General features: G+C 70.3%; 105 protein-coding genes, 4 pseudogenes and 1 riboswitch (1 of these 110 only partly in view). Of the genes and pseudogenes, 62 read left to right on the top strand and 47 right to left on the bottom strand.

Features of this window, described 5'->3' with window-relative positions; genetic code table 11:
• The 3 genes from A4R25_RS16825 to A4R25_RS16815 form a co-directional block, all read left to right on the top strand.
• A protein-coding gene (locus A4R25_RS16825; protein ID WP_064447338.1) for a class I adenylate-forming enzyme family protein crosses the window boundary here: on the top strand, window positions 1-373 show its 3' end. It extends 1,199 nt beyond the left edge of the window; only the last 373 of its 1,572 coding nucleotides appear in the window; its start codon lies beyond the left edge, outside the window; its stop codon occupies window positions 371-373.
• Window positions 374-383: 10 nt separating this feature from the next.
• Window positions 384-653, top strand: a complete 270-nt coding sequence (locus tag A4R25_RS16820) for a phosphopantetheine-binding protein (protein WP_069087898.1) — start codon at window positions 384-386, stop codon at window positions 651-653.
• Between the two features lie 110 nt (window positions 654-763).
• A complete protein-coding gene (locus A4R25_RS16815) occupies window positions 764-1,312 on the top strand; it encodes a flavin reductase family protein (RefSeq protein WP_051611124.1) in 549 nt (182 codons plus the stop codon).
• A 90-nt stretch (window positions 1,313-1,402) separates the two neighbouring features.
• Here A4R25_RS16815 and ileS read toward each other — a convergent pair whose 3' ends face one another.
• A complete protein-coding gene (ileS, locus tag A4R25_RS16810) occupies window positions 1,403-4,522 on the bottom strand; it encodes an isoleucine--tRNA ligase (RefSeq protein WP_064447337.1) in 3,120 nt (1,039 codons plus the stop codon).
• Between the two features lie 445 nt (window positions 4,523-4,967).
• On the opposite strand from ileS, the gene A4R25_RS31490 reads away from it, so the two are divergent.
• The 4 genes from A4R25_RS31490 (at window position 4,968) to A4R25_RS16790 (ending at window position 8,892) form a co-directional block, all read left to right on the top strand.
• Window positions 4,968-5,948 carry a hypothetical protein gene (locus A4R25_RS31490; protein WP_147265147.1) on the top strand — a complete coding sequence of 327 codons (981 nt, stop codon included), beginning with the start codon at window positions 4,968-4,970 and terminating at the stop codon, window positions 5,946-5,948.
• Entirely contained in the window at window positions 5,945-7,195 is a 1,251-nt protein-coding gene (locus A4R25_RS16800; protein WP_064447336.1) for an amidohydrolase family protein, read from the top strand. Before A4R25_RS31490 ends, A4R25_RS16800 begins: the two co-directional genes overlap by 4 nt.
• Window positions 7,192-8,502: a nitroreductase family protein gene (locus tag A4R25_RS16795; RefSeq protein WP_064447335.1), complete on the top strand. Its 1,311-nt coding sequence runs from the start codon at window positions 7,192-7,194 to the stop codon at window positions 8,500-8,502. Before A4R25_RS16800 ends, A4R25_RS16795 begins: the two co-directional genes overlap by 4 nt.
• Window positions 8,503-8,682: 180 nt before the next feature.
• Entirely contained in the window at window positions 8,683-8,892 is a 210-nt protein-coding gene (locus A4R25_RS16790) for a hypothetical protein (protein ID WP_043325343.1), read from the top strand.
• Between the two features lie 321 nt (window positions 8,893-9,213).
• Here A4R25_RS16790 and A4R25_RS31845 read toward each other — a convergent pair whose 3' ends face one another.
• The gene (locus tag A4R25_RS31845) at window positions 9,214-9,426 is read right to left on the bottom strand and encodes a hypothetical protein (RefSeq protein ID WP_231915554.1); all 213 of its coding nucleotides are present in this window, start codon (window positions 9,424-9,426) and stop codon (window positions 9,214-9,216) included.
• Between A4R25_RS31845 and A4R25_RS31840 the strand changes: the two are divergent.
• Window positions 9,331-9,627: pseudogene (locus A4R25_RS31840) on the top strand (aminoglycoside adenylyltransferase domain-containing protein); the annotation flags it as partial. The gene A4R25_RS31845 and the pseudogene A4R25_RS31840 sit on opposite strands and share 96 nt — an antisense overlap.
• A 156-nt stretch (window positions 9,628-9,783) precedes the next feature.
• Here A4R25_RS31840 and A4R25_RS16775 read toward each other — a convergent pair.
• The 4 genes from A4R25_RS16775 to A4R25_RS16760 all read right to left on the bottom strand — a co-directional run bounded on the left by A4R25_RS16775 (window position 9,784) and on the right by A4R25_RS16760 (window position 14,902).
• A complete protein-coding gene (locus A4R25_RS16775) occupies window positions 9,784-12,255 on the bottom strand; it encodes an ABC transporter permease (protein ID WP_064447332.1) in 2,472 nt (823 codons plus the stop codon).
• Window positions 12,252-13,001, bottom strand: coding sequence for an ABC transporter ATP-binding protein (locus A4R25_RS16770; RefSeq protein ID WP_064447331.1), 750 nt, complete (start codon window positions 12,999-13,001; stop codon window positions 12,252-12,254). The genes A4R25_RS16775 and A4R25_RS16770 overlap by 4 nt, the downstream gene beginning before the upstream one ends.
• Before the next feature lie 129 nt (window positions 13,002-13,130).
• Entirely contained in the window at window positions 13,131-13,814 is a 684-nt protein-coding gene (locus A4R25_RS16765) for an ABC transporter ATP-binding protein (RefSeq protein WP_064447330.1), read from the bottom strand.
• A complete protein-coding gene (locus A4R25_RS16760; RefSeq protein ID WP_064447329.1) occupies window positions 13,811-14,902 on the bottom strand; it encodes an FtsX-like permease family protein in 1,092 nt (363 codons plus the stop codon). Before A4R25_RS16760 ends, A4R25_RS16765 begins: the two co-directional genes overlap by 4 nt.
• Before the next feature lie 171 nt (window positions 14,903-15,073).
• On the opposite strand from A4R25_RS16760, the gene A4R25_RS16755 reads away from it, so the two are divergent.
• The 3 genes from A4R25_RS16755 to A4R25_RS16745 all read left to right on the top strand — a co-directional run bounded on the left by A4R25_RS16755 (window position 15,074) and on the right by A4R25_RS16745 (window position 18,173).
• Window positions 15,074-16,294, top strand: a complete 1,221-nt coding sequence (locus tag A4R25_RS16755; protein ID WP_064447328.1) for a sensor histidine kinase — start codon at window positions 15,074-15,076, stop codon at window positions 16,292-16,294.
• Entirely contained in the window at window positions 16,291-16,929 is a 639-nt protein-coding gene (locus A4R25_RS16750; protein WP_043325350.1) for a response regulator transcription factor, read from the top strand. The genes A4R25_RS16755 and A4R25_RS16750 overlap by 4 nt, the downstream gene beginning before the upstream one ends.
• Before the next feature lie 140 nt (window positions 16,930-17,069).
• On the top strand, window positions 17,070-18,173 hold the full coding sequence (locus tag A4R25_RS16745) for an FUSC family protein (RefSeq protein ID WP_064447327.1): 1,104 nt from the start codon (window positions 17,070-17,072) through the stop codon (window positions 18,171-18,173).
• Between the two features lie 20 nt (window positions 18,174-18,193).
• Here A4R25_RS16745 and A4R25_RS16740 read toward each other — a convergent pair whose 3' ends face one another.
• Window positions 18,194-19,267, bottom strand: a complete 1,074-nt coding sequence (locus A4R25_RS16740) for an XdhC family protein (RefSeq protein WP_064447326.1) — start codon at window positions 19,265-19,267, stop codon at window positions 18,194-18,196.
• Between the two features lie 116 nt (window positions 19,268-19,383).
• Here A4R25_RS16740 and A4R25_RS16735 point away from each other — a divergent pair, with 116 nt between their 5' ends.
• The 8 genes from A4R25_RS16735 to A4R25_RS16700 are packed head-to-tail and all read left to right on the top strand — an operon-like array spanning window position 19,384 to window position 27,545.
• Window positions 19,384-20,256, top strand: coding sequence for a xanthine dehydrogenase family protein subunit M (locus A4R25_RS16735; RefSeq protein ID WP_064447325.1), 873 nt, complete (start codon window positions 19,384-19,386; stop codon window positions 20,254-20,256).
• 2 nt (window positions 20,257-20,258) lie between these two features.
• The gene (locus A4R25_RS16730; protein WP_043325358.1) at window positions 20,259-20,807 is read left to right on the top strand and encodes a (2Fe-2S)-binding protein; all 549 of its coding nucleotides are present in this window, start codon (window positions 20,259-20,261) and stop codon (window positions 20,805-20,807) included.
• The gene (locus A4R25_RS16725; RefSeq protein WP_064447324.1) at window positions 20,804-23,194 is read left to right on the top strand and encodes an aerobic carbon-monoxide dehydrogenase large subunit; all 2,391 of its coding nucleotides are present in this window, start codon (window positions 20,804-20,806) and stop codon (window positions 23,192-23,194) included. Before A4R25_RS16730 ends, A4R25_RS16725 begins: the two co-directional genes overlap by 4 nt.
• Before the next feature lie 11 nt (window positions 23,195-23,205).
• Complete coding sequence (locus A4R25_RS16720) at window positions 23,206-24,072, top strand: XdhC family protein (RefSeq protein ID WP_064447323.1); 867 nt, start codon at window positions 23,206-23,208, stop codon at window positions 24,070-24,072.
• Between the two features lie 8 nt (window positions 24,073-24,080).
• Entirely contained in the window at window positions 24,081-24,653 is a 573-nt protein-coding gene (locus tag A4R25_RS16715) for an NTP transferase domain-containing protein (protein WP_231915553.1), read from the top strand.
• Entirely contained in the window at window positions 24,650-25,519 is an 870-nt protein-coding gene (locus tag A4R25_RS16710) for a MoxR family ATPase (RefSeq protein ID WP_064447321.1), read from the top strand. The genes A4R25_RS16715 and A4R25_RS16710 overlap by 4 nt, the downstream gene beginning before the upstream one ends.
• Window positions 25,516-26,313: an SRPBCC family protein gene (locus A4R25_RS16705; RefSeq protein WP_064447320.1), complete on the top strand. Its 798-nt coding sequence runs from the start codon at window positions 25,516-25,518 to the stop codon at window positions 26,311-26,313. Before A4R25_RS16710 ends, A4R25_RS16705 begins: the two co-directional genes overlap by 4 nt.
• On the top strand, window positions 26,295-27,545 hold the full coding sequence (locus A4R25_RS16700) for a VWA domain-containing protein (RefSeq protein WP_231915552.1): 1,251 nt from the start codon (window positions 26,295-26,297) through the stop codon (window positions 27,543-27,545). The genes A4R25_RS16705 and A4R25_RS16700 overlap by 19 nt, the downstream gene beginning before the upstream one ends.
• Here A4R25_RS16700 and A4R25_RS16695 read toward each other — a convergent pair.
• Window positions 27,470-28,426 (bottom strand): LysR family transcriptional regulator, encoded by a 957-nt coding sequence (locus A4R25_RS16695; RefSeq protein WP_064447319.1) that lies wholly within the window; start codon window positions 28,424-28,426, stop codon window positions 27,470-27,472. The genes A4R25_RS16700 and A4R25_RS16695 overlap by 76 nt on opposite strands.
• Window positions 28,427-28,567: 141 nt before the next feature.
• Window positions 28,568-29,524 carry a YafY family protein gene (locus A4R25_RS16690; RefSeq protein WP_064447318.1) on the bottom strand — a complete coding sequence of 319 codons (957 nt, stop codon included), beginning with the start codon at window positions 29,522-29,524 and terminating at the stop codon, window positions 28,568-28,570.
• A 58-nt stretch (window positions 29,525-29,582) separates the two neighbouring features.
• Here A4R25_RS16690 and A4R25_RS16685 point away from each other — a divergent pair, with 58 nt between their 5' ends.
• The gene (locus A4R25_RS16685; protein WP_064447317.1) at window positions 29,583-30,326 is read left to right on the top strand and encodes an alpha/beta fold hydrolase; all 744 of its coding nucleotides are present in this window, start codon (window positions 29,583-29,585) and stop codon (window positions 30,324-30,326) included.
• A 74-nt stretch (window positions 30,327-30,400) separates the two neighbouring features.
• On the opposite strand, the gene ygiD is transcribed toward A4R25_RS16685, so the two are convergent.
• Together ygiD and A4R25_RS16675 are read right to left on the bottom strand one after the other, a co-directional pair.
• Entirely contained in the window at window positions 30,401-31,246 is an 846-nt protein-coding gene (ygiD, locus tag A4R25_RS16680; RefSeq protein ID WP_043325374.1) for a 4,5-DOPA dioxygenase extradiol, read from the bottom strand.
• A gap of 129 nt (window positions 31,247-31,375) precedes the next feature.
• On the bottom strand, window positions 31,376-32,599 hold the full coding sequence (locus A4R25_RS16675) for an MFS transporter (protein ID WP_064447316.1): 1,224 nt from the start codon (window positions 32,597-32,599) through the stop codon (window positions 31,376-31,378).
• A gap of 165 nt (window positions 32,600-32,764) precedes the next feature.
• Here A4R25_RS16675 and A4R25_RS16670 point away from each other — a divergent pair, with 165 nt between their 5' ends.
• From A4R25_RS16670 to A4R25_RS16655, 4 genes are all read left to right on the top strand, one after another.
• Complete coding sequence (locus A4R25_RS16670) at window positions 32,765-36,040, top strand: BTAD domain-containing putative transcriptional regulator (RefSeq protein WP_231915551.1); 3,276 nt, start codon at window positions 32,765-32,767, stop codon at window positions 36,038-36,040.
• Between the two features lie 48 nt (window positions 36,041-36,088).
• Window positions 36,089-36,730, top strand: a complete 642-nt coding sequence (gene wrbA, locus A4R25_RS16665; RefSeq protein WP_064447314.1) for an NAD(P)H:quinone oxidoreductase — start codon at window positions 36,089-36,091, stop codon at window positions 36,728-36,730.
• 292 nt (window positions 36,731-37,022) lie between these two features.
• Window positions 37,023-38,084, top strand: coding sequence for an SMP-30/gluconolactonase/LRE family protein (locus tag A4R25_RS16660; RefSeq protein ID WP_064447313.1), 1,062 nt, complete (start codon window positions 37,023-37,025; stop codon window positions 38,082-38,084).
• A 27-nt stretch (window positions 38,085-38,111) separates the two neighbouring features.
• Complete coding sequence (locus A4R25_RS16655; protein ID WP_157539096.1) at window positions 38,112-39,851, top strand: PQQ-dependent sugar dehydrogenase; 1,740 nt, start codon at window positions 38,112-38,114, stop codon at window positions 39,849-39,851.
• 121 nt (window positions 39,852-39,972) lie between these two features.
• On the opposite strand, the gene A4R25_RS16650 is transcribed toward A4R25_RS16655, so the two are convergent.
• Window positions 39,973-40,188: a hypothetical protein gene (locus A4R25_RS16650; protein WP_064447312.1), complete on the bottom strand. Its 216-nt coding sequence runs from the start codon at window positions 40,186-40,188 to the stop codon at window positions 39,973-39,975.
• Window positions 40,189-40,350: 162 nt separating this feature from the next.
• Window positions 40,351-41,796 (bottom strand): hypothetical protein, encoded by a 1,446-nt coding sequence (locus tag A4R25_RS16645; RefSeq protein ID WP_064447311.1) that lies wholly within the window; start codon window positions 41,794-41,796, stop codon window positions 40,351-40,353.
• A gap of 9 nt (window positions 41,797-41,805) precedes the next feature.
• Between A4R25_RS16645 and A4R25_RS16640 the strand changes: the two genes are divergently transcribed.
• The 3 genes from A4R25_RS16640 (at window position 41,806) to A4R25_RS16630 (ending at window position 43,545) form a co-directional block, all read left to right on the top strand.
• On the top strand, window positions 41,806-42,126 hold the full coding sequence (locus tag A4R25_RS16640) for a hypothetical protein (protein WP_064447310.1): 321 nt from the start codon (window positions 41,806-41,808) through the stop codon (window positions 42,124-42,126).
• Between the two features lie 51 nt (window positions 42,127-42,177).
• Complete coding sequence (locus tag A4R25_RS16635; protein WP_064447309.1) at window positions 42,178-42,657, top strand: hypothetical protein; 480 nt, start codon at window positions 42,178-42,180, stop codon at window positions 42,655-42,657.
• 564 nt (window positions 42,658-43,221) lie between these two features.
• Window positions 43,222-43,545, top strand: a complete 324-nt coding sequence (locus tag A4R25_RS16630; protein WP_064447308.1) for a pentapeptide repeat-containing protein — start codon at window positions 43,222-43,224, stop codon at window positions 43,543-43,545.
• Window positions 43,546-43,696: 151 nt separating this feature from the next.
• Here A4R25_RS16630 and A4R25_RS30700 read toward each other — a convergent pair whose 3' ends face one another.
• From A4R25_RS30700 to A4R25_RS16590, 9 genes are all read right to left on the bottom strand, one after another.
• Window positions 43,697-43,954, bottom strand: coding sequence for a hypothetical protein (locus A4R25_RS30700; RefSeq protein ID WP_231915550.1), 258 nt, complete (start codon window positions 43,952-43,954; stop codon window positions 43,697-43,699).
• Between the two features lie 81 nt (window positions 43,955-44,035).
• On the bottom strand, window positions 44,036-45,031 hold the full coding sequence (locus A4R25_RS16620) for a hypothetical protein (RefSeq protein WP_064447306.1): 996 nt from the start codon (window positions 45,029-45,031) through the stop codon (window positions 44,036-44,038).
• Between the two features lie 96 nt (window positions 45,032-45,127).
• Window positions 45,128-46,657 carry a tetratricopeptide repeat protein gene (locus tag A4R25_RS16615; RefSeq protein ID WP_064447520.1) on the bottom strand — a complete coding sequence of 510 codons (1,530 nt, stop codon included), beginning with the start codon at window positions 46,655-46,657 and terminating at the stop codon, window positions 45,128-45,130.
• 868 nt (window positions 46,658-47,525) lie between these two features.
• A complete protein-coding gene (locus A4R25_RS31835; RefSeq protein WP_225980475.1) occupies window positions 47,526-47,696 on the bottom strand; it encodes a hypothetical protein in 171 nt (56 codons plus the stop codon).
• Between the two features lie 78 nt (window positions 47,697-47,774).
• The gene (locus A4R25_RS16610) at window positions 47,775-48,533 is read right to left on the bottom strand and encodes a YwiC-like family protein (RefSeq protein ID WP_064447519.1); all 759 of its coding nucleotides are present in this window, start codon (window positions 48,531-48,533) and stop codon (window positions 47,775-47,777) included.
• A gap of 5 nt (window positions 48,534-48,538) precedes the next feature.
• A complete protein-coding gene (locus A4R25_RS16605; protein ID WP_064447305.1) occupies window positions 48,539-49,891 on the bottom strand; it encodes a multicopper oxidase domain-containing protein in 1,353 nt (450 codons plus the stop codon).
• 3 nt (window positions 49,892-49,894) lie between these two features.
• Complete coding sequence (locus tag A4R25_RS16600; protein WP_231915549.1) at window positions 49,895-51,106, bottom strand: hypothetical protein; 1,212 nt, start codon at window positions 51,104-51,106, stop codon at window positions 49,895-49,897.
• Between the two features lie 110 nt (window positions 51,107-51,216).
• Window positions 51,217-52,344, bottom strand: a complete 1,128-nt coding sequence (locus tag A4R25_RS16595; RefSeq protein WP_064447303.1) for a hypothetical protein — start codon at window positions 52,342-52,344, stop codon at window positions 51,217-51,219.
• Window positions 52,341-53,096, bottom strand: coding sequence for a helix-turn-helix domain-containing protein (locus A4R25_RS16590; protein ID WP_245254704.1), 756 nt, complete (start codon window positions 53,094-53,096; stop codon window positions 52,341-52,343). Before A4R25_RS16590 ends, A4R25_RS16595 begins: the two co-directional genes overlap by 4 nt.
• Here A4R25_RS16590 and A4R25_RS16585 point away from each other — a divergent pair.
• Together A4R25_RS16585 and A4R25_RS16580 are read left to right on the top strand one after the other, a co-directional pair.
• Complete coding sequence (locus tag A4R25_RS16585; protein ID WP_064447301.1) at window positions 53,095-53,901, top strand: DUF2249 domain-containing protein; 807 nt, start codon at window positions 53,095-53,097, stop codon at window positions 53,899-53,901. The two genes, A4R25_RS16590 and A4R25_RS16585, sit on opposite strands and share 2 nt — an antisense overlap.
• A gap of 129 nt (window positions 53,902-54,030) precedes the next feature.
• A complete protein-coding gene (locus A4R25_RS16580; RefSeq protein WP_064447300.1) occupies window positions 54,031-54,471 on the top strand; it encodes a hemerythrin domain-containing protein in 441 nt (146 codons plus the stop codon).
• Between the two features lie 49 nt (window positions 54,472-54,520).
• Here A4R25_RS16580 and A4R25_RS31155 read toward each other — a convergent pair.
• A pseudogene (locus A4R25_RS31155) lies at window positions 54,521-54,759 on the bottom strand (radical SAM/SPASM domain-containing protein); the annotation flags it as partial.
• A 193-nt stretch (window positions 54,760-54,952) separates the two neighbouring features.
• On the opposite strand from A4R25_RS31155, the gene A4R25_RS16575 reads away from it, so the two are divergent.
• From A4R25_RS16575 to A4R25_RS16510, 15 genes are all read left to right on the top strand, one after another.
• The gene (locus tag A4R25_RS16575; protein WP_064447299.1) at window positions 54,953-58,618 is read left to right on the top strand and encodes a nitrate reductase subunit alpha; all 3,666 of its coding nucleotides are present in this window, start codon (window positions 54,953-54,955) and stop codon (window positions 58,616-58,618) included.
• The gene (gene narH, locus A4R25_RS16570; protein WP_064447298.1) at window positions 58,618-60,315 is read left to right on the top strand and encodes a nitrate reductase subunit beta; all 1,698 of its coding nucleotides are present in this window, start codon (window positions 58,618-58,620) and stop codon (window positions 60,313-60,315) included. The genes A4R25_RS16575 and narH overlap by 1 nt, the downstream gene beginning before the upstream one ends.
• Window positions 60,312-60,932 carry a nitrate reductase molybdenum cofactor assembly chaperone gene (gene narJ, locus A4R25_RS16565; RefSeq protein ID WP_064447297.1) on the top strand — a complete coding sequence of 207 codons (621 nt, stop codon included), beginning with the start codon at window positions 60,312-60,314 and terminating at the stop codon, window positions 60,930-60,932. Before narH ends, narJ begins: the two co-directional genes overlap by 4 nt.
• Window positions 60,929-61,690 carry a respiratory nitrate reductase subunit gamma gene (narI, locus tag A4R25_RS16560; protein WP_064447296.1) on the top strand — a complete coding sequence of 254 codons (762 nt, stop codon included), beginning with the start codon at window positions 60,929-60,931 and terminating at the stop codon, window positions 61,688-61,690. The genes narJ and narI overlap by 4 nt, the downstream gene beginning before the upstream one ends.
• An 86-nt stretch (window positions 61,691-61,776) precedes the next feature.
• On the top strand, window positions 61,777-62,970 hold the full coding sequence (locus A4R25_RS16555) for a molybdopterin molybdotransferase MoeA (protein WP_064447295.1): 1,194 nt from the start codon (window positions 61,777-61,779) through the stop codon (window positions 62,968-62,970).
• A 142-nt stretch (window positions 62,971-63,112) separates the two neighbouring features.
• Window positions 63,113-64,339 carry a nitrate/nitrite transporter gene (locus tag A4R25_RS16550; protein WP_064447294.1) on the top strand — a complete coding sequence of 409 codons (1,227 nt, stop codon included), beginning with the start codon at window positions 63,113-63,115 and terminating at the stop codon, window positions 64,337-64,339.
• A gap of 69 nt (window positions 64,340-64,408) precedes the next feature.
• Entirely contained in the window at window positions 64,409-64,648 is a 240-nt protein-coding gene (locus A4R25_RS16545) for a zinc ribbon domain-containing protein (protein ID WP_064447293.1), read from the top strand.
• A gap of 580 nt (window positions 64,649-65,228) precedes the next feature.
• Window positions 65,229-65,936, top strand: coding sequence for a GntR family transcriptional regulator (locus A4R25_RS16540; RefSeq protein ID WP_082931043.1), 708 nt, complete (start codon window positions 65,229-65,231; stop codon window positions 65,934-65,936).
• 239 nt (window positions 65,937-66,175) lie between these two features.
• Complete coding sequence (locus A4R25_RS16535) at window positions 66,176-67,066, top strand: dihydrodipicolinate synthase family protein (RefSeq protein WP_064447292.1); 891 nt, start codon at window positions 66,176-66,178, stop codon at window positions 67,064-67,066.
• Entirely contained in the window at window positions 67,066-68,067 is a 1,002-nt protein-coding gene (locus A4R25_RS16530; protein WP_064447291.1) for a proline racemase family protein, read from the top strand. The genes A4R25_RS16535 and A4R25_RS16530 overlap by 1 nt, the downstream gene beginning before the upstream one ends.
• The gene (locus tag A4R25_RS16525; RefSeq protein ID WP_064447290.1) at window positions 68,064-69,470 is read left to right on the top strand and encodes an aldehyde dehydrogenase; all 1,407 of its coding nucleotides are present in this window, start codon (window positions 68,064-68,066) and stop codon (window positions 69,468-69,470) included. Before A4R25_RS16530 ends, A4R25_RS16525 begins: the two co-directional genes overlap by 4 nt.
• Entirely contained in the window at window positions 69,467-70,882 is a 1,416-nt protein-coding gene (locus A4R25_RS16520) for an aminopeptidase P family protein (RefSeq protein WP_043325422.1), read from the top strand. The genes A4R25_RS16525 and A4R25_RS16520 overlap by 4 nt, the downstream gene beginning before the upstream one ends.
• Window positions 70,879-72,027 (top strand): FAD-binding oxidoreductase, encoded by a 1,149-nt coding sequence (locus A4R25_RS16515; protein WP_197494919.1) that lies wholly within the window; start codon window positions 70,879-70,881, stop codon window positions 72,025-72,027. Before A4R25_RS16520 ends, A4R25_RS16515 begins: the two co-directional genes overlap by 4 nt.
• Window positions 72,014-72,268 carry a (2Fe-2S)-binding protein gene (locus A4R25_RS30695; protein ID WP_082931042.1) on the top strand — a complete coding sequence of 85 codons (255 nt, stop codon included), beginning with the start codon at window positions 72,014-72,016 and terminating at the stop codon, window positions 72,266-72,268. Before A4R25_RS16515 ends, A4R25_RS30695 begins: the two co-directional genes overlap by 14 nt.
• Window positions 72,265-73,650 (top strand): NAD(P)/FAD-dependent oxidoreductase, encoded by a 1,386-nt coding sequence (locus A4R25_RS16510; protein ID WP_064447288.1) that lies wholly within the window; start codon window positions 72,265-72,267, stop codon window positions 73,648-73,650. Before A4R25_RS30695 ends, A4R25_RS16510 begins: the two co-directional genes overlap by 4 nt.
• A gap of 39 nt (window positions 73,651-73,689) precedes the next feature.
• Here A4R25_RS16510 and A4R25_RS16505 read toward each other — a convergent pair whose 3' ends face one another.
• The 7 genes from A4R25_RS16505 to A4R25_RS16475 form a co-directional block, all read right to left on the bottom strand.
• The gene (locus A4R25_RS16505; RefSeq protein WP_064447517.1) at window positions 73,690-75,060 is read right to left on the bottom strand and encodes an L-serine ammonia-lyase; all 1,371 of its coding nucleotides are present in this window, start codon (window positions 75,058-75,060) and stop codon (window positions 73,690-73,692) included.
• A gap of 106 nt (window positions 75,061-75,166) precedes the next feature.
• A complete protein-coding gene (locus A4R25_RS16500) occupies window positions 75,167-76,093 on the bottom strand; it encodes a proline dehydrogenase family protein (protein ID WP_043325427.1) in 927 nt (308 codons plus the stop codon).
• A 92-nt stretch (window positions 76,094-76,185) separates the two neighbouring features.
• On the bottom strand, window positions 76,186-77,454 hold the full coding sequence (gene glyA / locus A4R25_RS16495; RefSeq protein WP_064447287.1) for a serine hydroxymethyltransferase: 1,269 nt from the start codon (window positions 77,452-77,454) through the stop codon (window positions 76,186-76,188).
• A 6-nt stretch (window positions 77,455-77,460) separates the two neighbouring features.
• A complete protein-coding gene (gene gcvH, locus A4R25_RS16490) occupies window positions 77,461-77,838 on the bottom strand; it encodes a glycine cleavage system protein GcvH (protein WP_064447286.1) in 378 nt (125 codons plus the stop codon).
• A gap of 32 nt (window positions 77,839-77,870) precedes the next feature.
• Window positions 77,871-78,998, bottom strand: a complete 1,128-nt coding sequence (gene gcvT / locus A4R25_RS16485; protein WP_064447285.1) for a glycine cleavage system aminomethyltransferase GcvT — start codon at window positions 78,996-78,998, stop codon at window positions 77,871-77,873.
• Window positions 78,999-79,136: 138 nt separating this feature from the next.
• Window positions 79,137-79,226, bottom strand: a riboswitch (glycine riboswitch).
• 104 nt (window positions 79,227-79,330) lie between these two features.
• Window positions 79,331-80,293 carry a LysR family transcriptional regulator gene (locus A4R25_RS16480; protein WP_043325432.1) on the bottom strand — a complete coding sequence of 321 codons (963 nt, stop codon included), beginning with the start codon at window positions 80,291-80,293 and terminating at the stop codon, window positions 79,331-79,333.
• A 108-nt stretch (window positions 80,294-80,401) separates the two neighbouring features.
• The gene (locus A4R25_RS16475) at window positions 80,402-82,981 is read right to left on the bottom strand and encodes a collagenase (protein ID WP_064447284.1); all 2,580 of its coding nucleotides are present in this window, start codon (window positions 82,979-82,981) and stop codon (window positions 80,402-80,404) included.
• A 275-nt stretch (window positions 82,982-83,256) separates the two neighbouring features.
• Between A4R25_RS16475 and A4R25_RS16470 the strand changes: the two genes are divergently transcribed.
• Window positions 83,257-83,994: a response regulator transcription factor gene (locus A4R25_RS16470; protein WP_051611145.1), complete on the top strand. Its 738-nt coding sequence runs from the start codon at window positions 83,257-83,259 to the stop codon at window positions 83,992-83,994.
• Window positions 83,995-84,095: 101 nt separating this feature from the next.
• Window positions 84,096-85,124 carry an acetamidase/formamidase family protein gene (locus A4R25_RS16465; RefSeq protein ID WP_223201178.1) on the top strand — a complete coding sequence of 343 codons (1,029 nt, stop codon included), beginning with the start codon at window positions 84,096-84,098 and terminating at the stop codon, window positions 85,122-85,124.
• On the opposite strand, the gene A4R25_RS16460 is transcribed toward A4R25_RS16465, so the two are convergent.
• The 5 genes from A4R25_RS16460 to A4R25_RS16440 form a co-directional block, all read right to left on the bottom strand.
• The gene (locus tag A4R25_RS16460) at window positions 85,096-86,139 is read right to left on the bottom strand and encodes a LysR family transcriptional regulator (protein WP_043325435.1); all 1,044 of its coding nucleotides are present in this window, start codon (window positions 86,137-86,139) and stop codon (window positions 85,096-85,098) included. The two genes, A4R25_RS16465 and A4R25_RS16460, sit on opposite strands and share 29 nt — an antisense overlap.
• A gap of 164 nt (window positions 86,140-86,303) precedes the next feature.
• The gene (locus A4R25_RS16455) at window positions 86,304-86,756 is read right to left on the bottom strand and encodes a universal stress protein (RefSeq protein WP_043325436.1); all 453 of its coding nucleotides are present in this window, start codon (window positions 86,754-86,756) and stop codon (window positions 86,304-86,306) included.
• Window positions 86,753-88,255, bottom strand: coding sequence for a tripartite tricarboxylate transporter permease (locus tag A4R25_RS16450; RefSeq protein ID WP_064447283.1), 1,503 nt, complete (start codon window positions 88,253-88,255; stop codon window positions 86,753-86,755). The genes A4R25_RS16455 and A4R25_RS16450 overlap by 4 nt, the downstream gene beginning before the upstream one ends.
• Window positions 88,256-88,825: a tripartite tricarboxylate transporter TctB family protein gene (locus tag A4R25_RS16445; protein WP_231915547.1), complete on the bottom strand. Its 570-nt coding sequence runs from the start codon at window positions 88,823-88,825 to the stop codon at window positions 88,256-88,258.
• Between the two features lie 56 nt (window positions 88,826-88,881).
• The gene (locus A4R25_RS16440; protein ID WP_064447281.1) at window positions 88,882-89,889 is read right to left on the bottom strand and encodes a tripartite tricarboxylate transporter substrate binding protein; all 1,008 of its coding nucleotides are present in this window, start codon (window positions 89,887-89,889) and stop codon (window positions 88,882-88,884) included.
• A 281-nt stretch (window positions 89,890-90,170) separates the two neighbouring features.
• Between A4R25_RS16440 and A4R25_RS16435 the strand changes: the two genes are divergently transcribed.
• Window positions 90,171-91,673 (top strand): ATP-binding protein, encoded by a 1,503-nt coding sequence (locus tag A4R25_RS16435; RefSeq protein ID WP_231915572.1) that lies wholly within the window; start codon window positions 90,171-90,173, stop codon window positions 91,671-91,673.
• A gap of 5 nt (window positions 91,674-91,678) precedes the next feature.
• Entirely contained in the window at window positions 91,679-92,356 is a 678-nt protein-coding gene (locus A4R25_RS16430; RefSeq protein WP_231915571.1) for a response regulator, read from the top strand.
• Window positions 92,357-92,532: 176 nt separating this feature from the next.
• Here the strand turns inward: A4R25_RS16430 and A4R25_RS31150 are convergent, their stop codons facing one another.
• Both A4R25_RS31150 and A4R25_RS16425 read right to left on the bottom strand, forming a co-directional pair.
• Window positions 92,533-92,706 (bottom strand): hypothetical protein, encoded by a 174-nt coding sequence (locus A4R25_RS31150; RefSeq protein ID WP_157539094.1) that lies wholly within the window; start codon window positions 92,704-92,706, stop codon window positions 92,533-92,535.
• 23 nt (window positions 92,707-92,729) lie between these two features.
• Window positions 92,730-93,041, bottom strand: coding sequence for a hypothetical protein (locus tag A4R25_RS16425; RefSeq protein WP_051611147.1), 312 nt, complete (start codon window positions 93,039-93,041; stop codon window positions 92,730-92,732).
• A gap of 209 nt (window positions 93,042-93,250) precedes the next feature.
• Between A4R25_RS16425 and A4R25_RS16420 the strand changes: the two genes are divergently transcribed.
• The 3 genes from A4R25_RS16420 (at window position 93,251) to A4R25_RS16410 (ending at window position 94,712) form a co-directional block, all read left to right on the top strand.
• A complete protein-coding gene (locus tag A4R25_RS16420) occupies window positions 93,251-93,457 on the top strand; it encodes a hypothetical protein (RefSeq protein WP_223201179.1) in 207 nt (68 codons plus the stop codon).
• Window positions 93,458-93,623: 166 nt separating this feature from the next.
• Window positions 93,624-94,376, top strand: a complete 753-nt coding sequence (locus tag A4R25_RS16415) for a rod shape-determining protein (protein WP_148062122.1) — start codon at window positions 93,624-93,626, stop codon at window positions 94,374-94,376.
• A 69-nt stretch (window positions 94,377-94,445) separates the two neighbouring features.
• Window positions 94,446-94,712, top strand: coding sequence for a hypothetical protein (locus tag A4R25_RS16410; protein ID WP_030274987.1), 267 nt, complete (start codon window positions 94,446-94,448; stop codon window positions 94,710-94,712).
• A 73-nt stretch (window positions 94,713-94,785) separates the two neighbouring features.
• Here A4R25_RS16410 and A4R25_RS31830 read toward each other — a convergent pair whose 3' ends face one another.
• Window positions 94,786-94,956 (bottom strand): TraR/DksA C4-type zinc finger protein, encoded by a 171-nt coding sequence (locus tag A4R25_RS31830; RefSeq protein ID WP_223201180.1) that lies wholly within the window; start codon window positions 94,954-94,956, stop codon window positions 94,786-94,788.
• 494 nt (window positions 94,957-95,450) lie between these two features.
• Window positions 95,451-96,737 (bottom strand): FAD-binding oxidoreductase, encoded by a 1,287-nt coding sequence (locus tag A4R25_RS16405; RefSeq protein ID WP_036311788.1) that lies wholly within the window; start codon window positions 96,735-96,737, stop codon window positions 95,451-95,453.
• Between the two features lie 368 nt (window positions 96,738-97,105).
• On the opposite strand from A4R25_RS16405, the pseudogene A4R25_RS30680 reads away from it, so the two are divergent.
• Window positions 97,106-97,375: pseudogene (locus A4R25_RS30680) on the top strand (transposase family protein); the annotation flags it as partial.
• A gap of 125 nt (window positions 97,376-97,500) precedes the next feature.
• Here A4R25_RS30680 and A4R25_RS16395 read toward each other — a convergent pair.
• Entirely contained in the window at window positions 97,501-97,803 is a 303-nt protein-coding gene (locus A4R25_RS16395; protein WP_082931039.1) for a nucleotidyltransferase family protein, read from the bottom strand.
• A gap of 206 nt (window positions 97,804-98,009) precedes the next feature.
• On the opposite strand from A4R25_RS16395, the gene A4R25_RS16390 reads away from it, so the two are divergent.
• The 4 genes from A4R25_RS16390 (at window position 98,010) to A4R25_RS16375 (ending at window position 102,267) form a co-directional block, all read left to right on the top strand.
• Window positions 98,010-99,020 (top strand): mechanosensitive ion channel family protein, encoded by a 1,011-nt coding sequence (locus A4R25_RS16390; protein ID WP_043325454.1) that lies wholly within the window; start codon window positions 98,010-98,012, stop codon window positions 99,018-99,020.
• Between the two features lie 93 nt (window positions 99,021-99,113).
• A complete protein-coding gene (locus tag A4R25_RS16385; protein WP_157539090.1) occupies window positions 99,114-100,484 on the top strand; it encodes a cytochrome ubiquinol oxidase subunit I in 1,371 nt (456 codons plus the stop codon).
• Window positions 100,481-101,500 (top strand): cytochrome d ubiquinol oxidase subunit II, encoded by a 1,020-nt coding sequence (locus tag A4R25_RS16380; RefSeq protein WP_064447277.1) that lies wholly within the window; start codon window positions 100,481-100,483, stop codon window positions 101,498-101,500. The genes A4R25_RS16385 and A4R25_RS16380 overlap by 4 nt, the downstream gene beginning before the upstream one ends.
• Window positions 101,497-102,267, top strand: a complete 771-nt coding sequence (locus tag A4R25_RS16375; protein WP_064447276.1) for a hypothetical protein — start codon at window positions 101,497-101,499, stop codon at window positions 102,265-102,267. Before A4R25_RS16380 ends, A4R25_RS16375 begins: the two co-directional genes overlap by 4 nt.
• A 344-nt stretch (window positions 102,268-102,611) precedes the next feature.
• Here A4R25_RS16375 and A4R25_RS16370 read toward each other — a convergent pair whose 3' ends face one another.
• On the bottom strand, window positions 102,612-105,089 hold the full coding sequence (locus tag A4R25_RS16370; RefSeq protein WP_064447275.1) for an ATP-dependent Clp protease ATP-binding subunit: 2,478 nt from the start codon (window positions 105,087-105,089) through the stop codon (window positions 102,612-102,614).
• A 532-nt stretch (window positions 105,090-105,621) separates the two neighbouring features.
• Here A4R25_RS16370 and A4R25_RS16365 point away from each other — a divergent pair.
• Complete coding sequence (locus tag A4R25_RS16365; protein WP_197494918.1) at window positions 105,622-106,281, top strand: DUF1345 domain-containing protein; 660 nt, start codon at window positions 105,622-105,624, stop codon at window positions 106,279-106,281.
• Between the two features lie 57 nt (window positions 106,282-106,338).
• Here the strand turns inward: A4R25_RS16365 and A4R25_RS16360 are convergent, their stop codons facing one another.
• Window positions 106,339-106,737 carry a glyoxalase/bleomycin resistance/extradiol dioxygenase family protein gene (locus A4R25_RS16360; protein ID WP_223201181.1) on the bottom strand — a complete coding sequence of 133 codons (399 nt, stop codon included), beginning with the start codon at window positions 106,735-106,737 and terminating at the stop codon, window positions 106,339-106,341.
• 180 nt (window positions 106,738-106,917) lie between these two features.
• Window positions 106,918-107,421: a DUF892 family protein gene (locus tag A4R25_RS30675; protein ID WP_140946589.1), complete on the bottom strand. Its 504-nt coding sequence runs from the start codon at window positions 107,419-107,421 to the stop codon at window positions 106,918-106,920.
• Between the two features lie 1,106 nt (window positions 107,422-108,527).
• On the opposite strand from A4R25_RS30675, the pseudogene A4R25_RS16355 reads away from it, so the two are divergent.
• From A4R25_RS16355 to A4R25_RS16345, 3 genes and pseudogenes are all read left to right on the top strand, one after another.
• A pseudogene (locus A4R25_RS16355) lies at window positions 108,528-109,276 on the top strand (ABC transporter ATP-binding protein).
• A gap of 141 nt (window positions 109,277-109,417) precedes the next feature.
• Window positions 109,418-109,711 (top strand): hypothetical protein, encoded by a 294-nt coding sequence (locus A4R25_RS16350; RefSeq protein ID WP_030275400.1) that lies wholly within the window; start codon window positions 109,418-109,420, stop codon window positions 109,709-109,711.
• 345 nt (window positions 109,712-110,056) lie between these two features.
• Window positions 110,057-111,313 carry a PP2C family protein-serine/threonine phosphatase gene (locus A4R25_RS16345; protein ID WP_051611149.1) on the top strand — a complete coding sequence of 419 codons (1,257 nt, stop codon included), beginning with the start codon at window positions 110,057-110,059 and terminating at the stop codon, window positions 111,311-111,313.
• Between the two features lie 30 nt (window positions 111,314-111,343).
• Here A4R25_RS16345 and A4R25_RS16340 read toward each other — a convergent pair whose 3' ends face one another.
• Window positions 111,344-112,153, bottom strand: a complete 810-nt coding sequence (locus tag A4R25_RS16340) for a SigB/SigF/SigG family RNA polymerase sigma factor (protein ID WP_043325459.1) — start codon at window positions 112,151-112,153, stop codon at window positions 111,344-111,346.
• A gap of 179 nt (window positions 112,154-112,332) precedes the next feature.
• Window positions 112,333-112,782: a MarR family winged helix-turn-helix transcriptional regulator gene (locus tag A4R25_RS16335; RefSeq protein ID WP_064447274.1), complete on the bottom strand. Its 450-nt coding sequence runs from the start codon at window positions 112,780-112,782 to the stop codon at window positions 112,333-112,335.
• Between the two features lie 194 nt (window positions 112,783-112,976).
• Here A4R25_RS16335 and A4R25_RS16330 point away from each other — a divergent pair, with 194 nt between their 5' ends.
• Together A4R25_RS16330 and A4R25_RS16325 are read left to right on the top strand one after the other, a co-directional pair.
• Window positions 112,977-113,642 carry an NAD(P)-dependent oxidoreductase gene (locus tag A4R25_RS16330; protein ID WP_052166232.1) on the top strand — a complete coding sequence of 222 codons (666 nt, stop codon included), beginning with the start codon at window positions 112,977-112,979 and terminating at the stop codon, window positions 113,640-113,642.
• 107 nt (window positions 113,643-113,749) lie between these two features.
• A complete protein-coding gene (locus tag A4R25_RS16325; RefSeq protein ID WP_064447273.1) occupies window positions 113,750-113,983 on the top strand; it encodes a hypothetical protein in 234 nt (77 codons plus the stop codon).
• Between the two features lie 16 nt (window positions 113,984-113,999).
• On the opposite strand, the gene A4R25_RS30670 is transcribed toward A4R25_RS16325, so the two are convergent.
• Window positions 114,000-114,608: a transposase gene (locus A4R25_RS30670; protein WP_157539088.1), complete on the bottom strand. Its 609-nt coding sequence runs from the start codon at window positions 114,606-114,608 to the stop codon at window positions 114,000-114,002.
• A partial coding sequence (locus A4R25_RS16315; RefSeq protein WP_197494917.1) for a winged helix-turn-helix domain-containing protein occupies window positions 114,587-114,798 on the bottom strand: 212 nt, incomplete at its 5' end. The genes A4R25_RS16315 and A4R25_RS30670, both read right to left, overlap by 22 nt.

Raw genomic sequence — 114,798 nt, 5'->3', positions numbered from 1 at the left:
TCTCGACGAGGAGGGCAACCTGCATCTGAGCGACCGCGTCTCTGACGTCCTCAACGTCGGCGGGGAGAAGCTCTCGGCACGCCCGGTCGAGATCGCCCTCCTCTCGCACCCGATGGTCGAGGCCGCGGCCGTGCTCGGACTCCCGCATCCCCGGCTGGGTGAGTACGTCGCCGCGGTCGTGGTGCTCCGGCCGGGCCGGACGAGCCTGAACGACATTCGCGTGCACCTGCTCGAGCGTCTGCCACCGAAGCAGATACCGCGCCGCGTGTTCGCTGTCGGATCGATGCCCGTGACCGAGAACGGCAAGATCCTGAAGAACGATTTAAAGAATTCGATTGCGCGCGGCGAGGGCACGCTTTCGGAGCTTCGCTGAGGAGAGCGACGTGGATTCGTCTGAGGTACTCGAAACAGTTAGCGGATTCTGGCGGGAACTGCTGGAGACGGATGCGGTGGACGTCGACCACGATTTCATCGCGGCGGGTGGAGACTCCCTCCTCGCAGTGGAGCTGTTGGCGCGGCTGGAAGGAACCTTCCCCGACGCCGGCTTCGACGACCCCGCGAACGTCGGCTGGCTGACGATACGAGCGACCGCCGAGCAGATAGTGGCGAGGAGTTCCACCCGGTCGGCGATCGATGCCGGCTCCGGCGACTGAGCCGAGGCCGGTGCGCGCATGCCGCCGACCACTCACCTGACGGGGAAGGGAGCGCTGTGGATGATGCGCGACGTGCTGACGGCCCCGGTGGCTGACGGAAGAGGTGAACGGTGACAGCCGCGAAGCAGAAGCCCGTGTCCCGCGACCGCTGCGGCGGTGACCGTCACGTCGACATGCGGGCGGTGATGGGTGCGTTCGCCACGGGCGTCACGGTGGTGACGTCCGGGCGGGAACTCCCGCACGGCATGACCGCCAACGCGTTCACGTCGGTCTCGCTCGACCCGGCGATGGTGTTGGTGTGCGTAAAGCAGTCCGCCGCAATGCACAGCACAATCCTGGCGAACGGGATGTTCGCGGTGTCGATCCTCGCCGCAGGACAGGAAGAACTGGCGCGCTACTTCGCCAGTCCCAGCCGGCCGCGCGACGAGCGGGAGTTCCGTACCGTCGATTTCCGGCCCGGCGAGCACACCGGCTCCCCCATCATCGAGGGCAACCTCGGCTGGGTGGAGTGCGAGCTCGCCGCCGTGTACGAGGGCGGTGACCACTCCATATTCCTCGGCTCGGTGCTGGACATCGGCCACGGCGACCGCACCGACGCACTGGTGTTCCACACCGGGCGGTTCAGTGTTCTGGCCACGGACGTCCACGGGGTTCGCTGACCCGCCGCTCGGCCCGCCGCCGGCCGATACGAAGGGCCGGGGCCACGACGCACGGCCGAACGGGCGGCGTGCTCGTGGCCCCGGCGCTCCTCATGCCTTACGCAGCCAGAACGTCAGGCCGAGCGTCTCGTCGGTGAAGGACGTCGCGTCTGCCCACGTCGGCCGCCCGAGGGTGAAGTCCGTCGCGAGCACCTCGTCGGCCACCAGCTTCTGATGCTCCGTCAACGCCGTCAGGGTGTCAGCGGTCGCCTCGTAGCGGAGTTCGATGCGATCGGCGACCTCCAGGCCGGTGGCCTTGCGGGCCTCCTGGATCTGGCGGATCACGTCCCGCGCGATCCCGGCGAGGCGGAGTTCCGGCGTGATGTCCAGATCCAGCGCCACCGTCGCACCTGCGTCGTTGGCGACCGCCCATCCGGCACGTGGAGTCTCGGTGATGACGACCTCGTCCACCGTGACGACCACCGCCTCACCGTCCACGTCGACGGTCGCCTCACCTCTCGTACGGAGGGCGTTGGCGAGGGCGGTCGGCTCGGCCGCCATAATCGCCGCGGCGACGCCTTGGACCGCCTTGCCGAACCTCTTGCCCAGGGGACGGAAGTTCGCCTTCACCGTCGTGTCCACGAGTGAACCGCTGGTGGCCGTGATGGGTGCCACCGAGACGACATTGAGCTCCGACGCGATCTCGGCGAGGAGTTCCGCCGGCAGGTCGGCGAAACCTGCCGCGGACACGACCGCGCGGGACAGCGGCTGGCGCGTCCTGATGCCGGAGTCGGCGCGGGCGGAGCGGCCGAGTTCGACGACCCGACGCACGAGAAGCATCTGCGCCGACAGTTCCGGGTCGATCAGGGACAGGTCACCGGTGGGGTATGCGGCGAGGTGCACGGACTCCGCCGCACCGGGCGTGACCGGAACCACCAGGTCCTGCCACACCCGCTCGGTCACAAACGGTGTGATCGGCGCGAGGAGGAGCGTCAGGGTGGACAACGTCTCGTGGAGCGTGGCCAGGGCGGCCGGGTCGCCGTGCCAGAAACGCCGGCGGCTGCGGCGAACGTACCAGTTGGAAAGATCGTCGATGAACGTGGACAGCAGCCGGCCGGCCTCGTGGGTGTCGAAGCGCTCCATCGCGGCGTCCACGTCGCGTACCAGGCTGTTGAGCTCCGACAACAGCCATCGGTCCAGCAGCGGGCGGCTACGGGGCGCGGGATCTGCCGCCGACGGCGACCAGCCGGCGGCACGGCCGTACAGCGCCCCGAAGGACACGGTGTTCCAGTAGGTCAGAAGAGTCTTGCGGACGACTTCCTGAAGCGTGTTGTGCCCGACGCGCCGGGCTGACCACGGGGAACCGACAGCGGCCATGAACCAGCGCACCGCGTCGGCACCGTGCTCGTCCATCAGCGGGATGGGTTCGAGGATGTTCCCCAGGTGTTTCGACATCTTGCGGCCGTCCTCGGCGAGGATGTGGCCCAGGCAGACGACCGTTTCGTAGGCCGACTTGTCGAAGATGAGGGTGCCCACCGCCATGAGGGTGTAGAACCATCCCCTGGTCTGGTCGATCGCCTCCGAGATGAAGTTCGCCGGGTACCGCTTCTCGAAGAGTTCGACGTTCTTGTGCGGATACCCGAATTGCGCGAAAGGCATCGAGCCCGAGTCGTACCACGCGTCGATGACTTCGGGCACCCGGCGCGCGGTGGCGCCGCATCGGCAGTCGAAGGTGACGTCATCGATATAGGGACGGTGGGGATCCAGCTCGGACAGGTCGGTCCCGGCCAGCTCGCTCAGCTCGGCCAGCGAGCCGACGCAGGTCAGGTGGTTGTCCGGGCAGCGCCAGATAGGCAACGGCGTGCCCCAGTACCGACTGCGGGACAACGCCCAGTCGACGTTGTTGTTCAGCCAGTCCCCGTAGCGGCCGTACTTGATGTTCTGCGGCTGCCAGGTCGTCGCCTCGTTCTCGCGCAGCAGCGCTTCCCGGATGGCCGTGGTGCGGATGTACCAGGACGGCTGCGCGTAGTACAACAGCGCCGTGTGACAACGCCAGCAGTGCGGGTAGCTGTGCTCGTACGCCTCCTCGCGGAAGAGCAGTCCACGCTCGGCGAGATCCGCCACCAGGACCGCGTCGGCACTCTTGAAGAACGTGCCGCCGACGAGCGCGAGGTCGGACTGGAACGTGCCGTCCGGACGGACGGGGTTGACCATCGGAAGACCATACGCACGGCACGCGGCGAGGTCGTCAGCGCCGAATGCCGGCGCCTGGTGCACCAGGCCGGTGCCGTCCTCGGTCGTCACGTACGTCCCGAGGATGACGAAGTTCGCGTCCTCGACCTGGACCAGGTCGAATGGCCGCCGGTAGGTCCAGCGTTCCATGTCCTTGCCACTGAAGGAGTCGCCGACGACGGTCCATCCCTCACCGAGTGCGCTGCCCGCCAGCGCCTCCGCGACAACGAGCTGCTCCTGGCCGTCGGTCATTACGACGTAGGTGACGTCGGGATTGACCGCGACCGCGACGTTGGAGACCAGCGTCCATGGGGTCGTGGTCCACACGAGCAGGGAAGCCTGGCCCGCCAGGGGGCCCGAGGTGAGTGGGAACCGCACGAACACCGACGGGTCGGTGACCACCTCGTACCCCTGGGCGAGCTCGTGATCGGACAGCCCCGTCCCGCAACGAGGACACCAGGGCGCCACGCGGAAGTCCTCGACGAGCAGCCCTTTTTCGAAGATCTGCTTCAGCGACCACCACACCGACTCGATGTATTCCGGGTCCATCGTCCGGTAGGCGTCGTCCATATCGACCCAGTAGCCCATGCGTTCGGTCAGCCGGGCGAACTCGTCGGTATGCCGGGTCACCGACTCGCGGCACCGGGCGTTGAACTCCGCGATACCGAAGGCCTCGATGTCGCGCTTACCGGAAAAGCCGAGTTCGCGCTCGACAGCCAGTTCCACCGGAAGTCCGTGGCAGTCCCAGCCGGCCTTCCGCGCGACATGGAAGCCCTTCATCGTCTTGTACCGGGGAAAGACGTCCTTGAACACTCTGGCTTCGATGTGGTGCGCCCCTGGCATACCGTTCGCCGTTGGGGGCCCCTCGTAGAAGACCCATTCCGGCCGCCCCTGCGATCTTTCCAGGCTGAGGGCGAAGACCTTACGATCACTCCAGAATTTGAGGATGCCGTGATCGATATCGGGAAAGCTCGCCTGCGCGGGCACAGCGCGGTACATGGATCCTCCAACGAAGCGGTTACCGAACTTCGGTGGAGGGACGAGGCCCGGGCCCCGCGGTACCACCCTCCTTGGCCACAGCGCGCGGCCCTCTCGTTAAGTTGTGGTCGGGTCTACTCGGCGTGACGCCTTTCTTCCGACGGCTCCAGGGTGATCTTCCCGCTGCGCACACCCCCGGGCTTCCACCATCCCCGGGTCTCTGCTGGCTGCGTGCAGTGGTACTCGTCCCTATCGACGCCTTTCCGGGCCAGTGTAGCCCATCGCGCCGTTCGGCCGATGGCGGCGGCAAGGAGGATGACGGACGCGAAAGTGGGTGGTGAACGTGCCTCACAGGCACGGCGCGCATCAACTGCCGACAGGTCGCACACCCTCGTGAACAAGCCACCCGAACGCTACGATCGGCGTCAATCTCAGCAATCAGTCGACGACGTCGAGGTGACCGCCCTTGTTCACGCCAGCTCAGCTAGGTCTGGACGATCCCGCTCGCTACGTCGAGGCAGAGGAACGGTTTTCCCGGACCGCTTCGGAATGCGCCGCTTCCGCGAATGTCGCCGGGGAGGGGCGAGCACTGCTCAACACGGCGTGGGCGGTGGAGAAGCAGGGCAGAGGGGCGGAGGCAATCAAGCTGGCGGAGACAGCGAGACATCTTCTCCGTGATTCGGAGGCCCTGTCGGCTCTCGCCGAATGTTGCCACTCCATCGGCGTATGGCGGTTTCACCACTTCGACGACGATCCGCCCGTGAACGACTTCCGCGAGGCGATCCAGGTGCGCCTCGGCACCGGAGATCTGATGGCTGCCGCCCAGTCGTGGCACAACATGGGATATGTCCAGTTGGCATCCGGTGACGTCGCGGGCGCCTGGTCCTCGTACGAGCACGCGACAGATCTCCTCCGTCAGGTTCGCGACGGCGGCGACACCGAACTCGCCTCGAAGGCGTTCCGCCAGTTCGGTTTCATCCTGTCGCACCAGGCGTTCGCTGCCGCACGTCACGACTCGGCCCGCGCCGCCCTTCAAGCGACAGGACGATACTTCGACCATGTCCGGCTTACCGGCGCCCACCGTGAGCCGGTCTACGCCTACCTCGCGCCGGGAATCGCCCTAGCCGCTTCCCGCGAGGTGCCCGAGGACGAGGCGAACGCGCTCGAGGCGCTGGTGGGCATCGCTCCAGACCCGGAGTCATGGCTGCTCGCTGCCGTCCGTCAGGCGACCGACGCCATGACGTCGCCTGTGGATACGGGCACCGGCCGGCACGCCTACCTGGGCGCCCGGATCCTCGCGCTGGCAGAGCTGGCGCGCTGGCACCACATGGCCGGCCGCGGCCGGGAGGCGGACGAACTGGTGGACTTGGCCGTGAATCTGTCGCGCGCGCGGGGATGGCACGGGGAGGCAGTGCGCGCTGCCCGCGTCTCCGAAGGATCGTCGTGACGGCCACGCCGACCGCGGATTTCACCATTGCCGGCTGCACCGTCATCGATCCGGATTCCGGCACCACCACCCTCGGCTCGTTGTCGATCATCTCCGGTTCAGTCAGCACACGCACCACCGCAGATGCCGACCTCCCACACCTCGACGGCACCGGTTTGTTCGCCGTTCCCGGGCTCATCGACATGCACGTCCACGCGACCAGCGATCCTCATGGCCGGACCGCGTCGAGCTGGTCGGACATCTCGGCCACCACCATGACGCTGACGGCTGTCGCGAATCTGGCGACCGCGCTGCGCAGTGGGATCACGACGGTCCGCGACCTGGGTGCTCCGCGTGACCTCGGGTACTCCATCCGCAACGCCTGGGCCCGGGACTTGTTCGTCGGGGCCAGGCCGTTCGTCGCCGGTCCGGTCATCACCGCAGTCGGCGGGCACGGAAGCTGGCTCGGTGTCGAGTCCGAAGGAGCCGGATCCATCGGCGCGCTCGTGCGTCGAAACGCCGCCGACGGCGCGGATGTGATCAAGCTGGTGATGCGCAGCGCGGCGCGCCGGATGGAACTCCGGCCGGAGGAACTGAGGGAGGCGGTCGCCGAGGCCCGTTGGCTGGACATCCCCGTAGCCGTACACGCGAACTTCTCGGAGCGTTCGATCGACGCGGCCGTGGAAGCCGGCTGCGACACCTTGGAGCACGGCTTCGCGATATCGGAGGCCGCTGCCGGTGCGATGTCGAAACAAGGCACCGCCCTCTGCTCCACCGCTGTAGCGCTCCAATCGATAGTGAGGCGTCCGCAGCTCTGGATCCGGCAGGGAGGCAAAAGTCTGGTGGAGATGGCCGTCAGTCAACTCCCGGAGGCACGACGCAGCTTCGAGCGAGCTCTGGCGGCCGGCGTCACCCTCATCGCGGGGACGGACGCCGGAGCCGCCGGTGTGGGTTTCGACTCCCTGCCGTCCGAGCTGGAGGCCATGGTTGACTGGGGCGCCTCCCCGCACGAAGCGCTCGCGGCGGCGACGTGCAGGGCAGCCGAGGCCCTCCGTCGTCCGGATCTGGGCTCCCTGTGCGACGGCACGGTGGCAGACGTCGTTCTGCTCCGCGCGAATCCGCTCGTCGACATATCCGCGTGCAGACAGGTCGAAGCCGTGATCCAGGCCGGGCGTCTCGTTCGCCTGGACACACTGTCGCGGCTACACGGAATGGCGGTGTCCTCCGCTCCGGGCACAGTCCTTCCGCCCATCGGGTCGACCTCATGAGGCGCTGGGCCCCGGCAGCGGGGTGGAGCATCGAACCGGACGCCGACGGCCTCGCGTTGACCCACAGCGGCCGCCGGATGACCGTCCGCATGCCGCCCGAGGTCGGCAGGGAGATCGTCGCGGCCGTCGGCGGGCTGTCGTCCGCCCGGGAGCTCACCTCGCGAGGTGGCGAGGAGCTGGCCAAACTCGACGCCCGCGGCGTCCTCGGCGTAGAAGTCGTCCATGAACAGCACGTACTCGCGCGACATGAACCGGGCGCCCGCCGGGTCCGCCACTCCCCGCCGTCGCCGTACGTGCGGCCGGTTCGCGCCCTTCCGTCGGCCCACATGCGCTTCGGTCCCGACGGGCCGGAACTGGCCGGCGGGAACTCGGCAGATCGCGTCGTCCTGACCTCGACATGGGCCGTCGAGTTCGCCGCACGTCTGATCGCACGGGCGGATGTCGAGGTCGACTCTGCCCCGGAGAGTGAACTGCTCGACCTGCTGAGCCGGGCCGGCCTGTTGGTCACCGGGCGGAACCAGCATTCGGAGGAGTGGGAGTTTCACGATTCGCTCTTCCACGGGGCGACGCGCCTGGACACAAGCTTCGGGCTGTACGGTGCCAAGATCGGAACAACTCACTGGGAGGTCGACAACCCGGTCAGGCGCCCGATGACAGCGGAGCGCATCGCTCTCGGCCACGACGACCGCTCACAGGAGGGCATGACGCTCCAGGAGGCGATTTCCGCCAGGTCATCGCTGCGCGACCATGGCGGTCCGCCCATCGGGAGCGCGGAGATCAGCGCCGTCCTCGATGCGTCACTTCGGATTCGCCGCTTGGAGCGTACCGTCGCGAGCGAGCGAGCGTGGCGTTCGATGCCGACCGGCGGGGCGCTGTCGGGGCTGTCCGCCGTCGTCATCGCGGCTTCGGCCCATGACCTGGAACGCGGGGCATATGAATACGACGCCGTGAGCCACGAACTCGCGCCGGCGTCAGGACCCGCGCCGGCGATCGACCGGTGGTTGGGCCTCGCCCATCGATTGACGGGCATCCCGCACACGTCGATTCAGGCGATGGTGCTGTTCGTGCTCGACTACGCCCGCCCCGCCCGTTCCTACGACTCCATAGTCTATGCGACCGCGTTGAAAGAGGTAGGTGCCGCGCTCCAGGCCATGGCCCTGGTGAGCGCCGATCGAGGGCTGTCCTTCTGCCCGATGGGTGGCGGTTTCGCGACGACCGCGGGACTGGGAGAGGGCATCCGAACCGGCGCCGTCATCGGTGAGGCAGTGCTGGGGCGGCCAAAAGGGACCGAACGAGCCGGCGAATGACGCCCCGGGAAGACCGGGCGTTCATTCGCCGGGCCGGGAGTCGGTCATCGGCGGAACGGCCCGGCTTCCCTGCGCGACGTCATCGATCACGACACGTGAGCCTGCCGTCCTGCGGCGAACGCAGCAGCCCTCCGACCGTCACCACGGCGGAGGTGGCGCGTACGCCGTAGCGTCGACGGCATGAGAACGATGCTGGTGTCGCTCGCGGTGATCGTGGTGGTGGTGCTCGCGCTCGTCGTCTTCGTCGCCCGCCGCGACCGGACGAGGCGCCCGTCGGACGAGGATCCGGCCGCGGTTCGCCAGGCCGGCGCCGACCAGCACCGGCACGACGCGCAGCGGCAGATCGCGTCGGGCCTCGCCGAGCGGCACCGCAACCCGCCGAGCACGTAGGCACGACCGGCGGTGCGGGCCGGTTTATCGGTGGCCCCGCGGCGACCCACCGTGCAGGATCACCCGGTGGTCCCACCCGACACGGTTCTCTCCGACCTCCGCGAGGCGTGGCGCCGCACGCTGACGGACGACCTTCTCGGCCTGTACCTGCACGGGTCGCTCGTGGCAGGCGACTTCGACATGAACCGCAGCGACCTCGACCTGCTCGCGGTGCTCGCGAGGGACCCGGACGAGAAGCTCCTCGGCGTCCTCGCCGAACTGCACGCGGACCTCGACCGGCGGCACCCGCTGTGGGCCGGCCGGATCGAGGTGGAATACGTGTCACTGGACGCGGTACGCCTCGTTCCCGGCCGGGACCACGTGATCGCCCGGATCAGTCCCGGGGAGTCGTTGCACCTGCTGCCCGCCACCACCCACCGCGTCGTGACCTGGGCCGCCGTGCACGACTACGGCCGTACGCTGCTGGGACCGCCGGCCGGCGAGCTGCTGCCCGCCGTCGAACCCGGCCTCGTGCGCGCCGCCCTGCGGGACCACGTGCGCGACTGGCCGGCCTGGGTGCTCGACATGACCCCACCCGGAGCCCAGTCGTACGCGGTGCTCACGCTCTGCCGCGCCTACCAGCGCCTGTGCGACGGGCGGCAACTGTCCAAGCGGCAGGCCGCCCAGCAGACCGCCGACGACCTGCCGCGATGGGCGGACCTGATCGTCTGGGCGCGCGACTGGTGGTACGACTCCGGCCACGACAGCGATCCCGGCCGGTTCGACGAGGTCCGGGCGTTCGTGCACGAGGTCAGCGCCACCGTCCTGGCCGAGGAACGCAAGGCGGAAGCATCCGGCGGACACCTGCAGTTCGACGCCCTGACGATCAGGCTGCCGCACGTCCCGATGGACCTACTCCTTCAGGCCGATGTTGTCGATCGGCGGAGCGCCGAGCAGCCGCCGGACGGGCCACACCGTGCTCACCAGCGCCAGCAGTGCCGTACCGCCGAGCACCGCCGCCCACCCGAGCGGCGGCACGTACGGGATCGGGCTGCCGGTCAGCCCGTTGACGATCGCGGCCAGCGTCAGCACCGCGATCGTCGCGCCGATCAGCACCGCGGTGCCGAGCAGCCCGGCCTGTTCGGCCCGGACCATCCCGCGGATCTGACGGCGGGTGACCCCGACGAGTTGCAGCAACGCCAGCTCGCGGCGGCGGGCCAGCGCCGCCATCACCATCGTGGTGGCCGCCGCCAGCGCCGCGTACCCGACCATCACGCCGATCAGCAGCCGGTTCAGCCAGGCGCCGAGCGCCAGATCGGTGCTGAGCAGGCGCGTACGGGTGGCGGCGTCGAGAATCTCGGCGCCGGGCCGCGCCGCCGCCCACGTGGCCAACGCGGTGCCGGCGTCCGGGCCGCCGCGGACCAGCACCTCGTCGACGGTGTTCGCCGCGGTGTGCCCGGCGACCGTCTCGGCGGCCACCGTGACGTCGCCGAAGCCGAGGCCACGGTCGTAGATCGCGATCACGTCCAACGTGACCGGGGTGCCGTCGCCCAGCCAGAGTTCCGCCTTGTCGCCGACGTCCCAGCCGGACGAGGACGCCTGCATCGTGGACAGTGCGACGGTACCGGCGCGCAGCTCGGCCAGGGCGCCCTTGCGCACGGTGAGGTCCATCGTCGACGTGAGGCCCTCCGGGTCGACCGCTTGCGCGCCGACCGGCTCGATGCCGCCGAGCGCCCGCACCACGACCTGGGTGCGGCGTACCCCGGTGGCAGCCTGCACCCCGGCCAGCTCGCGGATCTCCCGGGCCGCGTCCGCCGGCAGTCCGCCCGGAGCGGTGAGCACCCGCTCGGCGAGCGTTCCGGCGCTGCTCTGCGTGGCGGTCTGCCGTTCCAGGTTGTCCTGCAGGAACCAGACCGAGCCGCCGAACCCGACGGACAGCACGAGGGCGGTCAGGACGGTGGCCATGCCCTGCGCGTTGGCCCGCAGGTTGGCTGCGGCCAGGTAGCCGCCGGCCCGCCAGATGCGCGGCAGCACCGGGGTGAGCAGGCGTGCCGCGTAGGCGTTGATCATCGGTGCGAGCAGCGCCACCGCGATGACGAACAGGTAGAGCATGCCGACCGCGCCGGCCAGCGCCCCGGCCGACCCGGCTCCGCCGAGCGTGAACGCCCCGGCGCTGCCGGCCGCCATCAGCGTCAGCACGCCGGCGATCATCCGTGCCGGGCCGCTGCGCCGGGGCTCGACGGCGATCTCGCCGAGCGCCTCGATCGGCTTGATGGCGGTGACCCGGCGCGCGGCGATCAGCGCGGCGACCACCGCCACCAGGACGGCCGTACCGATGGCGGCCGGCACCGCGAACAGACCGCCCGCCATCGGGAAGCCGGCCGGCACGAACCCGCGCCCGACCAGTTCGCCGTGCACCCAGCGGGCCGCCAGCAGGCCGACCGGGCCGCCGATCGCGGAGCCGGCCAGGGCGAGCAGCGCGGCCTCGGCGACCAGCATGCGGCGCACCTGCCCCGGCGTGGCGGCGACCGCGCGCAGCAACGCCAGGTCACGTCGACGGTGCCGGACGGACAGCCCGATGGTGCCGGCCACCACGAACACGATCAACAGGACGACGTACCCGCCGAAGGCCGCCCCGGCCCCGACCAGCAGGCTCTGGGCGGCCAGGTTCTCCGACTGCTCGGCCTTCCCGCGGTCCTTTCCGGCGTACGTCGTGGCGCCGGCCGCCGTCGCGATCTCGCGCACCGCGCCGAGGTCGGCGCCGGGCGCCATCCGTACGCCGATCGCGTCCACCCGGCCCGGGTGGGCGGACAGGCGCGCGGCCTGCGCGTCGGTGAAGAACACCGCCGCCGTACCGGTCTCGGCGGTTCCGCTCACCCGGTACGACCGGTTGATTCCGCCGACGACCAGCTCGATGGGGTCGCCGGGCGACACCCCGAGCCGGGTGTCGGCCACCACCTCGTCGTCGGTCCGGGGCGCGGCGCCCGCGGCGAGGCGACGACCGGTGAAGACGTACGTGTCCCAGCCGTGCCCCACGGCTGCGGGTGAGCCGATCGGCACCCGGTCGTCGCCGGTGACGGCCACGACGCCCGGCACCCGGCGGATCCGGTCCACCAGGTCGGCGTCCACGGTGCCGCCCTCGGGCAGCGCCACGGTGCTCGTGGTGGTGTCACCGTCGAACTCCCGGAACGTGTGGCTGATCGTGCGGTTGGCGACGACCACGTCGGCACTCGCCCAGAGCCGCGGCTCCGGGCGGAACCGCAGCCCCGATTCGACGAGCGTGCCCATCGCCACCAGGATCAGCACGCCGACGATCAGGGCCAGCAGGGTCGCGGCGGCGGGGCCGGTGCGGTGCCGCAGCAGGCGGGCGGCGAGGCCGGTCATCGGAGGACCCGCCCGTCCAGCGACGCCAGGTGCTCGGCGATCCGGACGGCGCCGAGCTGCGGGAGGTCGGCGACCATCGCGCCGTCGGCCAGCACGAGGACCCGGTCCGCGTACGACGCGGCGATCGGATCGTGGGTCACCATCACCACCGTCTGCCCGTGTTCGTCCACGACCGCGCGCAACAGCGTCAGCACCTCCGTCGCGGTCCGCGAGTCGAGGGCGCCGGTGGGCTCGTCCGAGAAGATGACCTCGGGGCGGGTGGCCAGCGCCCGGGCGATCGCCACCCGCTGCTGCTGGCCGCCGGAGAGCGCCGCCGGCCGGTGGTGCAGCCGGTCGGCGAGGCCGACCCGCTCGACCACGTGGGTCAGCCAGGCCCGGTCCGGACGGACGCCGGCCAGACGCAGGGGCAGCACGATGTTCTCCTCGACGGTGAGCGCGCCGATCAGGTTGAACGCCTGGAAGACGAACCCGATCCGGGTACGCCGCAGCTCGGTCAGGCGCGTCTCGGACAGCCCGGACAGGTCGGTGCCGCCGAGGACCACCCGGCCGTTCGTGGGGCGGTCGAGCCCGGCCGCGATCTGCAGCAGCGTGCTCTTGCCGGAGCCCGACGGTCCCATCACCGCGGTGAAGGTTCCCCGGCCGAAGCTGACGTCGACGCCCGCGAGCGCGGTCACCTGGTTGCGGCCGGCGCCGTACACGCGGGTGAGTTGTTCGACGCGTACCGCCGGTTCGACGGTCTGTCCCATTCTGGTGGCCTCTCTCCGTGTGCTCGGCAGGAACTGCGCGCACCAGAAACGCTATTGAGCTGGGGGAACGGCGACCATCCAGCGGGCTGCCCAGTCCGGGTACAGCAGGCACCACCTCCGACCCGTATCTCAGCGGGCCGGCGCCGAAAGGTGGAGGCGGCCGTCGTGGACCTCGGCGATCTGGTCGACGGCGGTGAGGTTCGTGCGGTCGTGGGTGACCAGGACGGTGGCGGTGCTCTGCTGGTGGGTGAGGCGGGTGATCAGCTCGATGACGGCGGCGCCGCGTTCGTGGTCGAGCGCGCTGGTGGGTTCGTCGACGAGCAGGACTGTGGGGTCGTTCATCAGGGCGCGGGCGATGTTGACGCGCTGGCGCTGGCCGCCGGAGAGCTGGTGCGGCCGGCGGTCGGCCTGACCGGCGAGGCCGACCGCGTCGAGGAGTTCCACGGCGCGGGTACGGGCTCCGGCCGGTGGGCGGCCGTCGATCTGGACCATCACCTGGAGTTGCTCGGCGGCGGTGAGGGAGGGCAGCAGGTTGGGCTGCTGGAAGACGATGCCGATCTTGTGGCGGCGCAGGTCGGCGAGTTCGCCCCGCGTCATTCCGGTGGTGGGGGTGCCGTCGATGGTGACGGTGCCGGAGTCGGGGGTGATGAGGGTTGCGGCGACCGCGAGGAGGCTGGACTTGCCGGAGCCGGAGGGGCCGATCACGGCGGTCAGGCTGCCCTTGGGTACGTCCAGGGTGACGCGGTCGAGGGCGGTCAGGCGGCCCTCGCCGTCGGGGTAGGTGAGGGTGACGTCGGTCAGGTTCAGGCTCATCGGGCGCTCCCCAGGGCGGTCAGCGGGTCGACGGAGGTGATGCGGCGGATGGCCAGAGCGGCGCCGAGGGCGCCGAGGACGACGATCACGGCCGCGGGAAGGAGGACGGTTACCGGGGTGAGGAGGAACGGCACCGTGGACCCGGCGACGAGGGCGCCGAGCGCGGCGGCGATGCCGGTGCCGAGCAGGGTGCCGCCGGTGAGCAGGACGACGGCCTGTCCGAGGGCGTCCTTGAGGAGGTTGGCGGTGGGGGCGCCGAGTGCCTTGAGCACTGCGACGTCGCCGCTGCGCTGGATGGTCCAGACGGTGAAGAAGGCACCGATGACGAGGGCGGAGATGGCGAACAGGAAGCCGCGCATCAGCTGCAGGGAGCCGTTCTCGGAGGTGTAGGAGCCGATCGCGGACAGCGAGTCGGCCACGGAGACCGTCCTGGTGCCCGCCTGCCGGGCGGTGGCTCCCAGGTCGGCGTCCGCGGTGATGGTGAGGGCGACGACGGTGGCCGTCTGGCTGCCGTCGCCGGTGCCGGTGGGAGGCGCGCTCTTCTGCCACACGTCCAGGCTGATCCACACCACGGGGGTGTGGCTGAAGGAGGCGTCGCCGCGTACGGCCGCCACTGTCAGTTGCTGCCCGGCCAGGGTGACGGAGTCGCCGGCCCGCACACCGAGGTCGGCGGCGGCCTTGGTGGACAGCACCGCCGAGCGGTCGTCGATCCGGCCGCTGTCGGGGGCCAGGCGGGAGCCGGGCCGGACGCCGAAGGCGGAGACCCCGACGCTCCGGTTTCCGGCGGTGGCCCTGGTCGTGGTGATGCCCAGCGGTTCGGCGCCGGTCACGCCGGGGGCCTCGGCCCACTGCTGCCACTGCCGCTCGGTGACAGTGGAGTTGGAGTAGGACACGTCCTGGCCGTCGCCGGGCGCCTGGAAGGCGATCCTGTCGGCGGGCAGGCCGGTGATGGCGGAAATGTTCTGCCGGCCCAGTCCGGCCGTCAGCCCGGACAGCAGCCCGACCAGCAGGGTGATCAGCACGATGACGGTCCCCATCAGGGCGAAGCGCCCCTTGGCGAACTTCAGGTCTCTCCAGGCGACGAACACGGCAGTGGCCTGTCCTTTCGGGCGGTGGAACGGTATGCATCCACGATCGCGGCCGGCGCCGGCGCGCGCGTCCGGCGTGGGACAGCACTTCGCGGGCCGAAAGGCGAGGCCCGGGTTCTAACTTTCGATAGAGGCCCCCGGGGCGCCGGCCTCGGTAACGTGGGACGCACTGTGAGCACCGCTGCCCCTGCCCTGACCCCGACCACCCGAGCCCTGGCCTGGTGCCTGCACCTGCTGATCATCGGCCTGCTCGTCCTGGCCGCCGGCCGGGCGGTGGCCGACGACCGGCCGCACGCCGGATCGATCGTGGCGGTGGCGGTGGCGTGCGGTCTGGCGTACGCCGTCGGGCCGCTCCTCCCCCGCATCCGGCGCTCGCGGCGGGCCGCCGCGTGGTGGCTGGCCGCCGTCGGCGCCGTGTGGCTGGTGTTGCTGGGCCTGTCCCCCGACGCGATCTGGGTGGCGTTCCCGCTGTACTTCCTCCAGCTCCACCTGTTGCCGCGCCGCGCCGGCCTGGCCGCCGTGATCGTCACCGCCGTGGCGGCCGTCGCCGGTTTCGGCGCCCACACCGGCTCCTTCACCCCGGCCACGGTGATCGGTCCCGCGCTCGGCGCCGCCGTCGCCGTCGGGGTGGTGTGGGGATACCAGGCCCTGTACCGGGAGAGCGAACAGCGCCGGCAGCTGATCGAGGAACTCACCGCCACCCGGGCCGACCTGGCCCGGGCCGAGCACACCGCCGGCGTACTCGCCGAGCGCGAGCGCCTGGCCCGCGAGATCCACGACACCCTCGCCCAGGGCCTGTCCAGCATCCAGCTGCTGCTGCGCGCCGCCGAGCGCGCCCTGCCCGGCCGGCCCGACGCCGCCTCCGGTCACGTCGACGCGGCCCGTCAGGTCGCCGTGGACAACCTCGCCGAGGCCCGCCGCTTCGTCGCCGCGCTCACCCCGCCCACCCTGGAAGGCACCACCCTGGCCGGGGCCCTGGAACGCCTGTGCAGCACCACCAGCGCCCGCCACCGCCTCACCGCCCGCTTCCACCTCACCGGCGACCCCGTGTCGCTGCCGACCGCCCACGAGGTGGCGCTCCTGCGTATCGCCCAGTCCACAGTCGCGAACACGGTCCGCCACGCCCGGGCCACGACGGCCGAGGTCACCCTCAGCTATCTCGGCGACCGCATCGCCCTGCACGTCGTCGACGACGGGCGCGGCTTCGACCCGGAACAGCTGCCCGCTCCCGACGTCGACGGCAGCGGCTTCGGCCTGGCGGCCATGCGCGCCCGCATGGCCGCCCTCGGCGGCACCCTGGCCGTCGCGTCCGCGCCCGGCCGGGGCACCGCCCTGACCGCCGAGCTTCCCCTCGCCCCGACCACCAGGACCGAGCCCGAGGGCCGACCGTGACCGACGACGTTCCCATCCGCCTCCTCCTGGCCGACGACCACCCGGTCGTACGGGCCGGACTGCGCGCCGTGCTGGAAACCGAACCCGACCTGGTCGTCGTGGCTGAAGCCGCCACCGCCGAGGAGGCCGTCACCCGCGCCGCCGCGGGCGACATCGACGTCGTGCTGATGGACCTGCAGTTCGGCAAGGGCATGGGCGGCGCCGAGGCGACCGCCCGGATCACCGCCGGCCCGGAAGCGCCGCGCGTGCTGATCGTCACCACGTACGACTCCGACGCCGACACCCTGCCCGCCATCGAGGCGGGCGCCACCGGCTACCTCCTGAAGGACGCCCCGCCCGAGGACCTGGCCGCCGCTGTCCGCACCGCCGCCGCCGGACGCACCACGCTGGCGCCCACCGTCGCGAACCGGTTGATGAACCGCCTGCGTACGCCGGGCACCGCCCTGACCCGACGCGAGACCGAGGTCCTCGCCCTGGTCGCCGACGGTCTGTCGAACCACAGCATCGGCGCCCGCCTGCACCTGACCGAGGGCACCGTCAAGTCCCATCTGGCCCGCATCTACGCCAAGCTCGGCGTCGAGTCGCGTACCGCTGCCGTCGCCACCGCCACCGAACTCGGCCTCATCCGCCGCTGACCCCGGGCAGGTGCGGGTCGTCGGCCGCGCCGGCTACCGGCGTCAGCGATTGAGCAGGTCACAGCCGGGGTAGTGGGCCTCCTCGCGGAAGATCAATCGGCGGCCGGGTCCCGGCCTGTCCGGCGAGAGGGGTACGACCGGTGCGGAGCTGGGTACGCGACGCCGTCGCGCGGTTACGCGGCGACGGGATGACAGTGGTCGAGCTGACCGCCGCCGCTGTGGTCGCGTGGATCGTGGCGGCGGTGGTGATCCGTCACCCGGATCCGTTCTTCGCGCCGACCGCCGCGCTCGTCGTGCTCGGCGAGTCCCGCGGGCGACGGCTGCGGCAGACCGTCGAGATCCTGCTCGCCGTGGCAGCCGCCGTGCTCGTCGCCGAGCTGCTGGTGTACGCGCTGGGCCCGGGCACCGAGACGGTCCTGCTGGTGCTGCTGCTGACCACCACGACGCTCGTGGTGATCGGGGCCCGCCGTGCCCTGGTCGTGCAGGCCACCGTCTCGGCGATGTACCTGGTCGTGGTCTCCGCGCCGAACGGGACGCTGATGCCGTTCCGCTTCGTCGACGCGCTCATCGGCGGCGCCGTGGCGCTCGCCGCCAGCCAGCTGATGGCCGCCCGTGACCCGCTGGCACCACTGGTGGCCCAGGCCCGGCGCAGCTACACCGACCTGGCCGACCTGCTCGACCAGGTCAACGCGGCGCTGCGTGGCTGCGACGAGGACGCCGCCCGCGCCGCGCTGGACCGGGCGCGGCAGGTGGACGACTGCGTCGCCGAGATGCAGGCCGCCGTGCTCGCCACCGGCGAGACGCTGCGGCTGGGACTGCGCCGCCGGCACCTGGGCAAGCTCGCCGAGGTGGAGGCCACGCTGCGGCAGCTCGACTACGCCGCCCGCAACATCCGGGTGCTGGCCCGGGCCGGCGTGACCCTGACCCGCCGGCACACCGCCACGCCGCCGGAGCTGGCCGCCGCGATCGGCGCGCTGACCTCCGCCGTACGGTCGGCCGGTGAGGCCATGGCCCACGACCTCACCGGCGCCGACGCCGACCGGCACGCGCAGCGGGCCGACGCGGCGGCGCTGGAGGCGGTCCGGATCGCCGCGGGCCTGCTGCGGACCGATCCGCCGCTGCCGGTCACCATGATCGTCGGGCAGATCCGGGCGACCGCGATCGACCTGCTGCGCGGTGTCGGCCACGACGACGTGACGGTGCTGGACCGGGTGGACGAGGCGCTCGGCCTGAGCCGGGGGTGACACGTTCGCCGCTGGTCCGCTCAGTGGTGGTGGATCGGGGTGTCGAGGTCCGTCAGCCGCCGGCCGGACCCTCCGGCGGCCAGGGCGACGAACTCGGCGGCGATCGCCACGGCGGTCTCCTCCGGCGTCCGCGCCCCCAGGTCGAGTCCGATCGGTGAGGAGAGCCGGGCGAGGGCGGCCTCGTCCACGCCCGCCTCGCGCAGACGGCGCAGCCGGTCGGTATGGGTGCGGCGGCTGCCCATCGCGCCGATGTAGCGGGCCCGGGTGCGCAGGGCGACCTCCAGCAGCGGGACGTCGAACTTCGGGTCGTGGGTGAGGACGCAGAGCACTGTGCGCTCGTCGACGGCCGTCGACTCCAGGTATCTGTGCGGCCACTGCACGACGAGGTCGTCGGCGTCGGGGAAGCGCTTGCGGGTGGCGAACACCGGCCGGGCGTCGCACACCGTGACGTGATAGCCGAGGAAGCGGCCGATCCGGGCCACCGCGACGGCGAAGTCGATCGCGCCGAACACGATCATCCGTGGTGGCGGCAGGTACGACTGCACGAACACGGACACCTCGTCGTGCCGCTGCTGCCCGCGCGTACCGAGTCGAACGGTTCCGGTGGTGCCGAGGGCCAGCATCCCCTCGGCCTGCTGCGTCACCGCGCGGTCCAGGTCGGCGTCGCCGAGGGTGCCGGCCACCCGGTCGGGCCAGACCACCATCTGGGCCATTCCGGCGGACGCCGTCGCCACCGGCGTACCCGCGCGGATCGCGGCGAGCACCGCGTCGGGCTCGGTCAGCACGACGTCCGGCTGCACCAGCACCTCGATGGTGCCGCCGCAGGTCAGGCCCACCTCGAAGGCGTCGTCGTCGCCGACGCCGTACGTCTCGGTGCGCACCTGGCCGGTGCGTATGGCCTCCCGGCACAGCTCGTACACAGCGCCCTCGACGCAACCTCCCGAGATGCTGCCGACGACCTCACCGTCGGCGCAGACCGCCATGGCCGCGCCCGGCGGTCTGGGCGCCGACTTCCAGGTCCGCACCACCGTCGCGACGGCGAACCGGACGCCGGCGGCGCGCCACGCGCTCAACCCGTCGACGATGTCTCGCATTGCCGCACGATCCGTGAGCAGCAGCGGCACCGTCAACGCCGACCTAAGGACTTGCTTAGGTCGGCGTTGACTTCCGCGGGCACCGGCACCACATTGACGACTTCCGGAGGTGCGATATGCAGGTGCCGGCCCCGTTCGAGTACGAACGAGCCACCAGTGTGGACCACGCCATCAGCCTGATGGAACGGCTGGGCAGCACGTCACGGCTGATCGCCGGCGGGCACAGCCTGCTGCCGATGATGAAGCTGCGGCTGGCGAGTTTCGACTATCTCATCGACATCAACGATCTCCACGACGAGCTCGGCTACATCGAGGCGGGCCCGGACGAGCTACGCATCGGTGCGCTGACCCGGCATCGGGAGCTGCTGGAGTCCGCCACCCTGACGGCGGCCTTCCCGATCTTCGCCGACGCCGAACGGGTGATCGCCGATCCGATCGTGCGCAACCGGGGCACACTGGGCGGCTCCCTGTGCCAGGCGGACCCGTCGGAGGACCTGTCCGCGGTCTGCACCGCCCTGGACGCGAGCTGCGTGATCCGCGGGCCCGGCGGCGCCGAACGGGTGGTGTCCATGGAGGAGTTCCACGTCGGGCCGTACGAGACGGCCGTCGGCGACGGGGAGATCCTGGTCGAGGTCCGGCTGCCGGTGCGGCCCGGCTGCGGCAGCGCCTACGAGAAGGTGGAGCGCCGGGCCGGCGACTGGGCGGTGGTCTCGGCCGGCGCCGCGGTCTGGCTCGACGGCGGCGTGATCTCCGACGCGCGGGTCGGGCTGGCCGCCGTAGGCCCGAACACCACAGGTATCCCGGAGATCTCGGCGGCGCTGCGCGGGCAGACACCCAGCGAGAACCTCTTCGCGCAGGCCGGCGCGATCGCCGCGCGCAGCTGCGATCCGGCCACCGATCAGCGGGGCAGCGCGGACTACAAGCGGCACCTGGCCGACGAGCTGACCAGACGGACCCTGCGCCGGGCCGTGGAACGGGCGAGGAGCTGAGCATGCAGGTCACCATGACCGTCAACGACGTCGAGGTCACCCGGGAGATCGAGGGCCGGCTGCTGCTTGTGCACTTCCTGCGCGACGTGCTGGGCCTGACCGGCACGCACTCGGGCTGCGACACCAGCAACTGCGGCACCTGCGTCGTCTGGCTCGACGGCGAACCGGTGAAGTCGTGCACCGTGCTGGCCGCGATGGCCGGCGGCCACCAGGTGCGTACCGTCGAGGGCCTGGCCAAGGGCGCGGAGCTCGACCCGGTCCAGCAGGGCTTCATGCAGTGCCACGGCCTGCAGTGCGGCTTCTGCACGCCCGGCATGATGATGACCGCTCGGGCGCTGCTCAACCGCAACCCGGACCCGACCGAGGCGGAGATCCGCGAAGCGATCTCCGGCCAGATCTGCCGCTGCACCGGCTACGCCACCATCGTGCGCTCGGTGCGCTGGGCCGCCGTGCACGAGGCGAACGCGGCCGCCGCGGTCACCGAGACCACCGAATCACCCGAAGCCGGCGAGATCGACAACGCCGGCCGGCCCGCCGGGAGCGTCGTATGACGACTGTGCACGAGCGCGTGGACACCTTCCACGACAACGACCAGAAGCCGGTGGGCTACGGCCGGATGCTGCGGAAAGAGGATCCGCGCTTCGTGCGCGGCCGGGGCCGGTTCGTCGACGACGTCCGGCTGCCCGGGCTGCTGCACCTGGCCATCCTCCGCTCGCCGGTGGCCCACGCGCGGATCCTGAGCATCGACACGAGCGCCGCCGAGGCATCCCCCGGCGTCAAGGCGGTAGTGACCGGGGCGATGCTGGCCGAGCAGGGTCTGGCCTGGATGCCGACGCTCTCCAACGACGTGCAGGCCGTGCTCGCCACCGACAAGGTGCGCTTCCAGGGCCAGGAGGTGGCGTTCGTCGTCGCCGAGGACCCGTACGCGGCGCGGGACGCGCTGGAGCTGATCGACGTCGAGTACGACGTCCTCGACCCGGTCGTCGACGCCCGCCGCGCGCTGGAACCGGACGCCCCGGTGATCCGCGACGACCTGGAGGGCAAGACCGACAACCACTGCTTCGACTGGGAGACCGGCGACGAGGCGGCCACCGCGGCGGTGTTCGCCCGGGCGGACGTCGTGGTCAGCCAGGACCTGGTCTATCCGCGGGTGCACCCGGCGCCGATGGAGACGTGCGGCGCGGTCGCCGACTTCGACGCCGTCGAGGGCAAGCTGCGCCTCTGGTCCACCACGCAGGCGCCGCACGCGCACCGCACCCTCTACGCCCTGGTGGCGGGCATCCCCGAGCACAAGATCCAGGTGATCTCGCCGGACATCGGCGGTGGCTTCGGCAACAAGGTGCCGATCTATCCGGGGTACGTCTGCGCGATCGTCGCCTCGATCGTCACCGGGAAGCCGGTGAAGTGGATGGAGGACCGCTTCGAGAACCTGATCAGCACCGGCTTCGCCCGCGACTACATCATGCGTGGTGAGATCGCGGCGACCCGTGACGGCCGGATCCTGGCCATCCGCACCAACGTCCTCGCCGACCACGGCGCCTTCAACGGCACCGCCGCGCCGGTGAAGTACCCGGCCGGTTTCTTCGGCGTCTTCACCGGCAGCTACGACATCGAGGCCGCGTACTGCAAGATGACGGCGGTCTTCACGAACAAGGCGCCCGGCGGCGTGGCGTACGCCTGTTCGTTCCGCATCACCGAGGCCGTCTACCTCGTCGAGCGGATCGTCGACTGCCTCGCCGACGAACTGGGCATGGACCCGGCCGAGCTGCGGCTGAAGAACTTCATCCGGCCGGAGCAGTTCCCGTACACGACGAAGACGGGCTGGGTGTACGACTCCGGCGACTACGAGCCGACGATGCGGCTGGCGATGGAGATGGCCGGCTACGCCGACCTGCGGCGCGAGCAGCAGGAGAAGCGGGCCCGGGGCGAGCTGATGGGCATCGGGGTCGCGTTCTTCACCGAGGCCGTCGGCGCCGGGCCGCGCAAGAACATGGACATCCTCGGCCTGGGCATGGCCGACGGTTGCGAGTTGCGCGTGCACCCGACCGGCAAGGCGGTGGTCCGGCTCAGCGTGCAGTCCCAGGGTCAGGGGCACGAGACGACGTTCGCGCAGATCGTCGCGGAGGAGATCGGCATTCCGCCGGACGACATCGACGTGCTGCACGGCGACACCGACAACACGCCGTTCGGCCTCGGCACGTACGGCAGCCGATCCACCCCGGTCTCCGGCGCCGCGGCGGCCCTGGTCGCCCGCAAGGTCCGCGACAAGGCCCGGATCATCGCCTCCGGCATGCTGGAGGTCTCGGTCGCCGACCTGGAGTGGGACAAGGGTTCCTTCCGGGTCAAGGGCGATCCGGGTAAGAGCGTGACGATCCAGGACATCGCGATGCGGGCCCACGGCGCCGGTGACCTGCCCGAGGGCGTCGAGGGCGGGTTGGAGGCGCAGATCTGCTACAACCCGTCGAACCTGACGTATCCGCACGGGGCGTACATCTGCGTGGTGGACATCGACCCCGGCACCGCGCAGGTCAAGGTGCGGCGGTTCATCGCCGTCGACGACTGCGGCACCCGGATCAACCCCATGATCATCGAGGGGCAGGTGCACGGCGGGCTGGCCGACGGGGTCGGCATGGCCCTGATGGAGATGATCGCGTTCGACGAGGACGGCAACTGCCTCGGCGCGTCGCTGATGGACTACCTGCTGCCCACCGCGCTGGAGGTGCCCGACTGGGAGACCGGCTTCACCGTCACCCCGTCCCCGCACCACCCGATCGGCGCGAAGGGTGTGGGCGAGTCCGCCACCGTCGGCTCCCCGCCCGCGATCGTCAACGCGATCGTCGACGCGCTCGAACCCTTCGGCGTACGGCATGCCGACATGCCGTTGACGCCGTCGCGCGTCTGGGACGCGATGCGCGGCAACGCCCGCCCGCCGATCTAGGGGAGGTGGCCATGACGACTATCGCCCGCCGTACGCGGGATCTGACCGTCTCGCGCGCGCCGTTCGTGCACGCCACGGTGGTCCGGGCGCAGGACCCGACGTCGGCCCGGCCCGGCGACGACGCGGTGATCCTGCCCGACGGCACCATCGAGGGTTTCGTCGGCGGGGTGTGCGCCGAGAACTCGGTGCGGGCGGCCGCCCTGGACACCCTCCGCGACGGCAAGGCGCTGCTGCTGCGGGTCCTGCCGGACGGCACGCCCGCCTTTCCCGACACGCCGGGGGCACGGGTCGTGGTCAACCCGTGCCACTCGGGCGGGGCGCTGGAGATCTTCCTGCGCCCGGTGCTACCGGTACCCGTGCTGGGTCTGGTGGGCGACACGCCGATCAGCGCGGCGGTGGCCACCCTGGCGGCCTTCCTCGACTTCGAGGTGGCGACGTCCGGCGACTACGCCGGCGCGACAGCGGTCGTGGTGGCCGGCCTCGGCAGGGGCGAGCAGGACGCCATCCGCGCCGCCCTGGACGCCGGGGTGGGGCACATCGCGCTGGTCGCCAGCCGAAGGCGCGGGGCGGCGGTGCTCGACGAACTGGCGCTGTCCGACGCGGAGCGCGCCCGGGTCCGGACCCCGGCCGGGCTGGAGATCGGGGCGCGCTCACCACAGGAGATCGCACTGTCGATCATGGCCGAGGTGGTACGGGCGCTGCGGGTGGACGGCCTCGCTTCCTCCCCCGCACCACCCGCGGCGCTCCCCCAGCAAGCAGTCGACCCGGTGTGCGGGATGACAGTCCTGGTCGGACCGGACACCCCGCACGTGCGGATCGACGGCACCGACCACTGGTTCTGCTGCCCCGGCTGCCTCGACCGGCACGTGGCGGCGTAGCCGTGTTCGTGACCGGCCTGGTTCTGGCCGCCGGGGCCTCGGTACGCCTCGGCGAGGCCAAACAGCTGCTGCCGTACCGCGGGCGGACGCTGCTCGACGCCACCCTCGACCTGGCCCGCTCGTGCGCCTTCGACCAGTTGCTGGTGACCCTCGGTGGCGCCGCCGACCTGATCCGCGAACGGGTGGACCTGACCGGGGTCCAGGTCGTCGAGAACGCCGAGTTCAGCACTGGTTGCGGATCGTCGGTCCGCGCCGCGACGCAGGCGGTGGACCCGCGCGCCGACGGGCTCGTGCTCCTGCTCGGCGACCAACCAGGCGTAGGGGCCGCCGACGTACGCCGGGTCGTGGCGGCGACCACCCCGCTCGCGGTGTGCCGGTACGCCGACGGTCTGGGGCACCCGTTCTGGTTCGCCCGCGACGTCCTGCCGGAGCTGCGTGTCCTGCACGGGGACAAGGCGGTGTGGAAGCTGCTGCACTCCGGCCGGTACCCGGTCACGGAGATACCTGTGGACGGGCCGGCGCCGATCGACGTGGACACCCGCGCGGACTACCGGCGGCTGCTCTCGGGCGAGGCGCGGTGAAGGACCCCCTGGCCGTTCGGCGCCGGCTCGACGCCGTCGACTACCTGGCCGACGACGGCATGGCGATGGCCGTCTTCCTCGCGCTCAAGCTGGGCAAGCCGCTGCTGCTCGAGGGTGAGCCCGGCGTCGGCAAGACGGCGGCGGCGAAGGCGCTGGCGCGGGCGCTGGACACGACGCTGATCCGGCTGCAGTGCTACGAGGGCCTGACGCCCGGCGAGGCGCTGTACGAATGGAACTACCAGCGGCAGTTGCTCGCCATCCGGCTGGCCGAGGCCCGGCACGCCTCGCTCACCGACGCCGACCTGTTCGCCGCGGAGTTCCTGCAGGAACGGCCGATCCTGCGGGCGGTACGCCACCCGGGGCCGGTCCCGCCGGTGCTGCTGATCGACGAGATCGACCGGGCCGACGACGAGTTCGAGGCGCTGCTGTTCGAGTTCCTCGGCGAGTCCGGGATCACCATCCCCGAGCTGGGCACGTTCACCGCGACCACGCCGCCGATCGTGGTGCTCACCTCCAACCGCAGCCGCGACCTGCACGACGCGCTGCGCCGCCGCTGCCTGTACCACTGGATCGACTTTCCGCAGATGGACCGGGCCACCGAGATCGTCCGGCGGGCCGTGCCGGGCGCCACCGAAGGGCTGATCCGCACGGCGACCGCCTTCGTCGGCGACGTACGTGCCCTCGGCCTGGACAAGGCGCCCGGCATGGCCGAGGCCATCGACTGGGTCGCCGCGCTGTCAGTGCTCGGCGCCGCCGACCTCTCCGCCGACGACGTCGTCCGGACCATCGGCACCATCGCCAAGACCCCCGACGACCGCGCCGCCGTCGCCGCCGCGCTCGGCGCACACCAGGAGAGGCCGGCATGAAGATCACCAACGAGTTCACCGTCGACATTCCGATCGCGCAGGCGTGGGCGATCCTCACCGACCTGGAGGGCGTCGCGCCGTGCCTGCCGGGCGCCCAGTTGACCGGCGTCGACGGCGACGTCCACCAGGGCACGGTGAAGGTCAAGGTCGGCCCGGTCGTCTCCGAGTTCGCCGGCACCGCACGTTTCGTCGAGAAGGACGAGGAGCGGTACCGGGGGGTGATCGAGGCGAAGGGCCGCGACCGGCGGTCGGCGGCGAACGCGTCCGCCCTGGTCACCGCCGAGCTGCGGCCGGACGGTCAGCGCACAGTCGTCAACGTGGACACCGATCTGAAGATCTCGGGGCGGCTGGCCCAGTTCGGCAGCGGCATGATCAAGGAGGTGTCCGGCAAGCTGCTCGCCCAGTTCGTCGCCAACCTCGAAGCGAGGCTGGCGGCAGAGGAGACCGGCGACCCGCACGCGGCCACCGCGCCTGACGCGTCCGAGCCCGCGCCGGCCGTCGCCGCCACGCCCGACCGCGCCACGTCCGCCGCGACCGGGCCCGACGCCTCCACGGCCCTGCCCCGTACCCTCGCGGCCGACGCGGACGCCACCCCGTCCGGGACCATCGTGGCCGGCACCCCCGTGGCCGTCTCGGCGCCCACCGGTCGACCGGATGCCGACGCCGACGCCGAACCGGAGACGCTGGACCTGCTCGACATCGCCGGTGGGGCCGTCGTCAAGCGCCTCGTGCCGGTGCTCGTCGGGATCGTCGTCGTCGGTGGGATGATCGCCTGGTGGGTCGCCCGCCGGTGAGCGGCGGTGTGCTGCGCGGCGTCGACCGCGCGGCGTTCGCGACGGCGTTCGCCGACCGGTTGCGGCGGGCCGGCGTACCCGCCGGGCTCACCGAGGCCGGTGATTTCGTCCGGGCGCTCGGCGTGTGGACGCCCGGTGAGACGACCGCGCTCTACTGGGCCGCCCGGATCAGCTTCGTGCGGCGGCACGCCGACCTCGCCGCCTTCGACCGCGTCTTCGCCGCTGTCTTCGCCGACGCGCCGCCGCTGCCGCTCACCCGGTCCGCGGCCCCGCCGGGGACCCGGGACGACGTGCACCTGCCGGTGCCCGCCGACACCGACGCCACCGGCGACGGTGGTGGGCTGCCGTGGGCGACGTTGCCGGCGCCCGTCGCCGAGGCGGAGCCCTCCGACGCCGGGGTGCGGCTGCCCGAGCGACGGCCCAGCGCCCTCGCCGGGCTCGCCGACCGGCCGTTCGAGGACCTCGACGCCGCCCAGCTCGCGCTGCTCGGCGACGCCTTGCGCGAGGCCGTCGCCCGCTGGCCGTCCCGGCGCACCAGGCGGCACGCCGTCGGTCCGGCCGGGCGGCGGGTCGCGCTGCGTCCGACTATCGCCCGGGCCCGTCGCACCGCGTGGGAGCCCGTCGAGGTCGTCCGCGAGCGACAGGTACGCCGACCGCGCCGGGTGGTGCTGCTGTGCGACCTCAGCGAGTCGATGCGGGCCCAGGCCCACGCGTACCTGCACCTGCTGCGGGCCTTCGCGGTGACCACCGACGCGGAGGTGTTCGCCTTCGCCACGACGCTCACCCGGCTCACCGTCGTGCTGCGGCACACGTCGGCGTCCGCGGCGATCGCGCACGCCGGCGCCGCCGTGACCGACCGGTTCGGGGGTACGCGCATCGCGACGAACCTGCGGGCACTGCTCGCGTCCCCGCACGGCGACGCGGTTCGCGGGGCGGTGGTGCTGATCGGCTCGGACGGCTGGGACAGCGACCCCTCGGACGAACTCGCCGCCGTGATGGCACGGCTGAGCCGCCGCGCCCACCGGATCGTCTGGCTGAACCCACGGGCCGGCGCCCCCGGCTTCGCTCCCCTGGTGGCGGGCATGGCCGCGGCCCTGCCCTACTGTGACCGGCTGCTGCCGGCCGCGACGTTCCGGGACCTGCTGGACGCCGCCGGTCAGCTCCAGAGCGTCACGTGCACCGAGGGCCGGAAGCGGTTCACCGCGACGCCCACGCCGCGCATCATCGCCTGAATCGCCCGGGGCGTCGACGCGAAGCGGCACAGTTCCGCTGCCACGGACGGTGTGCCGGGTGTGACGAGCACCAGCGAGTGCCACACCGCCTCGGCCTTGGCGTGCGGCCCGGACAACGCCACGAGTTGGCCGCTGCGGAGATCCGGCGCGACGGTGAACGACAGCGCGGGCGCGATCCCCCGGCCGCGCTGCGCCTCACCCAGCGCCGCCGCGTGGCTCTGGAAGATCTGCTGCCGCTCCTCGGGTACGCCGAGCCGGCGCAGCATCGCCGGGACAGCGCCCACGGTGTCGGTGGCCGAAGGGCCGAGCAGCCAGGTCTGGTCACGCAGCTGCCCCGGCGAGGCCGGCACACCGGCCAGCGGATGGTCCGGGCCGAGGACAGTCACCAGCCGGTAGTTCATCATCGGCCGGCCGGAGATCGCCGGATCAGCCACCGGCGGCAGCGGCCCCATCGCGACGTCCGCGGCCCGGGTCAGCAGCAGCGACTCGAAGGAGCCGGGGTCGCAGACGCTCAGCTCGATGTCGAGGTCGGCGGCGCGTCTGGCGAACAGCTCGATCAGTCTCGGCGCGGCGAACTCGGCGAACTCGCTGGACGCGGCGACCCGCAGCATCCGGCGGCCGTGTGCCGCCGAACTGACCTCCAGGACCGTACGGTCCTGCAGGCCCAGCATCTCGGCCGCGCGGCTGGCGAGCCGCAGCCCGCCGGGGGTGAAGGCCAGCCCCGCCGCCGTCCGGGTGAACAACTGGTCTCCGAACTCCCGCCGGAGCTGGCCGATGAGCAGCGAGACCGCCGACTCGGAGACCTCCAGTTGCGCGGCGGCCTGCTTGACGGATCCCAGCCGGACGACAGCGACGTAGGCCCGTAGCTGCGTCGGAGTCATCGGCGTCGACCCGCCCTTCTGCTGCGCCGTGGACTGCTGCGGGCAGCCCGCGGTGTACCCCGATCATTCCCCGCCGATTGCCTCGCCGCCAGGGACAGCGCGCCCGGAGCGATCCGGCCGGTACGCGGGGTGAGTGCCCGATCAGGCGTCGGTGTCGGTGAGCAGCCGGGCGGCCAGGGCGCGTATCTCGTCCTTGAGTTCGTCCGGGCGCTCGATCGTGAACGACCAGCCGAGCCCGGCGAGCATCTGTGCCGCGCCGTCGAGCCGTTCCGCTCGGGCGGTGAGGCGCACTCCGCCGGGAACCTCGGTGAGCGTGCCGACCGAGGGCGGGATCCGTCGCTGCGCCTGCTCCGGGCTGGTGTGCAGCACCACGGAGATGTCGTGTGCGTACGGCACTGCTGCCAGCCCGGTGAGTACCTGCGTGGTGGGATCGAAGCCGGCCGGGATGTCGAACCTGCCCGGGGTGGGGCGGGCGGTCCCGATGCGGTCGAGCCGGAACGTCCGTACGGCCCGGCGGTTGTGGTCGTGGCCGGTGACGTACCACCGGCCGGCGTGGAAGACCAGCCCGTACGGGTCGAGTCGGCGCTCGCCGACCTCGCCACGCCAGGTGGTGTAGGTGATGTCCACCGGTTGCTGATGCCGGGCCGCTTCCGCGAGCACCAGCAGCACCTCGATGCCGGGCGGGGCGGACTTCCGGACCCGTGCGGTGAAGTCCACGGTCTCCAGCAGCGAATCGATCCGCCGGGCGAGAACCGCCGGCAACACCCGGCGGATCTTCGCGGTCGCGCTCTCGGCGGCCGCGCCTTCGGCGGTGACCAGCCCGGCCCGGCGGGCGGCGACGAGCCCGAGCATGACGGCGACCGCCTCCTCGTCGGTGAGCATGAGTGGCGGCAGCTTGTATCCGGGCGCGAGCCGGTATCCGCCGTAGCGACCGCGCCGGGCCTCGACCGGGATGCCCAGGTCGGCGAGGTGCGCGGCGTAGCGGCGGACCGTGCGCTCGTCGACGCCCAGCCGACCGGCCAGGTCGGCGACGGTGAAGCCGCCGCCGGCCTGGAGGATCTCCAGCAACGCCAGTACGCGCGCGGTCGGCCGGGTCACGAATCCCCACTTCCAATCCGGGCGGAACCTGTCCGGTATTGATCGTAGCGTGTCAGGCATGACGACCTTCGTACTGGTTCCCGGGTTCTGGCTCGGCGCATGGGCCTGGCGCCCGGTCACCGCCGCCCTGCGCGGGCACGGCCACGAGGTGTACCCGCTGAGCCTGACCGGTCTGGGCGAGCGCGCCCACCTGGCCCGCCCGGACACCGACCTCGACGTCCACGTCACCGACGTGGTCAACCTGCTGCGCTACGAGGACCTGCACGACGTGGTGCTCGTCGGGCACAGCTACGCCGGCGCGGTCGTGACGACCGCCGTTGCCGACCGCATGACCGACCGCATCGCCCAACTGGTCTTCGTCGACACCGGCCCGCTGCCCGACGGGGCGGCGAACGAGGACTTCAGCCCGCCCCCGGAGCGTGACCGCAACGCGGCGATGGTGGCCGAACACGGCGACGGCTGGCGGCTGCCACCCCCGCCGTGGGCCGGGCTGGCGGCGAGCGCAGCAGACGTGGATGAGTCGGTCGTCGCGTTGCTCGATGAGCGGTCGGTGGCCCAGCCGTGGGCGACTGCCACCACCCCGGTGCGGCTCACCGGCGCGTGGGAGAAGCTGCCCCGCCTCGGCGTGCTGTCGAGCTTCACCGCCGAGCAGGCACGCGAGATGGCCGCCACCGTGCCGCTGTGCCGGCACATGGCCGGCGATTCGTGGCGGTACGAGGAACTGCCGACATGGCACTGGCCGATGCTCAGCCGACCGGCCGAGCTGGCCCGGATCCTGCACGAGGCCAGGCCGACGGTGTAGCCCGCGGTGCCCGGGCGACCGCGCCCCAGGTCACCCGGGCACAAACATGGGGAACCATCGAACACAGCCGGTGCTCAGATGTTGGAGCCGTCCGGCGGCAGCCCGGGCGGTGGCTGCGGGGATCCGCCCCGGCCGGCAGCCGGTGGACAGGACATGCCCAGGGTGTAGGCCGTCATGGACAACGAGCCGTAGGCGTAGCCGTCGACGAGGACCTCGGTGTCGGGGGTGTCCATGGCGGCGGCCAGACCGGCGAGATACAACGCCGGGATGAAGTGATCCGGTGTCGGTACCGCACGGCGGAAGTCCCCGTGGGCGTCGAGGGTCGCGTACTCGCCCGGATCGGTCAACATCCGGGCCTTGGCGTCCTCGTCGAAGCGTCGCGCCCAGTCGAAGCCGTCGTCGGTCAGCGTCCAGTCCATGCCGCGCAGGTTGTGCACGACATTGCCGCTCGCCACGATCAGCACGCCGCGCCGACGCAGTGGAGCGAGCCGGGCGCCGAGTTGAAGGTGGTAGTCCATCGGCTTGTCGGCGTTGATGCTGAGCTGGACGACGGGAATCGTCGCGTCCGGAAAGGCGTGCATCAGCACCGACCAGGTGCCATGGTCGATGCCCCAGCTGTCGACGTCCGCCCCGACCCAGGTCGGATGGACGACGTCACTGACCTCCTCAGCCAGCTCGGGCAGCCCCGGCGCCGGGTACTGCACCTCGAACAGCTCCTGCGGAAACCCGTAGAAGTCGTGGATGGTCCTCGGCCGGGGCATCGCGGTGACGGCCGTGGCGTTGATGTACCAATGGGCGCTGACCACCAGGATCGCGCGGGGACGCGGCACCGCGGCGCCGAAGGCTCTCCACGCGGAGGTGTACCGGTTGACCTCGAGGGCGTTCATCGGGTTGCCGTGGCCCAGGAACGCCGCGGGCATCAACACATCCAGGGCCGGATGTACGTCTGAAGGCACGTGGGCTTCCCTCCGTGGAGGACCGGATCGTACGGCGCGGCCCGCCGGACCTGAATGTCACGATAGCGCCGACCGCGACGTGACGTGGGGTGATCAGGCGGTCGGATGGGAGAGCGCCACGGCGATGGCTGGTCCGATCGCGACGCTGAGCAGGTAGGCGAGGTTGAACAGGCCCAGTGCTTCGGCCCGGTGGGAGCCGGATACGACGCCGGCCGCGTGCAGGGCGAGTACGCCTTGGCCGGTCGCGGCGGCCAAGGAGCCGAGCGTCATCGCCGCAAGCAGCAGCGGTACAGCGGTGGTGACCGTCGCCAGCAGCAGCGCGGCGGCGCCGGTGAGGAGCAACACGGCGACCGCGACGCGGCGTGGCACTCGCACGGATGCCGCGACCAGGAACCCGGAGCAGATGCCGCCGATCAGGTACGGCGCCAGCAGCACGAGCCCGCTCTGGGTGCCTGCCCATCCCGCGTGCTGTCGCAGCAGGTCCGGCGCGGCGTAGAGCAGGGCGAAGTTCCCCGCTCCCAGCGCGAAGGCCAGCGCGCACGCCGCGAGGAACCGGCCGTTCCGTGCCACCGCAGCAGGCAGGAAGCCGTCCGGGCGGACCTTGGTCCAGACCACCAGCAGAGGCAGCAGCACGACGGTGGCCGGGCCGGCCACCAGCGGCCGGTGCGGAATGAGGACGGCTGCGGTGACCAGCATGGCCAGGATGGTCATCCCGAAGAAATCGAACGGCGCCGGCGCCGCGTCCGGTGCGGTGGTGCCGCGGCGAGTCGCGGGCACGGCGAGCACCGCCAGCAGCGGCAACGCCAGCGCCGCCTGCCACGAGGAGAGGTCGGCGATCAGTGCGCCGGTCAGCGGACCGGTGGCCCCGACGACCGCCAGCGACGCGGCGACCACGCCCATCTGCCGGGCCGAGTCGGCCAGTTTCATCGCGGTCACGGTGAGGCCGGCAGACCCCAGTCCCTGCACCGCCGCACCGGCCACCATCGCCGACACGCTCGGGATCAGCACGAGGATGAGCGTCCCCGCTGCCACCAGCGCGGACGCGACGGTCAGGGCCGCTCGTACGCCGCGACGGGCGAGCAGCGCCGCCAACAGCGGCGTCCCCAACGCGATCCCCCAGCCGAAGGCGGTCACACCGGCGGCCGCGGCCTGTTCCCCACCACCCGTCGCGCGCGCCAGGTCGTCGAGCAGCAGTGCCGGTGCGGCAATCCCGAACGACAGCGGACCGGCCAGCAGGGCGAGCCAGGGTGTGGCCACCCGCCCCGGTGCGAGTTGCCTGTCGCGGTGAGCGGCTCGGCGCCGCTGTAGCTGATCCATGTCGTTCCTCCGGTGTCGGCTCGGTTCAGCCTTCCCGGGGCTCCTTACCGTCGGCTGATGGCCGGCTGACGTACGCGTCGGTGACCCCGCGCCGCTTCCCGCCGAGCAGACCGACGGCCGGCGGACCTTCGCGGGACGGGACAGCCGGCTGGCTAGTGTGAAGCGATGAGGTTCGGAGTGCTGGGCGACGTTGCGGTGTGGACGTCGGACGGCACACCTGTCGCCGTGCCCGGCCTCAAAGTGCGTGGTCTGCTGGCTGACCTGCTGGTTCACGAGGGGCGCCCGGTGACCGCCGACCGGCTGATCGAAGATCTCTGGGGTGACGAGGCGCCGGGCAACGCGCTCGGGGCGCTCCAGACCAAGGTGTCGCAGTTGCGGCGTGCCCTGGAGGCGGGCGAGGCGGGTGGCCGTGCGCTGGTCGAGTCCGGTGAGGCCGGCTACCGGCTGCGGACGTCGTCGGAATCGGTCGACGCCGGTCGCTTCGCCGCTCTGTTGCTACGTTCGGGCGCGCAGCGGGAGCCCGCTGTGCGGGCGGCGACGCTGACGGAGGCTCTGTCGCTGTGGCGCGGTTCCCCGTACGCCGACTTCAGTGACGAGCGATTCGTCCGCCAGGCGGTCGAGCGGCTCAACGACCAGCGCCTGACCGCGCTGGAGGAACTGGCCGAGGCCCGGCTCGATCTTGGCCAGCACCACCTGCTCGCCGGGGAACTGACCGACCTGGTCGCAGGCCACCCGTGGCGTGAGCGACTACGGGCCGCGCACCTGCGCGCCCTGTACGGCTCGGGACGGCAGCATGAGGCGCTGTTCGCCTACGAGCAGTTCCGTCGGCAGGCGCGCGACGAACTCGGTGTCGATCCCGGCAGAGAGTTGGTCGAGCTGCACGGGGCGATCCTGCGCCAGGATCCCGCCCTCCAGCCGCCGGCACCGGCGTCGGCTCCGGCCCGAACCAACCTGCCGGCGCCTCTGTCGCCGGGTCCGTACGGCGGACTGATCGGGCGCGACGCGGCCGTCGAGGCGGTACGGGAGCGGCTGACGAACGAGCGGCTGGTGACCCTGACCGGTCTGGGTGGGGTGGGAAAGAGCAGGTTGGCGATCGAGGCCGCTCGGGTGCCGGGTGACACGTTCCCCGCTGGAGTGTGGCTCGTCGAGCTGGCCGGCCGGCCGTACAGCGGCGACCACGCGACCCGCACCGAGATCGTCGACATGGTGGCGGCGACGCTCGAGATCCGAGACGACAGTCCGCCCGGCCTGCCCGGTGATCGACCACCCCGCGAGCCGATGGACCGGCTGGTCGCCGCGCTGCGAGGTCGGCGGATGCTGTTGCTGCTCGACAACTGCGAACACGTGGTGGCGTCAGTCGCTCAACTGACCGAGGAACTTCTCGGCGCCGCGGCCGACCTGCGCATCCTGGCGACGAGCCGCGAACCGCTCGGGATCCCCGGCGAAGTCGTCATTCCGGTGCCGCCGCTGGCCCTGCCGGAGCCCGGAGCCGGCGCGCGGCAGATCACCGAGGCTCCGGCGGTTCGGCTCTTCGTAGCCCGCGCCCGCGCCACCGAGCCGGGGTTCACCGTCGATCAGCGGAACACGGACGCGGTCGCCGTCATCTGCCGGCGGCTCGACGGCGTACCGCTGGCGCTGGAACTGGCCGCGTCCCGTCTGGCCGTTCTCGACCCGGACGAGCTGGCGGCACGGCTCGACGATCGCTTCCGGCTGCTGTCATCCGGCCGGCGCACCGCGCCCCCGCGTCAGCAGGGACTTCGCGCCGTGATCGACTGGAGTTGGGAGTTGCTGGCGCCTCCCGAACGCGCGGTGCTGCGCCGGCTCGCGGTCTTCGCCGACGGCGCCACCCTGGCCGCCGCCGAGCAGGTGTGCGCTGGCGGCCAGGTGGCAGCGGACGAGGTCCTCGATGTGCTGGCACGCCTGATCGACCGGTCGCTGGTCATGGTGCGGCACGGTGAGAGTCCGCGACGCTTTCGGCTGCCGGAGACGGTGGCTGCCTACGGTCTGGAACAGCTCGACAGCGCCGCCGAGCTGCCCGCAACTCGTCGCCGTTACGTCACGTGTTTCGCCCGTCTCGCCGAGCAGGCCGCCGGGCGGCTACGTGGTCACGATCAGAGCCGCGCGCTACGCGAGCTGGACGCCGAGAACGCGAACTTCCGGGCGGCGCTCGACGTCGCCGCCACTGACGGTCAGGCCCGCGTGGGCCTGACGCTCGCCACCTCGTTGTCCTGGTACCGGCTGCTCCGGGGTCGGTTCGGAGAGGTGAGCCGGTCACTGCGAACGGCGCTGGACATCGTCCCGAGGAGCGAGGTCGACGTCGCACCGGACGGCCTGCGGCGGCATGCGGAGATGTGGCTCACCGCTCTCGCCACCCGGGACGGCGATCCGACCGCTCCCCGGCAGCGGATCCTGGAGAGCTACCAGGACCACGAGGGGCCGGAGAAGGCGTTCGCGCAGTGGTTGTTCGCCTCCATGATGCTCGGCTCCGGAGATCCGGGCGCGGCGGCCGTCCTGGTCGACGCGGCGCTGGCGGCGTTCCGCGCCGGCGGGGACCGGTGGGGCATCGCTGCCGCCTGCGCCATCCGAGCGGACCTCGCGCTCGTACTCCGCAGCGACCTGCCCGCGGCGCAGCGTGACTGCGAGACCAGCCGGGCGCTGTTCGAGCAACTGGGCGACCGCTGGGGCCAAGTACATCCGACGAGCCTGTTGGGAACCCTGGCCGAGATCCACGGCGACTACGATCGCGCCGCCACGCGCTACCGGGAGGCGTTGCGCATCGCCGAACACCTGCGGCTGTGGACGTCGGTGTCCCGGCAGCTGGCATGCATCGGCCGGCTCGCCATTTTGAGGGGCGACCTCGACGAGGCCGTCGTCAGTCACGACCGCGCGCTACAGGTGGCCCAGGAACAGTCGAGCTCCTCCGCCGTCGCCTTCGCCGGCACGGGCCTGGCAATGATCGCGCGACGGCGGGGCGACCTCGACGCCGCCGAGACCCGGCAGCGGGACCTGCTCGACTGGAACCGCCGTGCCGGCTTCCTGCCGGGCTGCGCGCTCGCGCTGGCCGAGTTGGGGTTCATCGCGGAGCACCGCGGTGATGCTGTCCTCGCCGAGCGCCACCACCGTGAGTCGCTCGACGCGGCGCGCGCCACCGGTGATCAACGGGCGGTCGCCCTGGCTCTCGAGGGCCTGGCCGGGGCCATCAGCCTCGGCGGTGACAGTCGGCCCGCCGCGCGGCTGCTCGCCGCGGCACGGACGCTGCGCGAGGCCGCCGGCGCGCCGCTGCCTCCCAGCGAGCAACACGACGTCCAGCGCATCACCGCCCGCCTCCGGGAGGCGCTCGGCAGCGACGAACTCGCTGCCGAGATGAGCCGCGGCGCACAGCTCGACCTCGACGAACAGCCGTTCAGCGGCGTCGGTAAGGGGGTGGTCAGCGAACGGTAAGCCTGCTCGGCACGGTTGACCGAGTACCGAGCCGACCCAGGAGGCAGCATGCATACCGATGCCAGGATCGCCGTCATCTACTACTCCGCCACCGGCACCGTGCACCGGCTCGCGCAGGCATTTGTCGACGGAGCCGCGGACGCCGGCGCGGAGGTCCGCCTGCGCCGGGTGGCAGAGTTGGCGCCGGAGCACGTCATTGATGCCAAGCCGCAGTGGCGAGCCCACCTCGACGCCACTGGCGACATTCCGGTCGCCACCCTGGACGACCTCCGGTGGGCCAACGGGTACGCCTTCGGCACGCCGACCCGTTTCGGGAACATCTGCTCTCAGCTGCGCCAGTTTCTCGACACCACGACCGGACCATGGCAGGCGGAGGAACTGGCCGACAAGCCGGCGACCGGCTTCACCGCCAGCTACGAGGAACACGGCGGCCAGGAGGCGACTCTGCTCAGCCTCTACCAGACCTTCCACCACTGGGGGTCGATCATCCTGCCTACGGGCTACCTGAACTACGACACCGCTCACGTCGCCGGCGGAAACCCGTACGGCGTCAGCCAGGTGGAGAGCCGCGCCAGCCGGGATCCCGAGTACGCCAGAGCTGTCCTCGAGACGGCCTGCTTCCAGGGCGCACGCCTGACCCGGATGGCAGCCGCTCTCGCCGCCGCCCGCGCGGACAGCAAGCTCGGGTAGGAGCCCGGCGGCGGGAGCAGTACGACACCGGGACGGAATCGTGAGTAGACGCGCGGGTCATGTCGAACATCGGCAGAAGGTGTACGGGGTGTCCGCGCTCAACCCGGTCACGTCATCGGGCACCTTTCGGGGCATGCGCCGAAGGCGATCGTGGGGAACTGATGCGGGGCGCCGCTTCCTCGCCTAAGCTGCATCCGAATACATCGATACCAATCGATAGCAGGTGTCGGCGGCCGGGGCCGGTCCAGGCAGCCACGGGCCTCGCATTCACCGACCCCGATTGGAGTACCCGATGACCTGGCGTCCAACCATCGCCGCACTCACCGGCCTGTGCCTCGCGCTCACCACCGCACCAGGCCCCGCCGGCGCCGCGCCCCCGGCACCTCGGCGCGCCGCTCATGTGAACGTTCACACCTACCCGCTCGCCGGGCCGCCCGGCGCGCCCCCCGGGGTCTGCCCGGGCGGCACCGGGTACGGCCCGCCGCTGCCGGCCGGCTCCGTGTTCGCGACGAAGATCCAGGGCGGGTTCTCGTTCCTCGAAGGACCGGTCTGGATCGCCGAGGGCGGCTACCTGCTGATGTCCGACATGGCCGCGGGCACCGGGCCGTACAACGTGCAGCCCTCCACGATCCGCCGATTCACCCCGCCTTCAACCTTCGACACCTTCATCGCCGACTCCGGCAGCAACGGCCTGGCACTCAGCCCCGACGCCCAGCAGATCATCGCCGCCACCCACGACCAGCGGAACGTCTCCGCGTACCGGCTGAGCGACCGGACCCGCAGCACCGTCGCCGCCGACTACCAGGGCCGGGCGTTCAACTCACCGAACGACGTCACGGTCCGCTCCGACGGCGTCGTCTACTTCACCGACCCCAACTTCCAGCGCGGCAACCGACCCGACCAGATGAGCGGACGTACCAGTGTCTTCCGCGTCTCCGGCGGCCAGGTCTCGCTGGTGGACGACCGGCTGCGGCAACCCAACGGCATCGCGCTCTCCCCGGACGGCGGCACCCTCTACGTGGGTGCCTACTCCGAGAACAAGATCTACAAGTACGTCGTCCAGCCCGACGGCAGCACCGGCGCCCGCAGCGTCTTCGTCAACTACCTCGGCGGTCCCGACGGCGTCACCGTCGACTGCGCCGGCAACGTGTACTGGGCCTCCGGCTCGGACGGGCTGATCCACGTCTACTCGCCCTCAGGCGCGCAGCTCGGCACGATCCGCTCCGGCGGCGCCGGCACCACGAACGTGGCGTTCGGCGGACCCGACCGGCAGACCCTCTACATCACCTCCGGCCGGACGAACGACTCCGGCCTGTACAGCATCCGGCTCAACGTCCCCGGCTACCCGTACTGACCAAGAACCCCGGGAAGGAAAGCACCCGTGCGGACCCATCCTCACCAGCTCCGACACCGCGTACCGCTCGCCCTGCTGATCTGCGCCGGCACCGTCCTGGCCGGCGTACCCGCAAACGCCGCGGCGGCCGCGCCGGCGGCCGGCAGCCGGCCGGCGGCCCGGCTCGCCGCCGACACCAGCCCGCCCACCCGGCCGACCGGCCTGCGCAGCAGCCGGCTGACCTGCCAGTCCGTCACGCTTTCCTGGTACGCGTCCCGGGACAACGTCGGCGTCGCCTTCTACGACATCTACCACGACGGCCAGCTCGTCACCTCGGTCTCGGGACGGACGCTGACCGCCACGCTCAGCGTCGTGCAGGGTGTCACCTGGGGCTGGTACGTCAACGCCCGCGACGCCGTCGGCAACGTCTCGCAGGCCAGCTCCACGCTCTCGGTCACCCCGCCGTTCTGCCAGCAGGACACGACTCCGCCCAGCACGCCGACCAACCTGGCCGCGACGGTGAACGGCACAGCCGTGACCCTCACCTGGTCGGCCTCCACCGACAACGTCGCGGTCACCGGCTACACGATCCTGCGCAACGGTACGGCCGTCGGCTCCACCACCGGCACCGGCGGCAACCCACCGGCGACCACGTTCACCGACACCGGGCTGACGCCCGACACCGACTACCGGTACACGGTGACCGCCCGCGACGCCCAGGGCAATGTCTCGGGGACGAGCGCCGCGGTCACCGCGCACACCGGCACGGGGTGCACGAGCCCGGTGTGCGGCGCCACGGTGGTCACCACCGAGAAGGACCTGCCCTGGGGCCTTGTGCAACTGCCCGACGGCACGGTCCTCTACGGCCGGCGCGACCTGTTCGACATCGTCGCCATGAACCCGGACGGCACCGACAAACGCAGCATCGGCACCGTGCCGAACGTGGCCGGCACCAGCGGCGAGGGCGGCGTGCTCGGGCTGGCCGTCTCGGCCACCTTCACCACCGACCGCTGGCTGTACATCTACCACACCACCACGACCGACAACCGGATCGTGCGCATCCGCTACGACGGCACGCTGCAGACCGGCACCAGGCAGGTGCTCGTCACCGGGATCCCGCGCAACAAGTACCACAACGGCGGCCGGCTGCGCTTCGGCCCCGACGGCAAGCTCTACGCCGCCACCGGCGACGGACAGAACCCCGACGTGGCCCAGGACACCAACAATCTCGGCGGCAAGGTGCTGCGGCTCAACCCCGACGGCACGGTGCCGGCGGACAACCCCTTCGGCAACCACGTGTGGAGCTACGGCCACCGCAACCCGCAGGGCCTCGCCTTCGACTCCCAGGGCCGGCTCTTCGAGCAGGAGTTCGGCAACAACGTCATGGACGAGACCAACATCATCGTCAAGGGCGGCAACTACGGCTGGCCCGCCTGCGAAGGCACCTCCGGCGACTGCGCCAACCCGAGCTTCAGGGCCCCGATCCGGACGTACCCGGTGGCCGAGGCCTCGTGCAGCGGCATCGCGATCGTCCGGGACGTGCTCTACATCGCCTGCCTGCGTGGCAACCGGATGTACCGTGCGGAGATCAGCGGCGACACGCTCACCAACGTCCAGCAGTATTTCGTCGGGACGTACTTCCGGCTGCGCACCGTCGAACCGACCCTCGACGGCAACCTGTGGCTGACCACGAGCACCGGCGGGGACAAGGACAGCACCCCGAACAACAGCAACGAGAAGATCCTCAAGGTGACCCTCGGCGGGGCGGCGTCCAGCCCCACGAGCTGAGGGCGAGCCGGGAATCCGGCACCGCCGGCCCCGGAGGGTGCCCGCGTCGCGCGGGCACCCTCCGAGCGGTCCGGGCCAGTACTGCAGCGGACCGCCGCCGGAGTGTCGACGAGGTGGCAAGTCAGGTGACGCCGACGTTCAGGTAGAAGTGGCCGAGCTTGAGCGACAGAGAGGCGCCTCCGAAGTGGTGAATGACCAGGGCCAACAGGATGACGATCAAGATGCAGACGACGAGCCAGATCAGGGACCACACGAACCTCGGGATCCCGTAGCGACCGACGCGAGCCATTAGGCTCGCCCCCTCGGCGGTGGCGCTGCAGCAGGTGCCGCCACGCATGGCCTTGTCGGCTGTCGATAACTGCGCCCGACGCTAGCGGACGTCTCCATACCCCCTCCTTCATCGAGGTGTCCGCGAAACTTCCCTACCGAGGCTCGCGTCAAACTGGGACAGAGCTTGGCGTCCCACGCGTGGGCGAGGTCTCTTGCCGAACGGGCGGCGCTACGCCTGAGGGGTCCAAGTCTGATACGGCCAGGTGCCGGCGGCACGGGCCCGATCCACCAGCTCGGGCGCCCGGGTGCTGACCTCGATGGCGAGCTGTCCTGCGTATCCGGCCATCGCTTCCGGGTACGTCCGTAAGGCAACCAGCAGCCGCCCAGCTGCGCTGAGACGTTCGACGGCGATTCGCCAGTCCTGACGGTCGACGGCGAGCGCGGCGGTGAGCAGCAGTGTGTTCGCGTACTCCCAGGCTGCGCGCTGGTCCAGCACGGCCAGCTCATGACGGATCGCGTAGGCATGTTCGGCCAGGGGCGCCGCCGTCGCTGTCTGCCGGCGTTCGAGCAGCGCGGAGGCGAGATTGTGCAGGGCCGTGCCGAGGATTCGGCGCAGCCGTGGGTAGGCCGCCTCCGCGTCCGCGCAGCGGTCGATGACCTCCGACAGCAGCATGATCTGGTCTTCGTGACGTCCGGTGGCTTCCGCGACGACGGCGGCGTCGACCATGTGGGTGACCGCGTCAGCCAGCGCCTCCCGCTCGGTGGTGGTCCCGCGTAGCAGGCCCTCGTGCCGCCGGACGGCAACGACCACGGACAGCCAGGCAAGGTCCCAGGCGTCGTCGCAGTGGCCGATCCGGTGCCGGAGCATCGCCCGCTGGTAGAGGGCTGCGGACCAGAGGCGCCGGACGTCCCGCCGGGCCGGGTCCGACGTCGCCCCGTCGTACAGGCTCAACTCGTCGGCGAGCTCGGCGAGGACGCGGTCGGCTTCGATGATCTGATCCGCGTCGGCCAGAGAGATACCTTGATCGAGCCGGGCGGCACAATCGGCGATCACCGACGGGTCAGCGGGCGGGCGGTTGCCGGGTGCACGGCCGGTCACCCGCGACTCCGCCGCCAGCCGAGCCGCGAACCCGCCGGCGGTAACGCCGGATGGTGCGGGCTGGGCCAGCAGATCCAGGTAGGAGCGGCGGACCCGCCATGCGCCCGAGTCGGGCACCACCAGGTTTTCCGGCGCGGCTTGTTGCAGCTGCGCCAGCGACGCCTCGGTCCGTTCTAGTCGCTTCTGCGCTCCGGAACCCTGGAACATCTGTTCCAGTGAGTACTGTTCAGTCAGCGCCACCCGCATCAGGTCCGGCCGCCCCAGAGCGCTGGCGACCCGCGCGAAGATTCCAAGGGCGTCCGCCAGGTCGATCACGGCGGCCGCTTCGCCGGTGTCGCGGGCGAGCCCACGCTGCAGGTCGACCATCTCGGCGGCCAACGGTCCCAAGACGGATGGGTCCGTCTCGAGTCTCAGGGTGACCAGCCCAGTCAGTGCCGCGGTCCGAGCGCGGCGGGCGTCGAGGCCGTCGGCGGGCCGGGGCGCGACCAACCGCCACACCCGTTCGACGACATCGCGCCCGCGATCGACGAGCCCGATGCCGGCCAGGATCTGGCCCGCCTGCACGGTGCGGACCACAGCGTCGGCATGCCAGTCCGGATCGGAGAGCAGATCGCCGGCGAGCGCGATGACCTCCTCGGCCTGTTCCCGCAGCTCAGTGACGTCACCGCCATCGGCGAGCCGTTCCTGAGAGAGGTTCAGGGTGGCGCGGCCGAGAGCATGCAGCAGACGCCCGGGATCGCCCAGACCACGGGCAGCGGCAACGGCCCGCTCAACGGCCGCCCGGGTGTCCGGGCCGAGACCGGCCCGCGCGGTGGTCTCGTCGGCGGCGCTGAGCAGGTGAGGTTCCCCCGGTTTGCCGGAGCCTCCGACCTACCGGGGAACCTCAAGGCCACCGTCATGCGATGATCTGCGCGCTGAACCGTGACCGGCCATCGCCCTGGGCTCAGGAGATCAATCGTGGGGTTCTTCGGCACCTACCTCTTCAACGGACACCGGTGGACGGCACACCACCCCGCCGAACAGCCGACCATCCCGGAACCGTGGCTGCTCGTCGACATCCATGACAGCGACATCGCCACGATCACCTACCGCCCACCCGGCCCCGGCAGCGGTGTCGCCTACCTCGGTGACACCCCACGCACATACTTCGAAAACCCGGACGCCTCAGCCCCAACCGATGCGGCCCGCGAGGCCGCCGGCCTGAGCGCCTGGTGGGCCCACCAGCACGGCAGGTCGAGCGGGACCGAACGCGAGGCCAAGGAAGCCGAGCTGGCCACCTACCTCGCCGAAGACCTCAACCCAGCAGACATCGATCTCGACCACGACGACGATGACGATGACGAAGACCTAGACGACGCCGAGATCTTCGTGGAGGTCAAGACAGCACGGTTCCTCGCGGCGCTTGACCTGCCTGTTCCCGACGACCTACCCCGCTGATCACACGGCACCAAAGACACAATCCTCCTCGTCTTCATCGCCGACATCTGACCACTTCAGGCCCGCCGAAGAGGCCACCGTCGAGGAAGAACCGGATTCTGCTGGTGGGATTCGGGTCTCAAGTGCCGGGAGCAACGGTGCCCTGGCACGATCGATCATGCTCGTACCTGCTTACCGATTTCCGCCCCGCTGTCATCGAGGAGCCGCCGATGAGCCCGCTTGGCAGCCTCATATGCATCGGCTTGCTCACCCTCACAGCATCACTGGCCCTGCTTTGGGTCTGTATCCGCGTCCCTGAGACCATCCAGCGATTGCGGCACCGTCTGACCAGGCAGCGACCCCGCCGGTTACGAGATCATCCGATACTTCAGACTCCGCCGGAGACAGATCGCAGAGAAGAGACCCTGTGGCGGCCTGAGCTCTACGACTAACGATCAGGCTCCGTTTGACGCCCGCGCGCCGCTACGTGCGGGCGAAGCAGCGGTCCTGCGCAACGGGACGCACCGCAAGTGAGTGGACAGAAACCGTTGGTTCGGCAATGGGCGACCACGCTACCGTTTCCGGGTGAGCACCCCGCCCGGCGCGACGAGGCAATCGTTCGTCGATCGCGATCTTCGGCACCGCACCCTCGATGGGCACTCGTTCAAGTTGTGTGACTTCCGTGGCGCCGACCTGCGGGGCGCGTCCCTTCGCGGCGTCAGCTTTGCCGGCTGCGACCTGCGGGACGCCGACCTGCGCGACACCAACCTGTCCTACGCGCGGTTCAGCTACGTCATGACACACGATCCGGAGTACGGACGCACAGACGTCACCGGGGCACGGTGGGACGGAGCCGACCTTCGAGGCGTCACCGCTGAACGCGTCATTGGGTGGCCGCACGATCTCTAGATTCCGGGGATACGTCCAGTTGACGTTGGGCCACCGAGCTGTCACCGCGTTCACCCGCCTAAACCGCGCTACCCCAACTAGCTGGCTCTGTTGCTGGACCGTGCGCATCGTTGGGTGGCGTTTGACGACCTAGATCGGATTGAGTAAGGGCTCAGCAATCTCGTGCTGGCTTGGCCGTGACGCCAGCGCGTGGAAGCCATACGCCATGGCCGTCACTACAACTCGCGCCATCCTCCTGCCGGCCAGGGTCGCCCGTCCGGACGAATTCCTCGACGACCTGCCAGGCGCGTTCGAAGTCGAGAATGAAGTCCGCGGCGAACTCGACCAGGTCGTCCAGCACCAGTACCTGCGCATTCATGCTCGCAGGTTCGTCGGCGGCCAGCAGTGATATGGCGTCCTCGCCTGTCATCAGATGTCGTCGGAGACATAGCACTCCATGAAAAGTTCATCCAGCAACCCGTCGATGATCACGACGACCCGCGCCACAACGCTATTTTTCGTAGGGATCCCAGTGGGCGGCGTAGCGCAGCAGCGAGCGTGCCAGCTCGGGATGGACTGCTGCCCACCGATTGTCGAACAGGAACCACTGGTCGAACCCGAAGAAGTCGTCGATGTATCGGGCGACCTGTGCGAGGTGCGTATCCAGCCGTATCAGCGACTCGGTGGGACGATCCGCTTGCAGCATGCCCACCATCTCCCGGTGAACGGCCTCGTGCGTAGGCATCCGGTCGAGACTGGCAAGTGACGGGGCGTAACCTGGCAGCTGGGCGTAGCGCTCCAACGCCCGACCCACATCGTGCTCCCCCGGAGCGACAAGCGCCCGTAGCAGCCGAACGTCGTGTGGCCATCGGCGGCTGTCGGGGCCATCGACGGCCAGGTGGGTGGCGAGGTCCGGCAGGCTCACGCCGGGAAACTGCATGGCACCGGTCAGATCCAGGTTCCGGTATAGGTCAGGCGACTGCCAGCACAGGCGGACCGAGAAGGTGCAGTCCGTGCCAGGCGGGGCGAGCCGGACGGTGCGGACGGGAACGCTGTGGCGGAAGACGGTCTCCGACCCACCCGCGCCGGTGGGCAGCGGCCACGTGTCATACAGGAGGAACGCGAGCCGGTCAGGTGAGGCAGACGCCGCGTCGTCATCGACGAAGTAGTACGCGAGATCCACCTCGTCGTCATCGGTGCGCACTCTCAGGGCGTGCTCACCGAGCCGAATGAAGTCGCTCTTGTCGTCGCCCTCCACCCACAGGTACTCGGTCAGCAGCTGCCGCAGCTCGTTCACCGACTCCGGCGGCGGCAGGTTACGCTCCCGGGCCGCCTCAAAGATCGACTCCAAGCCGTACACGTCGCCGCCCAGCTCGCTGTCGATCCACTCCTTCGCGTCATCGTGCTTCCAGCCGCGCCGAAACCAGTCGAGCACGGTCGCATCAGGCAGGGTGACAACGCGCTTACTGTATGGAGAATCCTCTCGCCAACGGCACACGAAGTACATGCGCTGACCCTAGGCAGCGGATCCGACAGGATCTTCCCGACCGCACCGACCGGCCGCTCCGGAACCACCACGGGTCACCGCACGCTGTGGCGTCGCTCAGCCGGAGGCCGAAGCACCTTGCTGGTACTCCGCCCACAGCTCCTGCGCCTCCCGCGCCATCACCCGCGCACGGCGCGCCTTCTTCTTGCTGAAGCTTGGCGTGCCCCCGGGCCGCCGCGCCTGCCGCGATCCCCGACCGGACAGTTTCTCGAGCCGTGCGGCCTGATCCTCCAGCGCATACGACAAAATCTTGAGATTGGCGGCTCGGCTGCCGGCGACGGCCTCGCGAGCGACCGCGATCGCTTCCTCGCCGAGCGCCAGCGCCTCGACCGTACGGCCTGCGTCGTCCAGCCACACCGCCTGCCGCCGCAGCATCTCCGCGTGTCGCGACACCATTGCAGGCCGGTTGACCGCCGCGACCTCACGCTGCAATTCGAGGGTCTCCTCGCCAATGGCCAGGGCCTCGTCGAGCCGGCCGGACTTGGCCAGCCCGTTAGCCAGGTTCGACAGCGACAGCGCCAGCTCCCGCAGGTGCCCGGTCCGGTTGTCAGCAACGAGCTCCCGACGCAACTGCACTGCCTCTGCCGTGAGGGCGAGGCTGGCCTGTCGATCCTCGGTGACGGCTCCCTGGTTGCCCACCGCCTCGGCCAGCCTCGACAGGTACGCCTCCCGGTCGACAGCGGCCAGTCCGCGATACAGCTTCACCGCCTCATCGGTCGCGGCCGCAGCCTCCGCCTGCCGGTCCATGTCGCTGAGCCGCCCGCCGTACGTGTCCAGACACGAGGCGAGCAGCGGCTGATGCACCTCGGGCTGGGCTGCGACAAGTTGACGGCTCAGTTCGACCGCCTCCGCGGCCGCCGCCAAAGCCTCCGCCGCCCGTCGCACGCCCGCCAGACAAACCGCCTGGTTCTTCAGAGCAGTCGCCAGGTAGACGAGACGCTGCGGCTGGCTGCCCGTCATCGACTCACGGAAATGCGTGACCGTCGCGGCGCCGACGTCGACCGCTTCCTCCCACCGCCCCGCCTCGAACAGCCGGTTCGCGTGCAGGCTCAAGACCCTGCCCAGGGCGTCGTGCATCTGCGAGCCGACCGGTTGATCCACAGCCAGCCTGCGCAGCAACTGCAGGGCACGGTCGCTGACCTGCAGCGCCTCGGCGTGCTGGCCGGTCACCGCCAACGCCATCGCGTAGGCCTCAAGCAGCCGCGACAGCAGGACGTCAGGACATACGTCCATCAACGCCAACGCCTCACGGCCGGCAGCCAGCGCCTCCGGCGCCCGGCCACAACTCATAAGTCGCCTGGCGAGCGCGTCCAGGGCCTCCGCGAGCTGCTCCTCGTGCCGGCGGTCGATGGCGTAAAGCTCCCGGGCCAGCCGGACCGCCTCCTCCGCACGCACCAGCGCCTCCGCCGGCCGGCCAGCGTCCGACAAGTAGTAGGACAGGTTGGTGCATGCCAAGACGAGAGTGGGCAGAACCGTGCCACGGTCCAGCGCTGTCAAGCCAGACAACATCTCCACAGCCCGACGGCCCGTCTCGACCGCATCATCGAAACGACCAGCGCGCGACAGCTCCACCGCCTCATCGACCACCGCCCCGACCTGGCGCAGCGAAGCGTCAACCCGCGTCCCCCGCCGCAGCCATCTACGCCAACCCGTCGACTCCACTAGGGCGAATATAGGCCCAAATGATCAGCCCGTCGGCCCCCGTATGCCGAGCCGCAGACACTTCGGGCACGCCGAAGAGGTCATCGCCCAGGAAGCGCTGGTCAGCGCGTTGCTGGTGGGATACGAGTCTCAGCCCTCGGAATCACATCGACGCGAGCACGGCGGAAACCAGAGCCATGCGTCGATACGGCAGGGCCTTCTCGACCGGCGTCAGCGGGTCCCGGCGGCAGCCGGCACCAGCAGGACGGGGAGCAGCGAACCCTGACCACTTCGGTCTTCTCTGGGAGGTCACACCGCACCGCTCGACCGCATCACCGCAGCTCAGCGCCCTCAGTCCCGCCCCGAGCCGGTGAACCCTTCGGGCACAATGACCTCTTCGCCGGCGTGCGCCCAATCTGCTCCCCCTTGAAAGGCCGGGCTATCCGGCAGCCCCTTACCGCCACGACCTGCACATACATCATCGCCAGGCAACATAGAGAGTTATCGACTGCCGTGTAGAACGGCGGAGCACTCCGCGGGAAGCAGGACGCCGCACCGACTCTGACCTGCGGAAACGAGAAGCCGCAGGCAGGGGTGGGTGCAGTTGCGCACCGTTGGGTGCCGTTCGGTGCGGCTGAGGGCCGTTCAGTGCACCCTGTTGCTCCCAACCTGCTCCCCCAATCCCGGGCCCGTGACCGGGTTGCTGCAGCCAGGCTGGAACGGCGTCCTACAGGTCGTTCGTCAGACATCGTGGCCGCTTGCCCGAGCGGCCTTGGCTGGCGTCGGCGCCGGTTAGCCGCGCCCCGCGTACCGCTCAGACCACCGCCGGCTGGGCTTCGGTCGCCACCCTGCCGACCAGCACGATCCGCTGCGGGTCGAGCAGGAGGCAGCACGTGACGAGCCAACGGGCCAGTTCGTCGACGCGCTGGCGAAACTGCTCGCCGGGCGTCCAGATCGCCTCGGTCGTGACCAGCGAGCCGTACACCGGTTACCGGATCGAGGTCAAGATCCCGTTCAGCGTGCTGCCCGACAACATCTACTCCGGAGGACGGGGGCGCGCCGGTCAGAGCGTCGCAAGCACCCCGGCCAGAACGACCAGGCAGCACCCGATCTCGATCATCCCGACCTGCACAGGGCGGAGCCGGCGTGCCGGCAGCAGCGCGGCCCGGAGCAGGAGCAGCAGGAAGACCGGACCGAGCAGCACATCCAGCAGCCAGACCACGGCGGCCAGGGCGAGCACGTGGTATCCGATGGAGAGACGGAGGAAGCGACTGTCACCGCGTTGCCGGATCATCGTCTTGACACAGAGGACAGTGCCGAACAAGTAGAGCAGGAGCACTGCGAAGGCCGGGGCGACCCGGGTGACGGACACACCGGCGATGGTCGCCGCGACGAAGACCAGCAGGCAGCTCTGCGCCACCGAGGCCAAGTCGTTGAGCAGTGCCCGTTCCCGGCGATGCCAGGCGTATCCGGCGTTGACCGCCAGCAGCGCGGCGTAGCCCGGGGCGTACCAGAGGACGGCGGGCCGGGCGAGCGCCACAGTCGCCGCGAGCGGCGCCGCCAACAGGCCGTACACCAGCAGCTGGGGGGTAAAGCGGCTCGGCCGACGGCTCTTGATCGCCTGGAAGGCGTAATACGACAGCAGGTAGCCGGTCAGCCAGGCGCCGAGCAGCGGCAGGTGCGGCCAGCGCGGGCCGGCCAAGGCCACCCCCACGGTGTACGGCAGCAGGAGCATCGCCCACGCGCCGTGCTGGGGTGGGACGAACTGGCGCACGCGGCGGCGGCGCGTTACCGGGCGGTCGGCTACGACAGCGGTGTTCATGGTGGTCACCGGACCTCGAACAGGCCACGGGCGCCGCGCTCGGCGTCGACCATGGCGTGACTGACGAACGGGTAGTGCCCGGCTGCGGGGAAGACCGTCTCCACGAAGCCGCCGCCGGCCGGGGTGAGGGACAGCACCTGTGCTCCACCGGGGTCGGTCGGCCGGTTCTCCCAGTGCCCCTCCCGGTAGACGGTGTCGAACTGGGCGCCGACGATGTGGAACGAGCTGTCTCGGTTGGGGCCGGCGTCGAGCAACCAGACTCGGACCCGTTCACCGGCCCGGGCGGGCAGCGGACGGTGCGCGTACTGGGCGGGGTAGCCGTTGAAGACGACGGCGTCGGGGCGCTCCGCCTGCATCGCGGCCAGGTCGCCGGGCTCGCCGTCCGGGCCGAGGTAGAGCTCGGACTGGACGAGCACGAACTCGCGATCGACGCGGGGCAGGTCGGGCGGGTCGACGATGACCGCACCGTACATCCCGTTGCCGATGTGGTGCAGCATCGGCATGGTCGAGCAGTGGTACATCCAGATGCCGGCGCGGGTCGCGGTGAACCGGTAGGTCAGCCGCTGCCCGGGGTCGATCGGGCGCATCACCTCGTCCGGGGCGACGGCACCGGCGTGGAAGTCGATGCCGTGGTCCAGGGTGCCGTCGTTGACCAGGGTGATCTCGAAGGTGTCGCCGACTCGGCCGCGCAACACCGGGCCGGGCACGGTTCCGTCGAAGGTCCACAGCCGCTGCCGTACCCCGGGCGCGACCTCCCGGACGACTTCCCGGACGTGCAGCTCACGCCGGTGCAGCCGGCCGGGCGGCACGGGCGGAGCGGTGGCGTCCCGGGCGAGGAAGGCCGCGCCAGGGTCGGCCAGGGCATCGAGGCGCGGCCTCGTTCCCTCCGTCGCCGCGGCCGTCCCTGTCGGAGCGGCCACCGTGGCCCCCGTCGGGACGATCCGCAGTGTCATGCCGGCCTGCCGGTGGGCGGGCAGGGAGCACCAGCCCTCCACCGTCGCCCCGATCACGCCGGCGTCCAGCCGGGCGTCGCCGCCCCGCGTCAGCAGCGGTGTCTTCGCCCCGGAGGCCAGGACGAGGTCGTGGCGGCGGTTGTCCCGGTTGGTCAGCTCGATGACCAGTCGATCACCCCGGGGCACGTCGATCCGGTCGGGGTGGAAACGCATGCCGTCGGCGACCACGGTGACCGTGGTGGTGTGCCCGGTCGGGGTGACGGCGGTGGCGGCGGCGGGGACGGGTGCGTCACCGGAGACGCGTTGGGCGGCGACCCCGACGAGGACGGCGACGAGGACGAGGGCGAGACCCGCGGCTGCTCCGCCGAGCGGGCGGGGCACGGGGGCGTCGGTGCGCGCGGACACGGGTTACCTCCGGGCGGTGAGCAGGACCCGCACGGCCGGCACGAGGAACTGCACCAGCGCGGCGAGGATCAGCAGTGAGGTGGTGAGGCGGACGAACAGCGGGGTGGGCAGGACGAGGACCAGCAGGGCGGCGTTGGTCATCGCGACGCGCTGCGGGCCGCGCCGCTCCAGCAGGGCGGCGCGGCGGCGCACCGGCGCGGGTCCGCCGCCGAGCACCACGGGCAGCAGGTGGGTCAGGGCTCCGACGAGGACCTGGGCGACGAAGCCGACCAGCAGCGGGAGCAGCACCGCACCGAAGCGGTCGGCCGCGCCGGCCGGGTCCGCAGCGGGCAGCAGCGTCGCGGCGTCCACAGCGAGAGCGACCATCAGCCAGCCGCCGGCCGCGGCGAGCGACCAGGACGCGAACGCGTACGGGGGGCGGGTGCGCGCGACGGCCAGCGCGGGGCGCAGGGCGATCAGCGCGCCGAGGGCGAACAGGCTCAGCCCGGCCGCGGCGACCAGCCGCCACCAGGCGAGCAGGCCGACGCCCAGCAGGACCAGTCCGGTCGTCGCCACCGGCAGCGCGACGGTGGCGGCGCGGACCGCACCGTCGGCCATCCGGGTACGCAGCACGGTGGGCCAGAGTGTCAGCAGAGTCCCGAGGACGGTCAGCGTCACCCAACCGAGCAGGTTCACGTGGGCGTGGAACAGCAGCAGCCGGGGGCGCAGCGGGTCGTCGATCACCAGCATCCCGGCGCCGACCGGCACGCCGGCGAGCAGGGCCACGGTCGCCGCCAGGTAGTAGCGCACCGTGACGGAGAACCGGGCCGGCAGGGCGCGGCGCAGCCGGCGGGTGAGCGCGAGGAGGTGGGCGGTCACCGCGACGAAGACCAGCGTAGCGCCCGCCACGCCCAGCCAGGGGCGGTCGGCCGTGCCGCCGGTCAGGACCGCCAGCACGCCCACGTTGAGCGCGGCCAGCCGGGCCGCCTCGGCGCGGCGGCGGTCCGGGGCGGGGGCACGCAGCACGGCGGCGGCGAAGTGGGCGCTCCACACCACGACGGCGTTGCTGACCGCACCGAGCAGCAGCAGGTGGATGGCCGTCCAGCGCCATGCGGGGAGGAACGGATGGACGAAGGCGAGCACGACCAGCCCGGCCAGGTAGGCCAACGGCAGCGCAGCGACCCGACGGTGCCAACCGGCCCGCCGAAGTCCCGCCGCCACGGCCGGAGCGGTCACCGGGCCGAGGGCCGGGGCGGCGGGACCGGCCGACGCGACTGCCGAGACGGTCGGCCCGGGCCTCGGGCCCGAGGGCGGGGTCGGGGCGGAGTCGCCGCGGGTGCCGGCCATCACCGCACCGCCGGCACGACCGGCGGGACGACCGCCGTCCGGGTCCGCCGCCGGGCGGCGCGGACCAACGCGGCCACCACTCCGCCGACGAAACCGAGCACCGCCAGGACGTTGCCGACGCCGCCCCAGCGCCACCCGGCCGGCACGCCGAGCACGTCGCCGACCAGGACCCGGATCGTCAGGGTGGTGTGCAGCAGGGCGAGCGGGGCGTACAGCCACGGTCCGTAGGGCAGTGGGCGGCGAAGCACAGCCGGCAGGATCACTGTAGCGTGCGCGAAGATCATCGACATGGTGAAGCCCAGGAAGACCAGGTGCAGGGCGGCGTCGTAACGGGAGCCGCCGGTGACCGGCCCGGCGCCGGCCCACAGCAGGCCGGCCAGCGCCAGCCAGGCGTACCCGGTGAGCAGGCCGACCGCGACGTAGCGGGGGAGGCCGACGGCGCGCACCGTGCGGCGGGCGACGTCGCAGACCACCAGCCAGGCCACCGTCGCGAGCAGGCCGACCCCGAAGAGGTACGCCCCGACGGCCGGCCAGAGCGCGGCGGCGGTGGCGCCGGCGGTCAGCGTGCCGAGGGCGGCGAGGAACCAGCCGACGCCGTGCCGGGGCAGCGTGAGGTGAGCGAGTTCCAGACGCTCCCCGGCGATGGTGGCCACCACGAAGGTGGCCAGCCAGGGCACGATCTCCGGCACGCTGAGGCCGGCGAGCCAGAGCAGGGTAGCGGCGTACCAGCTCAGCGCGCCGGTGACCTGGGCCAGCAGCGCCGGGCCGGGCTGCCGCCACCACAGCCGCTGGTAGATCAGCAGCAGCAGCACCGAGGCGAGCATGAGCAGCAGCCGGCCGGGCAGGCTCGGCCCGGTCAGCACCAGCAGCACCGCCCCGGCGCCGGAGCAGGCGGGTGCGAGCAGGGCCCACCGGGTGCCGAGGGCCACCGCGCGTTCCAGCGCCACCAGGGTGCCGACGAAGCCCAGCACCATCAGCGGGCCGTGCACCTGCTCCAGTGGGACGTGAGGCGCGGGCATCGGCAGGCCGAGCAGCAGCAGGGCGGCGTAGAGACCGCTCACCAGGGCGAAGCCGCCCGCGGCGAGGACGGGGAGACGCCATCGTACGGCGACCGGCCGTGGGTTCATGCCGGCTCTTCGGTGATGTTCGGCAGGGCCAGCCGCACCACGCAGGCGTCGGGTGCGCCGAAGGGTTCGAGCACGGCGCCGGCCGGTGAGGCACCGGCGTGTTCGAGCGTGCCGCGGACCACGCCGACGTGCAGGGCGCAGATCGCGTCGGGGTTGCGGTTGACCAGTTCCAGGAAGGGACAGGTGTGCAGGTGGATCTCGGTCGCCCCGTCGGCCGTCCGGTGTCGGCGGGGATTGAAGCCCAGCCCGCGCAGGACGTCGAGCAGCGTCTCGACGGGCTCCCTGCCGGGCGGGGTGGCGGCGGCGAGGTGGCGTCCCCAGGCCTGGCCGGCGCGGGTGGCCTCCGCCCGGACGTCTCCGTGGCCACGCCGCGACAGGTGGTCGAGCAGGGCGGCGGCGAGTGCCCGGTAGGGCGCGGGGGCCGGGGCCTCCGCGACGGCCCGGTAGCGCCACGCCGGCCGTCCGGGCTGGCCCCCACTGGCCCGCGCCTTGACCAACAGTCCGGCGTCGACCAGGCGGTCGAGGTGGGCGCGGGCGGTGGACAGGTGCAGGCCCGTCCGTTCCCCCACCTCGGCGATCGTCATGCCGACGCCGGCGGCGCGCACGAACTCCAGGATCGAGGCCCGGCTGGCGGTGCCGAGGGCCCGGTGGCGTTGCGGGTCGATGGTCTCGCCGGCCGGCCCTGTTCTCGGGGTTTCCACGTTAGATAACGTTACAACGTCGTTCACCCGCAAAACCCTGGAGGGCTCCATGTCCGCCTCACGCTCCCCGGCCGACCACGAGGCCGCGCAGGCCGTCGTCCGGCACCACGCCCAGCTCGCCGCCGACCTCGACCGGCACGTCGGAAACCTGCTGACCGCGGCCGACCAGGGTGACGCCGCCGGGGCGCTCCGGCACCGCGACGAACTGCTCCGATGGCTCCGCGACGAACTGCTGCCGCACGCGCACGCCGAGGAGGAATCCCTCTACGCCGCCGCCGGTGAGCGGGCCGAGGGTGAGCTGCTGGTCCGGGGCATGCTCGACGAGCACCAGGCGATCACCGGCCTGGTCGCCGAGCTGGAGACCGGCAACCGGCCGGTACGCCTCGCCGGCACCGCGCGCGCCCTCGCCGCGCTCCTCGCCGTCCACCTGGCCAAGGAGAACGACCTGGTCGTCCCGCTGCTGGTGGACGCGGCCGACGTCTCGCTGGCGAAGTTGCTGGAGGGGATGCATGATCTGCTCGGCTCCTCGGAAGGCTCGAAAGGCGGCGGTTGCGGCGGGGGTGGCTGCGGCTGCGGTGGTGACCGGGCACCGGCCGACGCGGCGGCACCGACCCTGACCATCGATCCCCGGCTGGACGTCCGGCAGCTCCCGCACGACCAGCGCCACGCGCGGGTGCAGGCGGCGCTGGAGGCGCTGCCGGCCGGTGGAGCGCTGGTGCTGGTCGCCCCGCACGCACCCCGCCCGCTGCTGGCCGAGGTCGCAGCCCGCTACGGCGACGGCATGACCAGCGAGTGGCTGCAGGACGGGCCGGACGTGTGGCAGATCCGGCTCTCCCGCCGGCCGGTGACGGTCTGAGCAGTCTGTCGGTGCCAGGGCGGCGGGGGTCAGGGCCCGCCGTCCCGGCGTACCGGGCCGTCCGGCCCTGCTGACGGAGGTTGCCGGTACGCACGATGGAGTCGCCCACCCTCGTGGTCAGGAGACGAAGTGTGCAACTACTGCGGCTGTCGGGAGTTCCCGCTGATCGGCCGGCTCTCGGCCGAGCACGAGGCGATCGCGAACGCGGCCGGCCTGCTGCGCGGCGCGGTGCGGGCCGGCGGCCCGGACGCTCTGGTGGCGCTGGACGCGCTGCTGGCGCTGCTGATGCCGCACACCGCCACCGAGGAGGACGGCCTCTTCGAGGAGCTGCGGGCCGAGGGCAGCCTGGCCGAGGCGGTGGCGAAGCTCTGCGCGGAGCACGACGACATCCACGGCGTGCTCGGCGGCGTCGACCGGGCCGCCCCGGACTGGCCCGCGGTGCTGGCCGCCCTGGACCGGCTCCACCGGCACATCGACAACGAGGAGCACGGTCTCTTCCCGGCCGCGGTGATCGCGCTGCCGATCCCGGCCTGGGACCGGATCACCCCGGCGGAGGCGGCGGCCGGGTGAGCCGGCCCGGATGCCGGCCGCTGCCGACGCCGCCCCGCGGCTACCGGCGGTGCGCCTCGGTGGTCTTGACCGGCACGGTCTCGCGGAGGTCGTAGAGGGCGTCGAGCACGTCCTCGGTCTGCCCGCGTCGAGGCCGCCCAGCGCGGCGCCCCACCCGACCGGCACCAGGAAGAACACGCTCCACAGTGGCCCCCGGTCCCGGACCTGCCCGGCGAGCGCCTCGCGGGTGAGGGTGGGCGTCCCGGACGGTGACGCCGAGACGGCCGGGCCCCGCTCCGTGCCCTGCCGGTGACCGCCCGACCGGGCCCGAAGTCCCGCCGCGAACCCGCAGATTCAAAGCCGATGATCTCGGGACCTTCGGCCCGGTTTCCCGAGGTTGTACGTCGGCACCATGGCCATTACGCCCTCGCTCGGGGTTGCACTCCGGCGCATCTGTCGAGAACGTGGGGCAGTACGGCCATCTATCGAAGGAATGAGGCGTATGTCGCGAGCCACCGATAGTGCGGGGCGGGCGCTGCTGGCGGTGGGCGGCCTGGTACGCCGGGCCGAGGTCTCCGCCGACGGCCGGACATTGCACCAGATCGGCGGCCGGGAGGCGGACGCCTTCTACCGGGACCGCTGGTCCTACGACAAGGTGGTGCGCTCCACGCACGGAGTGAACTGCACCGGCTCGTGCTCCTGGAAGGTGTACGTCAAGGACGGCATCATCACCTGGGAGCAGCAGCAGACCGACTACCCGAGCGTCGGACCGGACCGGCCTGAGTACGAGCCTCGGGGCTGCCCCCGGGGTGCCGCCTTCTCCTGGTACACCTACTCCCCCACCCGGGTCCGCTACCCGTACGCGCGGGGCGTGCTGGTGGAGATGTACCGGGAGGCCAGAAGCCGCCTCGGTGATCCGGTGGCCGCGTGGGCGGACATCCAGGCCGACCCGGAACGACGCCGCCGCTACCAGAAGGCCCGCGGCAAGGGCGGCCTGGTGCGGATCACCTGGGACGAGGCCCAGGAGATGGTCGCCGCCGCGCACGTGCACGCGATCGCCGAGTACGGCCCGGACCGGGTCGCCGGCTTCTCCCCCATCCCGGCCATGTCGATGGTGTCGCACGCCGTCGGCGCCCGGTTCCTGTCCCTGCTCGGCGGCTCGATGCTGTCGTTCTACGACTGGTACGCCGACCTGCCGGTGGCCTCCCCGCAGGTCTTCGGCGACCAGACCGACGTGCCCGAGTCCGGGGACTGGTGGGACGCCTCCTACTTCGTCATGTGGGGCTCCAACGTCCCGGTGACCCGCACGCCGGACGCACACTGGATGGCCGAGGCGCGCTACCGGGGGCAGAAGGTCGTGGTGGTCAGCCCCGACTTCGCCGACAACGTCAAGTTCGCCGACGAGTGGATGCCCGCCCAACCGGGCACCGACGGCGCCCTGGCGATGGCGATGGGGCACGTCATCCTCAAGGAGTTCTTCGTCGACCAGCGCACCCCGCGCTTCGTCGACTACGTCCGCAGGTTCACCGACCTGCCGTTCCTGGTCACCCTGGAGCCGGGTGCCGACGGGGCGTACCGGCCGGGCAAGTTCCTCACCGCCGACGACCTGGGCGAGACGGACAAGGAGGCGGCCTTCCGGACGGTGCTCTGGGACTCGGCCACCGACGCTCCCGCCGTGCCGCGGGGCAGCCTCGGCCACCGTTGGGGCGAGCAGCAGGGCCAGTGGAACCTGGACCTGGGCGACCTGGAGCCGGCGCTGACCTGCCTCGGGGCGGGCGACGCGGTGGAGGTGGAGCTGCCTCGGTTCGACACCGACACCCCGCAGGCGCTGCGCCGGGGCGTGCCGACCCGCACGGTGCGGGGCCAGTTGGTGACCAGCGTCTTCGACCTGGTGCTGGCCCAGTACGGGGTGGGCCGCGACGGCCTGCCGGGCCAGTGGCCGACCGGGTACGACGACGTCGAGGCGCCGTACACGCCGGCGTGGCAGGAGCCGGTCACCGGGGTGCCGGCGGCGCAGGTGGCCCGGGTGGCGCGGGAGTTCGCCGACAACGCGGACCGCTCCGGCGGACGGTCGATGATCCTGCTCGGCGCCGGCACGAACCACTGGTTCCATTCCGACGCCACCTACCGGGCGATTCTGGCGCTGGTCACCCTCACCGGCTGCCAGGGGGTCAACGGCGGCGGCTGGGCGCACTACGTGGGGCAGGAGAAGTGCCGCCCGGCGACCGGCTGGGCGCAGCTCGCGTTCGGCCTGGACTGGGTCCGCCCGCCCCGGCAGATGATCGGCACCGCCTTCTGGTACGTGCACACCGACCAGTGGCGCTACGACACCTACTCCGCCGACGTGGTCTCCTCCCCCACCGGCACCGGCGCGTTCGCCGGCAAGCACACCATGGACCTGCTGGCCCAGTCGGCCCGCTCGGGGTGGATGCCGTCGATGCCCACCTTCGACCGCAGCCCGCTCGACCTGGCCGACGAGGCCCTCGCCGCCCGGCCGGACGACCCGACGGGCTGGGTGGCCGAGCGGCTCGGCGAGGGCGACGTGAAGTTCGCCTGCACCGACCCGGACGCGCCGGAGAACTGGCCACGGGTGCTGACCGTCTGGCGGGCCAACCTGCTCGGCTCGTCGGCCAAGGGCAACGAGTACTTCCTGCGGCACCTGCTCGGCACCGACGCGAACCTGCGCGCCGAGGAGGCGCCGGAGGAGTTGCGGCCCAAGGACGTGACCTGGCGGGAGGAGGCCCCGGAGGGCAAGCTCGACCTGCTGCTGAGCCTGGACTTCCGGATGACCTCCACGACGCTCTTCTCCGACATCGTGCTGCCCGCCGCCACCTGGTACGAGAAGCACGACCTGAGCAGTACCGACATGCACCCGTTCGTGCACGCCTTCACCCCGGCGATCAACCCGCCGTGGCAGACCCGGACCGACTTCGACGCCTTACACGGCATCGCGAAGGCGTTCTCCACTCTCGCCGGGCCGCGGCTGGGCGTACGCAAGGATCTGGTCGCGGCGCCGCTGCTGCACGACACCCCGGACGCGATGGCGACCCCGCACGGCCGGGTCCGCGACTGGGCGGCGACCGGGGAGACCCCGGTGCCGGGCCGGACCATGCCGAAACTGGTGGTGGTCGAGCGGGACTACGGCGCGATCGCCGACAAGATGGCCGCGCTCGGGCCGCTGATGGATACCCTCGGCACCACCGGCAAGGGCTTCTCGGTCGACGTGCGGCCGGAGGTCGAGTATCTGCGCCACAAGAACGGTGAGGTGCGCGGCGGCGCCGCGGACGGGCGGCCGTCGCTGGCGAAGGACACGCACGCCTGCGAGGCGATCCTGGCGCTGTCGGGCACCACCAACGGGCGGGTCGCCACCGCGGGCTTCCGGGACGTGGAGAAGCGCACCGGGGTACGCCTGGCGGACCTGGCGGCCGAGCACGAGGGCAAGCAGATCACCTTCGCCGACACCCAGTCCCGCCCGGTGCCGGTGATCACCAGCCCGGAGTGGTCGGGCAGCGAGCACGGCGGCCGCCGCTACTCCCCGTTCACCATCAACACCGAGCGGCTCAAGCCCTGGCATACGCTCACCGGCCGGCAGCACTTCTTCCTCGACCACGACTGGATGCACGAGGCCGGCGAGGCGCTGCCGATCTACCGGCCGCCGTTGGACATGCACAAGCTCTTCGGCGAACCGCGACTCGGCCGCAACGGGGAGCTGGAGATCACCGTCCGCTACCTCACCCCGCACTCGAAATGGTCCATCCACTCCGAGTACCAGGACAACCTGATCATGCTCACGCTGTCCCGGGGCGGACCGACGATGTGGATGAGCGAGGCCGACGCGGCGAAGATCGGCGTCCGGGACAACGAGTGGATCGAGGCGGTCAACCGCAACGGCGTGGTGGTCTGCCGGGCCGTGGTGACGCACAAGATGCCCGAGGGCACGGTCTACATGTACCACGCCCAGGAACGGGTGATCGACGTGCCCAAGTCGGAGACCAACGGCCGGCGCGGCGGCATCCACAACTCGCTGACCCGGCTGCTGGTCAAGCCCACCCACCTCATCGGCGGGTACGCGCAGCTGTCCTTCGCGTTCAACTACCTCGGCCCGACCGGCAACCAACGCGACGAGGTCACCGTGATCCGCCGCCGCTCCCAGGAGGTGCAGTACTGATGCGGGTCATGGCACAGATGGCGATGGTGATGAACCTCGACAAGTGCATCGGCTGCCACACCTGCTCGGTCACCTGCAAGCAGGCGTGGACCAACCGCTCCGGCGTCGAGTACGTCTGGTTCAACAACGTGGAGACCCGCCCCGGGCAGGGCTACCCGCGCACCTACGAGAACCAGGAGCGCTGGCAGGGCGGCTGGGTGCGGACCCGCTCCGGCAAGCTCAAGCCACGCTCCGGTGGCCGGGTGAAGAAGATGTTCAGCATCTTCGCCAACCCGAAGCTGCCATCCATGCAGGACTACTACGAGCCGTGGACGTACGACTACGAGCACCTGATCAACGCGCCGGCCGGCGAGGACACCCCGGTGGCCCGGCCGAAGTCGCTGCTCACCGGCCAGGATACGAAGATCACCTGGAGCGCCAACTGGGACGACTCGCTCGCCGGCGGCAACGAGATCGCCGCCGGTGACCCGGTGCTGGCGAAGGTCTCCGGCCAGGTGAAGCAGGAGTTCGAGAAGACCTTCATGTTCTTCCTGCCGCGCATCTGCGAGCACTGCCTCAACCCGTCCTGCGCGGCCTCCTGCCCGTCGGGGGCGATCTACAAGCGGGCCGAGGACGGCATCGTGCTGGTCGACCAGGACCGCTGCCGGGGCTGGCGGATGTGCGTGACCGGCTGCCCCTACAAGAAGGTCTACTTCAACCACCGCACCGGCAAGGCCGAGAAGTGCACCTTCTGCTTCCCGCGCATCGAGATCGGCCAGCCCACCATCTGCTCCGAGACCTGCGTGGGGCGGCTGCGCTACCTCGGGCTGATGCTCTACGACGCCGACCGCGTCGCCGAGGCCGCCGCCATCGCCGACGAACACGACCTGTACGACGCGCAGCGGTCGGTCTTCCTCGACCCGCACGACCCGGCCGTGGTCGCCGCCGCCCGCGAGGTCGGCATCCCGGACGACTGGATCGACGCCGCGCAGCGCTCGCCGATCTGGGACCTGATCATGCGCTACGAGGTGGCGCTGCCGCTGCACCCGGAGTACCGGACCATGCCGATGGTCTGGTACATCCCGCCGCTGTCGCCGGTGGCCGACGCGCTGCGCGAGACCGGCCACGACGCGGAGGAGGCCGGCAACCTCTTCGGGGCCATCGACGCGCTGCGCATCCCGGTGGAGTACCTCGCCGAGCTCTTCACCGCCGGCGATCCGGAGCCGGTGCGCGGGGTGCTGAACCGGCTCGCCGCGATGCGCGCCTACCAGCGCCGGATCAACCTGGGCGAGGAGCGCGACGAGTCCATCGCCGCCGCGGTCGGCATGACCGGCGCGGAGATGGACGAGATGTACCGGCTGCTCGCCATCGCCAAGTACGAGCAGCGGTACGTCATCCCCGCCGCGCACGCCGAGGACGCGCACCGGCTGGAGAAGATCGCCACCGAGTGCAGCCTCGATTACGAGGGCGGCCCCGGGATGGGCGGCGGCGGCCCGTACGGCCAGGGGCCCTTCGGGGAGTCCTCCGGCACGCCGATGCCGGTCCAGGTGGAGACCTTCCACATGCTGCGCGACCGGCAGACCGCGGAGGGCTTCACCGATCCGGGCGACGAACCCCGCCGGGTCAACCTGCTCAACTGGGACGGCAAGGGCAGCCCGAAGGGTCTCTTCCCGCCCCGCAGCCACGAATCCGCACCCGTCGACGGAGGTAACCGGTGAGCCAGCCGACCTGGCGGGCGGTGGCCGCCCGCGCGGCGTCCCTGCTGCTGCGCTATCCCGAAGAGGAGGTCCTCGCCGCGCTGCCCACCGTGCGGGCCGCGCTCGACGGCCTGCCGGCCGAGGTCGCCCGGCCGCTGCGCGAGGTGGTCGCCCACCGGGAAGCCGACGCGCCGGTCGACCTGCGGACCGCCTACGTGGAGGTGTTCGACTTCCGGCGCCGCTGCTGCCTGCACCTGACCTACTACACCTGCGGCGACACCCGTCGCCGGGGTGAGGCGCTGGTCGACTTCGCCGCCGCGTATAAGGCGGCCGGACTGACCGTCGTCGACGGCGAGCTGCCCGACTTCCTGCCCGCTGTCCTCGACCTGGCCGCCGCCGACGACGACGGGTGGCGGCTGCTGCGGGAGAACCGCGTCGGCCTCGACCTGCTGGTCGAGGCGCTGGCGCGGGAGAAGTCGGTGTACCGGCAGGCCGTCGCCGCCGTCCGGGAGATGCTGCCGCCCGCCCAGCCCGGGGACATCGCCGCCGCCGCCCGGCTGGCCCGCATCGGGCCGCCGGTGGAGCAGGTCGGACTCGAACCATTCGGACTGGTCGACACGACTGGAGGACGCCGATGAACATCCTGCTGTGGGTGGTGTACCCGTACCTGTCGATCGCGATCCTCGTCGGCGGCCTGATCTGGCGCCACCGCTACGACAAGTTCGGCTGGACGACCCGATCCTCCCAGCTCTACGAGAGCAGCATCCTGCGGTGGGGCAGCCCACTGTTCCACTTCGGAGTACTGATGGTCCTGATCGGACACATCGGTGGCCTGTTGGTCCCGAAGTCCTGGACCGAGGCGGTCGGCGTCACCGAGCACACCTACCACCTCATGGCCGTGTTCATCGGCACGGTAGCCGGCTTCTGCACCCTGATCGGGCTGGGCATCCTGATCGCCCGCCGCCGGTTGACCGGGCCGGTCTTCGCCGCCACCACCCGCAACGACAAGGCGATGTACGTGGTGCTGGCGGGGGTGATCGTGCTGGGCCTCTGGGCCACGGTGCGGGCCAACGTCGCCGGCACCGGCTACGACTACCGGGAGACCATCTCCCCGTGGTTCCGGTCGCTGTTCTACCTCCGCCCGGATCCGGGGATCATGGCCGACGTCCCGGTGGGCTTCCAGATCCACATCCTGGCCGCCTTCGCGCTCTTCGCGTTCTGGCCGTTCACCCGCCTCGTCCATGCGTTCAGCGCCCCGGTCGGCTACGCCACCCGACCCTACGTCGTCTATCGCAGCCGCGACGACCGGCCCGGACTGCGGCCGACCCGCCCCGGATGGGAGGGGCCGCCCCGGCTGCCCACCCCGCGCGGCGGTCGGACCCGCTCGCGCCGGTGACCACCGCCGCCTCGACCGCCCGGAGACCGCCACCGGCTGCCTCCGGCGAACGGGCAGCCCGACGTCCCGGCAGGGAGGAACCACCGGTGACCATCGCACCGCACCACACCGACAGTCACCATTCGTCCCGACCCGCGACGGAGTGGGCCGCGGCGCGGGCGCTGGCCCACCGGCTCCCCGCTCCCCTGCCCGCGGAGTCGGTACCGCTGGCCTCCGCCGCCGGCCGGACCCTCGCGGCGCCACTGGTCGCGGCGGTCCCGCTGCCCGGGTTCGACAACTCCGCGATGGACGGATACGCGGTGCGCGGTCCGGGCCCGTGGCGGGTGGTCGGCCGGATCCTGGCCGGTCGCACCCACGCCGTCGCGCCCCTGGTCGAGGGGACCGCCGTAGAGGTGGCCACCGGCGCTCCCGTCCCGGCCCGGGCGGACCGGGTCGTGCCCTACGAGATCGCCGACCGGATCGGTGACGTCCTGCGGGCGGTGCCGGGCGACCGTCGGCACATCCGGAGCGCGGGCGAGTACGCCGCCCGCGGTCAGGAACTGGTGCCGACGGGTTCGCCGGTCACGCCGGCGGTGCTGGGGCTGGCCGCGAGCGTCGGCCTCGACCACCTCACCGTCCGGGCCCGACCCCGGGCCCGCCTGGTGATCAGCGGCGACGAGGTGATCCACGCCGGCCGTCCCCCGTGGGGCAGGGTCCGGGACGCGATCGGCCCGATGCTGACCCCGCTGCTGTCCGCCTGGGGAGCGGACCTCCTGGGTCCTCGGATGGTCGGCGACCAGCCCGACTGGTTCGCCGAGGCGATCGCGGACAGCACGCGAGAAGCAGACGTGACGGTCGTCTGCGGGGCGTCCTCCGTCGGCCCGGCGGACGGGCTGCACGCGTCGCTGCGGCACCTCGGGGCCGTGGCGCACGTGGACGGGGTGCGGTGCCGGCCCGGGCACCCACAGATCCTGGCCCAGGCCGGGGCCCAGTGGATCGTCGGCCTGCCGGGCAACCCGTACGCGGCGCTGGTCGCCGCGCTCACCCTGATCGACCCGCTGCTCACCGGGCTGGCCGGACGGCCGCCGGCCGATCTGGACACCGCCGTCCTCACCGATCCGTTGCGCCTCGACGAGCGGAACACCCGGATCGTGCCGGTTCGGCGCGGCGCGCGGGGCGTGCGGCTGGTCGACGGGGCGCACCCGGGATACCTGGGCGCGGCGGCGGACGCCGACGCGCTGGCCGTGGTGCCGCCCGGTTGGCGTCCCGGCACCCCGGTCGGTCTGCTCACCCTGCCGTGACAGGTGGGGACGTCCTCCTGGCCGGGTCTTCCGGCCCTGCCGGGGTGGGTTGGCTCGAGCGAGGCTCGTACCGGTGAAGCGGACCGCCGCATTCCCCTTTGACGCCGCGACAGCAGCACGACAATCCTGACGGAGTTGAACGATGACCAGCATCCGTGACCAAGCCGGGTCCACCGCCCCGGTCGGGCGTCCCGAGGCCACCTCCGGCGCCGCCCTCCAGCTAGCCGTGGCCACCCTCGGTTTCCTGGTGAACTTCTGGGCATGGGCCCTGCTCGGTCCGCTGGGCCCCGGCATCAAGGAACGGCTGGGGCTCGGCTTCGCCGCGCAGTCCCTGCTCGTCGCGGTGCCGGTGATCGTGGGCTCGCTGGGCCGCATCCCGGTCGGCGCGCTCACCGACCGGTACGGAGCCCGGGTAGTCTTCCCGCTGGTCACCGTCGTCACCATCGTGCCGGTGCTGACCCTCACCACGGTCTCCTCCTACCCGGCGCTGATCGTGACCGGCTTCTTCCTCGGCATCGGCGGCACCGCCTTCGCCGTCGGCGTCCCGCTGGTGTCCGGCTGGTATCCGCCGGCCCGGCGCGGCTTCGCCATCGGCGTGTTCGGTGTCGGCATGGGTGGCACGGCGATCGCCAACTTCACCACCGTCCGGCTGGCCGACACCTACGGGGAGCGGGCCCCGTTTCTGCTGGTCGCGGCGATCCTGGCGGCGTACGCGGTGCTGTCGTTCTTGCTGCTGCGCGACGCGCCGGGCCCGGCCCGGCCCACCGGGTCGGCCTGGCAGCGGCTCGCCGACGTCGCCCGGCTGACCGTCACCTGGCAGCTGTGCTTCCTGTACGCGGTCGGGTTCGGCGGGTTCGTGGCCTTCAGCGTGTACCTGCCGGCGTACCTGCGCACCGCCTACGGGCTCGACGCCGCGGACGGTGCGCTGCGGACCGCCGGGTTCGTCGTGCTCGCCGTGCTGGCCCGCCCGGCGGGCGGCTGGCTCTCCGACCGGCTGCACCCCGTGCCGGTGCTGGTGTGGTGCTTCGCCGGGGTGGCCGGGTTCGCCGTCGTGCAGGCCTTCCAGCCGGCCCTGATGCCGGTCGCCACGGTCGCGCTGCTCGGCATGGCGGTGCTGCTCGGCGCAGCCAGCGGCGCGGTGTTCGCCTTGGTCGGCAAGGTCGCCCCCGCCGACCAGGTGGGCGCGGTCACCGGGCTGGTCGGGGCCGCCGGCGGGCTCGGCGGGTTCGTGCCACCTCTGGTCATGGGCTGGGTGTACGGGTCGCAGGGCTCCTACGCCATCGGGCTGATGCTGCTCTCCGACGTGGCGCTGGCCGCCGCGGTGTTCACCGCGGTAAAGATGGGAGGCCTGGCCCGCCTCGCCGGTTGACGGTCTCGGTGCGGGCTGACCGGTGCCGGGTCTGGCCACTGACCGCTTCGTCAGGGCCGGGTCCGTCGAATGAACGGTGTGACCCGGGTCGTCGACGACGTGGCCATGGCCCACACCGGCATCATGGCTGGAACCCGCAACCCGTACGTCTTCCGCGGCCTCATCTACTGCGCCGCCTGCGACCGTCGCCTGCAGGGCCAGTACAACCACGGCGACGCCTACTACCGCTGCCGCTTCCCGCAGGAGTACGCCCTCGCCAACCAGATCCCCCATCCCCGCAACGCACATCGGCGGACAACCCTTGCGTAACGGCTTCCAATGGGCCGACCTGACCAGCTGATCCCGATCGCCCTCACCACGCCGACGCTGTCGGTCGATGCACTGGAGCGTGCGGTCGCGGGCATCGGCTCCGCCGCGGCCCGCGCCGTCAGCCGGACGGAGACGGCGTGGCGGCCTCCGAAGCAGGGCGAGTTCCCGGCCATTTCGTCCGGGAACTGGCCGGTCTGCGCGGACGAGCCCGAGGGCGAGGTCGGCCAGCAGGTCCCGCCTGCGACGGCCTCCTGGTCATGTCTGCTGGGCCGGGCGCGGGGTACGACCAGAGCCGGCCCGCCTCGGTTCAGGCCGCCACAGCCAGGAGCGAAACTGAGCCGCTCCCACTCCCGGCCCCGCGGGCACGGCAAGCCCGAGGGGGACGCCAGCAGGCTGCGACCCACCGGCCGCCGCCCGGTAGATGTCGAGACGATACCCACTGGGTAGGCTCCGAGATCGGCGCGGTGGTTGACAGTGGCACTGAGGGACAGGGCCGCCGTCAGCAGGGATGAAGGGCGGGCCCCCGGGGGGGCGGCCTTGTTCTCAGGGTTGGCTCGACGGGACCGGAGCGGATGCAACTGTGAAAGGCAACCAGCGGACTGGCGATGCGAGCGCTGCCGCATCCACGCTGGACCTGAACCCGCTTCAGAGTCGGCAGAGCCTACGCGAGGACGTAGCGCACGCCCTGCGCGCGGCTATCGTGGCTGGCAGCTTGAGGCCGGATTCGACCTACTCCGTCCCGATGCTTGCCGGACGCTTCGGCGTCTCGCCCACGCCGGTTCGCGAAGCGATCCTCGACCTGGCCAAGGAGGGCTTGGTCTCGATCGTCAAGAACAAGGGATTCCGCGTCAAGGCCCTCAGCGAGCGGGATCTGGACGAGATCACTCAGATTCGGGAGCTTCTCGAGATTCCGGTGGTGGCCGACCAGACGGGCAGACTGTCGGAACCGCAGGTGCGGGAACTGCGGAGGTTGGCGGACAACATCGTTTCTGCTGCCGGACGTGGGGACCTGGTGGCGTACATCGAATCGGACAACGCCTTCCACCTGACACTGTTGCGTGCCGCCGGGAATCAACGGCTGGTCGAGACGGTTGCCGACCTGCGCAATCACACCCGTTTGTACGGTCTCGACGCACTGGTGGAGAGTGGAGGTCTGGTCGACTCCGCGAACGAGCATCTCGAGTTGATCGAGCTCATCGCCGGGGGTGACCGTGAGGCCGTGGTCGGCCTGATGCGACACCACTTGCGGCACGTCCGGGGCATCTGGGCGGCCCGTCGTGAAGACTAGGGCCACCGTGCTCTGTTAGCACGTCCGCCATGCTGGCTGCCGCCCCCGGCCGCCAGCATGGCACCTCGGGGCCACACCTACTGTGCTCGCCGGCAGCGGCCGGCCCGTCATCGCATGCGGTCATGCCCTCAGCACGTCATCGACTGACCTCGAACGCGCCAGGGCCGGGCCGATTCACCTCTTGACGGGGCGGGCGCAGCCACTATGGTGCTATGTAACATATTACTGATGGAGGCCGCATGGAAATGGCGCCGTGGCGTGGGGTTCTCGTAGCGACCGCTCTACCGTTCCACGCCGACCAGGGCATCGATTTCGGTGCTTACGCTGCACATGTCGGGTGGCTCGCTGACAACGGCTGCCATGGCGTTGTCCCCAACGGTTCCCTCGGTGAATACCAGGCGCTCAGCAGCGAGGAACGGGCTTCGGTGGTGCGAACGGCGGTGCAAGCCGCCCCTGATGGGTTCGCCGTCGTACCAGGCGTCTCGGCCTACGGTGCCGACGAGGCACGGCGCTGGGCCGAGCAGGCTGCGGAGGAAGGCTGCCCGGCCGTCATGTTGCTGCCACCGACGGCGTACCGCGCTGACGAGGCAGCAGTGCTGGCCCACTACCGGGAGGTGGCGAAGGCAGGTCTACCGATCGTCGCCTACAACAATCCGATGGACACGAGGGTGGACCTGACACCCGACCTGCTGCGGCGTCTACACGACGAAAATTTGATCGTCGCGGTCAAGGAGTTCAGCGGCGACGCCCGCCGGGCGTACCAGATCGCCGAGACGGCGCCTGGTCTCGACATCCTCGCCGGCGCGGACGACGTCGCGCTCGAATTCCTGATCGCGGGCGCAGTGGGATGGATTGGCGGTTACCAGAACGCCATTCCGGCAAGCTGCGTTCGCCTTTACGAGGCCGCGACGGCGGGTGATCTCAGGACGGCAGTCCTCCTCTACCGGGCACTGCATCCGCTGCTCCGTTGGGATTCGCGCACTGAGTTCGTTCAGGCGATCAAGCTTTCCATGGATGTAGCCGGTCGTCCCGGCGGCTTCACGCGCCAGCCGCGCCAGCCACTGGCCTCCACCGACGCCGCGGTCATCCGTACCACGACCGAACGGCTGCTCGCGGCAGGGCACCGCTGATGCGCAGTAGCCGCCTCATTCACGTCGTCGACTCCCACACGGAGGGAATGCCCACCCGGGTGGTGACCGGAGGCGCGCCGCTCCTGCCGGGCGACACCATGGCGCAACGTCGGGAGTACCTGACGAACCACCGCGATGACCTGCGCACGTTTCTGATGTACGAGCCGCGCGGGCACTCCGCCATGTCGGGTGCGATCCTCCAGCCGCCCACCCGCCCGGACGCCGACGTCGGTGTGGTCTTCATCGAGGTGTCGGGGTGCCTGCCGATGTGCGGACACGGTGCGATCGGTGTGGCTACCGTACTGGCAGAGACCGGGATGGTGCCGGTCACCGAGCCGGTGACCACGATCCGCCTCGATACGCCGGCCGGACTGGTGGTGGCGTCTGTCAAGGTCGAGCAGGGCCGCGCCACCGCTGTCACCATCCAGAACGTTCCTTCCTTCCTGGTGGAACAGGACGCGCTGGTCGACGTCCCCGGCTACGGCCACGTCCGTTACGACCTCGCGTTCGGCGGCAACTTCTATGCGATCGTCGACCTGCCGGAGCTGGGCCTGCGACTGGATCGCACGGACAAACAACGGCTGCTGGAGGTGGGCCTCGGCGTCATGAGAGGCGTGAACGACACCGCCCGGCCCGTGCACCCCGAGCAGCCGCACATCTCCGGATGCCACCACGTCTACCTGACGGCGGAGGGGGCGACCGCCCGGTTGTCACGCCACGCCATGGCCATCCATCCCGGCTGGTTCGACCGATCCCCTTGCGGGACCGGCACGTCGGCGAGGATGGCGCAGTTGCACGCCCGCGGGTTGCTTCCCCTCGGACAGGAATTCGTCAACGAGTCCATCATCGGCAGCCGGTTCTCCGGTCGGCTGGTCGATACGACCACCGTCGCCGGTCGGCCCGCGGTGGTGCCGACAGTTACCGGGCGGGCGTGGCTTACCGGTACCGCCCAGTTCTTCCTCGACCCCGAGGATCCTTTCCCGGCGGGATTCATGTTGTGAGTCTCATTCAGAGCCGTTCTCCTCAGAAGCCGGACGATGTCGTCGCGGAGCGTGCCCCGGTCACTCCTGATCGTGTGCGGAAGCTCGCCGATTCGGTCCGTGTCGCGCAGGACGCCTGGCGCCGTCGGGATCCCTCCGGCCGCGCCGCCGCCCTGAGCGGGGCGGCGGACCGGCTGCGGGCTCGGGCCGGTGAAGCGGCTGCCCTGATCGTCCGCGAGGTGGGCAAGCCGGTCGTGGAAGCGAACGCCGAGGTCAGCCGGGCCGCTGCGATCCTCGACTACTACGCACAGTCCTGCTTCGCGGCGATCGGCGACCTGCTGGCGCCGACGCTGCCGGCGAATCAGCCGGGACTGCTGTTCACCGAACGTCGGCCGCGGGGCGTGGCCGGTCTGATCACGCCGTGGAACTTTCCACTGGCCATCCCCCTGTGGAAGGCCGCACCGGCCCTCGCCACTGGTAACGGAGTGCTGCTCAAGCCGTCACCCGAGGCGCTGGCTTGCGGCGAGTTGGTGGCGGGCCTGTTCGACGGGCTGCTGCCCGACGATCTGCTCCATGTCGTGCCGGGAGGTGCGGACACCGGACAGGCCGTCGTCGAAGCGGCTGACGTCGTGTCCTTCACCGGCTCCGCGACGGTCGGCAGGGGTGTCGCCGCCGCCGCCGTTCGCGCCGGGCTGCCGGTGCAGGCGGAGATGGGCGGACAGAACGCCGCGGTCGTGCTGCCGGACGCCGACCCGGCCACCACTGCCACGATGCTGGCAGGTGCCGCCATGGGATATGCGGGCCAGAAGTGCACCGCGACCCGGCGGATCATCGTGGTGGGCGATGCCACCGCGCTCACCGAAGCCCTGGTGGCCGCGGTGGCGGGGCTACGCGTCGGCGACCCGGCCGATGCCGGCGTCGCAGTCGGTCCCGTCATCACCGACGCCGCGCGCCGTCGAGTTCTGGACGGCGTCGCGGCAGCCCGCGCGGCAGGAGGCCGGGTTCTCACCCGTCTCACGTCCCCGGGTGACGGCCTCTATGTGGCGCCGGTGCTGCTCGATTCGGTCGACCCCGGCCATCCGGTCGCGTGCGAGGAGACGTTCGGCCCGCTGGCCAGCATCTTCACCGTGCCGGACCTGCCCGCCGCGGCCGCTCTGGTCAACCATGTTCAGTACGGGCTGGTGACGTCCGTCCACGGCCGCGACATCGGCCGGTTGTTCGAGGTGGTCCGGGCCGTCGACACCGGTCTCATCCGGGTCAACACGCCCACTACCGGAGTCGATTTCCATGCGCCGTTCGGCGGTGAGAAGGCGTCCAGCCAGGGCCCTCGAGAACAGGGCACAGCCGCACTGGACTTCTACACCTCGTTGCGCACCATCACCCTCTGCACTCCCCCACCCAATCCCGCCGAGGAGGCCGCATGAAACGGGTCGACCTGCACACCGGTAGTCATGATCTGCCGGTCAGCCCCGCGCTGGAGAAGTTCATGCTCTCCGGGTGGGCGGACAGCGAGCAGTACGTCACACAGGTCGACGAGGTCGCCGGCTGGGCCGCGGCACGCCGGAGACAGCTGCACGGCCGTTTCTCCGGGGAACGGCTCGTCGTCCCGGCCGGAAGCTTCAAGAGGCGTTCCAACGACCAGCACTATCGGTTCCGCCCGCATTCTGCCTATGTCTGGCTGACCGGCGACCAGTCCTCAGACGGGGTCCTGGTCATCGAGCCGGACGGCGAGGAGATGCTCTATCTTCGCCCCCGATCCGACCGGAGCACGCCCGAGTTCTTCCGTGACCGGATGTACGGGGAACTGTGGGCCGGACGCCGGCCCACCTTGGGAGAGAGCCGTCGGCGGCTGGCTGTGACGACCCGTCATCTGGCCGAGCTGGAATCGGTTCTGTCCGGGCGGGGCGTTCCGACCCGCGTGCTGCGTGGAGTCGACGTGCACGTGGATGGGCTGACGGCCGACGCCGCGGGGCCGGGCGACCTGGAGTTCGCCGCGGTACTGGATGAGATGCGGCTGGTCAAGGACGACTGGGAGATCGGCCAGCTGGAAGAGGCGGTAGCCATCACCACCCGCGGTTTCGAGGACATGGTGCGTGCCTTGCCGATGGCGAAGCGTACGTCCGAGCGTTACCTGGAGGGGGTGTTCTGGCAGCGAGCCCGCCTGGAGGGCAACGACGTCGGATACCACTCGATCGTGGCCGCCGGTGCGCACGCCGCCACCTTGCACTGGATCGACAACGACGGAGCGGTCCGCGACGGGGACCTGCTGCTGCTCGACGCCGGTGCCGAGACGAGGTCGCTCTACACGGCAGACATCACTCGGGTTCTACCGGTGTCCGGCCGGTTCAGTCCGCTGCAACGCGATCTTTACGAGTTGTGCCTGAAGGCGAACGACGCAGCTCTGGACTGCCTCAAGCCGGGCGCCGACTGGCGTGCGTTCCATCAGGCGGCGATGACCGTGCTGGCGTACGGCCTCGCCGACCTGGGCGTGCTGCCTGTGTCGCCGGAACGCGCCTTGACCGAGGAGTCTGGGCTCTACCGGCGGTGGACGCTGTGTGGATCAGGCCACATGCTCGGTCTGGACGTCCACGACTGCGCGGCTGCCCGCGCTGACAGCTACCTGCACGGACGGCTGGCTGCCGGCCAGGTTCTCACTGTCGAGCCCGGCCTCTACTTCCAGCCTGACGACGAGTTGGTTCCGGCTGAGCTGCGCGGAATCGGGATTCGGATCGAGGAGGACGTTCTCGTCACCGACAACGGCTGTCGAGTCCTCTCCTCCGGGCTACCTCGACGTCCCGACGAGATCGAGGCATGGATGCACCGGGTGTCGTCGTGATCGACGCCGGCGCCGACGTGGTGGTGATAGGCGCCGGGATGACCGGTGCCGCCTGCGCCTACTACGCCGCCCGGGCCGGCCTGACGGTGACAGTGGTGGACCGGGCGGGCGTCGCGTCCGGCACCACCGGGGCCGGCGAAGGCAACATCCTCCTGTCCGACAAATCACCCGGACCGGAACTCAGCCTGGCGCTTCATTCCGTCGCGCTGTGGCGCGAACTGGGCGAGACGGTGGGCGATGCGCAGATCGAACTGGAGCGTAAGGGCGGACTGGTGGTGGCGGCCTCGGCGACAGAGCACGACACGCTGGCGGCGTTCGCGGACCGCCAGCGTGCTGCGGGCGTCGAGGCGCACGCCGTCGCCTCGCATGAGTTGCCCGGCTACGAGCCGCACCTGTCCCCCCATCTCGTCGGTGCGGTGCACTATCCCCAGGACATGCAGGTCCAGCCCATGCTCGCCGCCGCACACCTGCTCCGTGCGGCCCGGGCAACGGTACTGACCGGCACCTGCGTCGTCGGCCTGCTCCGGGACGGCACCGGGGGGATTCGAGCTGTGCGGACTGATCATGGCGTGCTGTCAACGACCAGGGTGGTGAACGCCGCCGGCGTATGGGCTGGCAGAGTCGCCGCGTTGGCGGGCGTCGAACTGCCGATCCTGCCTCGACGTGGCTTCGTCCTGGTCACCCAGCCGCTGCCAGAGCTCGTGCGGCACAAGGTCTACGCCGCCGGCTACGTTGCGAACGTCGAGCGCAGCACCGCTGGGCTGGAGATCTCCCCGGTGGTGGAGGGGACTCGCGCCGGCACGATCCTGATCGGGTCCAGCCGGGAGCATGTCGGCTTCGACCCGGCCATGTCTCTGCCGGCGCTGAGAGGGCTCGCAGCGGCTGCGATACGCCTGTTCCCGATCCTGGCCGACGTCTCCGCGATCCGCGCCTACCGGGGTTTCCGGCCGTACAGTCCGGACCACCTGCCGATCATCGGCGCGGACAAGAACGTGCCGGGGCTCTACCATGCCACCGGCCACGAGGGCGCCGGTATCGGCCTCGCCCCGGCGACCGGGCACGCCATCGCGGCACTGCTGACCGACCGCCGCCCGCATGTAGATCTACGACCGTTCGCACCGGAGCGTCACCATGTTCACCTTTGACGGCCGCTCGATCCCTCACGACGGGCGGCAGAGCGTAGCCGCGGCTCTTCTGTCCGCCGGGATCCGATCCTGGCGGAGCACACGCGTCGAAGGGCGACCCCGGGGGGTCTTCTGCGGCATCGGCGTGTGCTTCGACTGTCTCGTCACGGTCAACGGTGTGCCGTCGCAGCGGGCCTGTCTGGTGGTCGCCCGCAGCGGTGACGTGATCGAACCTCAGGACGAGCGGCGGGAGAGGACATGAGCACGTACGACCTGGTGGTGATCGGTGCAGGACCGGCCGGTCTGGCCGCGGCGGTCACGGCGGCCGACGCCGGCTGCCGGGTGGCCGTCCTGGATGCCGGGCCGCGTCCCGGCGGACAGTACTGGCGGCACCGATCCGGAGCGGATGCCCACAGCCACACGGACTGGGCGGTGTTCGCCGGTCTGCGCGCACGGTTCGACCAGCTCCATCACCACCCCGACGCGGCACTGTGGTTCGTCGAGTCTCGCTCGGACGACGTCGGTCCGCAGTTCGCCGTCCACACGCACTCCACGGTCGTGTACGGCCGGCGACTCGTCATCGCCACCGGAGCTCATGACCGGGTTGTCCCTTTTCCAGGTTGGGATCTGCCGGGGGTGGTCACCGCAGGTGGAGCTCAGGCCCTGCTGAAGGGTCAAGGGGTGGTGTTCGCGCGACGCGTCGTCGTCGGGGGTACCGGACCGTTTCTGTTGCCGGTCGCGACCGGCTTGGCCGACGCCGGCGCCACGGTGGTCGGCGTGTACGAGGCGAACGACCCTGTCCGGTACGCACGGCATGTCGGTGCGGTTCTCGGCGCAGCGAGCAAGTTGACCGAGGCAGGCCGGTACGGCTGGCGCATGCTGCGCCGTCGGGTGCCGTATCGGCGGCGTACGGCTGTGGTGGCCGCGCACGGCGACGAGCAGCTGACCGGGGTGACGGTGGCGGCGATCAGCCCGCTGGGCTCGGTGGTGCCCGGCAGCGAGAGACACGTCGGCTGCGACGGTCTCGCCGTCGGCTTCGGCTTCACCCCGCAGGTGGAGGTGGCTGTCGCCCTGGGATGCGAGACATTCATGGACCGCGACGGCAGTCTCGTGGTGAGGATCGGGCCGGATCAAGCGACCTCGGTACCGGGCGTGTATGCAGCGGGCGAGGTGACCGGCGTCGGCGGGGCGAAGCTGGCGCTCGTGGAAGGGCACCTCGCCGGGGACGCGATCGCCCGGTCTCTCGGTCGTGCGGAGCCGCTGTGTGCGGGTGAGCGCAGCCGGCTGCTGCGGATCCGGCGTCGACTGCGTCGTTTCGCGGCGGCTCTGCACGCGGTTCATCCCGTGCCGGCGTTCTGGCCCGACCTGTGTGAGGACCAGACGCTCGTCTGTCGGTGCGAGGAGGTGTCGGCAGGCGCTGTTCGGCAGGCGGTGCGTGAACTGTCCGCGGGCGATGCCCGGGGCACGAAGCTGTTGACCCGCGCCGGCATGGGCTGGTGCCAGGGGCGAACATGTGGTTACGCCACAGCATGCCTCACCGCCCGAGAGGCGGGACGGCCGGTGAGTTCGGTGGATCTTCAGGGACATGCGTCTCGTACGCTGATGCAGCCGATCACGCTTGCCGACCTCGCCGGCGACGACTGATCTCGCGCACGACGAATCACGGCCGGCGCGGAGGTGCCCTCAGCATTCGATGACGTTGACGGCGAGGCCGCCCCGCGCGGTCTCCTTGTACTTGACCTTCATGTCCGCGCCGGTCTCCCGCATGGTCTTGATGACCTTGTCCAGCGACACGTGGTGCACCCCGTCGCCCCGCAACGCCAGCCGGGCCGCGGTGATCGCCTTGATGCTGGCCACCGCGTTGCGCTCGATGCACGGGATCTGCACCAGGCCACCCACCGGGTCGCAGGTCAGCCCCAGGTTGTGCTCCATGCCGATCTCGGCGGCGTTCTCCACCTGCTCCGGCGTACCGCCCAACGCCTCGGCCAGCCCGGCCGCCGCCATCGAACACGCCGAACCCACCTCACCCTGACAGCCCACCTCCGCACCCGAGATCGAGGCGTTCTCCTTGAACAACACACCGATCGCGCCCGCCGCCAGCAGGAACCGCACCACGCCCTCCTCGGACGCGCCCGGCACGAACCGGGTGTAGTAGTGCAGCACGGCCGGGATGATCCCGGCAGCCCCGTTCGTCGGCGCGGTGACCACCCGCCCGCCCGCCGCGTTCTCCTCGTTGACCGCCAACGCGAACAACGTCACCCAGTCCATCGCGCGCAGCGGGTCCCCGCTTCCGGTCTCCGCCTCCAGGCTGCGCCGCATCTCCGCCGCGCGCCGCCGGACCTTCAACCCACCCGGCAGTACGCCGTCACGGGTGCAGCCGTTCTCCACGCACTCGCGCATCACCCGCCAGATCTCCAGCAACCCCGCCCGCACGTCCGCCTCGCTACGCCAGGACACCTCGTTGGCGAGCATCACCTCACTGATCGACAGACCCGTCTCGGAGGTGACGGTCAGCAGTTCCGCGCCGGTGAGGAACGGATGCCGTACCCGGGTGCTGTCCGCCTTGATCCGGTCCGCCCCGGCGGCCGCCTCGTCCACCACGAACCCGCCACCCACCGAGTAGTACGTGCGCGTCCGCACCTCGTTCCCGGCCACGTCGTACGCCGCGAACGTCATCCCGTTCGGGTGATACGGCAGCGAGCGCCGGCGATGCAGCACCAGATCCGTGTCCGGATCGAAGACGATCCCCTGACTGCCGAACAGGTCGAGCCGCCGCTGGGTGCGGATCCGCTCCACCCGCGGCCCCACCGAGTCGGTGTCGACGGTCTCCGGGACCTCACCCTCCAGCCCCAACAGCACCGCCCGGTCACTGCCATGCCCGTGACCGGTCGCGCCGAGCGAACCGAACAACTCCGCCCGTACCCGCGCCACGTCGGCGAGCTGCCCGTCGGCCTTCAGGCCCGCCACAAACGTACGAGCCGCCCGCATCGGCCCGACCGTATGCGAGCTGGACGGCCCGATACCGACACTGAAAAGATCGAAAACACTGATCATCGCGCGCATGCTCCTGTCATCGCCACGGACGACGGTCTTCGGTTCCGCGTGACCGCCCATGGCTGCCTGGTCCGCGGCGAACGATGCCGGAAGCTCCGCGTCGCGCTCAGTCGGCGGCGCCAGGCTTGAAGGATCGAGCCAGGAGGAGCAGGTTCGCGGGCTTCTCGGCAAGCCTGCGGGTGAAATATGCGTACCAGTCCTGTCCATACGGCAGATACACCCGCACGCGGTACCCCTCCCCCGCAAGCCGCCTCTGCTCGTTGGCGCGGATGCCGTACAGCATCTGGACCTCGAAATCGGTGGTGCTCCGGCCACCGGCGCGGGCGAGCCCGATGGCGCTGTCGATCAGGCGGGGATCGTGGGTCGCCACCATGGGATAGCCCTGGCCCTGCATCAGGATCCGCAGGCACCTGTCGAATGCCTCGTCGATCTGACGCCGTCGCGTATATGCCACTGACGCCGGCTCCGCGTAGGCTCCCTTGACCAGGCGCACCCGGCTCCCTGCGTACGCGAGGCGCTGGCAGTCCGCCGGGGTACGGTGCAGGCACGCCTGCAGCGCCACGCCCACCCAGGGAAATTCGGTACGCAGTTCGTCCAGCACGGACAGCGTCAGGTCAACCGTGGTGTGATCCTCCATGTCGAGGGTCACCGTGGCGCCGGCGGCAGCCGCAGCGGCACAGATGTCGCGCGTCAGCCGATACGCGTGTCGGCGACCGTCGTGGGGCAGCGCGCTACCGAGCGCCGACAGTTTCACCGACACCTCGGACGTACCGGGCATCCGCATCTCGGAGAGCAGGCTGAGATACGCGTCGCGTACGGCGGCGGCCTGCTCGACTGTCGTCGTTCCTTCGCCGAGATGGTCGATCGTCACCCGCATCCCGGATTCGACGATGCGCCGCGCCACTGCGATCGCCTCGTCGTTCACCTCGCCGGCAACGAACCGTTGCACCACACCCCGGGTCAGGGGGGATCCGGCGACGATTCTCCGGAGTCGGTGACTGCCGGCTGCCAACAGCAACAGCTTGTTCGGCAATTGGGGTCCTTTCTCGGGGCTGTCGTCGCCCTCAGGCAGCAGAGCGTGACGAAGCGATCTACCACCCGCGGAAGCTCGGGTTCCCCGTACGGTCAGGAGGTGTGGCCGGGATGGAGGGGGTGCCGATCGACGAGGCGAGCCACCCGCGTGCGTAGCGACGTGTCAGCCTCCCTGGCGGTCAGGGCAGCGGCGATGATGTCGGCCACCTCCATGAAGTCCGCTTCGGAGAACCCTCGGGTGGCGAGACCGGAGGTGCCGATCCGTAGCCCGGAGGTGACCATCGGCGGGCGGGGGTCGAACGGCACGGCGTTACGGTTGACGGTGATCCCGACGCCTTGCAGCAGCCGCTCCGCCTGCGCGCCATCGAGATCGGCGTGGCTCAGGTCGACCAGCACCAGGTGCACGTCGGTGCCTCCGCTGACCACCCGGATGCCGGCCTTCGCGACCTCGGCGGCGCAGAGACGATCAGCAACGATCTTCGCTCCGGTCAGGGCTCGCCGCTGCTGATCCTGGAACTGCGGTTCTCCGGCGATCCGGAAGGCCACCGCCTTCGCGGCCACGACATGCGCCAGCGGACCACCTTGCTGGCCTGGGAAGACCGCCGAGTCCAGCCTCCGCGCGAGATCGGTGTACGCGCTGAGGATGGCGCCGCCCCGAGGGCCGCCGAGGGTCTTGTGCGTGGTCAGGGTGACGACATGGGCGTGAGGCACCGGGTTGGGATGCAGGCCGGCCGCGACCAGCCCGGCGAAATGGGCCATGTCTACGAGCAGGTATGCACCCACCTGATCGGCGATCCGCCGGAATCGGGCGAAGTCGAGCGTTCGAGGGTAGGCCGACCAACCGGCGATGAGCAGCTTCGGCCGATGCTCGCGCGCCAGTTCTTGGACCTCATCCATGTCGATCAGGTGGTTCTCGGCGCCTACCCGATAGCTCACGGCCCGGTACAGTCGCCCCGAATAGTTGATGCGCATGCCATGGGTCAGTCGACCGCCGTGAGCGAGGTCGAGCCCGAGGATGGTGTCACCCGGCTGGATAAGAGCAGCCATCACGGCGGCGTTCGCCTGCGATCCGGAATGCGGCTGCACGTTCGCGTAGGTGGCGCCGAACAGCCGCTTGGCCCGGTCGATCGCCAGGAGTTCGATGTCGTCGACATGCTCGCATCCGCTGTAGTAGCGCCGCCCCGGGTAGCCCTCCGCGTACTTGTTGGTGAGGGCCGATCCCTGCGCCTGGAGGACGGCTCGGGGCGCGAGATTCTCGGAGGCGATCATGCCCAAGGTCTCGTGCTGCCGGCGTAGCTCCCGGCCGATCGCCTCGGCGACGGCGGGGTCGAGATCGGCCAGATCATCGTCGAAGGCTGCCATCGGGGCCTACCGCGACTCGTCGGAGAAGGCGCGGTACTCGTCCGGCGACATCAGGGAAGGCACCTGCGCCAACCGGACCCGCAGGAGCCAGCCTTTGCCGTACGGATCGGCGCCGATCAGGCCCGGATCGGCGATGACCGCCTCGTTGACGGCGACGACCTCTCCACTGACCGGGAGGTACAGCTCCGCGACCGACTTCGTGGATTCGACCTCTCCACACACGTCACCGGCAGTCAGCTGGCTCCCCGGCTCGGGCAGTTCCACGTAGATGACATCACCGAGCGCTTCGGCGGCGAAAGCGGTGATGCCCACTTCGGCCGGCTGAACCGAGTCGTTGACCCACTCGTGGTTGGGGCTGTACTTCAGGTGTTCCGGTACGTTCATGACGCTGAACCCTCGCAAGGAATGGCCGCGGATCACCGCGGACGACGGTAGAACGGAAGAGGGACGATCTCGACCGGCTCGGTGGTCCCCCGGACCTGCACGGCCAGCCGGATGCTGTCGCCAGTGCCGGCACGGATGCTGGCCATCGCGATCGGCCGCTTGAATGTGGGTGAAGGGGCGCCGCTGGTGATGAGGCCGACCGGATCAGCGCCATGGCCGTCGTCGGTCAGCGTCACCACCTGCTGGCCCGCTCGGGGAATTCTCTGCCCGGACGCGACGAGGCCGACAAGCCGACGGGTGACACCGCTCTTGTGGGCCTCGGCCAGTGCGGCTCGTCCGACGAAGTCGCCTGGTTTGACGAAGGACACCACCCGCCCCAGCCCGGCATCGAACGGGGTGACGTCACGGCCGATCTCTGCGCCGTACAACGGCATTCCAGCCTCGATGCGGAGGGTGTCGCGGCACGCGAGCCCCGTGGGCGTCAAGCCGTGACGCCGACCGGCCACAAGCGCTGCTTCCCACGTGCGGACCGCGTCTTCGGCGTGTACGAGCAGTTCGAAGCCGTCTTCGCCGGTGTAGCCGGTACGAGCGACGACGGCTGGACGACCGTCGATGTCCAGTAGCGCTGCGGTGTAGTAGCGAAGTCGGGTGAGTCCCGTACCGGTCAGGGCTTCCACGATGGGGGCGGCGCTCGGCCCCTGCACCGCGATGATCGCCCGCTCGTTCGTGCGGTCGGCGGCCCAGGCCGCGTAGTCCGCACAACGGGTCCTGATGGCCTCATAGACGACGCGTGTGTTGATGGCGTTGACGACCAGCAGGTACCGGTGCGATGCGAGGCGATAGGCAACGAGGTCGTCCAGCACCCCGCCGGCGGCGTCGCAGAGCATGGTGTAGCGCGCGCCGCCGATCGGTACGGCAGACAGGTGTCCGACCAGAGCGTAGTCCAGCGCTGTCGGGGCCTCCGGCCCCGTCACCTCGATCTGACCCATGTGGCTGAGATCGAAGAGGCCGGCCTGTTCGCGTACGGCGCGGTGCTCAGCGAGCTCGCTTCCGTAGCGGAGGGGCATCCGCCAGCCGCTGAAGTCGGTGAATCGAGCTCCGTGTTCTATGTGCGATGCATGCAGAGGTGAGCGGAGCAGAGCCGCAGGGTCCTGGTGCACGGGGGCGCTCCTCGTCCCGACGCACGCGGCGTCGATCGGTCGGTTGCCTCCCGCTCTGTCATTGACCTGAGAGCTTCACCGCTGCGTCAGCGGCTTGCACCGTGGGTGAGACGACGGTCGTCTGCTTTCCAGAGTTACCTCGCCTGCACGGTAATGGGGCCTGAGAGTTTCTTGGGAGTTTGCTCCTTCGGCGCTCCGAATGAACGGAGTCTCTCCCGTGCAGGTTCGAATGGTGTCTATGTAGTTGTGAGTCATTCGCAGGTTAGGTGACCGCACATACCGCGTCAACATCATCCTGCCCATAGCTGACGCCTATATATCGCGTCGGATCGCTACGACGCTGCGGGATGGGCGTGGGGATTGGCCCGCCACCATCGGGCGAAGGCAGCGTTGTCGTTCACGTGATCCAGGTAGGCCCGGGTGATGGCCTGGAACAGGGCGCTGCTCTCTGCATGGGTCAGCGCATCGCGCCGCCAGACGACCACCAGCCTGGCCAGCAACTGCGGCTCCCCGCGCAGCGGCAGCACCCGAGTCCCGGCGGCCGGGGCCCAGGTCGGGTCGACCAGCCGGACACCGTCTCCGGCGGCCACCAGTGGGTGCGCGGCGCCACTCGGCGCTTCGTACCGGATCTTCGGCTCGAAACCTGCGGCGCGGCAGGCCCGTCGCAGCGAGGCGAGTGAGCCGTCGTCCGGCCCCGGCGGGCACACCCACGATTCGTTTCTCAGGTCGGCCAGCCGCACCTGCTCGTGGTGGGACTGCGGGTGGGAGGCGGACATGGCGACAAAGATCGGGTAACGGGGGATCAGCGGCCGGCTGGTGAGCGTGGGACCGATCGGCAGCTCGAAGCCCTCAAGGATGCCCAGCAACGCGGCATCCAACTGGCCTCGGGTGAGTGCCTCCACCAACAGGCGCGAGGACGGCTCGATCTGCAGCGCGATCTCCGGATCCGGGAACGCTTCCGCGACATGGCGTACGAGACTGCCCGCGCAGGCGATGTGGACGGTGCCGAGTCGGAGCAGGCCCGGAATGGGGTGCCGGTCGCCGAAGTCCTCGACGAGCGCGTCGACCTCGGCCAGCACGACGCGGGCGCGCTGGAGCACCTGCTTGCCGAGTTCGGTCGGTTGCATACCGGTACGGCTTCGGACGAACAGCGGCCCACCGACCGTCTTCTCGATCCGATGCACCTGGGCCGTCAGCGCGGGCTGCGACAGGCCCAGGCGGGCGGCGGCGCCGGTCACGCTTCCGGCCTCGGCGATGGCACTGATCGCCCGCAGGTGGCGCACATCGATGCCCATGACCGAGATTATGCACGCGACCGCAGGCAGTGCGGCGGCCACAGGGCAGGCGGGCGCGCCGCCCGGCGACTCTCGCCGGGCGGCGCGCTCATACCCATCACATGTGGTTCAGTAGCGCGTGCTCACCGTGGCGCCGGAGCAGGCGGTCTTCCCGTAGAGGCTGATGTAGTGGTACCCGGCGGCCGGGCTGGGGACGGCCAACGACTCGGTGTTGCCGGCCCCGGCGGAGGAGCGGGTGGCGTTGCTGGTGGTGGCCCAGCTCGACGGACTGTAGTAGAGATCGCAGTTGCCCGTGCCGCCGGCTACGGCAATGGTCAGGGTGCTGACGCCGGCGGGCAGGTAGATGTACAGGTAGTCGTAGTTGCCCGCGGTCGCGGAGCGTCCACTGCGCTGGCAGTTGCGGTCGAGGGTCCGCGTGTCGGTGCCGCTGCATTCCGGCACGGTGGTGCCGCCGCCCGTCGTGACCGAGATCGTCTGGGACGATCTCGCGGTCGCTCCCTGGTTGTCGGTGACCGTCAGTGAGACGGTGTAGGTGCCGGCCGTAGCGTAGGTCTTGCTGGGGTTGACGGCCGACGAGGTGCTCCCGTCCCCGAAGGCCCACTGCCGGGAGGCGATGCTGCCGTCGGCGTCCGTGGACCGGTCGGTGAAGGTGGCGGTGAGCCCACTGGTCGTCACGGTGAACGAGGCGGACGGGGGCTGGTTGGTCGGGGGCGGCGTGGTGCTCCCGCCGCAATCCCCTGCCGCGCAGCGCGTCAGCCAGGCGTCGAAGTCCGCGTCGTAGCGCGAGCCAATGGTGCTGGTGAGGTACGTGCGGGCGGCGTTGAATGCCCCCGATCGGTAGTATCCGAGCACTGTCGTCATGTCCGGCCGATGGGACTGCATCATGTACCGCACGGCCAGGTAGCCCCAGTTGTAGATGCGCGTCTGGTCGTTGTTGTAGGTGGTGTCGAACAACGTACGCAGCGCATAGGTGTGGTTGCCCGCCTGGTTCTGGGCGCTGGTGTAGGTGACGTTCCGGTAGGAATAGGAGACGTACTCGGCGAAGCCTTCGATCCACCAGATGGTCGGTGTGGTGATGTTGGCGCTGAAGTCGCCGTACATGTTGAACCGGCCATCGAGGTAGTGGGTGTACTCGTGGTTGAGGTTCCAGATCTGGAAGGCCGGCCGGACCCACTCGGCTTCGTAGGCGATGAACCTTGCCTGGTTGTTGGGGTCTGACGGGTTGCCCTCCAGGTACATACCACCGTTGTTCGTATCGATGCCGTAGATGGCGCCCGCGTAGGTCTGGTAGTCGGTGCTCGAGTTGAAGACGACCACCTCGATGTCGGTGTTGACATCGCCTGCCACCGGCCCGCTGTCTGCGACCAGGCTGTGGAAGTAGGCGTCCTGACCTTTCAGGCTGGTGCAGGACTGGCTCAGTTCAGCCGAGGTCATGTCCTGCGCGACGATCTTGATCGACGGACTGCACGTGTAGTTGATCGTCAGGACAGAGCTGGTCAGCTGGGCGGAGAGGTTGCAGGTGGTGTAGTAGGAGCAGTTGGCGACGTCGTATGCCTGGGTCATCTCTGCGACGCCGACCCAGAGCGGCGCCGTCGGGCCGGTCATGTTGCTTCGCGAGAGAAGCGCCGACGCCATCGGCCGCACGATGGGACTGAGCGGGGCGTGCTGCAGGAATCGTCCGAGTTCCCGGCCCGCGTTCGACGTGAGGTAGCCGTTGTCGGTGCCGAGGAGACCGGCGTGGGTGTTGGCGAAGTTGTACAGGTTGTCGAGCACGGTGCGGTCGGCCTGCACGGCGGAGACGAACGCGGGCACCTGGTGGCCTCGGAACAGCACCGTGTAGACGTTGTTGACCGCGTTGAGCATGTACCAGGACGAGGTGTACGACGAGTTGAAGCCGGTCAGGAGCCGGTTCACCACGAACAGGTATCGGGCGTTCTCCTGTGCGCTGTCGATGAGCGTCACCGCCTCCGCCAGGGTCTCACCGTTGGCGTCGGTCACGTCCCAGGCGCGTGGGTTCGCGAAGAAGGCGTCGAGCGCTGAGCGGATCGCGGTCTGCAGTGCCGGCCCGTAGGTTCCGACGCTCGTGTCGTACCACTGCACGTAGTAGCCGGCCCGCAGGTAGAGAACGAGCTGGGGCATGCCGGTGGAGGGGTTACCCGGGTAGCCGGGCGAGCCGTCGCGCACCGCGTACGCGACGCTTGCCATCTGCGCCTCGCGGAAGGCGTTGTAGGCATCGCTGCCGGAGAGGCTGAACAGGCTGTTGATGCAGTCGACCGTGGATCCCTTGATCTGGCTGACCAGCGCCGACCCCGTTCGGCTGGTGAAGTCTGCGGTGCTGCAGGCGGCAGCGGCGGCGCGAGACCCGGCGTCCGACGGCCGAGCGCGTCGCTTCGGGGTTGCCGGGCGGTCGTAGTCGACACGGGCGGCGTCCTTCGCGGCCGGCTGCGGCGGGCGCTTGTGTACGGGGAGCGCCTGCTCGCTCACATGGTCTACCCGGTCCTTGCCCCGAACAGTCGCATCGCCCGCTGCCGGCGGTGCCGCATCGGCCTTCCTGGCCTGCTGCCCGGGTGGCACGGGCCGCGCCGAGTTCGCGGCGGCCGGCGGCGCGATGACGCCGCAGGCGAGCGTCAGCGCGGTGAGCGCGCCGAACAGCTGACCTAGTCTTCGCCGCAATGGGTGTCCAGACATGCTCTCTCCTCATGGGCGAGGGTGTGATCCAGCAAAGGCGCTGACGCACTTCGATGGATGCTTGGGGGGTGGACGCTAGCCAGGCGGCTCCGGCGGCCACAACGAGTCCACAGCGGGCGGTCAGGGTGGCCCGCCTGGGCCTTACCGGAACCTGTGAGCGATGCGTCGAGGGTCGTCGGATCGATCAGGCGACGTGATGGACAGATGACATGAAAGCGGGCGGTCCGGTCGTGCGATCGTCCAGGTGTTCACGATTCAGACACCGGACGGCAACCATGGCGACCATCTTGCTCATCGACGAAGACCATCGCTATCGGCGGCTACTCGGCGATCAGTTGACGCGCTTCGGTCATCTGGTCACCGAGATCGCCCTCCATGAGAGCGGGCGGACGTTGTCCGACCTGACCTGCCACACCCACCGGAGGCCGGATGTCGTGATCGTGGACCCGGTCGTGCCGGCGGTGGACGGGCTGCTGCTGATGCGCCTGCTTTGTGTCGCGTCCCGCCGCCCGGTTCTGGCACACAGCATCAGGAGTATCGATGATGACGTCGTCCGCATGCTGCGCGCCGGCGCAGACGGATTCCTGCCGAAGCCGTGTCCACCCGCGGTGGTTGACGCCTCCGTCCGCGCTCTGCTGCGCCGGGTTCCGCCGGCACCGCCTCCGGCGCCGTCCGAGGTCGGCGCTCTTCGCATCGATGTGGCAGGTCGCAGCGTCTCAGTGGACGGACGACCCGTGGCGCTGACGCGTACCGAGTTCGAGCTTCTCGCCTATCTTGCGGAGCACCCCGGCCGGGTGGTGCCACGGTCGCAGCTCCGGACGAGGATCCGCGCGGAGGGCCTGCCGTCGGCGGCGTCCCTCGACGTCCTGCTGTCCCGTCTGCGGCGCAAGCTGGGCGAGCGCTCGACAGGCACGAAATACCTGCACACCGCTCGGGGGCGGGGAGTCTCGTTGCGACCGGTTCCGGCGCGGGAGCAGATCACGCAGACATCCGGGAGCGATGCGGCGCGTTGATCGCCGATCGTTCTGGGCCGCGCCGCGGCGCACTTCATGGAGGACCGCGATGCGTTGCGGCAAGGGACGTGGTCCGGCGGGCCGCTACCAGACGAAGCAGCATGACGAGGGACGAGTGTGATGTCATGGGGAAGATCGGTCATCGGCCCGCCGAGCGACAACTCGCCTACACGTTCGGGGGTCGGATACCAGTCGCGCATCTGCGCTCCGGTGACGTGCTGGAGGTGTACACCGAGGACTGCTTCGGTGGCCGGCTTCGCAGTGTGTCCGACCTGTCGTCCTGGATGTTGGAGACGCCGCATCTGAATCCGGTCTCCGGGCCCTTCCTGATCGAGGAGGCCGAGCCCGGTGACACACTCGCCATCCACATCGTCTCGATCGTTCCCGCGCGAGACTGGGGGGTGTCGTCCACGCCTCCACACATCGGCGCGCTCGGATCCGGTGTGCGAGCGCTCGCGCTTGGCGCACCGGTCGAGGCGCGGGTCTGGTTCTACGAGATAGATCGTCGGGCTGGAACGGTCCGGTTCCAGTCGACGAGAACGGACCATGCGGTGGACCTGCCGCTGGAGCCGACTATCGGCACCATAGGCGTGTCTCCCGGGAGACTCGAGGCTCGGTCCACCATGGTGCCTGACTTCTACGGCGGGAAGCTCGACATCCCCGAGGCGCGTGCGGGCGCGACCCTGTACCTGGGTGTCAACGTTCACGGGGCGATGCTTGCGCTCGGTGACGGCTACGCTCGCCAGGGGCACGGCCAGGCCTGTCCGGCCGGTGTGGCGATCGCTACCGTCACCACTGTCGCCATTGAGGTGATCAAGGGATGGCAAACCAGTTGGCCACGGTTGGAGACCGACCTCGATCTCATGTCGATCGGCTGCGCCCGTCCTCTCGATGACGCCTATCGAATAGCTCACCAGGATCTGGTGAGCTGGGTCGGATCCTTGGCGGGGCTGGAGATGCTGGACGCTCATCAGCTCGTCTCGCAGGCAGGGCGGTCGGCCCTCGGCAACGTGCGCGACGCGAACTACACGCTTCTCGCCGCGATCGGGAGACGGCTGGTCCCCCATCCTGCTGCCGCGTACGACGACGCACACGATCGGCTCAAGCGGACCGCCGCCTCGGCGGGATAGCGGTCGTCGATCCCTCCACGCACCGGGACGTGCTTGCTGGTCGATGAGAGTGCTGTTCGTCGTCGCGAGGCGCCGTCAGACAAGCTGATGGGTGCCTCGACCAGCGCGGCTGGAAAACGGGGCTCTCCATCGCGAACGTCGAGTAGGTGCCGAGGATAACCTCGAAGAGGCGGTCGGCCTGTTCGGCACTCATGCGACGGCGATGCCACCAGAGCGTGAGGTGCATGCGCAGCGGTTCCCCGGCGAGGGGAACGACTGCGACTCCCGGACCGCCATGGGAGGTCGGCTCCACCAGCTGAACGGCGCGTCCGGAGCCGACGAGCTGCCGCCCGCCGCCGCTGGGCACGTCGAACTGGATTCGCGGGGTGAAGCCTGCCTTGCGGGCCGCCTGCCAGAAGGCGGACAGGGAACCGTCCTCTCCGCCGGGCGGCCTGATCCATGCCTCTTCTTTGAGCCCTTCCAGGGGGATCTCCCGAAGACCCGCCGCCCGGTGGGCGCTGGAGACAGCGACGTACACCGGGATTGCCGACGCGAGCACCCTCTCACCTAGTTCCTGCGGGAGTGGAATCTGATGGGACTCCGCAATCGCCAGCACTGCCACATCGAGGTCGCCGTGCACCAGTCGCTGGGCGAGCCTCAGGCTGGACGGCTCGACGCACATGGAGAAGGAGATATCCGGGAAGCTCGTCTCCAGACGCTGGAACAGAGACGAGACGCACTCCATGTGCACCGATCCAAATCGGATCGTGCCCGCCGGGCCGGCGATATTTCCCCTCAACGCGTCCATTTCGGCGACCAATAGGCGGGCTCGTTGGAGGAACTGCTCTCCGAAGGTGGTGGATCGAGCGCAACCGCGCCCGCGCTGGAATATCTGATGACCGACCATCCGTTCGACACGCTGAAGCAGGGTCGTGACGGAGGGCTGCGAGATCCCCAGTCTGGATGCTGCTTTCGAGATGCTTCCGGTATCGGCGATCGCGCAAACGACTCTCAGATGCCGGATTTCCAGATCCATGCGTGCACCCTATCCATCCGGGTTCAGGCCGGGTAGGCGCTACTCCCCCGTCCTCGAGCGAGGGCATGTCGTCAAGAAAGCGTCGCAGTCTCGGTGGCAATGGCGGGCGGAAGCTTCGCGCGCATTCATGAACCGTCATTGGGCTCGGGGTGGTGACCCGGCGGCTACGGCTCACTGGGGAGAGGCCAGCGGGACGGCCCCGCTGCCCGAGATATCCGTCGTGGTGTCGCGGCCTTCACCGCGAGGACCGGGCAGGAGACCCGGAGCAGGATCTCCTGTGCGGTCGAGCCCAGGATCAGCTTGCCGATCGGGCTTCGATGCCGGATTCCGATGACTACCAACGACACGTCCTGCGCCTCGGCGAGGTCGGCTATCTCCTCGGCGGCGTCCCGACCCTGCATGAGCTGCCTGATCGCGAACGGTACCCCGGACGCGGTCAGCTCGCGGGTCACCGCGTCCAGGTCGGGCTGCTGGGCGAAGCAGGGATCGACGTAGGCATCTCCCCGCGAGGTGTTCACCACGAGCACCGGCTCGTCGCGGAATCGCGCTTGTCCGATCGCGGCCTGCAGGGCTGCCATTCCCATCGGGGATGGAACGTATCCCACCAGAACGGTCACCCTGTCACCATCCTTGCACGCCGGCGGAGGACGAACCGCCGGACCAACGGCCAGAAGAGCACCACCAGTACGGTGGTGTAGATCAGACCCGACACCCAGCCGCCCAGCAGCCCGTGCCACTCTCCACCGGACAGCTGCAACGCCCGGCGGCCCTGCAGTTCGGCGCGCGGAGCCAGGATCACCCCGACTATCAGCGGCAGGATCGGCAGCCCGAACCGGCGCAGGCCGAAGCCGAGCAGGCCGAGTACGAGCAGCAGGAACAGGTCGAACGGCTGTGCGTTGACGGCGTACGCGCCCATAGACGCGAAGAAGAGGATGCCGGCGTAGAGATACGGTCGAGGAATCCGAAGCAGCCGCGCCCAGGCGGGCGCGAGCGGGAAATTCAGCACCAGCAACAGCAGGTTCCCGACGAAGAGGCTGGCGATGAGCGTCCAGACCAGACCCGACTCCCGCTCGAAGAGCAGCGGGCCGGGTTGGATGCCGTACTGCTCGAAGGCGGCCAGCATCACCGCGGCGGTGGCGTTGGTGGGCAGGCCGATGGCGAGCATCGGTACCAGCGTGCCGGCGGCGGACGCGTTGTTGGCCGCCTCGGGGCCGGCGACGCCTTCGATCGCTCCCCGGCCGAACTCGTCCCGGTGCTTGGACAACTTCTTCTCGGTGGCATACGACAGGAACGTGGGTATCTCAGCGCCGCCCGCGGGTAGCGCCCCGAACGGGAATCCGTAAGCGGTGCCGCGCAGCCAGGGCTTCCAGGACCGGCGCCAGTCGTCGCGGCCCATCCACGGCCGGCCGACCGGGATCACCTCGGCCGGACGGCGTCGGAGGTGCGCGGCGATCCAGAGCGCTTCGCCCACGGCGAAGATCCCGACAGCCACCACAACCACGTCGATGCCGTCTGCGAGCTGCGGCACGCCGAAGGTGAGCCGTTGTTGACCGGTCACCCTGTCGATCCCCACCACTCCGATGACCAGGCCGATCAGCAACGAGGCGAAACCGCGTACCCGGGAGGCGCCCAGCACCGAGGTGACGGCGACGAACGACAGCAGCATCAGGGCGAAGTAGTCCGGCGCGCCGAGGCTGACCGCGAACCGGACCACCGGCGGGGTGATGACCACCAGCAGCAGGGTGGCGATGGTTCCGGCGACGAACGACCCGATCGCGGCGGTGGCCAGCGCCTGCGCCGCCCGGCCGGCCTTGGCCATCTTGTTGCCCTCGATCGCGGTCACCACCGACGAGGACTCACCGGGAGTGTTGAGCAGGATCGACGTCGTCGATCCGCCGTACATTCCGCCGTAGAAGATGCCGGCGAACATGATGAAGGCCTGGGTGGGCTCCATGCCGTACGTCACAGGCAGCAGCAGCGCCACTGTCATCGCGGGGCCGATGCCCGGTAGTACACCGACCGCGGTGCCGATGGTGACACCGAGAAGCGCGATGAGCAGGTTCATCGGCGTCGCCACGTGGGCGAACCCGTCGAGAAGCGAATGGAGGTTCTGCATCTACAGGACTCCTCGCAGCACGCCGGCGGGCAGGTTGATGCAGAGCCCGATGGCGAATGTGTAGAACGTGATGAGCGAGAGCCCCACGGCGATCAGCAGGTTCCGGACGTGGTCGCGGCTGCCGAGCGCGAACGCCGTGCCCCAGAAGAGCAACGTGCCACTGATCACCCAGCCGAGCGGCTCGATCAACACTGCGTTGGTCAGGAACGCCGCGACGAGAAGCAGGACGGTGCGCCAGTCGACAGGAGTGGCCAGGTCGACGTCCTCGCCGGCCTCCGGCTCGCCGACGCCGCCACGAGCCACATCAACGGCGTAGACCACCGCGACGGCCATGAGCAGCGTTCCGAGCAGGATCGGCACCGGCCGTGGGCCGAGCGGGTCGGTGCTGCTCACCGCCTGACCGATCTGGGTCGCGTCGACGACGACCACGACCCCGACCAGCGCCAGGAAGACGCAGACGACGTACTGTGCGCGGTCCGGCTTCGACGCATCCGCTGCGGAACCCGGAGCGTCGTCCGCTCGTGCCGCGTCCGACGGCTCGGGGGCGCGCTGGATCGGGATGTCAAACAACGCCGGGAACCGGGACGGCGAACCGCCGTCCCGATCCGATCGGCTCGGCCGGCCGGTCATGCCAGGCCGAGCTGCTTGAGCAGGTCAGCCACCGACTTGTCCTGCTGGGTGAGGAAGGCGGCGAACTGATCGCCTGTGACGAACGCGTCGGTCCAGCCCCGCTTGGTGAGCTCGGTCTTCCACTCGGCGGAGTCGTGCATCCTGGTCAACGCATCGATCCACAGCTTTTTGTCAGCGTCGCTGATGCCGGGCGGTGCGACGATGCCCCGCCAGTTGGTGAAGACGAGGTCGATACCTGCGGACTTCAGCGTCGGTACGTCCCGTAGCGCGTCGACAGGCGCTTCGCTGGTCACCGCGAGAACCCGGAGCTGCCCGGCCTCGACCTGATCGAGGAACTCCCCGAACCCACTTGCGCCGAAGGCCACCTTGCCTCCGAGCAGGGCTGGCAGTAGCTCGCCTCCGCCGTCGTACGAGATGTAGTTGACCTGTCGCGGGTCGATGCCGATGGTCTTGGCCAATTGCATCGGCAGCAGGTGGTCGGGGCCTCCGAGGGACGAGCCGCCGCCGACAGCGAGGCCCTTCGGGTTGGCCTTCCAGGCCGTGACCAAGTCGTTGATCGTCCGGTACGGCGAGTCCTTCGGCACGACGACCGCGCCTGCTTCCTCGATCATTTTGGCCAGCGGGGTGGTATCGGTCAGAGTGGCCGACGACTTCGAGGTGTACGAGGCGCCGACCACCCCCAGCCCCAACTGCATCGCGAGCTTGCCGTTGCCCTTCTCGTTCACGATGCGCTGCAGTCCGACCGTGCCGCCCGCTCCGGGCAGGTTGAACACCTGCACGCCAGCGGCGATCTTGGCATCCTCCATCACCTTCGCCGCCGTGCGGGCCGTGGTGTCGTATCCACCACCGGGGCTGTTCGGCACCATGATGCGTAGACCGGTGATCGGCTTGCCGTCGCCGCCGGCGCCCGCCTCGCCCTCTTCTGCCGTGGCGCCGCAGCCCACCAGGGCAAGCGCCATGGTTACGGAGACGCCCACGAGTAGCGCTTTTCTTCTGGTTGCCATCAGGTTTCCCTTCCGTTTCGATTCAGACCGGCGGCAAGATGATGACCCCGACGCCGGCTCCCCGTCTGCCTTGTGTCACCAGCGGAAGTTGAGGTCTTTGTGGTCGCGGTCACGCCTCGGCGTCGTACGCTCGCCGGGCAGTTGCTCGCTCTCCAACTCGCGATCATCGTCGTGGTGCTCGCAGCGGTGGCGGCCGTGTCGCTGGCGCAGTCGGCGGCCACCTTCAACCGGTCGAAGGCCGCCGTGTTGCTGCCCTCGGCGAACAACTCGCCGGGAACCCGCTGCTACGGGACCGCCTCGACCAGCCGGCGCCCGGGGAGACGATCGCGTCCCTGGTGCAGAACCTGCCGGTTCAGGCAAACGTGACCACCGTCAGCGTCGCCGATGACAGCGGACGGATAGTCACCTCCACCAACCCGACGCTTGTCGGCAGCCTCATGGTGCTCGGTGATCCGAGGGTCGCCGGCGGTCGAAGCTGGTTCGGCGAGCTGCCGGTGGGCGGAACACGCGAGCTGGTGGCACAGGTGCCGGTCCTGGGCGACCGCAAGAAGGAGAACCTCGGACGGCATCTGGGCGTGGTGATGGTCGGCGAGGCACTTCCGTCCTGGTGGCAGCGACTGATCGGCGCTTCGTCCTACCTCTTCACCTACCTCGGCATAGCCAGCGCCCTCGGAGTGCTCGGATCATGGCTGCTGGCCCGGCGCATCAAGCGGCAGACCCTCGGCCTCGAACCGCGGGAGATCGCCGGTCTGGCAGAGCACCGGGAAGCGCTGCTGCACGGCATAGCCGAAGGGGTCATCGCACTCGATCCGCAACACCGGGTCACGCTGGTCAACTCTGTCGGCCGCCGATTGCTCGACCTGCCCGAACATTGCCTCGGCCGCAGCCTGTCGGAGCTACGGATTGAGGGCCGGTTACGCGACGTACTCGCGGGGGCGGGCAGCGCGCGGGAGACGCGGGACCAGGTCGTGGTGCGGGGCGGCCGGGTGCTCGTGATGAGCCGGATGACGGTGAACAAGGACGGCCGGCGGCTCGGCTCGGTCACCACACTGCGGGACCGGACCGAGCTGGCCCGCCTGGAGCAGGAAATCGGTTCCTTTCGCAGTACCACCGAGTCGCTGCGCGCACAGACACACGAGTTCGCGAATCAGCTGCACACCATCTCCGGGCTGATCCAGATCGGTGAGCACGAGGAGGTGGTCCGGTATGTCGAGGCGCTCAGCCGGCATCGCGCCTCCCTGGACCTCGCGGTGACGAGCCGGATCCACGACACTGCGGTGGCAGCTCTGCTCACGGCCAAATCGGCGGTCGCCGCCGAGCGCCGCGTGGAACTACGGATCTCTGAGCGGACCAGGTTGGGCCGGCTGGACATGGCGGTATCGGCCGATGTGGGTACGGTGTTGGGCAACCTCGTGGACAACGCCGTCGAAGCCGTCGCAGGAGGCCGGAATGTCTCCCCCGCGGATTCCGGCGCCGGCCCGGACATCAACAGCAGGCCGGCCGCCGGGAACCAGTGGGTGGAAGTCGAGTTGCGTCAGGATTCCGCATCGATCGAAATCGTCGTCCGTGACTCGGGGCCGGGGATCGCTCCCCGACTGGCGCAGGAAGTGTTCGCCCACGGTTTCACGACGAAAGCGGCAGAGGGCGGTGAACGGGGTATCGGCCTCGCGCTCACCCGCATGGTCTGTCATCGTCGCGGCGGAGAGGTCGCAGTGACGAACACCGATGAGGGCGCGATGTTCACCGCGCGAATGTCGGTAGCTCCGCTGGAGGCAGGGCCTTGATCGACGTGCTGATCGTTGACGACGACTTCATGGTGGCCCGGATCCATCGCGGTTTCGTCGAACGTCTCGAAGGTTTCCGGGTCGTGGCGACCGCGAGCACCGGTGAACAGGCGATCGCCGCGGTGGAGCAGTTGCGCCCAGACCTGGTGCTGCTCGACTTGTACCTTCCGGACATGTTCGGCCTCGACGTGGTCGCCAGGCTGCACACCGCCGGGCATGACTGCGATGTCCTCGTTATCAGCGCTGCCCGGGAGAGCGACAATGTACGCCGGGCGGTGCGGTACGGCGCAGTCAACTACCTTCTCAAACCATTCAGCTTCGAGGAACTGCGGGGCAGGCTCGAGCAGTATGCCGCGCGGCGCAGCACTCTCTCGAAGAGCATGGTCTGCGACCAGGGGGATATCGACCGGGCGCTCACGTCGAGCAGCCCGATCACCGGCTCGTCCGCTCTCCCCCGCGGCCTCAGCCCAGAGACTGCCGGACTGGTGGAGGAGATCCTCCGGAAGCAAGCGGGAACCCTCTCCGCCGCCGAGTGTGCGCATCAGATCGGCATCTCCCGAGTCAGTGCCCGCCGTTACCTCGAACACTTCGCCGTAGTCGGCCGGGCCGCAGTAACACTCAGGTACGGAAACACCGGACGGCCGGAACGCCGTTACCGCTGGACGGTCCGTTCTGGATCTTGAAAGGTCAACTCGTTCATTGCAACTCGGCCTGTCAGCGTGGTCGTCACCGTTAATCACCCCAGGCCCGGGTGATGGGGCATTTCGATGAGGTGGGTTGTCCGCGCGGTGGGCGAGTGTGAGGCGGTACGGCGGCAGGCGGTTGGCGTGCTTCGCCGCCGGGGGGTCGGTTCCGGAGATCACGGCCGTGCTGCGACCCGCCTGTGGTGCAGCAGGGCGACCTCGGTCAGCTGGGCTCCGACGTCGGTGACCAGCAGGCTGCCGGCTGCTCCCGAGCCGATCGCGGCGGCGCGCACGGTGTCGATGAACACCAGGCGGGAGGGTGCGAGGACCGTCTCGACGACGCGGCGCATCACGGTCTGGTCGTGTTCGCCGGCTAGGACCGGGCGGCAGGCCGCGACGACACCGCCGGAGGCACCGGTTCGCTGAAAAGGCGGATCAAGTGGGACAGCAGGATCACGCAGCCGTCGGCGTCGACGATACAGCCGCGCCGGATCAGAGAACCGGCGGAGGTAGACGCGTCCCCGCACGGCGCGCTGATGGTGCCGCGGTGCGCCGCCCAGACGCCGATCGAGCTGCTGCCGAGGCCAATCGCGACCGCGGTCTGCGGGGCAGAGCGACACATACCGGCAGCGCGCTGGTCGGACGAGAGGACGTTCGCGGGCACGGTTACACCGATCACTTCCATTGATACAAGCGTTTACCGAATCCCGTCGTCGCCGCTGAACAGCTCAGTGAAAGCGGTCGGATCCGGCGCAACTTCGTCGCGCTCGTTGCCGATGCCCGGCAACCGGCCCGCGGTCACTGGCTGCGGTGCGGGCCGGATGACCGAGACCTCGGTCGACCGCTTGAGTGCTGTCGTGGCCCTTCCTGTTCTGGACGGCTATGGTGGCCGACATGGATGACGGGCGCGGCTTCGGGGGCGTCGGCCGGCGAGTTGCGGTGCCGACGTTGCTCGTCTGGGCTGTGCTGGTGTTGGTCGTGTCCACCGCCCGGGACATCGGGTTGTGCATCGTCTTCCGGCTGACCCGCTGTGCGGTCCCGGGCTGTGTACCGGCGTGGTCGGCGGACCGGGCCCCGCCGACGTGGACGCTCACCGCCTGAAGCCGCCCGTTGCGCGGCGTCGGACACGACGCTGCCCCTTGGCTGGGAGCACCATGCCACCCTTCATTCATGACTTTCGCTTCTGCATGCCCATTGACCTGCCGGCGACGTCGCTTCCCTTCGTTAGCCCTCGACACCTGGTCCCCGACGTACCCGGGTGGACGACATGCTGACCGCCGGCGCCTACGCTCGTCCGGGCGTACAGTCGTGCCTTGCCCTTGACCTCGGAACGTCCACCGTCCGGCTGTGGACGCCGCAGGCTGGAACGGTGATCACTGAACCGACGGTGCTCTGCCGCCCCAGCACCGACCGGCACGTGGCCGGACGAGCCGCGCTGACCGCTCAGACCCGCGGTGTGACCGCCACGTGGCCGGTGCGCAACGGCGTGGTGCGCGACTTCTTCGCCTGCGTGCACCTGCTCCGGTTGCTGACCGCCGATCTCCGCCTACCTTCCGACACCGCCTATCCCGTACTGGTCGGTGTGCCGGCGACCGCGACCCTGCGCCAGCGCAACGTGCTTGTCGCCGCGGTCCGCCGTGCCGTCGGTGGACGGGTCAATGCAGTGGAGGAGCCACTCGCGGCTGCTCTGGCCTGCCGTCCTGACCCGGGCGGTGACGTGGTCGTGGTGGACATCGGATCCGGACGTACCGAAGTGGCACGCATCTGTGACCGCAGCATCGTCGCGGCGGAGCGTGTCGATGACGCCGGATCCGTCGACCGGATCCCGGCGATCGCCGACTGTGTGCGCCGTCTCGACCGTCCGCGGGGTGGTCAGCGGCGGCTGCTGCTCACCGGTGGTGGTGCGACCGCCGCCGGAGCCGCCGCGAGGTTGGCCGCGCTGACCGGCCGCTCCATCACGATGCCCGCCGAACCGCCGCTGGCCACGCTCACCGGCCTGCGCCGGCTACTCACGAGCTGACGTGGGCCGGTCCCGCATCCGTATCCACTTCCCGGCCGCGGTTGCGGTCGTCTTCTTCCGGAGTTTGTCATGGACGTCGAATTCACACCGCTGCCGGGCATCGGAGAGTGCCACGCATTCACCACCGTCACCGGTCATCGGGTCGGCGTTGTCACCCACTACGCCGGCGGTCGACGCGAGCTGATCCACGGCGTCAGCGACGATCCCGATGCCACCTGCAGCCTGACCCTCTCGCGTAGCGAGGCGATCGCGTTGGCGGGACTGCTGGGCATCCTGGACGTCATCGACGTGGATGTCACAACCACTCGGCAGCCCCGCCATCCGGCTGCCGGGTGACGGGGCTGAGTGCTGCCATGATCAGCGGCCGCGCCGGCGACGAGGCCGGCGCGGCCGCTGCCGCGGCATTCCGTCAGCCCTTGTGTTTCTGCTGGAAGGGGACGCAGAACCGGGTATGCGGTAGCACTTCGAGCCGTTCGGCGGGGATGAGGCCGCCGCATTTTTCGCAGCGGCCGTAGCTGCCCTCGGCGATGCGTCGCAGCGCACCGGTGACCTGTTCGAGGTTGTGCCGGGTGGCCGTCACCAGTGCCGCCCGGTTGTGTGCTTCGCCGGGGTCGCCGGTGTCGGCCGAGATCTCCGTCAGTTCCTTGAGCCGGTCGTCTGGGCGGCGAAGTCCTCGCTCAGCGACGCACGGAGGCCGGCGAGCCAGCCCTGATCGGATACTTCGATGTCGACGCTCATGTACCGCTTTTTGGTCGGGAGGCCGAAAGTGCTTCGGGAAGCAAGAGGGCGGAAGCTCGAACGGCTTCGCCCTGGCGATCGGTGGGTGTCGTGAACTACCTCGCTCGCCGTGGGTCTCGACCCGACGGCTGCGGGCTGCGTTGCCCAGTCGCCGTCCTGCTCGAGGAGCAACCGTCGGAAACTGCGGCGATCGGCCGCGGGGCCGTGAGATGGACAGCTTTGAACGCCGCCAACGCAGTGACGGTGTGCGAGCGAGAGCTCGCCACCAGCATCGGACCACCTTGAATTGATCGTTCCGGACGTTCGGCAGGGGCTTCGGCAGCGCTGACGCACCCGCTAGCGCAGCGGGTCGAACGGCGCCAGCTCCGCGGGCACCTCACCCTTGAGCACCGCTTGGGCCACCAACTGTCCGGTGATCGGCCCCAGGACGATGCCCCACATGCCATGGCCACCGGCGACGAACACCCGCGGCGCGGCGGTCGCGCCGATCAACGGCAGGCCGTCAGGAGTGCACGGCCGGGAACCGACCCACTCGTCGCGACGGTCATCAAGGTTCACCCCGTTGAGCAACGGCCGCACCGCGTCGACGACGGCGGTGATGCGTCGCGGGTCCAACTCGTCGGCGGGCCGGCGGAACTCCATCATCCCGGCTACCCGCAAGCGGCTGCCCAACGGAGTACAGGCGACCCGCTGCGCCGGGAAGTACAGCGGGCCGGCGGGCATCCGTTCGACAGGCACGCTGAAGCTGTAGCCGCGCCCGGCCTGCACCGGGCGACGTACGCCGAAGCGTGCCGCCAGCTCACCGAAGGCCGCTCCGGTGGCGATGACCACAGCGTCATGGCGGCGCTGCTGCCCGAATGGGCCGGTGACGCGGACGTCCGTGGTTGCCGGCTGCAGACCGGTCACCTCGCTGTTGTCGAGGATGCGGCCGCCGCGGGCCCGGACCGCATCCGCCAGCGACGGGATGAACTCGGAAGGGTTCAGGTACCGCTGCCCGAAAATCTGGACGGCGGCACCGACCCGGTCGCTCAGAACGGGCTCCATCGATCGGACCACCTGTCCGGTCACCGGGCGGAAGGTGACGTCCTGACCGGCGTCGCCCATCTGTTCCAGCTCGTCCAGCAGCCCACGGCTGTCACGCTCGCGGGCGAAGCAGGCCAGGAAGGGTTCCGCCGGCGTCGTCACGGCGCTCACACCGCCGGCCGCGAGGGCATCGAAGGCATCCAGGCAGCGCTCGTTGAGGGGGACGTAGGCGGCCATGCCCCGTCGCCACCGCCGGGCGGTGCTGTAGAACACGAACGACAGCAGGAAACGCCACAGGTCACGGTCGGCCCGCAGCGGCAGGTACACCGGGGATCGGGCGCTGAGCACCGCGCGTAGACCGTAACGCAGCACCGCAGGTTCCGGCAGTGGGGCGGTCAGCCCCGGGGTCAGCCAGCCGGCGTTGCCCCACGACGAGCCGGCGCCAGCGTGATGACGCTCGTAGACCGTCACCCGTGCGCCGGCTTCCTGCAGGAACCAGGCCGTGGACAAGCCGACCATGCCCGCTCCGATCACCGCGACGTCACACGGTGAGCCGCGCACGAACGCGGGAGTGCCTGTCACGCCGAGCTCGTCAGACATACCACTCCTCTGCTGCGCTGTGCCGTCTCGACAGCCGTTGGGTAGCTGGGCGCGCCATCCGGGCCTGCTTTCCGGCCATGATCGCCTGGTCACCGCATACCGGGCCAGGGCTGTGGCCGGTCAGCTGATGCGTCACACCTTGCCGACGCTCGGAAACCAACAGGCGACGGCAGCGCGACGGCAATCTCGCCCAGCCCGGGCCCGTTGTCGCTGACCTGGCAGGTCAGCACGTCGTGGTGCTGCCACAGACGCACCTCGCCGCCGCCCCCGCCCAGACCACGCACTCCATCAACATTGGTCGATAGCTGCGGGCCTGGTCGAACAAGCGGCCGTCACCGGCGAATCATCGGGGTTAGGAGTTCTAAAAGCTGGCCGGCCGACCGGTCATGGCAGACGGCGCCTAGCGCGGCAATCCTGAGGTAATCATCCCGTACCGCAAGCCCGCTGACGGCAGTGATCTGCCCGAGTGGAAGGCGGACCTGAACAAGCAGGATCGCTCGGTCCGAGCGCAGGTCGAACACGCCCTGGCCCGCATGAAATGCTTCAAGATCCTGCGCGACTACCGCCGCGCCGCCCACACATTGGCCGACACCGCATCCGGCATCGCCCACCTCCACAACACCATCCTGGCCGGCTGATCCAGGAACCGTTGCGCGGCAACGCCATCACCGAGTTACGAGACATCCTTAGACGCACTCACATGTCGCAACGGGGCACCCTGCGATTAGCAGGTCGACTCGGGCAGCGGGCTTCGAGCGCCGGGTCACATCACGACGCGGACACCAGGCCAGCGTTCGGTGGGGCGGTGGCGGGCGAGTCGCCGCCGGGAGATCTCCGCGCTGGCCCTGGCCGGGTTGCGCCGCCACACCCCATCGAGCAGATCGTCGGGGCCGTGGGGCGCGCATACCGTGATCTGGTCATGCGCGTCGAGGCGTACGGCCACGGCGGTGGCGTACTCGGGCCAGGTGGCAATGGCATCGGCGACGGTCCGCAACGGCGCCACCGGACCTCCGCCGAACTTGGCCGGGTACCAGGTGTGCACCGCGGCCTGGTTTTTGCCTCCCACGGCGGATTCGGCTAGCGCGGATGATCACGGGCGACCTCCTCGCCACCCGAGCCCCGGGCGGCGGCGCCGCGTGCCGCGGCCGCCGGGGGACTTCGGCCGGTCGCGATGTACGCCCGGCGATCGGCCGTCTCGTGACACGCTGCCGTGGGGACGACCCGGACGGGAGCGGAAGTAATGACCATCGGTATCGCGGTGAACGGCAGCTGATGGGCCGAGCGGTGATCATGCTGGCCGCGGTGGCGGCGGCCGTGCTGGTGGACGTGCTCAGCGGCGTACTCGTCAACCGGATCGCCCATGGTCGCTACAAATGGCTGCTGGCGCCGCTGCGCCAGGCCTGCCGCCGCCCGACGACCGCCGTTCTGCTACTCGCTGGCCTCTACGCCGCGCTGCCGGGAGGGCCGGGCCGGTGGCTGCGCGAGGGCCGGCACGCCATCCTGTTGCTGCTGATCGGCAGCGTCGCCTTGCTGGTGGTCAGGGCGCTGCACGTCGCCGAGTTCGTGGCGTTCAGCCGGCTGCCGGCCGGGGTGATGGCCGGCCGTCGGATCCGCCGCACCCGCACCCAGATCCGGCCGGTGCGACGGTTGACCTCGACGGCGGTCACGATCGTCGCGATCGGTCTGATCATGACCACCTTCGAGCCGATACGCCTGTTCGGCATCTCGGTGCTCACCTCGGCCGGTGTGATCGGCGCCGTGATCGGCCTGTCCGCCCGGACCGCGCTGGGCAATGCCTTCGCCGGCATCCAGGTCGCCTTCGCGGACGGCCTCTACATCGGTGACGTGCTCGTCATCGACGGCGAGTGGGGTCGCGTCGAGGAGGTGAAACTGACTAACGTGGTGATCCGGCTCTGGGACGACCGCCGGCTCATCCTGCCCACGACCTACTTCACCGAGCGCCCGTTCCAGAACTGGACGCGACACGAGACCCGGGTGGTCGGCAAGGTCCAGATCCACGTCGACCACACCGCCAACCTGGACGACCTGCGCGTCGAGGCGCAGCGCCTGATCGAGGCGTCGCCGCTGTGGGACCGGCATCAGTGGGTGCTTCAGATGGTCGATGCCAACCCGCAGACCGTCGTCATCCAGATCCAGGCGTCCGCCGCCGACGGGCCGAGCGCCTGGGACCTCCGCTGCGACCTGCGCGAGGCGATGGTTCGCTACCTGCGGGAGAAGCACCCGCAGTGGCTGCCCCGCACCCGCAGCGAGTACAAGCCCTGATTCCGCGCCCGGGATGCGGCATTCGCGTTGCCGACCAGCAGCCGGGCCGTTAAACCACCATAGGGCTGACACGCAACGAAGGTGGGGAACCCGATGCTGGTTGACCTGCTCGCCCAGGACGCCGCCCCGGGAGACCTCATGGCGGCGCGGGTGCAGATGGCCCTGTCCCTGGGCTGGCACATCGTGATCGCCTCGTTCGGCGTCGGCATGCCGGCGGTCACCGTCTTCGCCGAGTGGCGCGGTCTGCGCACCGGGGACCCGACCTTCACCCGGCTGGCGCACCGCTGGGCCAAGGCGATGGGCGTGCTGTTCGCGGTCGGCGCGGTGTCGGGGACCATCCTGTCGTTCGAGATGGGGCTGCTCTGGCCCGGCCTGATGGGCCGCTTCGGCGACGTGATCGGCCTGCCGTTCGCGATGGAGGGCATCGCGTTCTTCGTCGAGGCCATCTTCGTCGGGATCTACCTGTACGCCTGGGACCGGGTGCTACCCCGGGTGCACCTGCTCTCCGGACTGCCGGTCTGTGTCGCGGGCGTGGCGTCCGCGTTCTTCGTGGTGTCGGCAAACGCCTGGATGAACCAGCCCCGCGGCTTCGACCTGGTCTCCGGCGAGGTCACCGACGTCAGGCCGTGGCAGGCGATGTTCAACCCGGCGACGCCGCCGCAGACCCTGCACATGATCGTCGCAGCGTTCATGGTGACCGGCTTCGGCATCGCCAGCGTCTACGCGGTGGCCCTGCTGCGCGGCCGCCGGGACCGCTACCACCGGCTCGGCTTCGCCATCCCGTTCACCGTCGCTGCGGTGCTCTCCCCGGTGCAGGTCGTGGTCGGCGACTGGGCGGCGCACTTCGTCGCGGAGTACCAGCCCACCAAGCTCGCCGCGATGGAGGGGCTGGCCCGCACCGAGGCCGGCGCGCCGCTCTCGCTCGGCGGCGTCTACGTCGACGGGGAACTGCGGTACGCAGTCGAGGTGCCCAACGCCCTGTCGCTGCTGGCCAGGTGGGATCCGGACGCCGTGGTCATGGGCCTGGACCAGGTGCCCGACGATCAGGAGCCACCGGTGACGGTGGTCAAGTGGGCGTTCCAGCTGATGGTGGCCATCGGCTTCGGGCTGGTAGCGCTTTCCGCCTGGTGGGCGCTTGCGTGGTGGCGGCGTCGGGGTCCGCCGCGCTCGCCGTGGTTCCTGCGGGCCGCCGCCCTGTCCGGGGTCGCCGCCGCCGTCGCGGTCGAGGCCGGCTGGGTCATCACCGAGGTCGGGCGGCAGCCCTGGATCGTGTACGGCGTGCTGCGCACCGCCGAGGCGGTAAATCCGGCGCCGGGCCTGGCCACCGGCCTGGCCCTGGTCGCCGCCGTCTACGCGGTGCTCACCGTCGCCACCGTCGCGGTTCTGTGGCGGATGGCCTGCCACCGCGACGAGCCGGTCGCTCCGCAGGAGGGCGTACCCGAACCGGTGGACAGCGGCCGATGACCGTCGTCGACGTCCTGCTCGGGGTGCTGCTGGCCGGTCTGACGCTCTACACCCTGCTCGCCGGCGCGGACTTCGGCGCCGGGATCTGGGACCTCCTCGCCGGCGGGGCGCGCCGCGGCGCAGCCCGCCGGGAACTGATCGCGCACTCGATCGGCCCGGTGTGGGAGGCCAACCACGTCTGGCTGATCCTGGTGATCACCCTGTTCTGGACCACCTTTCCGCCCGCGTTCGCCGCGTTCGCCTCCACCCTTTACATCCCGCTGACCCTGGCCGCGCTGGGCATCATCGGTCGTGGCGCGGCCTTCGCCTTCCGCAAGGCCAGTCACACCCTCACCGAGCAACGCCTCTACGGCGCCACCTTCGCGCTCTCCTCGGTGGCCACCCCTTTCTTCCTCGGCTCGATCGTCGGCGCAGTCGCCTCCGGTCGCGTCCCGCCCGGCATCGCCGAGGGTGACATCTGGCGCAGCTGGCTCAATCCCACCTCCATCTACGGGGGACTGCTCGCGATCGGCGTGTGCGCGTACCTCGCCGCGGTCTACCTCATCCACGACGCGCGCCGCGCCGGTGCCGCCGACCTGGTGGCCCAGTTCCGCCGCCGCGCCCTGGTCACCGGCATAGTGGTGGGCGTCGGCGCGGCGGCCGGGCTGGCCGTCGTCGCCGCCGACGCGCCGGACCTTTTCGCCGATCTTCGGGGCCGGGCGCTCGCCCTGGTGCTGCTCTCGTTCGCCGCGGGGCTCGGGTCGCTGGTGCTGATCGCCACCGGCCGCTACCGGGCGGTGCGGGTGACCGCGGCCCTCGCGGTCGCGGCCGTCCTCTGGGCCTGGGGCGCCGCCCAGTACCCAGACCTGCTGCCGCCCGACCTGACCGTCACCGAGGCGGCCGGTGATCCCACCGTGCTCGCCACGGTGCTCGCCGTCCTCGCGGTCGGAGCGCTGCTGCTGGCGCCCTCCCTGCTCTGGCTGTTCGACATCTTCCAGGGCTCCAAGCCGGCCGCCGGCAACCCACCGCCCCGGTGACGCTCACCCGGGCGGGCAGCCTGTGGGCGGCGCTGGCGGCGGCGGTGGCGCTGGGAGCCCTGCACCTTCTCGCGCCGGCCATCCGCCGGAGACTGCCGGCGCCCACCCACGCGGCGACGTCCCTCGGTGGCGGCATCGCCGCCGCGTACGTGTTCCTCTACCTGCTGCCGCGCCTCGCGGAGGGCAACCAGGCGGTGGCCCACGTCCTGAAGGAGGAGATCAGGCCCACCCCGGCCCGCGGATTCGTGCTGTTCCTCGTCGCGCTGGTCGGCTTCTTCACGTTCTACGCCCTGGAACGTGTCACCCACCGCTCGCAGCAGCGCCGGCAAGAGCCCACCCGGCTGGTCTTCGGGTGCCAGCTCGGCTTCTTCGCCCTGTACAGCGGCCTGATCACGTACACCCTGGCGACTAAGCTGGACGCGGGGCTCGGGCCGGCGGTGCTGTTCGCCGTCGCCATGGGGCTGCACGTGCTGGCCACCGACGGCGTCCTGGCCGAGCACTTCCCGGTCAGCCTCACCACCGGGTGGCGCCTCGTCCTGGTCGCCGGCGCCGCCGGCGGCTGGGTGACCGCGGTCGCCGTCCAGCCCACCGGCGTGCTGATGAACGTGCTCACCGCCTTCCTGGGTGGCGGGATCCTGCTCAACATTTTCGTCGACGAACTGGCCCCCGAAAGGCACTCCAGCTTCACCTGGTTCACCATCGGCCTGGCCGCCTACTCCGCCCTGCTCGCCTTCGCGACCTTCACCACCGACGTCGGCGCTGCCTGAGGACGATCACCGGCCGCCTCCAGACGGCCAGCCGGTGATGGCGGCCGGTTGTCAGCGACTGACCGTCACGTCGACCGTTCCGGCGCTCACGGTGCCGTCGTTCAGTGGGGTGCAGCGGATGCCGCCCGTGCGGCGCAGCGCCTTCTACGCATTGGGGGCCGATGGCGACGTCCTTCAGGCACAGGGGTTGGCCGGGCGGTTGTCCCGCAGGCTGACCGGCCTGCGCCGGCGTCGTCGTCAAGCCCTCCCAGCACGGCCGCGGTTTGGATGATCTGCTGCAACAACTCGCCGGGGCGGAGCCCCCGGGACACACCGCGACGGCTCGCCGAGCTGCTCGTCGGGTGTCACGTGCCAGCCGGTACGGCGGCGGGCCGGACCGAGAGGTCGAGCTCGCCGCCGACGACGTTGACCTCGATGGTGTCGCCCGGATTCGCCCCGTCATCGAGCAGCAGGGTCGACAGCCGGTCTTCCAACTCGCGCTGGATGCTGCGCCGCAGTGGCCGCGCCCCGTACTCGGGCTGGTAGCCCCGGTTGGCCAGCCACTGCACGGCGTCCGGGCTGACCTCAAGGTCGATGTCCTGTGCGTGCAACCGACGGCGGGTGCGGTCCAGCAGCAGGCCGGTGATCTCAAGGAGCTGGTCCCGGTCCAGGCCGGTGAAGACGATGATCTCGTCGATCCGGTTGAGGAACTCCGGCCGGAACCGCTGCCCCAGCAGCCCCATCAGTTCCTCGCGCTGGTCGTTGACCGGACGCCCTGCCTCCTGCGCGGCCAGAATGCGGTCCGCGCCGATGTTGCTCGTCATGATCAGGATGGTGTTGCTGAAATCGACCGTGCGACCCTGCGCGTCGGTGAGGCGACCGTCGTCGAGCACCTGCAGCAGCGCGTTGAACACATCCGCATGCGCCTTCTCCACCTCGTCGAAGAGCAGCACCGAGTATGGCCGGCGCCGGACCGCCTCGGTGAGCTGACCGGCCTCCTCGTACCCGACGTAGCCCGGGGGCGCTCCGACCAGCCGGCTGACCGTGTGCTGCTCCTGGAACTCGCTCATGTCGAAGCGGATCATGCTGGACTCGTCGCCGAAGAGCGCCGCGGCGAGGGCTCTGGCCAGTTCAGTCTTGCCGACGCCGGTGGGTCCGAGGAAGAGGAACGACCCGTCGGGTCGCTGGGGGTCACTCAGCCCGGAACGCGATCGGCGTACGGCGGCCGCCACAGCCCGTACGGCCTCGTGCTGGCCGACCACGCGCTCGTGCAGTTGCTCCTCGATGCGCCTCAGCCTCTGCTTCTCCACCTCCGTGAGCTGGGTGACGGGAACACCGGTACGGCGGCTGACCACCTCGGCGATGTCGCTCATATGCACCTCGGGCACCGGAGGCGTGCCCTCCTGCGCCGCCGCCAGATCCCGCTCTGCCGCACCGATCTCGGCTTTCAGCGCACCCGCGCGTTGATAATCCTCGTTCGCCACCGCGCTGTCCTTCTCCCGGCGCAGCTGGGACAGCCGCCTTTCGATCTCCTTCTTGTCCGGAGCCGGGGTGCGGGAACGAAGCCGGACCCGGGCCCCCGCCTGGTCGAGCAGGTCGATGGCCTTGTCCGGCAGAAACCGGTCGGTGATGTAACGGTGGGACAGTTCAGCCGCGGCGTCCAGCGCTTCGTCCGTGTAGCGCACCTGATGGTGCGCCTCGTACCGGTCACGTATGCCCTTGAGGATCGCGACGGTGTCCTCCACGCTCGGCTCCGACACCAGGATCGGCTGGAACCGGCGCTCCAGCGCAGGATCCTTCTCGATGTAGCGACGGTACTCGTTCAGTGTCGTCGCACCGACCACGTGCAGTTCGCCGCGGGCCAGGGCGGGCTTGAGCATGTTGCCGGCATCCATCGCCCCCTCGCCACCGCCGCCCGCGCCGACAACGGTGTGCAGTTCGTCGATGAAGAGGATCAGCCCGTCCTCGCCCGACGTCACCTCCTGGATCACGTTCTTCAGGCGCTCTTCGAACTCACCGCGGTACTTGGTGCCCGCCACCATCCCGGACAGGTCGAGTGCGACCACACGCCGGTTGGCCAGGGTTTCGGGCACCTCGTCGTTGACGATGCGCTGCGCGATGCCCTCGACGATCGCCGTCTTGCCGACGCCCGGCTCGCCGGTGAGCACCGGATTGTTCTTCGTACGCCGGGAGAGCACTTCGATCGTGTCGTCGATCTCGTCATCACGGCCGACGACCGGATCGAGCCGACCGGCCCGGGCGTCCTCGGTGAGGTCCCGCCCGTACTGGTCAAGGGTGGGGGTGCTGCTGGCTCCGCGCCCGTCGGCACCGCCCGCCGGCGGCGTGGGCCCGGTGACGGCCCCACCGAGCGCCCGCAACGCCCGGCCCGCGGTCGTCTCCGGGTTCGCGGCGATGCCGAGCAGGAGGTGTTCGGGGCCGATGTACGTCGCGCCGGACCGTCGCGACTCGCGGTGCGCGTCGAGCAGGGCGCGCTTCGCCGCCGGCGCGAGCGGAGGCGTGTCCTCGCGTGGCCTGCCCTTGGGGACGGCCGACTCTATCTGGCGGGCCAGGTCGTCGGGGTCGGCGCCGCTCGCGCCGAGCATCCGGCGGGTGGGGTCGGCCTGGGCTGCGGCCCACAGCAGGTGCTCGACATTGAGGTACGGGCTGCCCCACTCCGTAGCCTGCTCGGCTGCCCGTTGCAGCAGTTGCCGCGACTCGGTGGAGAGCAGCCGGGACAGGTCGACCCGCTCCACCGGACGTCCCGCGAACGGGTCTCCGCCGAAGAACCGACTGATCAAGTCGTCCAAGGAGCCGCCAGGGATGCGGAACGCGTCGAGCGACATCTCATACCCTTTCTGCCGGTGGGGTGGGTCCTCGGCACAGGCCCACCTGAACGCTACGCACCTTTCGCCCACAGGGTTGGCCTTTATGGGTTTCTGGGGAGGCCAGGGTTTGTACTCGCTGCGGGTGCAGGGCAGCCACTGAGGGTGGTTGTCGCGGAGGTCGCACCGGAGCGTCCCAGGCGCTGGGCCCCGTCGGCGCCTGCGGCCTGCCCACCATCGGATCGGCGCCTTGACCGGCAGGCCGGGAGGCGCGGGACCCCGGTACCCGCGGACCCTGCGGTCTGCCCTCACGAGCGCTGCGTTGTTACCGGTGGACTTGACCCAGGCGTCCGGCAGGCGTCCGAGTTTGGCCATCGGCGGGGGACCGAATTGCGCTCAGTGTTCCGACAGCACCACGCTCTCCGCCGTCTTGCGCCCCAGACATCTCCGCCGAGTTCGGGCGGCGAAGGCGTGATCGAAAGGCGGCGGTGTACTTGCGGTCGCGGATGAGGAACCCTCCCCGCAGCACACCGGCCACCCCGCCCCACCCTCGATGCGGCCCGATCCGGTGATGGCTCCGGGTTTCCGCTGGCCGGCCCGGTTGATCCGGAACGCTGAACGGGTGGAGCAGCGATCGGGACGTGCGCCGGGACGCCTGCTGTCCGTCAGGCGTGCGCTGTGGTCGTTGGCCGCCGGTGTCGTCGCCGGCACGGCCACCGCGCTCGTCGGGGCGCCGGAGCTGACGCCGCTGGTGGTCTGGACGATCGCGGCGGGCACGATCCTCGTTTGGGTGTGGCGGGCCTGCTGGTCGGCGAGCCCGAAGCGTACCGAGCAGCTTGCCGAGGCGGAGCAGCACTCCCGTTCCACCGACTCGGCGATCCTGATCGCGTCCGTTGCCAGTCTCGCCGCCGTGGCCGAGGCGCTCGTGCGCGCCTCGAACCAGCATGACGCAGTGGCAGTCACGCTGGTGATCCTCAGCGTCATCGCGGTGGTCCTGGCGTGGGCGCTGGTGAACACGGTCTTCGCGTTGAAGTACGCCCGGCTGTGCTACCGCGACGGCGGTGGCATCGACTTCAAGCGGGGAGATCCACCGGCGTACGCCGACTTCGCGTACATCGCCTTCACGGTCGGCATGTCCTATGCCCCGGGCGAGAACGAACCGACGAGTAACCACATGCGCCGGATCGCGCTCGGGCACGCACTGCTCTCGTAAACCTTCGGAACCGGCACCCTGGCCGTCGCCGTCAACCTGGTCACCAACCTTGGTCAGTCATGACCCACCCCGCAGCACATGAAAGAACTTCCAGGCATACCCGTATGGGTCCTCGACCTCGACGTACCGCTCGCCCCACGCAGCATCCAGTGGGCCAGCCCCGATCACGCAGCCCGCGATGCGGCAACTCCGGGCCATCTCATCAACGTCTTCTACCTCGATGCCGATGACCATGCCCAGACCGCGCGGCCCTGCCAACGTCTGACGCTCCCGCGCACTGTCGGGAAACGGCATGCCCACTAACGCATCGACCAGCAGCTGCAATGGACCCCGGCGCAGGATAGCCATCAGCACCTTGCCATCCCGACCCGGCACGGTTCCGACCGGTACGAAACCGAAGCCTTCGTAAAACGACGCAGCCGCGCCCACGTCCTCGACCCGCAACCCGACCCGCACCGGAGGCTCACCACTCAGAGGGGGGCCTAAAACTGGCTGGCCGGCGTCCCCGCCTAGCCGGCATGTGGACAGGATGATCACAGGCAAGAGCGAGAGGATGACCTCCTCATCGGACGGCTGCAGACCTTCCAGCCTCCCTGTCTCCGGAGGCTGGTAGCCCCTGTGGTGCCCGACGTAAGCTCACGCGGGCCGAGCGACGGGGGTTAGGAGTCGTACGCCCAATTCGTGGCCGTACCGTTCAATTTCAGCCGCACTCTCCTGCTTCTGGACGAGGTTGGCGTGTAGATACTGCACACACTGGGCCTCACCCATAATAATCGCCCAATCAAAAAGGGTCTTGTGTGCCGCAATGGTGAGGTATAGGAACCGAATCAGAGTATCGACTGCGAATTGATCAACGAGGCCGACTGAGGGGTTTGTGCGTACGAAGCTTTCAAATTGCCCATACATGCCTTCAACAGCGTCGGACCGGGTTGAAAGCGGGGAGGTGCCGAATGCCTTGGCGCAGGAGTTGATGTTGTGATTCCACTGCATACATTCCTGTTGCTTGCGCCGTACGATCTGCCTGAGATCGTCACTAACTCGATGGGCCAAGAAGTCGAGAACCCGCCGCCCGGATATCTCCATTTCACCTAGTATGCCTAGCTCATAGATGAACAGGTCACGCGTCGTATTAATCGCCATGCGCTCCTCCTGACCTCGCTGGCGAGCCGCCACGGCCTACCCGTTCAGAAACCACCAAAACGCGGCAGGCAAGCCAGCAGGAAGGGTGTAAATTTGCGCATGTCGAACGAGCGGCCGAGAAGGATGAATGAGCCATCCCTGTCTGCCATCGACCCGCCCCTCCTGGGGAGCGGGCCGCCGCCCGGCCCGCCACGTCAAGCGGGCCTTGACGCGCGTACGGACGCTGTCGGAACAGACTGAGTCGGCTCTCGTGTCACGGACCGCGCCCCCGGCGGACATCGCCACAGTGGCGCAGTTGACCCAACCTTGCCCGGCACGGACCCGGCTTCCGGGGTCGGAGCTGACCACCAGCGACCACCCCTCCCCCTCCCAGGTGAGCAGTTGACCTGACCCTGCACGGCTGCGAAGCCGGCTCCTGGACGACCGACATGCCTTCGCGCGGACACCGCCCCCAAGCTTGGAGCTTGCCGCGCGGACCCGACGCCCTCCCTTCGCCGCGCTGCTCAGGCGCGGCGCGGCCGGCTGCTGGCGAGAACCTCCACCACTCTCCCCGCTATCCCGTCTGTGGCGGCTCCGGGGCTCCCCGCTGTCCGCGCCAGCCGCCGGGCGTCAGGCGTGACGGCCGCAGAGCGACAGCGGCAGCGGCCGGCGCGCGCCCAGGCGGCGGCGCGTACGGCCCGTTGCGGGCCGCCTTGAAGACGTACAGAAACTTTGAACAGCCTCGTCGGGACATCGTTGTCGGGACATCGTCGGCACGTCGTTGGCACGTCGTCGGCACGTCGGCACGTCGGCACGTCTGTCCGACTCCGGTTGATGCGTTGCACGGTGGCTTCACTTGATGGGTGACACTCCGCCGAGTGCTGGTGGAGTTGAGTGTGACCGGGCAGCGCTATCGCGCAGTCTGGAAGTTGAAGCTGGCCTGTCCGTGACGAAGGTCGCCGAACGCTTCGGCGTCTCGCGCCGGTGGGTGTGATCACCGGCGTTCTCGGCGCCCCGTACCTCATCTATCTGCTCGTCCGCACGAACCGCGCGGGAGGCTCGCTGTGACCACCGACCATTCACTGACGGTCGAGAAACTGACCGTCGGCTAGGGCGGCCGCGTCGTCATCGAATCACTCGATCTGCTCGTCCCGCCCGGCCGGATCACCGCGATCGTCGGTGCCAACGCGTGCGGGGAATCGACGCTGCTGCGGTCGATGTCGCGGCTACTCGCCCCGCGAACCGGCCACGTCATGCTGGACGGCCGCGAAGTACACAGGATGCCGGCCAAGGAGCTGGCCCGAACGCTCGGCCTGCTCCCCCAGTCACCGATCGCGCCCGAGGGCAGCACCGTGGCCGACCTGGTCGGCCGGGGCCGCAACCCGCACCAACGCCTGCTGTCACGATGGAGCAGGGACGACGACCGGGCGGTGGCCGCCGCCCTCGACGCCACCCACATCGCCGACCTGGCCGACCGGTCGATCGACGAGCTCTCCGGGGGGCAGCGTCAACGGGTGTGGATCGCCATGGCGCTGGCCCAGCAGACCGAGCTGCTGCTACTCGACGAGCCGACCACCTTTCTCGACGTCAGCCACCAGGTCGAGGTGTTGGACCTGCTCACCGACCTGAACCTCACTCGCGGCAGCACGATCGTGATGGTCCTGCACGATCTGAACATGGCGGCCCGCTACGCAGATCACCTCATCGCCCTCGCCGACGGCGGCCTGCACGCAGCAGGTGCGCCGACCGATGTGCTGACCGAGGACTGCGTCCGCGCCGTCTTCGGCCTGGACAGCCAGGTCATCCCGATCCGGTCTCCGGCAAGCCGCTGATGCTACCGATGGGCCGTCACCACATCCGGGCCGCGCAGTCGTAGGCCGACAGCGGCGCATCTCCACGTCCTGCGTTACGCCCCGGCGTCCTGCCGCGTCGCGCCGGCACCAGTTACGACACCCCATAAGATGGTTCACCTCAGCGAGGGTGATCGACTACGGTACGGGTTCGGTCGAGCGGGTAGGTGATCGGCATGGACTCAGTGCGGATGCCCTTCGGCGGTGGTGCGGACAGCGCGCCGGTCCGCCGGGCCGTCCGGGAGGTCCTCGTCGGCTGGCAGGCCACGCACGTCACCGACGACGCGCTCACCGTCATCACGGAACTCGTGCACAACGTCATCAGGCACACCGGTGCCGGGGGCAGGGTCGAGTTGACCCGCAGTCGGACGCGATCCGGATCGAGGTTTTCGACGACTCCGATCGACCACTGCGTCGCTTCGAGCCGGACCCGCACCGCATCGGCGGTCGTGGCCTGCTAATCGTCGACGCGATGGCGCGCAACTGGGGCACGAGAACCACCCCGCACGGCGAGCCCGGCAAAGTGGTCTGGGCGGAGATCTCCCTCGACCGGTCCGCCTGACCGCCCCTCACCGCGAGGCCCGGCCTGCCTCACCTGGCCGGCACCGCACCGCCACCGGCCGCACCGATGACTCGTCCCGGCGGGCCCGTGGCCTGGAGAGGCGCCCCACGGGCGGGCGAGGCGACGCTGTCCTACCCGGCTCGTGCGGGCAGGTGATAATCGACAGGTTTACACAACAGGTGGATGGTGCATCGTGTCGGCGTCACCGTCCGCGTGACGGTCGCGGCCGGAGAGAGGATCTGTCGTGATCAGTGACGCCGACCTGCCGACGGTGCCGCCCACCGGCATGCCGTCGGGGCTGGCGAATCCGGCGTCGTCGCCGACAACCGCGGAGCCGGCGGTCCTTCTCATCGAGGATGACCCCGGTGATGCGTTGCTCACCCGGGAGCTGCTGAGCGACAGCGGAATCAGCAACCGGTTCACCCAGGCGAGCAGCCTGAAAGAGGCCGCGGCCGCGCCGACGACGCCGGACTGCGTGCTGCTCGACCTGCACCTGCCCGACTGCCAGGGGCTGGAGGCGCTCGGCCGGGTGCTGCACCGATGGCCGGACGCGGCAGTGGTGGTGCTCACCGGCCTGGACGACGCGGCCACCAGAACGGCGGCTGTCGCCGCCGGAGCACAGGACTACCTGGTCAAGGGTCACATCGACGGCGCGCTCCTGGGCCGCACGATCCAGTACGCCATTCAGCGCCGACGGGCCGTGGTGACGGAGCGGCAGCTACGCGACAGCCGGATGCAGGCCAGCGAGAACACGCGGCTGCAACGCGGCCTGCTCCCTACGCCACTGGTCACCGACCCCGCGCTGGCGGTCGTCAGCAGATACGTGCCGGGACGGGGACGGTCACTGCTCGGCGGTGACTTCTTCGACCTGGTGCAGGACGAGGATCACACGCTCCACGCCGTCATCGGTGACGTCTGCGGCAACGGTCCGGATGAGGCAGCCATCGGCGTCGGCCTACGCGTCGGGTGGCGCACCCTCACCCTGGCCGGGGTGGAGAAGGCCGCCCGGATGCGGCTGCTGGAACAGGTGCTCGTCGCCGAGCGGCCACGTGAGTCGATGTTCGCGACCGCCTGCACCATCCGCGTCGTCCCAGACCGCTCGCAGGTGATCATCGTGAGCGCCGGTCACCCCGCGCCACTGGTGATCACGCCCGGCTCGGCCGACCCCGCGCCGATCCGCCACCATCTCGGGCTGGGCATGTTCCCCGGGCGAGGTCGCTGGCAGGAGTCGGTCGTCACGCTCCCGGCGGGCGCAGGTCTGCTGCTGTACACCGACGGCGTCTACGAGGGGTTCAGCGAGGACGGGACCCGCCTCGGCGAGGAACGCTTCATAGAACTCGCCGCCACGCTGAGCACCGTCACGGAACCGGGCGACTTTCTCACCGCCCTGCTCGACAAGATCAGACGCAGCGACGACGGCCGGCACAGCGATGACACGGCCCTGCTCTACCTGACCTGGCCCGCCGGGGCGGACGCCGCGCCGATCGGCCCTGATCGGTGAAGGGCGCGGGCGCAGCCCACACTGCTCTGCTCAGACCTCGGTGAGCTGGCCGCGCAGCTTGGTCAGGGCGCGGGCGAGCAGCCGGGACACGTGCATCTGGGAGACACCGACCCGGGCGGCGATCTCGCTCTGGGTCAGGTTGCCGTAGAAGCGCAGCGTGAGGATCTTCTGCTCCCGCTCGTCGAGCGTGGCGAGCGCCGGGCCGAGGGAGGCGCGCAGGTCGGCCAGCTCGTACTCGTTGTCCTCGGCGCCGAGGGTGTCGCCCAGCTCGGTGGCGCTGTCGCCGTCGCCGATCGGGGTGGACAGCGACACCGCGTTGTAGGCGCGGGCGCCTTCCAGGCCTTCGAGCACCTCTTCCTCGGTGACGTCGAGGTGGGCGGCGATGTCGGCGACGGTCGGGGCCCGGTTGAGCGTCTGGGTCAGCGTGCTGTTGGCCTCGGAGATGCGCAGCCGCAGCTCCTGCAGGCGGCGCGGAACCCGGATGTTCCAGGTGCGGTCGCGGAAGTGCCGCTTGATCTCGCCGAGGATCGTCGGGATGGCGAAGCCGGCGAAGTCGACGCCGCGCGAGGCGTCGAACCGGTCTACCGCCTTGATCAGGCCCAGCGCGGCGGTCTGCGCGAGGTCGCCGGCCGGCTCGCCGCGCCCGCTGTAGCGGGCGGCCAGGTGGTTCGCCAGCGGCAGCCACGCCTCGATGACCTGGTTGCGCAGGGCGGCCCGCTGCGGGTGGCCGGCGGGCAGCGCGGCGAGCGCCGCGATCAGCTCACTGGCGCGGCTCTCCTCGCCGGTCTGCGACGCGCGATGCACCTCGGTAGCGGTCGATGCCATGGTCATCGTGGTCATGCTGCCCTTCCCCGCCTTCGTGCGAACTGGCGCCCCAAGCACCGATGGTGAACGAACCATAGACGACACGACAGCAAGAATCAACCGATCAGCTGATGTACAAAACCTGCCATAAGCATCAAAGCGGATTTCCCCCACCGGCGGCGCCTCACGAGTTCACAGATTGACCGCTTCGCGCCTCAACTGCCCGCTCCGGCGGCGAATCTGGTCAGCAGACGGGCGAACTGGTGCTTCTCCTCGGTCGTGAAGCCTGCCGTCGCCGCACGCAGACGGGCGTGCCGGAACGTCCGGGCCCGCTCGTGCAGGGCGACGCCGTCGGGGGTGAGGCGCACCAGACTCTGCCGAGCGTCGACCCGACCCGCCAACCGCACCACCACGCCGCAGGTCTCGGCGCGACCGACCAGGCGACTGGCAGTCGAAGGTGCAACCTCCAACGCGGTGGCGATCTGACCGACGGATGCCTCTCCGGCCGGCTCCGCTGCGATCGCCGTGACCACCAGCAGAGTGGACAGGTCGACGGATCGATTGTCGTGCTCGATGGCCGCCGGTGTCCGGAAGAAACGGCGCAGCCGGAGCAGCGCCTCGTCGACCGCTACGAGATCCGGGTCTTCAGCCGGACGAGAGGACATGTGTGTGCGATACACACGTTGGACCGAGGAGGTGCGCGATGGATCGGATTCTCGTGACCGGTGCTACCGGCACTGTGGGATCGGTGGTGGTGCGGCACCTTCGGGCGGCCGACGTCGCGGCTGCCGCGGCGTCGGCGCATCCGCCCGCCGTTCGCGCACCGTGAGCGCCACCACTGGACAACCAGGAGCCCGTCATGAACATCGCCCTCATCGGCGGCACCGGACGCACCAACCGGCTGGTGCTGGACGTCCTCACCGATCGCGGCCACCGGGTCACAGTTCTGGTTCGGGATCCTGGCAGGCTCGGCCGCGCCGCCGACGACGCCGACGCGCGGGTGATTCGCGGGGACGTGCGCGACGTCGAGGCACTCCGGCGGCTCGTCGACGGCTGCGACGTGGTCATCTCCGCGCTCGGGCCGACCGACAAGGAGGCCGATCTGCACACCGACGCCGCGAGAGCACTGGTTGACGTCATGCGGGACGCCGGCGTGAACCGCTTCGTCGGCATCAGTGGCGCCGGTGTCGACGTGCCGGGTGACCGCAAGTCCCGCCGCGACAAGGTCATCAGCTGGTTGATCAACAAGCTCGGCGGCCCACTCGTCGCGGACAAGCCCGCCGAGCTCGCCGTATGGCGGGCCAGCGCCCTGGACTGGACCCTCGTCCGGCTGCCCCGCCTCACGGACGGCCCGGCGACGGGCCGAGTCGAGCACCATGCGAGCGAATCGACGAGCCAGACCAGCACCCGACCGTTCGACTACATCCATCGATGGTCACGATGGCGACGACGACACCAGTACCGCGCCAGAACAGCCCACTACCAGCGAAGACTCCAACTTCACCAGGTGCGGCTGGAGTACTAGGCCAGGTGGCCTTGCTGGCGGGTCCTGTGGGCCAGAGGGTGCGCCGGCGATCCTCTACCGTTCGATCGAGCGGGCCGTCAAGGTTTCAGCCCGCTCAGGGCGTTCGCGTGCAGGACCCTCAGACGAGAGGCATTGCGGACCGGAACGTCCCGGAGTGGGCCGACGCCGCGTACGAGCTGGCCGCGCTGCTCGACGTCGATGACCTGCTCGTCTTCATCCCAGGGACGATCGCCGTCGTGTGTGCCGTTCTCCTCACCGGCGACCGGGCACTAGACAGGGTTATCCGCATCGCGGCGCGTTCTGATGGCAGCAGTGGAACCGACGACGGCTACAGAGGTTGAAAGGCCAAGGTTCGAGCTATCTCGGTGGCTCGGGTTCGAGGGTCATGCCGGTGCTGGCGAAGAAGCCGGCGAGGAGATCGGTCTGTTGCTGACACGCGCGTAGTCGACGTTTGACCAGTTGGGCGAGGTGGTCGACACCGCGGGCGGCGGTGTTGGTCAGGCCGCGTTTCATCCAGCGCCAGACGCCTTCGGTGGGGTTGAGGTCCGGAGCGTAGGCGGGTAACCGGATCACGGTCAGCCACGGCCGAGTGGCGATCAGGGCCTGCATGCGGCGGCTGACGTGGGTGTTCAGGTTGTCCCAGATCAGCACCATCGGTGCCTGTAGACGCTGGTGGGTCTGGTCGAGGAAGGCGATGTAGTCGTCCTCGCTGAAGCTACCGCGTTCGCCTGTACGACCACGGTGCAGCCGGGTTCGCCACATCAACCGGCCTCGCTGTCCGGGCTTGAGGCAGACCAGGCCGGCGATCGAGACCCGGCCGGAGCCCTTGCCGGATACCTCGACCACCGGCGTGTGCCCCCGCCGGGCCCACGTCTTGGTCACCGGCGGTCGCAGGACCTGGCCTGCCTCGTCCTGGAAGCAGATCCAGGCGCCTTGCGCCGCCGCTAACCTCTTACCGACGGCCACCGCCCGCGATGCCAGCCGGTGATCGTTTCGGGATCGCGTTCGATCGCCCGACGAGTGGGAACCTGCTGGCTGTACCCGATGCGATGCAGCAGATAGGACACCCCGCGCAGCGTGTAGGAGACGCCGAAGCGGCGCTCGATCACCTCGGCCACCCGCGCGAGGGTCCAGCGGGCATCGTCCCAGCCGTGCA

The organism is Micromonospora sp. NBRC 110037 (assembly GCF_001652995.1).
GTDB lineage: Bacteria > Actinomycetota > Actinomycetes > Mycobacteriales > Micromonosporaceae > Micromonospora > Micromonospora chalcea.
This window is presented reverse-complemented; position numbering and strand designations above follow the sequence as displayed.

What these genes read in the sequence shown, in the direction of transcription:
- glyA (WP_064447287.1), bottom strand. Translation starts at nt 77,454, where the DNA reads ATGGCAGCCTTCGACGATGATCTGGCCGATCTCGACCCCGCCGTCGCC.
- A4R25_RS31150 (WP_157539094.1), bottom strand. Translation starts at nt 92,706, where the DNA reads ATGCGCCGCGTCGTCGAGACGGTCCTCGCACCCTCCCGCCTGGTGTTC.
- A4R25_RS16410 (WP_030274987.1), top strand. Translation starts at nt 94,446, where the DNA reads ATGGACGTCGAATTCACACCGCTGCCGGGCATCGGAGAGTGCCACGCA.
- A4R25_RS16610 (WP_064447519.1), bottom strand. Translation starts at nt 48,533, where the DNA reads ATGAACACCGCTGTCGTAGCCGACCGCCCGGTAACGCGCCGCCGCCGC.
- A4R25_RS16545 (WP_064447293.1), top strand. Translation starts at nt 64,409, where the DNA reads ATGAACGGTGTGACCCGGGTCGTCGACGACGTGGCCATGGCCCACACC.
- A4R25_RS16640 (WP_064447310.1), top strand. Translation starts at nt 41,806, where the DNA reads ATGCCAGTCCGGATCGGAGAGCAGATCGCCGGCGAGCGCGATGACCTC.
- ileS (WP_064447337.1), bottom strand. Translation starts at nt 4,522, where the DNA reads ATGTACCGCGCTGTGCCCGCGCAGGCGAGCTTTCCCGATATCGATCAC.
- A4R25_RS30695 (WP_082931042.1), top strand. Translation starts at nt 72,014, where the DNA reads ATGTTCACCTTTGACGGCCGCTCGATCCCTCACGACGGGCGGCAGAGC.
- A4R25_RS16670 (WP_231915551.1), top strand. Translation starts at nt 32,765, where the DNA reads ATGAGGTTCGGAGTGCTGGGCGACGTTGCGGTGTGGACGTCGGACGGC.
- A4R25_RS16575 (WP_064447299.1), top strand. Translation starts at nt 54,953, where the DNA reads ATGTCGCGAGCCACCGATAGTGCGGGGCGGGCGCTGCTGGCGGTGGGC.
- A4R25_RS16365 (WP_197494918.1), top strand. Translation starts at nt 105,622, where the DNA reads ATGCGGCCCGATCCGGTGATGGCTCCGGGTTTCCGCTGGCCGGCCCGG.
- A4R25_RS16530 (WP_064447291.1), top strand. Translation starts at nt 67,066, where the DNA reads ATGCGCAGTAGCCGCCTCATTCACGTCGTCGACTCCCACACGGAGGGA.
- ygiD (WP_043325374.1), bottom strand. Translation starts at nt 31,246, where the DNA reads ATGCCCGCGGCGTTCCTGGGCCACGGCAACCCGATGAACGCCCTCGAG.
- A4R25_RS16335 (WP_064447274.1), bottom strand. Translation starts at nt 112,782, where the DNA reads ATGTCCTCTCGTCCGGCTGAAGACCCGGATCTCGTAGCGGTCGACGAG.
- A4R25_RS16520 (WP_043325422.1), top strand. Translation starts at nt 69,467, where the DNA reads ATGAAACGGGTCGACCTGCACACCGGTAGTCATGATCTGCCGGTCAGC.
- A4R25_RS16770 (WP_064447331.1), bottom strand. Translation starts at nt 13,001, where the DNA reads ATGGGACAGACCGTCGAACCGGCGGTACGCGTCGAACAACTCACCCGC.
- A4R25_RS16790 (WP_043325343.1), top strand. Translation starts at nt 8,683, where the DNA reads ATGAGAACGATGCTGGTGTCGCTCGCGGTGATCGTGGTGGTGGTGCTC.
- A4R25_RS16465 (WP_223201178.1), top strand. Translation starts at nt 84,096, where the DNA reads ATGACGAGGGACGAGTGTGATGTCATGGGGAAGATCGGTCATCGGCCC.
- A4R25_RS16330 (WP_052166232.1), top strand. Translation starts at nt 112,977, where the DNA reads ATGAACATCGCCCTCATCGGCGGCACCGGACGCACCAACCGGCTGGTG.
- A4R25_RS16480 (WP_043325432.1), bottom strand. Translation starts at nt 80,293, where the DNA reads ATGGGCATCGATGTGCGCCACCTGCGGGCGATCAGTGCCATCGCCGAG.
- A4R25_RS16650 (WP_064447312.1), bottom strand. Translation starts at nt 40,188, where the DNA reads ATGCGTGGCGGCACCTGCTGCAGCGCCACCGCCGAGGGGGCGAGCCTA.
- narI (WP_064447296.1), top strand. Translation starts at nt 60,929, where the DNA reads ATGAACATCCTGCTGTGGGTGGTGTACCCGTACCTGTCGATCGCGATC.
- A4R25_RS16380 (WP_064447277.1), top strand. Translation starts at nt 100,481, where the DNA reads ATGACCGTCGTCGACGTCCTGCTCGGGGTGCTGCTGGCCGGTCTGACG.
- A4R25_RS16405 (WP_036311788.1), bottom strand. Translation starts at nt 96,737, where the DNA reads ATGTCTGACGAGCTCGGCGTGACAGGCACTCCCGCGTTCGTGCGCGGC.
- A4R25_RS30675 (WP_140946589.1), bottom strand. Translation starts at nt 107,421, where the DNA reads ATGGCGATTAATACGACGCGTGACCTGTTCATCTATGAGCTAGGCATA.
- A4R25_RS16585 (WP_064447301.1), top strand. Translation starts at nt 53,095, where the DNA reads ATGTCCGCCTCACGCTCCCCGGCCGACCACGAGGCCGCGCAGGCCGTC.
- A4R25_RS30700 (WP_231915550.1), bottom strand. Translation starts at nt 43,954, where the DNA reads ATGACAGGCGAGGACGCCATATCACTGCTGGCCGCCGACGAACCTGCG.
- narH (WP_064447298.1), top strand. Translation starts at nt 58,618, where the DNA reads ATGCGGGTCATGGCACAGATGGCGATGGTGATGAACCTCGACAAGTGC.
- A4R25_RS16390 (WP_043325454.1), top strand. Translation starts at nt 98,010, where the DNA reads ATGGGCCGAGCGGTGATCATGCTGGCCGCGGTGGCGGCGGCCGTGCTG.
- A4R25_RS16765 (WP_064447330.1), bottom strand. Translation starts at nt 13,814, where the DNA reads ATGAGCCTGAACCTGACCGACGTCACCCTCACCTACCCCGACGGCGAG.
- A4R25_RS16720 (WP_064447323.1), top strand. Translation starts at nt 23,206, where the DNA reads ATGACGACTATCGCCCGCCGTACGCGGGATCTGACCGTCTCGCGCGCG.
- A4R25_RS16470 (WP_051611145.1), top strand. Translation starts at nt 83,257, where the DNA reads ATGGCGACCATCTTGCTCATCGACGAAGACCATCGCTATCGGCGGCTA.
- A4R25_RS16685 (WP_064447317.1), top strand. Translation starts at nt 29,583, where the DNA reads ATGACGACCTTCGTACTGGTTCCCGGGTTCTGGCTCGGCGCATGGGCC.
- A4R25_RS16775 (WP_064447332.1), bottom strand. Translation starts at nt 12,255, where the DNA reads ATGACCGGCCTCGCCGCCCGCCTGCTGCGGCACCGCACCGGCCCCGCC.
- gcvH (WP_064447286.1), bottom strand. Translation starts at nt 77,838, where the DNA reads ATGAACGTACCGGAACACCTGAAGTACAGCCCCAACCACGAGTGGGTC.
- A4R25_RS16460 (WP_043325435.1), bottom strand. Translation starts at nt 86,139, where the DNA reads ATGGATCTGGAAATCCGGCATCTGAGAGTCGTTTGCGCGATCGCCGAT.
- A4R25_RS16385 (WP_157539090.1), top strand. Translation starts at nt 99,114, where the DNA reads ATGCTGGTTGACCTGCTCGCCCAGGACGCCGCCCCGGGAGACCTCATG.
- A4R25_RS16475 (WP_064447284.1), bottom strand. Translation starts at nt 82,981, where the DNA reads ATGTCTGGACACCCATTGCGGCGAAGACTAGGTCAGCTGTTCGGCGCG.
- A4R25_RS16425 (WP_051611147.1), bottom strand. Translation starts at nt 93,041, where the DNA reads ATGGAAGTGATCGGTGTAACCGTGCCCGCGAACGTCCTCTCGTCCGAC.
- A4R25_RS16420 (WP_223201179.1), top strand. Translation starts at nt 93,251, where the DNA reads ATGGATGACGGGCGCGGCTTCGGGGGCGTCGGCCGGCGAGTTGCGGTG.
- A4R25_RS16660 (WP_064447313.1), top strand. Translation starts at nt 37,023, where the DNA reads ATGACCTGGCGTCCAACCATCGCCGCACTCACCGGCCTGTGCCTCGCG.
- A4R25_RS16595 (WP_064447303.1), bottom strand. Translation starts at nt 52,344, where the DNA reads ATGAACCCACGGCCGGTCGCCGTACGATGGCGTCTCCCCGTCCTCGCC.
- A4R25_RS16675 (WP_064447316.1), bottom strand. Translation starts at nt 32,599, where the DNA reads ATGGATCAGCTACAGCGGCGCCGAGCCGCTCACCGCGACAGGCAACTC.
- A4R25_RS16535 (WP_064447292.1), top strand. Translation starts at nt 66,176, where the DNA reads ATGGAAATGGCGCCGTGGCGTGGGGTTCTCGTAGCGACCGCTCTACCG.
- A4R25_RS16340 (WP_043325459.1), bottom strand. Translation starts at nt 112,153, where the DNA reads ATGACCACGATGACCATGGCATCGACCGCTACCGAGGTGCATCGCGCG.
- A4R25_RS16505 (WP_064447517.1), bottom strand. Translation starts at nt 75,060, where the DNA reads ATGATCAGTGTTTTCGATCTTTTCAGTGTCGGTATCGGGCCGTCCAGC.
- wrbA (WP_064447314.1), top strand. Translation starts at nt 36,089, where the DNA reads ATGCATACCGATGCCAGGATCGCCGTCATCTACTACTCCGCCACCGGC.
- A4R25_RS16740 (WP_064447326.1), bottom strand. Translation starts at nt 19,267, where the DNA reads ATGCGAGACATCGTCGACGGGTTGAGCGCGTGGCGCGCCGCCGGCGTC.
- A4R25_RS16705 (WP_064447320.1), top strand. Translation starts at nt 25,516, where the DNA reads ATGAAGATCACCAACGAGTTCACCGTCGACATTCCGATCGCGCAGGCG.
- A4R25_RS16730 (WP_043325358.1), top strand. Translation starts at nt 20,259, where the DNA reads ATGCAGGTCACCATGACCGTCAACGACGTCGAGGTCACCCGGGAGATC.
- A4R25_RS16735 (WP_064447325.1), top strand. Translation starts at nt 19,384, where the DNA reads ATGCAGGTGCCGGCCCCGTTCGAGTACGAACGAGCCACCAGTGTGGAC.
- A4R25_RS16795 (WP_064447335.1), top strand. Translation starts at nt 7,192, where the DNA reads ATGAGGCGCTGGGCCCCGGCAGCGGGGTGGAGCATCGAACCGGACGCC.
- A4R25_RS16440 (WP_064447281.1), bottom strand. Translation starts at nt 89,889, where the DNA reads ATGGCAACCAGAAGAAAAGCGCTACTCGTGGGCGTCTCCGTAACCATG.
- A4R25_RS16510 (WP_064447288.1), top strand. Translation starts at nt 72,265, where the DNA reads ATGAGCACGTACGACCTGGTGGTGATCGGTGCAGGACCGGCCGGTCTG.
- A4R25_RS16550 (WP_064447294.1), top strand. Translation starts at nt 63,113, where the DNA reads ATGACCAGCATCCGTGACCAAGCCGGGTCCACCGCCCCGGTCGGGCGT.
- A4R25_RS16415 (WP_148062122.1), top strand. Translation starts at nt 93,624, where the DNA reads ATGCTGACCGCCGGCGCCTACGCTCGTCCGGGCGTACAGTCGTGCCTT.
- A4R25_RS16695 (WP_064447319.1), bottom strand. Translation starts at nt 28,426, where the DNA reads ATGACTCCGACGCAGCTACGGGCCTACGTCGCTGTCGTCCGGCTGGGA.
- A4R25_RS16590 (WP_245254704.1), bottom strand. Translation starts at nt 53,096, where the DNA reads ATGGAGCCCTCCAGGGTTTTGCGGGTGAACGACGTTGTAACGTTATCT.
- A4R25_RS16620 (WP_064447306.1), bottom strand. Translation starts at nt 45,031, where the DNA reads ATGTACTTCGTGTGCCGTTGGCGAGAGGATTCTCCATACAGTAAGCGC.
- A4R25_RS16725 (WP_064447324.1), top strand. Translation starts at nt 20,804, where the DNA reads ATGACGACTGTGCACGAGCGCGTGGACACCTTCCACGACAACGACCAG.
- A4R25_RS16450 (WP_064447283.1), bottom strand. Translation starts at nt 88,255, where the DNA reads ATGCAGAACCTCCATTCGCTTCTCGACGGGTTCGCCCACGTGGCGACG.
- A4R25_RS16370 (WP_064447275.1), bottom strand. Translation starts at nt 105,089, where the DNA reads ATGTCGCTCGACGCGTTCCGCATCCCTGGCGGCTCCTTGGACGACTTG.